This is a genomic window from Gloeothece verrucosa PCC 7822 (assembly GCF_000147335.1).
Classification (GTDB): domain Bacteria; phylum Cyanobacteriota; class Cyanobacteriia; order Cyanobacteriales; family Microcystaceae; genus Gloeothece; species Gloeothece verrucosa.
The window spans coordinates 2,146,545-2,261,887 of record NC_014501.1 but is presented as its reverse complement, the minus strand read 5'-3'; the positions used below and the strand labels follow the sequence as shown (position 1 = coordinate 2,261,887).

Annotated in this window: 97 protein-coding genes, 2 tRNA genes, 1 pseudogene and 1 riboswitch (2 of these 101 cut by a window edge); of the genes and pseudogenes, 66 read left to right on the top strand and 34 right to left on the bottom strand. The window is 40.6% G+C overall.

Annotated elements, in window-relative coordinates:
• Nucleotides 1–925, bottom strand: the 5' portion of a protein-coding gene (locus CYAN7822_RS09950) for an agmatinase family protein (RefSeq protein ID WP_013322128.1). 281 nt of this gene lie to the left of the window's left edge; the window shows 925 of its 1,206 coding nt (coding positions 1–925); its start codon is at nucleotides 923–925; its stop codon lies beyond the left edge, outside the window.
• Nucleotides 926–1,021: 96 nt separating this feature from the next.
• Nucleotides 1,022–1,152, bottom strand: a riboswitch (guanidine-I (ykkC/yxkD leader).
• Nucleotides 1,153–1,350: 198 nt separating this feature from the next.
• Between CYAN7822_RS09950 and CYAN7822_RS09945 the strand changes: the two genes are divergently transcribed.
• Entirely contained in the window at nucleotides 1,351–2,178 is an 828-nt protein-coding gene (locus CYAN7822_RS09945; RefSeq protein WP_013322127.1) for a glucosamine-6-phosphate deaminase, read from the top strand.
• A gap of 36 nt (nucleotides 2,179–2,214) precedes the next feature.
• Here the strand turns inward: CYAN7822_RS09945 and CYAN7822_RS35610 are convergent, their stop codons facing one another.
• Nucleotides 2,215–2,397 carry a hypothetical protein gene (locus CYAN7822_RS35610; RefSeq protein ID WP_013322126.1) on the bottom strand — a complete coding sequence of 61 codons (183 nt, stop codon included), beginning with the start codon at nucleotides 2,395–2,397 and terminating at the stop codon, nucleotides 2,215–2,217.
• A 393-nt stretch (nucleotides 2,398–2,790) separates the two neighbouring features.
• Here CYAN7822_RS35610 and CYAN7822_RS09940 point away from each other — a divergent pair, with 393 nt between their 5' ends.
• The gene (locus CYAN7822_RS09940; protein ID WP_041933194.1) at nucleotides 2,791–3,219 is read left to right on the top strand and encodes an Hsp20/alpha crystallin family protein; all 429 of its coding nucleotides are present in this window, start codon (nucleotides 2,791–2,793) and stop codon (nucleotides 3,217–3,219) included.
• Nucleotides 3,220–3,424: 205 nt separating this feature from the next.
• The gene (locus CYAN7822_RS09935; protein ID WP_245602721.1) at nucleotides 3,425–4,504 is read left to right on the top strand and encodes a polyamine ABC transporter substrate-binding protein; all 1,080 of its coding nucleotides are present in this window, start codon (nucleotides 3,425–3,427) and stop codon (nucleotides 4,502–4,504) included.
• Nucleotides 4,505–4,526: 22 nt separating this feature from the next.
• Here the strand turns inward: CYAN7822_RS09935 and CYAN7822_RS09930 are convergent, their stop codons facing one another.
• From CYAN7822_RS09930 to CYAN7822_RS09920, 3 genes are all read right to left on the bottom strand, one after another.
• On the bottom strand, nucleotides 4,527–6,485 hold the full coding sequence (locus CYAN7822_RS09930; protein WP_013322123.1) for an ATP-binding protein: 1,959 nt from the start codon (nucleotides 6,483–6,485) through the stop codon (nucleotides 4,527–4,529).
• Nucleotides 6,486–6,666: 181 nt separating this feature from the next.
• Nucleotides 6,667–8,931 carry a COG1470 family protein gene (locus CYAN7822_RS09925; RefSeq protein WP_013322122.1) on the bottom strand — a complete coding sequence of 755 codons (2,265 nt, stop codon included), beginning with the start codon at nucleotides 8,929–8,931 and terminating at the stop codon, nucleotides 6,667–6,669.
• A 109-nt stretch (nucleotides 8,932–9,040) separates the two neighbouring features.
• Entirely contained in the window at nucleotides 9,041–11,218 is a 2,178-nt protein-coding gene (locus tag CYAN7822_RS09920; RefSeq protein ID WP_013322121.1) for a WD40 repeat domain-containing protein, read from the bottom strand.
• A gap of 460 nt (nucleotides 11,219–11,678) precedes the next feature.
• Between CYAN7822_RS09920 and CYAN7822_RS09915 the strand changes: the two genes are divergently transcribed.
• The 10 genes from CYAN7822_RS09915 (at nucleotide 11,679) to CYAN7822_RS09870 (ending at nucleotide 24,457) form a co-directional block, all read left to right on the top strand.
• Nucleotides 11,679–12,854: a response regulator gene (locus CYAN7822_RS09915; protein WP_013322120.1), complete on the top strand. Its 1,176-nt coding sequence runs from the start codon at nucleotides 11,679–11,681 to the stop codon at nucleotides 12,852–12,854.
• A 36-nt stretch (nucleotides 12,855–12,890) separates the two neighbouring features.
• Nucleotides 12,891–13,256 (top strand): response regulator, encoded by a 366-nt coding sequence (locus CYAN7822_RS09910; RefSeq protein ID WP_013322119.1) that lies wholly within the window; start codon nucleotides 12,891–12,893, stop codon nucleotides 13,254–13,256.
• Between the two features lie 31 nt (nucleotides 13,257–13,287).
• Entirely contained in the window at nucleotides 13,288–13,779 is a 492-nt protein-coding gene (locus CYAN7822_RS09905) for a chemotaxis protein CheW (protein ID WP_013322118.1), read from the top strand.
• A gap of 281 nt (nucleotides 13,780–14,060) precedes the next feature.
• Nucleotides 14,061–15,947 (top strand): methyl-accepting chemotaxis protein, encoded by a 1,887-nt coding sequence (locus CYAN7822_RS09900; RefSeq protein WP_013322117.1) that lies wholly within the window; start codon nucleotides 14,061–14,063, stop codon nucleotides 15,945–15,947.
• Nucleotides 15,948–16,040: 93 nt separating this feature from the next.
• Nucleotides 16,041–17,846, top strand: a complete 1,806-nt coding sequence (locus CYAN7822_RS09895; protein ID WP_013322116.1) for a methyl-accepting chemotaxis protein — start codon at nucleotides 16,041–16,043, stop codon at nucleotides 17,844–17,846.
• 207 nt (nucleotides 17,847–18,053) lie between these two features.
• Complete coding sequence (locus CYAN7822_RS09890; RefSeq protein WP_013322115.1) at nucleotides 18,054–21,203, top strand: response regulator; 3,150 nt, start codon at nucleotides 18,054–18,056, stop codon at nucleotides 21,201–21,203.
• A gap of 555 nt (nucleotides 21,204–21,758) precedes the next feature.
• Nucleotides 21,759–22,265: a PEP-CTERM sorting domain-containing protein gene (locus CYAN7822_RS09885; protein WP_013322114.1), complete on the top strand. Its 507-nt coding sequence runs from the start codon at nucleotides 21,759–21,761 to the stop codon at nucleotides 22,263–22,265.
• A gap of 126 nt (nucleotides 22,266–22,391) precedes the next feature.
• Complete coding sequence (locus CYAN7822_RS35275; protein ID WP_013322113.1) at nucleotides 22,392–22,781, top strand: PEP-CTERM sorting domain-containing protein; 390 nt, start codon at nucleotides 22,392–22,394, stop codon at nucleotides 22,779–22,781.
• 57 nt (nucleotides 22,782–22,838) lie between these two features.
• Nucleotides 22,839–23,690 (top strand): cyanoexosortase A, encoded by an 852-nt coding sequence (gene crtA / locus CYAN7822_RS09875; protein WP_013322112.1) that lies wholly within the window; start codon nucleotides 22,839–22,841, stop codon nucleotides 23,688–23,690.
• Between the two features lie 278 nt (nucleotides 23,691–23,968).
• Nucleotides 23,969–24,457, top strand: a complete 489-nt coding sequence (locus CYAN7822_RS09870) for a DUF2808 domain-containing protein (protein ID WP_013322111.1) — start codon at nucleotides 23,969–23,971, stop codon at nucleotides 24,455–24,457.
• A 144-nt stretch (nucleotides 24,458–24,601) separates the two neighbouring features.
• On the opposite strand, the gene CYAN7822_RS09865 is transcribed toward CYAN7822_RS09870, so the two are convergent.
• Nucleotides 24,602–25,495 (bottom strand): lipid kinase, encoded by an 894-nt coding sequence (locus CYAN7822_RS09865; RefSeq protein WP_013322110.1) that lies wholly within the window; start codon nucleotides 25,493–25,495, stop codon nucleotides 24,602–24,604.
• A gap of 446 nt (nucleotides 25,496–25,941) precedes the next feature.
• Here CYAN7822_RS09865 and CYAN7822_RS09860 point away from each other — a divergent pair, with 446 nt between their 5' ends.
• Nucleotides 25,942–26,202, top strand: a complete 261-nt coding sequence (locus tag CYAN7822_RS09860; protein WP_013322109.1) for an Asr1405/Asl0597 family protein — start codon at nucleotides 25,942–25,944, stop codon at nucleotides 26,200–26,202.
• Between the two features lie 76 nt (nucleotides 26,203–26,278).
• On the opposite strand, the gene CYAN7822_RS09855 is transcribed toward CYAN7822_RS09860, so the two are convergent.
• Nucleotides 26,279–27,760 carry an alpha-amylase family glycosyl hydrolase gene (locus tag CYAN7822_RS09855; RefSeq protein ID WP_013322108.1) on the bottom strand — a complete coding sequence of 494 codons (1,482 nt, stop codon included), beginning with the start codon at nucleotides 27,758–27,760 and terminating at the stop codon, nucleotides 26,279–26,281.
• A gap of 131 nt (nucleotides 27,761–27,891) precedes the next feature.
• Nucleotides 27,892–28,137, bottom strand: coding sequence for a PEP-CTERM sorting domain-containing protein (locus tag CYAN7822_RS09850; protein ID WP_013322107.1), 246 nt, complete (start codon nucleotides 28,135–28,137; stop codon nucleotides 27,892–27,894).
• Between the two features lie 462 nt (nucleotides 28,138–28,599).
• Between CYAN7822_RS09850 and CYAN7822_RS09845 the strand changes: the two genes are divergently transcribed.
• Nucleotides 28,600–30,006 carry an MFS transporter gene (locus tag CYAN7822_RS09845; protein ID WP_013322106.1) on the top strand — a complete coding sequence of 469 codons (1,407 nt, stop codon included), beginning with the start codon at nucleotides 28,600–28,602 and terminating at the stop codon, nucleotides 30,004–30,006.
• 24 nt (nucleotides 30,007–30,030) lie between these two features.
• Here the strand turns inward: CYAN7822_RS09845 and CYAN7822_RS09840 are convergent, their stop codons facing one another.
• Nucleotides 30,031–31,374 (bottom strand): TAXI family TRAP transporter solute-binding subunit, encoded by a 1,344-nt coding sequence (locus CYAN7822_RS09840; RefSeq protein ID WP_013322105.1) that lies wholly within the window; start codon nucleotides 31,372–31,374, stop codon nucleotides 30,031–30,033.
• Between the two features lie 244 nt (nucleotides 31,375–31,618).
• On the opposite strand from CYAN7822_RS09840, the gene CYAN7822_RS09835 reads away from it, so the two are divergent.
• From CYAN7822_RS09835 to CYAN7822_RS09810, 9 genes and pseudogenes are all read left to right on the top strand, one after another.
• Nucleotides 31,619–32,980, top strand: coding sequence for a selenium-binding family protein (locus CYAN7822_RS09835; RefSeq protein WP_013322104.1), 1,362 nt, complete (start codon nucleotides 31,619–31,621; stop codon nucleotides 32,978–32,980).
• 39 nt (nucleotides 32,981–33,019) lie between these two features.
• On the top strand, nucleotides 33,020–33,514 hold the full coding sequence (rraA, locus tag CYAN7822_RS09830) for a ribonuclease E activity regulator RraA (protein WP_013322103.1): 495 nt from the start codon (nucleotides 33,020–33,022) through the stop codon (nucleotides 33,512–33,514).
• 65 nt (nucleotides 33,515–33,579) lie between these two features.
• A tRNA-OTHER gene (locus CYAN7822_RS37590) sits at nucleotides 33,580–33,704 on the top strand.
• A gap of 106 nt (nucleotides 33,705–33,810) precedes the next feature.
• A tRNA-OTHER gene (locus CYAN7822_RS37585) sits at nucleotides 33,811–33,930 on the top strand.
• 25 nt (nucleotides 33,931–33,955) lie between these two features.
• Nucleotides 33,956–34,085, top strand: a pseudogene (locus CYAN7822_RS37580).
• Nucleotides 34,086–34,165: 80 nt separating this feature from the next.
• Nucleotides 34,166–35,770, top strand: coding sequence for a TROVE domain-containing protein (locus CYAN7822_RS09825; protein WP_013322102.1), 1,605 nt, complete (start codon nucleotides 34,166–34,168; stop codon nucleotides 35,768–35,770).
• Between the two features lie 210 nt (nucleotides 35,771–35,980).
• Nucleotides 35,981–36,280 carry a hypothetical protein gene (locus CYAN7822_RS09820; protein ID WP_013322101.1) on the top strand — a complete coding sequence of 100 codons (300 nt, stop codon included), beginning with the start codon at nucleotides 35,981–35,983 and terminating at the stop codon, nucleotides 36,278–36,280.
• 109 nt (nucleotides 36,281–36,389) lie between these two features.
• Complete coding sequence (locus CYAN7822_RS09815) at nucleotides 36,390–36,638, top strand: helix-turn-helix domain-containing protein (protein ID WP_013322100.1); 249 nt, start codon at nucleotides 36,390–36,392, stop codon at nucleotides 36,636–36,638.
• A gap of 44 nt (nucleotides 36,639–36,682) precedes the next feature.
• Entirely contained in the window at nucleotides 36,683–37,672 is a 990-nt protein-coding gene (locus CYAN7822_RS09810; RefSeq protein WP_013322099.1) for a DNA-methyltransferase, read from the top strand.
• Nucleotides 37,673–37,685: 13 nt separating this feature from the next.
• On the opposite strand, the gene CYAN7822_RS09805 is transcribed toward CYAN7822_RS09810, so the two are convergent.
• Together CYAN7822_RS09805 and CYAN7822_RS09800 are read right to left on the bottom strand one after the other, a co-directional pair.
• On the bottom strand, nucleotides 37,686–38,279 hold the full coding sequence (locus tag CYAN7822_RS09805) for a PDDEXK family nuclease (RefSeq protein WP_013322098.1): 594 nt from the start codon (nucleotides 38,277–38,279) through the stop codon (nucleotides 37,686–37,688).
• A 25-nt stretch (nucleotides 38,280–38,304) separates the two neighbouring features.
• Entirely contained in the window at nucleotides 38,305–38,709 is a 405-nt protein-coding gene (locus CYAN7822_RS09800; RefSeq protein WP_013322097.1) for a hypothetical protein, read from the bottom strand.
• A 112-nt stretch (nucleotides 38,710–38,821) separates the two neighbouring features.
• Between CYAN7822_RS09800 and CYAN7822_RS09795 the strand changes: the two genes are divergently transcribed.
• The 3 genes from CYAN7822_RS09795 (at nucleotide 38,822) to CYAN7822_RS09785 (ending at nucleotide 41,229) form a co-directional block, all read left to right on the top strand.
• On the top strand, nucleotides 38,822–39,460 hold the full coding sequence (locus CYAN7822_RS09795; protein ID WP_013322096.1) for a DUF3318 domain-containing protein: 639 nt from the start codon (nucleotides 38,822–38,824) through the stop codon (nucleotides 39,458–39,460).
• A gap of 316 nt (nucleotides 39,461–39,776) precedes the next feature.
• A complete protein-coding gene (locus CYAN7822_RS09790; RefSeq protein WP_013322095.1) occupies nucleotides 39,777–40,775 on the top strand; it encodes a sugar transferase in 999 nt (332 codons plus the stop codon).
• Nucleotides 40,762–41,229, top strand: coding sequence for an ATP-binding protein (locus CYAN7822_RS09785; RefSeq protein WP_013322094.1), 468 nt, complete (start codon nucleotides 40,762–40,764; stop codon nucleotides 41,227–41,229). The genes CYAN7822_RS09790 and CYAN7822_RS09785 overlap by 14 nt, the downstream gene beginning before the upstream one ends.
• Before the next feature lie 40 nt (nucleotides 41,230–41,269).
• On the opposite strand, the gene CYAN7822_RS09780 is transcribed toward CYAN7822_RS09785, so the two are convergent.
• The 3 genes from CYAN7822_RS09780 to CYAN7822_RS09770 all read right to left on the bottom strand — a co-directional run bounded on the left by CYAN7822_RS09780 (nucleotide 41,270) and on the right by CYAN7822_RS09770 (nucleotide 43,488).
• Nucleotides 41,270–42,157 (bottom strand): hypothetical protein, encoded by an 888-nt coding sequence (locus CYAN7822_RS09780; RefSeq protein WP_013322093.1) that lies wholly within the window; start codon nucleotides 42,155–42,157, stop codon nucleotides 41,270–41,272.
• A 19-nt stretch (nucleotides 42,158–42,176) separates the two neighbouring features.
• Nucleotides 42,177–42,683 (bottom strand): hypothetical protein, encoded by a 507-nt coding sequence (locus CYAN7822_RS09775; protein WP_013322092.1) that lies wholly within the window; start codon nucleotides 42,681–42,683, stop codon nucleotides 42,177–42,179.
• 100 nt (nucleotides 42,684–42,783) lie between these two features.
• Nucleotides 42,784–43,488 carry an esterase/lipase family protein gene (locus CYAN7822_RS09770; protein WP_013322091.1) on the bottom strand — a complete coding sequence of 235 codons (705 nt, stop codon included), beginning with the start codon at nucleotides 43,486–43,488 and terminating at the stop codon, nucleotides 42,784–42,786.
• 58 nt (nucleotides 43,489–43,546) lie between these two features.
• Between CYAN7822_RS09770 and CYAN7822_RS09765 the strand changes: the two genes are divergently transcribed.
• Nucleotides 43,547–44,257 carry a precorrin-2 C(20)-methyltransferase gene (locus CYAN7822_RS09765; protein ID WP_013322090.1) on the top strand — a complete coding sequence of 237 codons (711 nt, stop codon included), beginning with the start codon at nucleotides 43,547–43,549 and terminating at the stop codon, nucleotides 44,255–44,257.
• Nucleotides 44,258–44,479: 222 nt separating this feature from the next.
• Nucleotides 44,480–44,845, top strand: a complete 366-nt coding sequence (locus tag CYAN7822_RS09760) for a PilZ domain-containing protein (protein WP_013322089.1) — start codon at nucleotides 44,480–44,482, stop codon at nucleotides 44,843–44,845.
• A 98-nt stretch (nucleotides 44,846–44,943) separates the two neighbouring features.
• On the opposite strand, the gene CYAN7822_RS09755 is transcribed toward CYAN7822_RS09760, so the two are convergent.
• Nucleotides 44,944–46,350: a glycosyltransferase family 4 protein gene (locus tag CYAN7822_RS09755; RefSeq protein ID WP_013322088.1), complete on the bottom strand. Its 1,407-nt coding sequence runs from the start codon at nucleotides 46,348–46,350 to the stop codon at nucleotides 44,944–44,946.
• A 522-nt stretch (nucleotides 46,351–46,872) separates the two neighbouring features.
• Here CYAN7822_RS09755 and gyrA point away from each other — a divergent pair.
• Complete coding sequence (gene gyrA, locus CYAN7822_RS09750) at nucleotides 46,873–49,431, top strand: DNA topoisomerase (ATP-hydrolyzing) subunit A (protein ID WP_013322087.1); 2,559 nt, start codon at nucleotides 46,873–46,875, stop codon at nucleotides 49,429–49,431.
• Nucleotides 49,432–49,655: 224 nt separating this feature from the next.
• Nucleotides 49,656–49,877 (top strand): hypothetical protein, encoded by a 222-nt coding sequence (locus tag CYAN7822_RS09745; protein WP_013322086.1) that lies wholly within the window; start codon nucleotides 49,656–49,658, stop codon nucleotides 49,875–49,877.
• A 168-nt stretch (nucleotides 49,878–50,045) separates the two neighbouring features.
• Here CYAN7822_RS09745 and CYAN7822_RS09740 read toward each other — a convergent pair whose 3' ends face one another.
• The gene (locus CYAN7822_RS09740) at nucleotides 50,046–50,399 is read right to left on the bottom strand and encodes a hypothetical protein (RefSeq protein ID WP_013322085.1); all 354 of its coding nucleotides are present in this window, start codon (nucleotides 50,397–50,399) and stop codon (nucleotides 50,046–50,048) included.
• A gap of 726 nt (nucleotides 50,400–51,125) precedes the next feature.
• On the opposite strand from CYAN7822_RS09740, the gene CYAN7822_RS09735 reads away from it, so the two are divergent.
• Nucleotides 51,126–51,737, top strand: coding sequence for a CP12 domain-containing protein (locus CYAN7822_RS09735; protein ID WP_013322083.1), 612 nt, complete (start codon nucleotides 51,126–51,128; stop codon nucleotides 51,735–51,737).
• Nucleotides 51,738–51,787: 50 nt separating this feature from the next.
• On the opposite strand, the gene CYAN7822_RS09730 is transcribed toward CYAN7822_RS09735, so the two are convergent.
• Complete coding sequence (locus CYAN7822_RS09730) at nucleotides 51,788–55,276, bottom strand: trifunctional glycosyltransferase/class I SAM-dependent methyltransferase/polysaccharide deacetylase (protein ID WP_013322082.1); 3,489 nt, start codon at nucleotides 55,274–55,276, stop codon at nucleotides 51,788–51,790.
• A 22-nt stretch (nucleotides 55,277–55,298) separates the two neighbouring features.
• The gene (gene tyrS / locus CYAN7822_RS09725; protein ID WP_013322081.1) at nucleotides 55,299–56,516 is read right to left on the bottom strand and encodes a tyrosine--tRNA ligase; all 1,218 of its coding nucleotides are present in this window, start codon (nucleotides 56,514–56,516) and stop codon (nucleotides 55,299–55,301) included.
• A 147-nt stretch (nucleotides 56,517–56,663) separates the two neighbouring features.
• On the opposite strand from tyrS, the gene queD reads away from it, so the two are divergent.
• Nucleotides 56,664–57,053 (top strand): 6-carboxytetrahydropterin synthase QueD, encoded by a 390-nt coding sequence (queD, locus tag CYAN7822_RS09720; RefSeq protein WP_013322080.1) that lies wholly within the window; start codon nucleotides 56,664–56,666, stop codon nucleotides 57,051–57,053.
• Nucleotides 57,054–57,306: 253 nt separating this feature from the next.
• Nucleotides 57,307–58,458: a SpoIID/LytB domain-containing protein gene (locus tag CYAN7822_RS09715; RefSeq protein WP_013322079.1), complete on the top strand. Its 1,152-nt coding sequence runs from the start codon at nucleotides 57,307–57,309 to the stop codon at nucleotides 58,456–58,458.
• A gap of 77 nt (nucleotides 58,459–58,535) precedes the next feature.
• Here the strand turns inward: CYAN7822_RS09715 and CYAN7822_RS09710 are convergent, their stop codons facing one another.
• A complete protein-coding gene (locus tag CYAN7822_RS09710; RefSeq protein WP_013322078.1) occupies nucleotides 58,536–59,315 on the bottom strand; it encodes an ABC transporter permease in 780 nt (259 codons plus the stop codon).
• Between the two features lie 126 nt (nucleotides 59,316–59,441).
• On the opposite strand from CYAN7822_RS09710, the gene CYAN7822_RS09705 reads away from it, so the two are divergent.
• Nucleotides 59,442–60,572 (top strand): DegT/DnrJ/EryC1/StrS family aminotransferase, encoded by a 1,131-nt coding sequence (locus tag CYAN7822_RS09705; RefSeq protein WP_013322077.1) that lies wholly within the window; start codon nucleotides 59,442–59,444, stop codon nucleotides 60,570–60,572.
• Between the two features lie 47 nt (nucleotides 60,573–60,619).
• Here the strand turns inward: CYAN7822_RS09705 and CYAN7822_RS09700 are convergent, their stop codons facing one another.
• From CYAN7822_RS09700 to CYAN7822_RS09690, 3 genes are all read right to left on the bottom strand, one after another.
• Nucleotides 60,620–61,129 carry a PEP-CTERM sorting domain-containing protein gene (locus CYAN7822_RS09700; protein WP_013322076.1) on the bottom strand — a complete coding sequence of 170 codons (510 nt, stop codon included), beginning with the start codon at nucleotides 61,127–61,129 and terminating at the stop codon, nucleotides 60,620–60,622.
• A gap of 140 nt (nucleotides 61,130–61,269) precedes the next feature.
• Nucleotides 61,270–62,016, bottom strand: coding sequence for a DUF561 domain-containing protein (locus tag CYAN7822_RS09695; protein WP_013322075.1), 747 nt, complete (start codon nucleotides 62,014–62,016; stop codon nucleotides 61,270–61,272).
• A gap of 199 nt (nucleotides 62,017–62,215) precedes the next feature.
• On the bottom strand, nucleotides 62,216–62,443 hold the full coding sequence (locus CYAN7822_RS09690) for a hypothetical protein (RefSeq protein ID WP_013322074.1): 228 nt from the start codon (nucleotides 62,441–62,443) through the stop codon (nucleotides 62,216–62,218).
• Between the two features lie 176 nt (nucleotides 62,444–62,619).
• Here CYAN7822_RS09690 and CYAN7822_RS09685 point away from each other — a divergent pair, with 176 nt between their 5' ends.
• The 5 genes from CYAN7822_RS09685 (at nucleotide 62,620) to CYAN7822_RS09665 (ending at nucleotide 67,960) form a co-directional block, all read left to right on the top strand.
• Nucleotides 62,620–63,921, top strand: coding sequence for a homoserine dehydrogenase (locus CYAN7822_RS09685; protein ID WP_013322073.1), 1,302 nt, complete (start codon nucleotides 62,620–62,622; stop codon nucleotides 63,919–63,921).
• 109 nt (nucleotides 63,922–64,030) lie between these two features.
• The gene (locus tag CYAN7822_RS09680; RefSeq protein WP_013322072.1) at nucleotides 64,031–64,864 is read left to right on the top strand and encodes a LysM peptidoglycan-binding domain-containing M23 family metallopeptidase; all 834 of its coding nucleotides are present in this window, start codon (nucleotides 64,031–64,033) and stop codon (nucleotides 64,862–64,864) included.
• Nucleotides 64,865–64,957: 93 nt separating this feature from the next.
• Nucleotides 64,958–66,169, top strand: a complete 1,212-nt coding sequence (locus CYAN7822_RS09675) for a methyltransferase domain-containing protein (protein ID WP_013322071.1) — start codon at nucleotides 64,958–64,960, stop codon at nucleotides 66,167–66,169.
• Nucleotides 66,170–66,279: 110 nt separating this feature from the next.
• Nucleotides 66,280–67,275 carry an arsenosugar biosynthesis radical SAM (seleno)protein ArsS gene (gene arsS, locus CYAN7822_RS09670; RefSeq protein ID WP_013322070.1) on the top strand — a complete coding sequence of 332 codons (996 nt, stop codon included), beginning with the start codon at nucleotides 66,280–66,282 and terminating at the stop codon, nucleotides 67,273–67,275.
• Between the two features lie 25 nt (nucleotides 67,276–67,300).
• Nucleotides 67,301–67,960, top strand: a complete 660-nt coding sequence (locus tag CYAN7822_RS09665; protein WP_041933191.1) for a TVP38/TMEM64 family protein — start codon at nucleotides 67,301–67,303, stop codon at nucleotides 67,958–67,960.
• An 8-nt stretch (nucleotides 67,961–67,968) separates the two neighbouring features.
• On the opposite strand, the gene CYAN7822_RS09660 is transcribed toward CYAN7822_RS09665, so the two are convergent.
• Nucleotides 67,969–69,381, bottom strand: coding sequence for an ABC transporter substrate-binding protein (locus tag CYAN7822_RS09660; RefSeq protein WP_013322068.1), 1,413 nt, complete (start codon nucleotides 69,379–69,381; stop codon nucleotides 67,969–67,971).
• A gap of 158 nt (nucleotides 69,382–69,539) precedes the next feature.
• Between CYAN7822_RS09660 and CYAN7822_RS09655 the strand changes: the two genes are divergently transcribed.
• From CYAN7822_RS09655 to CYAN7822_RS09615, 9 genes are all read left to right on the top strand, one after another.
• Nucleotides 69,540–70,616: a hypothetical protein gene (locus CYAN7822_RS09655; RefSeq protein WP_013322067.1), complete on the top strand. Its 1,077-nt coding sequence runs from the start codon at nucleotides 69,540–69,542 to the stop codon at nucleotides 70,614–70,616.
• 92 nt (nucleotides 70,617–70,708) lie between these two features.
• Nucleotides 70,709–71,305 carry a hypothetical protein gene (locus CYAN7822_RS09650; protein ID WP_013322066.1) on the top strand — a complete coding sequence of 199 codons (597 nt, stop codon included), beginning with the start codon at nucleotides 70,709–70,711 and terminating at the stop codon, nucleotides 71,303–71,305.
• 30 nt (nucleotides 71,306–71,335) lie between these two features.
• Nucleotides 71,336–71,746, top strand: coding sequence for a hypothetical protein (locus tag CYAN7822_RS09645; RefSeq protein ID WP_013322065.1), 411 nt, complete (start codon nucleotides 71,336–71,338; stop codon nucleotides 71,744–71,746).
• A gap of 11 nt (nucleotides 71,747–71,757) precedes the next feature.
• Nucleotides 71,758–72,177, top strand: coding sequence for a secondary thiamine-phosphate synthase enzyme YjbQ (locus CYAN7822_RS09640; protein ID WP_013322064.1), 420 nt, complete (start codon nucleotides 71,758–71,760; stop codon nucleotides 72,175–72,177).
• A gap of 9 nt (nucleotides 72,178–72,186) precedes the next feature.
• Nucleotides 72,187–72,579 (top strand): RidA family protein, encoded by a 393-nt coding sequence (locus CYAN7822_RS09635; RefSeq protein WP_013322063.1) that lies wholly within the window; start codon nucleotides 72,187–72,189, stop codon nucleotides 72,577–72,579.
• Between the two features lie 150 nt (nucleotides 72,580–72,729).
• Nucleotides 72,730–73,134 carry a photosystem II protein Psb27 gene (gene psb27, locus CYAN7822_RS09630; RefSeq protein WP_013322062.1) on the top strand — a complete coding sequence of 135 codons (405 nt, stop codon included), beginning with the start codon at nucleotides 72,730–72,732 and terminating at the stop codon, nucleotides 73,132–73,134.
• 133 nt (nucleotides 73,135–73,267) lie between these two features.
• Nucleotides 73,268–74,710: a family 10 glycosylhydrolase gene (locus CYAN7822_RS09625; protein WP_013322061.1), complete on the top strand. Its 1,443-nt coding sequence runs from the start codon at nucleotides 73,268–73,270 to the stop codon at nucleotides 74,708–74,710.
• Nucleotides 74,711–75,342: 632 nt separating this feature from the next.
• Nucleotides 75,343–76,566: a hypothetical protein gene (locus CYAN7822_RS38995; protein WP_013322060.1), complete on the top strand. Its 1,224-nt coding sequence runs from the start codon at nucleotides 75,343–75,345 to the stop codon at nucleotides 76,564–76,566.
• Nucleotides 76,567–76,718: 152 nt separating this feature from the next.
• Nucleotides 76,719–77,822, top strand: a complete 1,104-nt coding sequence (locus CYAN7822_RS09615; protein ID WP_013322059.1) for a DUF1350 family protein — start codon at nucleotides 76,719–76,721, stop codon at nucleotides 77,820–77,822.
• Between the two features lie 265 nt (nucleotides 77,823–78,087).
• Here CYAN7822_RS09615 and CYAN7822_RS09610 read toward each other — a convergent pair whose 3' ends face one another.
• Nucleotides 78,088–84,036, bottom strand: a complete 5,949-nt coding sequence (locus tag CYAN7822_RS09610; RefSeq protein WP_013322057.1) for a translocation/assembly module TamB domain-containing protein — start codon at nucleotides 84,034–84,036, stop codon at nucleotides 78,088–78,090.
• 357 nt (nucleotides 84,037–84,393) lie between these two features.
• Here CYAN7822_RS09610 and CYAN7822_RS09605 point away from each other — a divergent pair, with 357 nt between their 5' ends.
• The 3 genes from CYAN7822_RS09605 (at nucleotide 84,394) to CYAN7822_RS09595 (ending at nucleotide 88,813) form a co-directional block, all read left to right on the top strand.
• The gene (locus tag CYAN7822_RS09605; protein WP_013322056.1) at nucleotides 84,394–85,830 is read left to right on the top strand and encodes a carotenoid oxygenase family protein; all 1,437 of its coding nucleotides are present in this window, start codon (nucleotides 84,394–84,396) and stop codon (nucleotides 85,828–85,830) included.
• 123 nt (nucleotides 85,831–85,953) lie between these two features.
• Nucleotides 85,954–88,209 carry a heavy metal translocating P-type ATPase gene (locus CYAN7822_RS09600; protein WP_013322055.1) on the top strand — a complete coding sequence of 752 codons (2,256 nt, stop codon included), beginning with the start codon at nucleotides 85,954–85,956 and terminating at the stop codon, nucleotides 88,207–88,209.
• 37 nt (nucleotides 88,210–88,246) lie between these two features.
• A complete protein-coding gene (locus tag CYAN7822_RS09595; protein ID WP_013322054.1) occupies nucleotides 88,247–88,813 on the top strand; it encodes a Uma2 family endonuclease in 567 nt (188 codons plus the stop codon).
• 258 nt (nucleotides 88,814–89,071) lie between these two features.
• Here CYAN7822_RS09595 and CYAN7822_RS37575 read toward each other — a convergent pair whose 3' ends face one another.
• From CYAN7822_RS37575 to CYAN7822_RS09580, 4 genes are all read right to left on the bottom strand, one after another.
• Nucleotides 89,072–89,164 (bottom strand): DUF29 domain-containing protein, encoded by a 93-nt coding sequence (locus tag CYAN7822_RS37575; protein ID WP_216701572.1) that lies wholly within the window; start codon nucleotides 89,162–89,164, stop codon nucleotides 89,072–89,074.
• A gap of 75 nt (nucleotides 89,165–89,239) precedes the next feature.
• Nucleotides 89,240–90,475, bottom strand: a complete 1,236-nt coding sequence (locus tag CYAN7822_RS09590) for an LL-diaminopimelate aminotransferase (RefSeq protein WP_013322053.1) — start codon at nucleotides 90,473–90,475, stop codon at nucleotides 89,240–89,242.
• 111 nt (nucleotides 90,476–90,586) lie between these two features.
• Nucleotides 90,587–91,054, bottom strand: coding sequence for a DUF29 domain-containing protein (locus CYAN7822_RS09585; RefSeq protein WP_013322052.1), 468 nt, complete (start codon nucleotides 91,052–91,054; stop codon nucleotides 90,587–90,589).
• Nucleotides 91,055–91,242: 188 nt separating this feature from the next.
• A complete protein-coding gene (locus CYAN7822_RS09580; protein ID WP_013322051.1) occupies nucleotides 91,243–93,156 on the bottom strand; it encodes a transketolase C-terminal domain-containing protein in 1,914 nt (637 codons plus the stop codon).
• A gap of 706 nt (nucleotides 93,157–93,862) precedes the next feature.
• Between CYAN7822_RS09580 and CYAN7822_RS09575 the strand changes: the two genes are divergently transcribed.
• Nucleotides 93,863–94,816: a 2OG-Fe(II) oxygenase gene (locus tag CYAN7822_RS09575; protein ID WP_013322050.1), complete on the top strand. Its 954-nt coding sequence runs from the start codon at nucleotides 93,863–93,865 to the stop codon at nucleotides 94,814–94,816.
• Between the two features lie 37 nt (nucleotides 94,817–94,853).
• Here the strand turns inward: CYAN7822_RS09575 and pheS are convergent, their stop codons facing one another.
• Both pheS and CYAN7822_RS09565 read right to left on the bottom strand, forming a co-directional pair.
• A complete protein-coding gene (pheS, locus tag CYAN7822_RS09570) occupies nucleotides 94,854–95,858 on the bottom strand; it encodes a phenylalanine--tRNA ligase subunit alpha (protein WP_013322049.1) in 1,005 nt (334 codons plus the stop codon).
• A 156-nt stretch (nucleotides 95,859–96,014) separates the two neighbouring features.
• Complete coding sequence (locus tag CYAN7822_RS09565; RefSeq protein WP_013322048.1) at nucleotides 96,015–97,229, bottom strand: RNA-guided endonuclease InsQ/TnpB family protein; 1,215 nt, start codon at nucleotides 97,227–97,229, stop codon at nucleotides 96,015–96,017.
• Between the two features lie 109 nt (nucleotides 97,230–97,338).
• Here CYAN7822_RS09565 and surE point away from each other — a divergent pair, with 109 nt between their 5' ends.
• From surE to CYAN7822_RS09545, 4 genes are all read left to right on the top strand, one after another.
• Nucleotides 97,339–98,154, top strand: a complete 816-nt coding sequence (surE, locus tag CYAN7822_RS09560) for a 5'/3'-nucleotidase SurE (protein ID WP_013322047.1) — start codon at nucleotides 97,339–97,341, stop codon at nucleotides 98,152–98,154.
• A 49-nt stretch (nucleotides 98,155–98,203) separates the two neighbouring features.
• The gene (locus tag CYAN7822_RS09555) at nucleotides 98,204–98,785 is read left to right on the top strand and encodes a DUF3727 domain-containing protein (RefSeq protein ID WP_013322046.1); all 582 of its coding nucleotides are present in this window, start codon (nucleotides 98,204–98,206) and stop codon (nucleotides 98,783–98,785) included.
• Nucleotides 98,786–98,893: 108 nt separating this feature from the next.
• Nucleotides 98,894–99,295 (top strand): peptide-methionine (R)-S-oxide reductase MsrB, encoded by a 402-nt coding sequence (gene msrB / locus CYAN7822_RS09550; RefSeq protein ID WP_013322045.1) that lies wholly within the window; start codon nucleotides 98,894–98,896, stop codon nucleotides 99,293–99,295.
• 280 nt (nucleotides 99,296–99,575) lie between these two features.
• Nucleotides 99,576–100,763, top strand: coding sequence for an FtsW/RodA/SpoVE family cell cycle protein (locus CYAN7822_RS09545; RefSeq protein ID WP_013322044.1), 1,188 nt, complete (start codon nucleotides 99,576–99,578; stop codon nucleotides 100,761–100,763).
• 25 nt (nucleotides 100,764–100,788) lie between these two features.
• Here CYAN7822_RS09545 and CYAN7822_RS09540 read toward each other — a convergent pair whose 3' ends face one another.
• Nucleotides 100,789–101,343, bottom strand: a complete 555-nt coding sequence (locus CYAN7822_RS09540) for a hypothetical protein (RefSeq protein ID WP_013322043.1) — start codon at nucleotides 101,341–101,343, stop codon at nucleotides 100,789–100,791.
• 488 nt (nucleotides 101,344–101,831) lie between these two features.
• Here CYAN7822_RS09540 and CYAN7822_RS09535 point away from each other — a divergent pair, with 488 nt between their 5' ends.
• Complete coding sequence (locus CYAN7822_RS09535) at nucleotides 101,832–102,974, top strand: metallophosphoesterase family protein (RefSeq protein WP_013322042.1); 1,143 nt, start codon at nucleotides 101,832–101,834, stop codon at nucleotides 102,972–102,974.
• A 29-nt stretch (nucleotides 102,975–103,003) separates the two neighbouring features.
• Nucleotides 103,004–103,891, top strand: a complete 888-nt coding sequence (locus CYAN7822_RS09530) for a ParA family protein (protein WP_013322041.1) — start codon at nucleotides 103,004–103,006, stop codon at nucleotides 103,889–103,891.
• 147 nt (nucleotides 103,892–104,038) lie between these two features.
• On the opposite strand, the gene CYAN7822_RS09525 is transcribed toward CYAN7822_RS09530, so the two are convergent.
• Entirely contained in the window at nucleotides 104,039–104,926 is an 888-nt protein-coding gene (locus CYAN7822_RS09525; RefSeq protein WP_013322040.1) for an alpha/beta fold hydrolase, read from the bottom strand.
• A 365-nt stretch (nucleotides 104,927–105,291) separates the two neighbouring features.
• Between CYAN7822_RS09525 and cruF the strand changes: the two genes are divergently transcribed.
• On the top strand, nucleotides 105,292–106,218 hold the full coding sequence (gene cruF, locus CYAN7822_RS09520) for a gamma-carotene 1'-hydroxylase CruF (protein WP_013322039.1): 927 nt from the start codon (nucleotides 105,292–105,294) through the stop codon (nucleotides 106,216–106,218).
• Complete coding sequence (gene cruG, locus CYAN7822_RS09515) at nucleotides 106,219–107,409, top strand: 2'-O-glycosyltransferase CruG (protein ID WP_013322038.1); 1,191 nt, start codon at nucleotides 106,219–106,221, stop codon at nucleotides 107,407–107,409.
• 187 nt (nucleotides 107,410–107,596) lie between these two features.
• Here cruG and CYAN7822_RS09510 read toward each other — a convergent pair whose 3' ends face one another.
• Together CYAN7822_RS09510 and CYAN7822_RS09505 are read right to left on the bottom strand one after the other, a co-directional pair.
• Nucleotides 107,597–107,872, bottom strand: coding sequence for a hypothetical protein (locus CYAN7822_RS09510; RefSeq protein WP_013322037.1), 276 nt, complete (start codon nucleotides 107,870–107,872; stop codon nucleotides 107,597–107,599).
• Between the two features lie 449 nt (nucleotides 107,873–108,321).
• On the bottom strand, nucleotides 108,322–109,068 hold the full coding sequence (locus CYAN7822_RS09505; protein ID WP_013322036.1) for a creatininase family protein: 747 nt from the start codon (nucleotides 109,066–109,068) through the stop codon (nucleotides 108,322–108,324).
• A gap of 60 nt (nucleotides 109,069–109,128) precedes the next feature.
• On the opposite strand from CYAN7822_RS09505, the gene CYAN7822_RS09500 reads away from it, so the two are divergent.
• From CYAN7822_RS09500 to CYAN7822_RS09480, 5 genes are all read left to right on the top strand, one after another.
• Nucleotides 109,129–109,881, top strand: a complete 753-nt coding sequence (locus CYAN7822_RS09500; RefSeq protein ID WP_013322035.1) for a response regulator transcription factor — start codon at nucleotides 109,129–109,131, stop codon at nucleotides 109,879–109,881.
• Nucleotides 109,882–109,970: 89 nt separating this feature from the next.
• Complete coding sequence (locus tag CYAN7822_RS09495; RefSeq protein ID WP_013322034.1) at nucleotides 109,971–111,320, top strand: sensor histidine kinase; 1,350 nt, start codon at nucleotides 109,971–109,973, stop codon at nucleotides 111,318–111,320.
• 90 nt (nucleotides 111,321–111,410) lie between these two features.
• Entirely contained in the window at nucleotides 111,411–112,079 is a 669-nt protein-coding gene (gene phoU / locus CYAN7822_RS09490; protein WP_013322033.1) for a phosphate signaling complex protein PhoU, read from the top strand.
• A 317-nt stretch (nucleotides 112,080–112,396) separates the two neighbouring features.
• Nucleotides 112,397–114,178, top strand: a complete 1,782-nt coding sequence (locus CYAN7822_RS09485) for an iron uptake porin (RefSeq protein WP_013322032.1) — start codon at nucleotides 112,397–112,399, stop codon at nucleotides 114,176–114,178.
• Between the two features lie 223 nt (nucleotides 114,179–114,401).
• A protein-coding gene (locus tag CYAN7822_RS09480) for an iron uptake porin (RefSeq protein ID WP_013322031.1) crosses the window boundary here: on the top strand, nucleotides 114,402–115,343 show its 5' portion. 831 nt of this gene lie beyond the right edge of the window; the window shows 942 of its 1,773 coding nt (coding positions 1–942); its start codon is at nucleotides 114,402–114,404; the stop codon falls past the right edge of the window.

The following is a 115,343-nucleotide window of genomic DNA, read 5'->3' as shown; positions in this document are numbered from 1 at the left end:
CATCTATGCAGTCAATATCAAAACTGATCCAAACGCAATCGGTTCCGTCGGTTGCCCGTTCTATAGCAAACTCAGCCGCCGCATCTAATCCCCTTTCCACGATATCGGTTACGGTTAAGATATTGGTTGCCCGTTCCCGGCAGACTTTTACGCCTTGACGGGGGACTTGCCAGCCGCCTATCCCTAATTGCACCAGATTTTTTGCGGGCGCATTTTTGATATTGGTGGCATGAAACCAGGGGCAGGTATGCATCCGTTCGTCTAAATCGGTTTCTTGGGTGTCTACGTGGCGATCAAAGTGAATGATGCCGATTTTTTTGTCTCCTAAATGGCGACACACTCCCCGCACCGTCGGAAATCCTATGGAGTGATCTCCTCCTAAAATAATGGGAAAGGCCCCCGAACTAAAAACGTGAGCGACTCCTTTAGAAATTTGATCAAAGGATTTTTCATTATTGGCGGGAATGGTAAAAATATCTCCGACATCACACAGCTTTATTTGTTCACGCAAATCAACCCCTAATTCAAAATTATAAGGAGTATAAAGAGCAGAAATCCGGCGAATCCCTTGCGGGCCAAAACGGGTTCCTGGGCGATAGGTTGTCCCAGAATCATGAGGTACACCAATGATCGCTACGTCGTACTCTCCTACTCGACGGACATCTTCTAAGTAGGGAGCTTTCATAAAGGTGTTAATGCCAGCATAATGGGGAAGTTCCCCGCGAGAAAAGGTTGATATCGTGCGATCACGAATACTGTCAGCCGCTTCTAATCCATACTCTAATCCAGTAGAGACTTCCTGTTGCCATCCAGTCAGGGGAAGTTTTGCTTCTTTTTCTAATCCTTGTTGGGCCTCTGTTGAATGACCGTTACTTGAATTACCTTGAGTATTGTCATTAGGCGGTTGAAAGAAATTGGAACTCATTTTCTACTCCTGTCAGTAGGATTCATCCAAAAAAGTAAACAATGCCAAAAATCCCAGAGAGATTATCTAGAGAGCTATCTTATTTTACTCTCTCTTTCCTCCCGGGTTTTTTTCCCGCCGTGTAGCCACCTACTAAATATTTATCTTGTAACAATAATTCTTTTAAGGCAGCCCGCTTCTCTTGGACCAGACATTTCCAGGAAATCGGAACCCTAGAAGCTTTTTTTAGATTTTTATCATTTTTATTCCGTTGCAAAGTTTATCAATTTGGCTCTCTACAAACAGTATCAAAAATTACTAAATACTAAAACCGTAAAACTAAGTAAATAAAAAAAAATGATTCTCAATGACTTCCCTATAACCACTCAAATTAAAGAACAATAAGACAATAGATAGACAAGCAATTTGGGGTGTAACAGCTTAAAATGATGAAAGCCACTCAGAAATTGACGGGAATTAAATCAATGGTGACTCAAGCATTCAATATTGATGCTCTCTGCCTATGTCTTTGTCCCTCTTCAAAAAGCCTAGCCCACGCCGCCGCCCAATCTGTAATACAATACTTACAACAAATTTTATCTCAACAACAAACCGCAACTCTTGTATTAGCGACCGGCAATTCACAAATTGAATTACTTGACATTCTAGCGGCTACTGCTGAAATTGATTGGAGCCGCATCATTTTATTTCATCTCGATGAATTTCTAGGGATTGAAGCGCATGAGAGCGCTAGTTTTCGCTACTTTCTACAAGAAAGACTCCTTAAGCAGATTAATCCTCAGCATTTTTATGGCATTCAAGGAGAAGCCGCAGAACCGTTGGCAGAATGTGATCGCTATACTCATCTGTTAACACAACATCCCATTGATCTATGCTTTTTGGGAATTGGTCATAACGGTCATTTAGCCTTTAATGAACCTGGGGTAGCTAATTTTAACGATCCCTATCGGGTTAAAATCGTCAAACTCGCCCAACAAACTCGTTTAACTGGTGTTGAACAGGGATATTTTCCCAGTTTGGCAAGGGTTCCTCAATATGCTTATACTTTAACCCTTAGCACGATTTTAGAAGCTAAAAAAATAGTGTGTTTAGCATTTGGAAAAAGTAAAGCAAAGATTGTTAAAGAAATGTTGACAGGGACAATTAATTCTAGTTGTCCCGCATCTGGGTTACGCCTTCATCCTCATACCACTCTATTTTTAGACCGTGATGCAGCCAGTGAACTAGACTTAAGCGTCTTCGGTAAAGAATAGAAAGTTTTCAGAGCAATTATTCCTATTCATTCTTATTTAGACAAGAAAGGGAACAAATCGTTTTTCTAAGTCTTTGTCTTCTAGATTACACGCTATCCAAATTGCTTGTCCTAAATTGATTTGACAATTTGATGAACAAAGTTCAGGCCGGTGCAGTCTAACTTGGACGTTAGGCTGTTGGCGACGAATAAGATTCCAGTAACAAACACAACTACTCATAAAGCGCTCCTTTCATAAGTTGCCTATTCTTATGGCTCCTGGAATCTATATGTGGGGTTTTTTCTCGACAATGTTCAACTTTGTAATGCAATGATAAAAAAAGTTGAGAAAGTTCATATAGCAGCCGCTTTGGCGGTTAAGACAGCAGGAACAGGCAATAGGTAATAGGCAAGAGATACTCAGGCAAATCCTTGCTTTCCTGTAGTTATGTCCATGTCTAGGTACTTAACCGAACCTTACAAGTTAGGTTTTCCACCCTAAATAATCCTCTGTATTATTCGGGAATTACCCTTAATTAAGTTCCTAAAACCGAATTGATCAGTTTTGGAATTTAGTTACTATTAAAACAGTTAAAGATGATTCAACTAATTAACAGGACACTCAGCTATGGTAATGACTTTAGTTCGCTACAACCCTTTCCGTGAAATGGACATTTTACAACATCAGCTAAACCACTTATTTGATGAATCTCGTCTTACTGTTGGGAAACAAAATGCTATTCCTGCGGCTGAAATATCTGAAACCGAGGAAGCTATTCATCTTAAACTAGAACTTCCTGGAATGAATAAAGAAGATCTAGATATTCAAGTTAGCAAAAATGGCGTTTCTATTAGCGGTGAACGCAAAGAAGAAAACAAGACAGAAAACAATGGCGTAACCCGCACCGAGTTTCGTTACGGCAAGTTTAGCCGAGTGATTCCTCTGCCGGCTCATGTGGATAATAGCCACGTTACGGCTGAATATAAAGATGGAATTCTCAATCTGACTCTACCAAAAGCAGAAGAAGAAAAAAATAAAGTTGTCAAGGTACAAGTTGGCTAATGATTAATTAAAATTCCTCTGCATACCCCCGGATAGTTTCGGGGGTTTTATTGTTTTTGAGGCAAAATAAGCTAAAATGACAGCAACTTAAATTATTATCTCTCTAGAAGGGGCTTATGAAAAGTGAGAATTCCAATGGAAGCTCCCAACTGATCTTGTCATCCCTCGCTGTGGGAAGGATCAGGTTCAGAATGACAAAAATCGGATGCTCCAGATGAAAAAAATTAGCCGCTTTTTAATTTTGTTTTTGCTCGGGACTTTAATAATATTAGGATGCCAGAGCAAGCCCAATACTTCTACTAATAATGTTTCCGACTCTGCCGTTCTTAATATATATAACTGGGCAGACTATATTGCTCCAGAAGTTTTACAACAATTTGAGCAAGAATTTAAGGCGAAAATTAATTATGATACCTACGATTCTAGCGACGCGCTTTATGCCAAGCTAAAAGCCGGAAATCCTGGATATGATCTAGTATTTCCTCAAGACGTTTATGTTAAAATCATGGCCAAAGAAGGTTTATTAGAAGAAATTAGCCCGCAAAATATTACTAATATTAAGCATCTTGATAAACAACTTATTGACCAGGATTTTGACCCCAAAAATCAATATAGTATTCCTTATGTATGGGGCGCGTTAGGCTTGGGCTATAATGGGGAAAAAACCGGAGAAAAAATTGATAGTTGGCAACAAATTTTTTCCAGGAAATATCAAGGACAAGTGGCCGTTAATGATGATCCGCGAGCTATGTTAGGTGTAATTTTAATATATTTAGGCTATAGTCCAAACACAACAAATCCTCAAGAAATCGAACAAGCGAAAAATTTTTTATTAGAACATAAAGCGAATATTGCAGCCTTTGCCGCAGATAATGGAGAGAACTTACTAGAGCAAGGAGAGGTAACCATCATTGTGGAATGGAATGGGGATATTCTCAAAAGAGTGCAAGAAAATCCCAAACTTCGTTATGCTTTTCCTAAAGAAGGGTCACTCATATCTATTGATAATCTCTGTATTCCCAAGGATGCCCCTCATAAAGAATTAGCTGAGAAATTTATTAATTTTATGTCGGCTCCGGAAATGGCGGCTAAAAATGCTAATTTTGTGCATTATGCCACCTCTAATCAGACCGCTTTAGACCAAGGATTAATTAATCAAAAAGATCGCCATAATCCCGGTATTTATCCGCCTGCCGAAATTAGAAAAAAACTTACTTTTCTGCAAAATGTAGGGCAAGCAACAGCCCTTTATGATCAAGCTTGGACAGAAATTAAAGCTCAATAAATTTTCACTTTTTCAGGCTCATCTATTTAGCCATCACCCAACCTTTAATCTCCGTATCTGTTAAAGTTTTTTCTAACTTAATATACTCACTCTTAGTCGCCTGTAAAATATGCTTCATTTGAACCGCCTCGCCAGCATCAGCCGCTAAAAAAGCCGCATTTAAAGCAATATTACGAATATTGCCTCCGGCCACACTTAAGCGGGCTAACTTCTGAAAATCTAATCCTTCAGTAGGAGTTTGAGGGGGAAATACCGTCTGCCAAATTGCCGCCCTTTGAGTAGCATCAGGGAAAGGAAACTGCACAATAAAACGAATTCTACGCAGAAAAGCTTGATCGATAGCATCCTTAAGATTAGTTGTTAAAATGGCTAATCCTCGATAAGCTTCTATTCGTTGTAAAAGATAACTAACCTCCATATTTGCATAGCGATCATGACTATCTTTAACTTCAGATCTTTTACCAAATAAGGCATCAGCTTCATCAAAAAGTAAAATCGCGCCGCACCCTTCAGCCGCATCAAAAATTCTTCTTAAATTCTTTTCAGTTTCTCCAATATATTTACTCACCACTGAACTGAGATCAATTCGATAGACATCTAAGCGTAATTCATTGCCCAATACTTCAGCCGCAAGAGTTTTTCCTGTACCACTCCCTCCGGCAAATAAGACACTAATTCCCAGTCCTCGACTACTCTTATTTTTAAATCCCCAATGTTCATAAACTAAAAGTCTTTGACGAACGTGGGCAGTAATTTCCTGCAATACTTGTCGTTCTTCTTCGGGTAAAATTAAATCTTCCCAGAGAACATGACAGTGAATTCGTTGAGCTAATTCTTCCAAACGGGGACGAGATTGAACGCGGCAAATCTCCCAAATATGATGGGAAATCTCGCTAGGCTCACTGTTTTCAGTGACCACATTTTTAAATTGCCAACTGACTGTAGAAATGGTGGAGACGTTCAGATTAAAATGGGTGACTAAAGCCTTAATTTGTCCGTTGAAATTTCCCTCAGTATCTAAGAGCATATTTTGCCAGAGTGCCTCTTGTTCAGAGGTGGTAGGATAATCTACCTCTAAAGTCATTAGGGGGCGTTCTCGTTGAAAGCGGCGCTCTCGAGTGTTAACAATTAAAGGACAGTGAATTTTTTCAATAAAATGGGCAATTAATCCTTCTTTAATCCCATCGGTATTGTCTAAATAATCACAATTTAGGACAAGAGCGTTTTCAGAAAGTAACCATTCCCGTTCACACAAACATTGAATTAAATTGAGTTGCGTCGAATCAAGCGGTAAAATTTCAGCAGAAAGAATCTGAAGATTTAGTCCTAATTTTTGGGCAACTGATGCTGAGATAGCCCGTTTAGTTAATCCATCGTTGCCGCATAACTGTATTATGGGTAAGGCTCCTTGAGATTCTTGAGTCCAAATTTTGATAATTTGTTCAACAAGGTTTTGATGAGAAGGAACTAAGGGAAGAGAATTTTCTACAGGTTCTACTAAGCCAATTAATCGTTCATCTAGATGAGAAATTCCCGCCAAATAGTTAGTAATACGCTCATCAAGCCATAATTGTCCTTGGGTAATACTATTACTATTACCAAGTTCTAAAAGCCGCCATTGTCGTAGAGGCGCAGTGGGAATTAAGGCATTCCAATGAGGGTTAGGTAAAGTTGCCAAGGCTAAACTAAAGGTAGGATAGGGTTTTTGTAAGTCTCCTTGCGCCTTAGCACAGAGTACACCCCACCCGCCATCAAATTCCATGCCGGCACACAATAGCAAGATATTTTCTTCAAATGAAGATAGTCTGAATTGCTGAGAAATGTGTTTTAATGCAGGAGGAACGGGAAAATTGAGAGGAGAAATTTCGACCGGTTCATCGGTTTCCAGGCTTTTAATTTTTGCTTCTAGTAATTGCCGCAATTTCTCTAGAGCATTTAAAAGATAGCGTTTATTAAGGTCTTGCCACTCATGATTGTTCATTAGTCATTAGTCATTAGTCATTAGTCATTAGTCATTAGTTATTAGTCATTAGTCATTAGTCATTAGTTATTAGTCTGTTCCCTGTTCCCTATTCCCTATTCCCTGTTCCCTGTTCCCTATTCCCTGTTCCCTATTTCCTATTCCCTGTTCCCTGTTCCCTGTTGCCTATTTCCTAAATTGATTACCATATTTTCAGATTTGAAGATGGCGAGGATGAAGGCGAAGGCTTTTGAGTAGAAGGTGAAGGTGTAGGAGAAGGTTTGGGTAAATCCATTTTAACCAATAGCGTTTTATTTTTTGTGGCACCATCAGCATCTGTAACCATTAATTGAACGGGAACAAGTTGATCTACTGGCAATTCATTGATGGGTAATTGTTCATATAAAACTAGATGCTTACCTTTGCCTGGAAGGTCTTCCGCAACGGGTGTTCCCAATACTGAGATGGTAACTTTAACGTTTTTCCCAGTAGCATCCCAAATCACGTTGATATTTTGATTCGGTTTAAGTATGATCGGGGAGCTAGATTTATTATTTAGTGTAAATACGTTGATTTTTAGCGGGATTTTTTGTGCTTGTACTATTACCTGCGTTTTAGCATCCACAGGTCCTTGAGGTTTGACATAACGAGAATTTTTAGGAACAGCATCCACAGAAAGAATATAATTTCCTGGCTCTAAATTGGGAATTTGTATATAACAATTCAGCGTATTTTCTTCGGCTTTTTTGCAAACTTTACTAAGATCGCTGGGAATAATACTAGCAAAAACCACTCCATTTTGAATCAAATCAACTCTTTCAAGTTCTTGCGGCTCGGAAATGTCAAATTTTAAATCAACTTTTGCAGGTAATACATATTGATTTTTAGGAGAGCCAACATTACTAATAGTCGGGGTCGGAGGGGGTGCAAGGGTGATGACAGGAGAATCTTGTTTATCGACTTCTTCTACTCTCCATCTTTTTTGACCCCAGACAGTTAAATTAAATATATAACTATTTGGTTCTTTAGCACCTGTGGAAATATTCTTACAGCTTAGATGTTCTTCTTGAGAAGAAAGCAATTGACATCTAGCATCTTTTTGCAATTGTTCGATGGTAAATATTAATGGTTCTATAACTTGTCCTCCTTGAGGATTTTTTCCCACCAAACTAATTTTTTTTAATCGTTGAGGATTACTAATATCTAAGTTGAGTTTAATTTCTTGTCCAAATTTATAAGATTTTTCGGTGGGTTCTAATGAAACAATTTCGGGTAAAATAGGCGGTTTAAAAAATAGCCACCAAATCAAGAAAGCCAAGCCGCTAAGGGTGATGACACCACTTAAAAGTAATAGTAATAGTTGCCATATTGGGCGGGCTTCCAGCAATAGCAGGCTTTTTAGGGGTAAATAAGCCGGCAAAGGAAATTGATGTAAATCTTCTACATCCAGTTTAAAATTAATCGGTTTAGGCGCACCAAAAAGAGGACGGCCCGCACGTTTTGTCGGCTTAACTTTTAAGCCTACTGCTATGGTTTTTCCAGGAGGAATTTTTAAACGAGAAGTGTCTATTTGGTATTGGCAAATTTCGGCTTCATCGTCGCTTCCAGGTTTAAACTTAATTTCTCGAATCGTGTTTCCTTCATTAATGGCTACTACTTGATAAAGGGCTGCTTGTTGCTTAATTTTTTCTCGAATAGTCTGAATCTGAAAGTTGATTTGATAAATAGGAGGAATATAAAGATAAAAAATATCTTGTAACAATAAATCTGGCTTGACAGTAGAATGAAGGCGAATTGTAGGACGATAATGACCAGAAATCGTATTTTCAGGAGGATGAAGTAATAGGGTAATCTGTCCTTGTGTATTGGGGTTTAAGCTTAATTTATTTCCCCCTGAAATTAACCCCTGTTGTTGAATACCTTCGGGATAACGTACCGTGTACCAAGTGTCATCTAAATCGGGACAGGTAAGCCGAAAATCATCCACCAAATTAGAACGATTATGTACTAAGGCCTGAATGATTAAGGGTTTTGTTTTTAATTCTATGGGATTAGTAGAAGAGGTTTGAGGTTCAATCCTTAAAGTGGGGTCTTTGCTAGTAACTGGCGTTTGAATAGGAGTTAGAACTTCTAGCTCTAGAGTATACAGTAACGGCGCTCTTAAGCTAGGAGAGTCTACAACTAAATCATAGCGATAACGATTAGGAATGGCTTCTGTGGGAATTTGCCAAATAAACTCTACTGATTGACTTCTACCCCCATCTAAATTAAAACTGGTACGACTAACGTTACACCAAGGACGTAAACGTTCTGGTATATCCAAATATACTTCAACAACTATCCCTTGAGAGTCTTGGTCCTGATTATTGACTACTATACTTAATTCGCTTGTCTGTCCTGGATAAATTTGCAGGACACTCGATGGCGGTGGATTGATAATAACAGCAAAGGGTTCAAAATTAGTCATTATTCATTAGTCATTAGTCATGAGGGGCACTCTTGAAAAGCGCTCATTAGTATTAGTCATGGGTTCCCTGTTTCCTGTTCCCTATTGCCTATTTTCTACTTCTTAGTTCCTAATTTAGGGGATAAACATTTAACCTTACTTGATTATCATCGCTGCCACTCAGAATCAGTAAGCGCTGGCGTTCTATTTTTACATCAATGCTGTTAATTCCTTGATTATAGTTAGCGATGAGTTTGCCTTCAATGAATTGCGGCTGTCTAGAACCACTCGGCGTTAACGGCCATAAGACAATTTTACCATCATCCCCGGCAGCAATTAGATAGCCGCCATCTTCATTAGCGTCCCCCCGCGCGTTAGTACCGACCCCCTCACTCAATTTTATTGAACGTACAGGCATGGGTTCTCCGTTAGAATACTTCATTTGCCATTCATCGAGTAACGGACAATTGAGTAGTTCAGGGCCTTTGTTGGAGCAGTTTTTTAGGTCCCATAATCTAATATAGCCTTGGTTATCAGCAGTGGCTAAAAGATTATTGGCCACAGCAATACTATATATATAATCATTTTGAGAACCCGAGGGATATTCAAGGCTTTGAAATTGCGGTAATTGATCGCGCACCCTCCAGTCTCCGATTAAAATTCGATTATAACGGCCGGCAACAATTAATTGTCGTTCATCTTTACTTAACGATAAGGTATAGATGGCAAAACCTAACTGTTTTTCTGCCAAAGGGGTCACTTGATCGCCGTTTAACTTCCACAGGCGTAAGCTTAAACCATGCCCACTAAATAGATATTGAGAATCTTTGGTAAAAACTAGGGCAAAAACTCGGTCAGATTTTTGTTGAGAAAACAAGCGAATTTTTTCTTTTTTTAGCACATCCCAGAGTAAAATTTCCCCATTTTCCAACCCTACCGCCACCTGATCGGTTTTTTCTGAACGAAATTGCAACACCTGTACACTTTTTTTATCGGTTCCATCGGTGATTCTATCCACTAAAATTCCCCGAGGTTGCACACAATATCGCTGCCATCCCAACCCGCGACACAATAGATTATCCGGAGTGGCCAACCAAGCGCGAACCGTTTGATCGTCTGAACCGCTTAAGATAGGGTTAATGACCCCACTAAATTGAACTGCATTGACTGGGCCTGTATGAGACTCCCTGGGAAGTAGTAATAACAATAAAGCCAATAATAATAAAGCCGCTAATAATTGTAACCAAACGGGTAAAATTGGCTGTAAATATAGCTCTACTGTTTCTGTGGGAGGATCAGTTTTACCTAAGCGTTGATCGTAGAGTGCGGTGATTAACTGAAACTGAAATTTTTGGGTTAATCCGAGCCAAGGCCTTTTTTTACTGGCTTTAAAAGTCATCTGATGGGTTTCCCCCGTATTTATACTGATCTGCGGGGGCGTTACTTCACAATCACATCGTTTAACATCTTTTCCTTGAACTTGAACTGCAATACCTTGTGCTAAATTACTGACATTTTTAAACTGAAGCTGAAAAATCCCTGGCTCAGATTTTAAGCTGGGAAACCAATATTTTTGAGACGGAATCCAACAATGTTTTGGGGAACAAGTAAACATAATCGTTCCCACCGGCACCACTTCTAAAACGCCGCTATCAGAGCCGGCTACATTACTAAATAGATAAGCTTCTACTTTAAAAGGATATTTTCCACTGGGAGCTTGGAGAGCAATCGGCGGTTGACAAGAGAAATTTGTTTCTCCGGTTTGTCCGGCTCCAATTAAAATTCTACGTTGGTCACCTTCATAGAGCCAATTAGCATTTAATCCTGAAAAATATAAAACAACATCCACGTTGCTTTGATTAGGATTAAAAACTTGAACAGGTATTTGGATAACTTGACGAGGATAAACCAAGAAATGACGGATCGGTAAATTTACTTGTAAACGAGTCGGTCCTGAACCCGGTTTAACTTTTAGACGTAGGGGAAGTCTTTGAATATCCCGAAACTCGTTTGAAGAAATTTGTACGGTTATATTAATGATTTCTGCGCCTGGGATAGGAGTTTCGCTAATGGTGACCACAAAATCAGTCGTATCTCCTGGGGGTTTTTTCGTAGAAACTTCCGGATAAAGTTTGTACCAGCGATGACCTAAATTGGGATCACAACCGGGAGCAAATAATTCTACTCGAAACGAGGCAAACTCTTCACTTAAGTTTTGTACATAGACAGTAAATGTTGCGGCAGAACCATTGGGTTCAAATTCCACAACATCATGAGAAAGCCGACCCTCAATATAATGCCTTGCCATATTGACTGATTAAGATTACTAAGCTATCGGAAGATAAAAAAGAGCGATTAGCCGAGGGGAAATACTTTTAAAAGTTATCAACATCCGTTAATTCTACCATACATAGTCATCCATCAGCAGTCCCCACAGCCATCAAGTTCGTGATTTTACCGAGAAAATTTTAAAAACAATTAAGTTGGTAGGATTGATGAATAATTTGGGTATGATTTAAGTAGAAGCATGATTAACGCTTTCCACTATGAGGAGCTACTAATCGTTAAAAGACTTCTTTCACTTATCGCTATCCTATTAAGATGCTTCCCACTGGATTTTAGGAAGAAATTGTATTATTGAGCAAGAATTAATAGTTAAGAAAAAACACGTTGTCTCAATGGAGGTGTATTTCTCATAGCTCTGCTATCGACTAAAAAACCAAGGCTAGAAGCCAAGATTCTCCAAACCCCTGTGAATAGGTTCGTTTATGAACACAATAACAAACCTTAACTTTTCATTTCAGCTAGAGGAGTTACCGAAAAAACTACTCAATACTGCCCAACAGGTAACTACAGGTAGCTGGCGATTTCAACTCACTTTTAATGACCAAGGACTTCAGCATCCAACTTGGTATCTAACTCTAGTTCAAAGCCGAGTCGTCTATTCTGGGATTGAACGTCTCAGTTGGTCGAATTTTTTCACTCTGCTTAAGCGTTTTCTGCCTCCCTTGCGAACGGCTCAAGCTCAAAAACAAATTTTGCAGCTTATTGAGGAATCTTCTCCAGAAGAGCAAGAGCAAATTGGCACTATTATTAAAAAAATGCAGAAAGCCGGGATAATCACCCATGAGCAGGTGATTCATGCCATTCATCATCAATTACTATCCGATTTTGATTTATTTTTATTTAACTGTTCAGGGGTTGCAGAATTTATCCCAGAACCTGAATTAGTGTTTCAAGCTCAACTACCTGGATTTAAATTAGAGGAGTTAATTTCTCGCGGCAAACAAAGACAAACCGAGTGGGAAATCATCAAAACCCGCATTCCTACGATGCAATGTACTCCCATTCTCATCCCTGCGGCTATGGCCCAGGCTAATCTAACAGAAGCCCAAAAGCAGCAAGTTCAACAATTAGTGACCAGTGGTAAAACTTTAGAAGAAATCGCCCAAAAAATGGCGAATGATCCCTTAGAGATTGCTAAAGTTTTTTTAAAGCTAGTTAGCAATGGGATGGTGTGTCTCGAGCTTCTTCCCACTGCCAACCCAGAAATTTTTATTGTGGATGATTCACCCTTAATTATCAAACAATTTAAAAATTTAGTTAGTAGTTGGGGATATCGAGTGCTTACTTGCCAAAACCCCCTAGTGGCAGTTGAGCAATTGTTGCGTTGTAAAGCGTCAATGATTTTTGTAGATATTAATATGCCTGGACTGTCAGGATTTGATCTAATTAAACAGATTCGCCGTCAATCAGAATTAGCTTCAATTCCTTTAGTCTTGTTAACGGCTGAAAACTCTATGACCAATCAATGGCGAGCGCAATGGGCTAATTGCCAGTTTTTAGCAAAACCTCGTAGTCGAGAAGAAATTACTCAGTTTAAAAACGATTTAAAAAAGCTGTTGCCCAACTTGAGCAATGCTACTGATGAAACTGAGGTCTAACCCCCCTAAACTTATTCTTTATTAAGAGGAAAAACCATGAAATTTCTGATCGTAGATGATAGTAATGTTGACCGTCATTTATTATCTTCTTTGTTACATGAATTAGGTCATGAGACCGAAGTTTGTAGCGATACCGAAGGCGTGATCGATAAGCTATCTCAAGGGCAATATAACGCTCTCTTCTTAGACATTGTTATGCCCAATCAAGATGGCTATAAATTTTTAAGAGCCTTACGTTCTAATGATTCCACAGCCAAACAACATGTCATCTTTTGCTCTTCTAAAAAAACCGTTTTAGAAATTAATTACGGAATTAAAAGAGCCGGAGCCGACGAATATTTAGTCAAACCGGTCACCAAAGAAACGCTCACCGAAGTGTTGCAAAAAGTCCCTCTCGCTTAAAGTCATAGACCAATTCATCAGTCAAGATTATATGTCTGTTTTATCCTCTCCAATCAAGACAAATCAGGGTCAAGAGCGTTTTATTTTGGCCAAGTTGGAAGAGGTGACCCTGTTCTTCCCCTCAAACTTAGTCACAGAAATTCTTATTATTGAAACATCACAACTACTGCCCTTGCCCTTTTATCCCCAGGGAATTTTAGGCTGTATTCAGCATCGAGGGCAAATCATTCCCTTAGTGTCTTTGTCTCATTTACTCTTAGGGAAACCTCGTTTAGGTAAAGAAAAGTTAAAAGTTGTGCGTTTAAGTCAAAATACGGGCAACTTAAAAGGGATTGGGATAGTAGTTGATCAATTGCTAGGGAGTCAAGGGAGTGATCAAATTCCACCAGAGTTAAAAAAGACTGGTAATCTCCCTAATCACTCACCCATAACCGTTAATCAAGAAAAAATGTGGCTTTTTCAACCCTTAGTCCTCTCCGAAGAACTGTGGCAACCTCAACACTGGCAATTGAGCGTAAGCTAACTTGATTAGTCTTAGGTTTTGGAGCCTGTATCATTGCTGTTGAAGCCACCTAGCATAAGCTCTGAACCTAAGCATTATTAAAATCCTTGTCTATATACGACCCCATCAGACTATTGCTGATAAGCATTCATTTTTCTTATCTGTCGGCCTTATTCGGCAATGGTATACCAACCGCCTTGGCCCAAAAGAGCCGCTTTAAACACTAAAACCGAGTAACAGCAAAGATTTACATGAGAGCCTCTAGCCTCTTGCTATACTGCTAACTTTTACAGAAACGAATCATGGGTATCACCGAATCCACCGCTCAATTAGGTGTCTCTGACACGTTATCCAAGCCTCCCAACCCCCTCAAAGCTTGGGTAGATAAAAACTTAGTCGTCCTTTTGGGAGGAGCCGCGACGGTAAGTTTAGCCTTATTTGGAGTCTCTGCCTGGAATACCAGGAATGCTTACCAAAATTTCAACAGCGTCATCGTTAAACAGTTTGAACTGCAATCTCTCAGCGATCAGATTGTTCACTTAGATGAAGTGCTAACCATGTCCGCCCGGATGGCTGCCAGCACCGGCAATTCGAAATGGGAAAAACGCTATAACGACAACGTACAGCCGCTAGACCAAGCCATTAAAGAAGTCATCGAGCTTGCTCCCAATTATAAAGCCGATATTGCCACAACCGACCAAGCTAACCAAAAATTAATCGCCTTAGAAAGCCAATCTTTTGACCTAGTTCGAGAGCAAAAACAACAACAGGCTCTTCAAGTCTTGCTCTCTGCTGAATACGATACCAACAAAGCCATTTATAAAGAAGGGATTGATGGAGTTGTTAACAAAATTCAAGCCCAAGTTAAACAAAAACGTCTTGAGTATGGGCAGAATTTACTATTAGCGTTAATCTTTACCGGCTTTAGCGGTCCCACTTTGCTCATCTCTTGGGGTGCAGTCATTTGGGCAGTAAAATCCTATATCCGAGAACGGGATACCGCTCAAAAAGGCTTACTGCAATCTCAAAATGCTTTGCTCGAACTCAACCAAGACTTAGAAGAAAAAGGACAACTCCTAGAATCGGCTGAACAAGCGACCCGCCAGGAAAACGAAGTGCTACAAAATGATATTGCTCATTTATTAGATATCGTGTCGGCCGTAGAACAGGGTGAGTTAACCGTTCAAGCAGAAGTTAATGACCGCTTAACGGGTCTTGTCTGTGATACCTTTAACCGCTTGATTGAAGAGTTGGCTAAGGTGTTGATACAGGTATTGTCCACTGCGATGCAAGTGACGGAAAAAGCCTCTGTGAGTGAACAAATTGCTCAACAAGTAGCCGATGGAGCAGAGGTACAGTCGAGTTCGGTTAGCCAAATTTTGCAATTATCAGAAAATATTCAAACCGCTTTGGGGGCTTCTTCTGCACAAGTTCAACTGGCATTGGATTCTTTAAGCACGTTAAAACAAGTCGTCAATAGTGGAACCGATGCGATCTCACAATTAAGACAAGGGATCGAAGTGCTTCAGAGTGGAAGTGAGCGTATTATCCAACAGATGAAGACTCTGGGGGAATTCGTAGGGTTAGCGGATCAGTTTGTGGCTGAACAAAGCGAAATTGCTCAACAAACCCAAGTTTTAGCTCTGAATGCTTCTTTGGTGGCGGCTAGAGCCGCAGGACAACAGAGTTCTACAGCTTTGGTTGGGGTAGCTCGAGAGTTTGAAGGAATTGCCGAACAGGTCAGTCAGTTGGCGGTTAGTTCTTCTGAAGGCTTGAGTGTCCTAGAACAACGCACTCGACAAATTCATACGGTTGTGTCTTCTGTGGATGCTGAGGTACAAAATTTGGGAAGTTTGGTAGGCGGTTTTAGAGAAGGGGTACAAGAATCTAACGCTCTATTTGAACAGGTAGAAGTCGTCACAGAAAAGGCTATGGGCGCAGGTAATGCCATTACAGATGCCAATCATCAGATTGTGGTCGCTACCGCTAGAACTGTAAAAGCGATGGAAAATATTGCCGGTTTAGCCCAAACTACGGCTTCTTTGGCTCAAAATAGCTTGGTTCAATCAGAGGTGATGAAAAATTTGTCTGCCCAAATGCTGGCTACGATTCAATTTTTCCAATTGCCTGAAGCCCCATCCCATGAGGATGCACTTTTGATGGCTGATGTCACCAAAGAAGCTGTTTAGTCACACTTTGGGAATTCCGCATCCCAGGCGGTTTTTAACTCATATCCTACCACTCAATTGTTCATTTAAAAAAAGCCAGAAGAAGAGAAGCTTATGATTACCGCAAGTTACCCAGATTTGTCTGCTCCTGATTCAGTGCCTACAAAAACTCGTCATCCACTGACCAATTTGATAAGCCAACATTTGGTTGAGACTATCGCTGTCTCGGTGGCTGTTAGTTTAGTCTTGCTAGGCGGCTCGGCTTGGAATATTTGGTCGGCTTACCGAGGATTTAAAGATAATATTGCTAAGCAGTTTAAACTTGAGACTCTTAGCGGCGAAATCGCTCGACTCGATGAAGTTCTCACCATGTCCGCTCGGATGGCCGCTAGTACGGGAGACACTCAATGGGAAAATCGCTATCGCAAGAATGAGCCGATTTTGGATCAGACTATTACAAATATAGAGAAACTCGCACCGGATTTTGCTGACGAAACTGAGAAGACCAAGGACGCTAATGACAAATTAGTCAAGTTAGAGAATCAAGCTTTTGATTCAGTGCGTTTAGGACAACAAAAGTTGGCTCTTAGTTTGTTAATGGGTTCAGAATATGAAATTCAAAAAAATATTTACTCTAAGGGGCTAGAACAAGCTCTGGCGGAAATTCACGAGCAAACGAATCATCAGATTAAACTTTATAGTGATCGCTTATTTTGGTCGCTGTGTTTTGCGGGTATTAGTTTTCCCATTTTGATTGGCTCTTGGACAGGGATTGGTATTCAGGTTAGAAATGATATTAAAGAACGTGAAGAGTCTCAACGGATTCTGCAAAAACTTAATCAGGATTTAGAATTTAAAACTACTGAACTACAACAAAAAGAAAAGCTCATTCAAGAAGAAAATGACTTGCTACAAGGAGATGTGGGAAATCTTCTGGATGTGGTTTCTGCCCTCGAAGAAGGTCAGCTAGGGGTTGAAGCTGAAGTTAATGAACGAGCGACAGGATTAGTGGCTGATACGCTTAATCGTTTAATTGAAGAGTTAACCCGGATTATTGTTCAGGTGTTGGAAACGGCTCAACAAGTGACTTTGGGGACTGCTGAGTTAGAACGTTTGGCTGTAGAAACAGCCGCTAGGGCGCAAACTCAAAGTCAGTCGGTTTTATCCGTAGAAAATCTGATGAATAATGTTAACCTGCTTTCAGTAGAAACAGCCGCTCAAGTGCTTGAAAACGGCGAAACCGTGCAGCAAACCGCAGAAATTGTCCGGGTGGGGCAATCTTCTATGATGGTTATGAGTGAGGGTATTAGAGCATTGCAGCAGGGACGGGAACAGATTATTAAACGAGCAGAAACGCTATCAGATTATGTGGAATTGGCTTCAGAATTTGTGCGAGACCAAAAACGGGTGGCGGCTTTAACGAGGGTTCTGGCTTTTAATGCTTCTACTATTGCCTCTAAGGCTGCCGGACAGCAAGACCCTGAACAGTTTACGATGGTGGTTAAGGAGTTTGAAATTATTGCTAATCAAATTAATGGTTTGGCGAAAGAAACTAACCAAGGTTTACAAGTTTTGCAACAGCGTACCGACCAATTAAAGATTGTCACTTCTGGGTTGAATCAAGATGTTCAAGATATTAACCAGTTGGTCAATAACTTTACCACAGAAGTCAATCAGTCTACTCAGATTTTTGACAATATTAAATCAGTCACTGAGAAACTTCTAGAAGTTGAGCAAAAAGTTGCGAATTCGGCTAGTTCTATTACTGAAGCGGCACAAACCACCTTAAGCGCTGTAACTGATATTGCCTTGAAGGCTAATGAAACCCAACAATCTGCTTCTGTTACTCGTCATCAATCGGGAACTCTAGGACAATTAGCGAACCAACTTTTAGAAAGAGTGAAGTTCTTTAGAACCTAGTCATTAGTTATTAGTCATTAGTCATTAGTCAATGGTCATTAGTCTAGAATAAAAAAATTAAGTAATCATTAATAAATAATAGCTAATAAACTAGGATTAATCTCTCAAAATTTATAACTAATGACTAATAACGACGACGAATGACAATAGGCAAAAAAAAGAGTGCCATACTGACTACTGGCTAATAACTAATAACGGGGAACAGATATGACAGACGATCTATTTGAATTACAATTACAAGAAGAACTGCGCCAAATGTTTGAGGTTGATACTCAAACTTATCTAGAAAATTATATTACTAAAGTTTTACAATTAAATCCGCCCAACTGGAAAACCGATATTCAAGAAATTTATCGGGCAATTCATACTATTAAAGGTGGTGCGGTTACTGTTGGGGCTGATGCGATTCTTTATGTGGCGATTGCGCTAGAAGATTTGTTAGCCGATTTGCGTTATTTAGAAGTAGCACCTCCTCTAGAAGATGGTCAATTGGGCCAATATTTAACCGAAGCCGGAGAACTATTAACCAGTACCCTTTCTATTAGTGCTACTGGAGAAGCGGCTAAAGAAGCTGTTTTTCCCACCTTGTCGCGTATAGAACAACTACGTTCTCTGATTCAAAAGCAATATTTACCCGAGTGGAATTCTCAAACAATTATACATCAGGAATTTGCTCAACAGGGTTTTGATTTGGTGGTTTTAGAATTGGAAATGGGAGTGGAAAATTTACAGCCAGGACAACCTATTCCAGCAAATTTGTTTGAAACTGCCGAGCTAACTTTGAATCAGTTGCGAGAAATTGGCAGAAATATTAAGTTAGCTACCGGCTGGAGTCAGTTATTAGCAGACTGTAAAGTTTTATTGAGTAATGAAGATTCTGGCACTTGGATATCTCAATGGCCTGCATATTTTAAAAAACTGAAGGCTTGTGCTATTAATAGTGGAAAAATTGTTGCGGTTGAACCAACAGAAGAAGTTAACCCCGTTCAGGATGAATTAACTGATGCCTCACTAGATTTTGTGACTGATATATCTCTGGAGGAAGAGGCTTTAAAAGAAGAAATATTGCCCGTTGAGAGCGAGATGAATTTTGAAGTTCCTGGGAGTTTTGATCTACAAGGGTTGACTGAGGCTATAGAGACGTTAATGCCTTCCTCTCTTTTGGATCTGGATATAGAAACGTTGCCTGTAACCTCTTTACCGCCTCCGGAAATCGAACCCGATCTTACCGTAAATTTAGGAGATATTTCTTTAGTTAGTGAGACTTTAGACGGATTAGGTTCCCTAGTTGAAAGTTTAGAACAGTTAAAACAAGAAGAAAGTTTATTAGGCGTTGATTTAGAAAACATCCACTCGATAATAGAAGCGATAGAAGAAAAAGAAACTGTTTCTTTACTGCCGGAACAAGAGGAATTAGATTTCGGTGTTGATGAGATTAAAGAGGCTTTGCCAACTTTACCGCTAACTCCTGTAGAGGCAATCTCGGCTCCGGTTGAAGTGGTTCATAAAGAGCAAAAACAGCCGGAAACTGAGGCGAATATTCAAATTCCTGTATCCTTAAGTCGAGCCAATCAAACCTCTCAGCATTTAGTAGAAGTTTTACTATCTGCTCGTATGGCAAGCGGGCTTTATCATAGTCTTTCTGGTCAATTAATGAAGTTATTTTCTATTGCTAGAGAAAGCGTTAATTATATTACGAGGCTTCGGCAAATTCAAGATGATTATGCTTTGATGAATGACCTGAGTAATTCGAGAGACTCTAGCGGCATTGCTCTAGAAAGATATAGACAGGGTTATACAACGATTAATCGACTTTTAGAAATTTCATTACGCTTATCTGAGCTTGGCGCTGAAGCGAGCAAAATTACCACTACTACTAATGAAAGTTTTCAATCTTTAGAGCGTAATATTCTTAATTTAGAACAAAGTATAGAAGCCACCCGGGTGATTCCTTTTAAAACATTGGCTTTTAAAGCGAGAGCTATTGTTAGAGATTTGACAAACCGCTACGGCAAACCGGCTCAATTAGTCGTAAAAGGGGAAGATATTGAACTGGATGCCGCTATTGTGTCTCTTTTAGAACCAGCGTTGTTACATTTAATCCGTAATGCTTATGATCATGGTTTGGAAGATACCCCTGAGCGTGTTCAAAAAGGAAAGCCCGAGAAGGGTACCATTACACTCACCCTGCAAAGGCGGGGAAATCAATATTTATTGAGCATTTGTGATGATGGTAGCGGCATAGACCCTCATAAAGTGTCTTTTAAGGCTAAGGCGGCGGGATTACCTTTGACCAATACTGATACCTCTGCTGGGTTGCTGGCGGTTTTATCTCAGCCGGGTTTTAGTTCTAAGGAAACGGTGAGCGAATTATCTGGGCGCGGTGTGGGAATGGATGTGGTGGCCACACAGGTCAATAGTTTAAATGGCAAGATGATGTTAGAGACTCAGTTGGGGTTAGGAAGTCAATTTAAGATTCAGTTTCCTACGCCTCGGTTGTTGGTTCCCTGTGTTTTACTGCACCGCAGTGATAGGACTTTTGCCATTCCGGTTGAATGCGTCATCAGGTCTAGTTTGTGGAGTAGTTTAAGTGTAGAACCCACAGATCCGAGTCTTCCTTATTCTATGAATGTCTCGAATGGTTCGTTTACCGTGCCGGGTGTAGATTTATTGGAATATTGGTTAGGTCGTTCTTCTCAGTATCCTATTTCCGAGACGGCGATCGGAATTTGTGTGGGAGCCGGTTCGGACCGTGAGGGGATCTGGTTACTGGCGGATGATTTGGGCGAACAGGTGGACTTTTTAATTAATCCTTTACCGTCTCCGTTGGTGTCTCCTTTGGGGTTGTTGGGAGTGAGTTTACAGATTAATGGGGCTTTAATTCCCGTTATTGATGGGGCCACTCTGGCTGAGTCGTTGCACAGCACAGACGCGAAATACAACCTTTCTAAAGCCGGTGCGGCTACCATTACCGAGTTGGAAACTGAAACCACTCAGATGATTTTGGTGGTGGATGATGCGGCTTTGATGAGAAGACGGATTGAAGCTACTTTAACCGCTTATGGGCATCCTGTACAAACTTGTGCTGATGGGTTGGAGGCTTGGAACTGGTTACAGTATAATCCGACTCCTGCATTGATGATTACGGATTTGGAAATGCCGAATATGGATGGGTTTACTCTGATTCAGCGCCTGAGAAATGATGGGGTAACTATGCCAATTCTGGTGATTTCTTCTCGTCTATCCGAAGAATGGAACCGAGAAGCACAGCGCTTAGGGGCTGATGGTTTCTTGACCAAAGGTTTTTCTACTAATGAATTGATTAATAAAGTCAATAGTTTGACATCTCATTCATAAAAAATAGTCGCATATAAATTAGAATCTCGAACCGTAGAACCGTAGGGTGTGAAGCGCGAAGCGTAACGCACCGCTTTCGGTTTTATGTTTAATCAAAACCTAACTAATTACTTATATCTAAATTTATGAGAAAAAATAATTGTTTTGAATTTACTGAGGCTAGTTTAATTTTTGCTATAGTTGATGCTATATATCATCGAAAAAATATTAAAAAATATTAAATCTGCCTTTTCTTGGCTAAAAATCATGTTTTAATTACATTGACTCTTAAGAAAATTTACTGTATTAAGGGGTTTCACGAGTAGTTTCTTTAAAAAACTCTCAGTAAAAATAAAGTAAGCTCGATCACAAATTATGAACGAGCCACTTTTTAATTCATCTTGTTGATCAATATACCACATTTAATAGCAGTTTTGGGAAAGTTAGAGAGATCGATCTCTTTCGGCCTATCTTCTTTTGACTAATTTAAATTTAGTTGAGGGAAATGGGTAAGGCTGCTATAGCGAATGATGTAATCAACACAATTGCTACGCTGAAAACATTGAGGTTTATTTCATGAAAGTTAAATTTTTAGAATCGTTAGCTCTTTCTACGATTTTATTTGTGTCGTCTAGCGTGGTTTCTCAAGCTCCTGCTTCTGCTCAAACGAGTGGAAATTCAGGGAATGGAAATAGTGGAGGTAGTGGAGGCGGAACTACTCAGACGAGTGGAAATTCAGGGAATGGAAATAGTGGAGGTAGTGGAGGCGGAACTACTCAGACGAGTGGAAATTCAGGGAATGGAAATAGTGGAGGTAGTGGAGGCGGAACTACAATTACAATTAATTGTCCAATTACCATTTGTAGCCCATTTAGTAATAATAACAACAACGGTAACAACAACGGTAAGAACAACGGCAACGGCAACGGCAACGGCAACAATAACGGTAACAACAACGGTAATGGCAACACAAAAACTCCCGAACCTCTTACTATCCTTGGCACAGTAACAGCCCTAGGTTCCTTACCCACTCTCAAGAAAGAATATTCCAAACGAAAAAAGCAAGGCAAAGATAAGTCATAACTTGAGGTCATAAACACTGAGATTAATCCCTTAAATTTATTGAAAAAGGGATTGATCTCAAAACTTCTCTATTGTTCTGGTTGCTTATAGAGTTATTAGGTCATTTACTTAAGATTAGACAAATTCATGAAAACTAAGCTGATCAAAACTTTATTCATTACTATCATTGCTTTATTCTCATTTAGTAACTTAATCAATTCCCCTGCTTACGCTCTATATATAAAAAACGAAGGAGGAGGACAACCTCAACCGGAACCTTTACCATGGCCAAACCCAGTACCTGACCCAGTACCTTTACCTAACCCAGAACCATCGCCACCAAGCTCATTACCTGACCCAGTACCTTTACCATTCGTGCCACCGCAACCACCTATACCTGATCCACCCAATAACCAGGGTAATCAACAAGTTCCTGAACCTTTAACTATTCTCGGAACAATAACAGTTCTTGGTTCTTTGCCCGTTTTCAAAAAAGAGTATTCAAAACGAAAGAAATCAAACAAAGAGAAAACCTAATTTTGTACTTGTTCGGCTGATTACATCCCCTTCAAAATATCCAATCAAGCAATAGACATGAACAATTATCACGATTTACCAGTCAAACTCATCAAAACTTCTTACTTTTGGCTTTTAACCCTAGCAACAAGTTTAGTTGTTATTTACATGACTCTTTTGTCGAAAGCAGGAGACACTGCTCATTTAGGGATGAGCGGCTTATTTTTATTGGTTGTTGGCTCTTTAATCTGGGAAAAACGTCACAGCCTAAAATTAGAAAGTCATATCCTATCTAAACTTCTAGGTGTATTGATAATTGGTTTGCTCCTATTCAAACTTCCCTTGTCACCCCATAAAACAGATTTAAACCCTTATTTAAGAATTTCACCGTTTATGTTCGGTTTAGGTTTAAGTTTGATCGCTTCTGGAGTTCGGGGATTAAAACAATATTGGCGAGAATTAATTATCCTCTTTTTCCTGGGTATCCCAAGTTTAATCTTGTCCTCCCTAACCAATCCATCAGAAATAACTGCTAAGTTTTCCGCTTTTATCCTTGAGTGCTTAAATTATGATGTTTCCCTCCAAGGAATTCATATTAATTTGCCTACAGGAGGAGTAACAGTTGTTAAAGGCTGTTCTGGATTAGAAGCAATGGCTTATCTGTTAGGTATAGCCGCTATCGTTCTAACCTTGTTTCCCCTTCGACGGATTTACAATCTTTTTGTGCCGATTGTAGCCGTTATTGTAGGATTTGTCGTTAACGCAGTTCGAGTTGCTCTTATGGCCATTCTGGTTGCATCAGATCAACTTGATGCCTTTGACTACTGGCATGAAGGAGAAGGTTCATTAATCTTTGGTATGCTTGCCGTTGTCATTTTTATAGGATTTTACTTCTTGCTAATTCGATTTTCAAAGCCTCAACCTAATTAGCCGCTTTAGCTGAAAAGTCTTTCGGAAAATTTGTGCCTTTTGCTACAGCTTAGAAGCTAAGAGAATTTATCAGTGAATATTTACTTGATTGTCTAAGAAATTATGCTCAGTAAATCACTATTTAAGCTGTAATGTAAACTATTTGATCCTAAAGCTAAACTCGTTAAATATCATCATCTTGTAACATTTTTGATAAGTATAAATAACATTTGTGATCGCTCTATATTAAATATTGTTATTATTAGAAATAGGACGAGACTAAACCCCCAAAAAAACCAATGAAACAACTGCTCGGATTAACGGTGTTATCTGGAATTTTGACTCTAGCAAGTGCCGCTAGTGCTATCAATTCCATTTCTCTACCAACAGACAACGGGATTTACATCACTAATAGCGTAGCTTACCCAAGTCTTGGAAGAGTTCAAGGAGCTAATCATTACTTTAAGTTGCGCGTCGAAGGACGAGCATTAAGCCAGCTTTTGATTACACTTCCTGATGGAATAGATAACATTCAAGATATCCAAGTTAAGGATGAATTCGGTAAACCAATTGAAACCCATGCCTTGATCGACACTAAAACGAAAGAAGCCGTTGTCACTTTTGCTAAACCGGTAGAAACCTCAACGACGTTATCAGTAAAGCTGAAAGATGTTCATATTGATCAATGGAACAATATTTGGCTTTATCAAGTATCGGGTAAAGTGATTGATCCACAGGTAGGAAATCTCCCAATTGGTACAGTCAGAATTCAGACTGACGCAAATTAATTCGAGACAGAAAATAGAGATAGAAAACTCATTGGTTGAAAATTTGATACAGCGTTGGATTTAATTCGCTTAACTTCATTCCTCCCTATATTGGGGAGGGAATTTTTTATATAGCACTCATGCTCTCATCCAAAAGACAAATCATTAATCCGTAGCGGCTTCAGCTATATTTGGCACAAAAACCGACAAGGCTTTAGGAATGACTCGAAACTTAGCAGGCGTAGAAGCGGTCAATTCTCCATCAGTATTAATGGACAGAGATTTACGAGTATTAATCTCGATTTCTTCTCCTCTGAGAGTTCGTACCCAAGGCAGTAACCCATGCTGTCCTTGAGGAAAACTCCATAATAAAGGAAAAATTTGCCACCAAGATTTAAGTTCTAGACTATATAAATCTAGTTTTTGGTCATCAATAGTGGCCTCTTGGGCTATCGTCATCCCTCCTCCATAATAACGCCCGTTACCGACGGCTATTTGAATAGTTTTGACCGGAAAATTTTCTCCATTGAGACGAATTTCGGCAGAAAAAGAACGAGTTTGACTTAGTACCTGTAGCGCAGTAAATCCATAGGCTAAAATTCCCCAACGCCGTTTTGCTCCCTTGGTTAATTTTTCAGTAATGTCTACACTGAGTCCCATACTAGCGACATTAAAAAAATATTTCCCATTTACCCAACCGAGATCAATTAATTTTGTTTGGCCTTGTGCAATTACTTTACAAGCTTCGGGGATAGATAGAGGAATAGAAAGAGTACGGGCTAAATCATTAGCTGTACCTAGTGGTAATATTCCTAAAGGCAGTTGCTGTTCCAGTAAACTATCTACTACTGAGTTAAGGGTACCATCTCCCCCTCCCACAATTATTGTATCTACGTGGGGCCCATACTTATGAACTGATTCTGCAAGTTCTTGGCAACTCTTGATGGGTACAGTAATTAACTCAAAATCTAGTTCATTTAAAGCATCAACTGCCTGCGCTAGGCTTTTCTGTCCCTTGCGAGCATAGCGGTTAACCATTAAAAGTGCCCGTTTAGTCATAATGTTCAATCCCACTAAATATTTATATTATGAGCTTTTTTAATTAAACTATAGCTGATTTATTGACTTTGGCGGCCATGAAGATTTATTTAGTAACAGGAAAGGTTCTCATACATTTATATATATTTTAGTGTAATATACCTAACTTATTTACTGTTACCTAAAGCTAGAAAACTCTGTCCTTAGTCGCATGACTATCGCTCTATTATAATAAGCTGCTTAAATTCAAAAATAATATTTATTTACTATCGCCGAACTAAAACAACTTTTAGGTTGTTTTACCAGCTAAAAATATAGTTTTATTACAATTCTTGAATAGTGTATCAAAACTATCATTTTTAAGAAATTAGATCGGTTATCGATATAAATAAGTAGATAATGAAAATAAACTCCCTTGGTGAGCAAGAAAACGAATAGCCAACCCTGAAATCATTACGAGGCTTGCAATGTTTACACCCTTAAATCAGACACATCTATCTCCACAAACCAAAGTTTTAATTGATGTTCCTCCTCAAATAAATAGTCGAATATTTAAAAGATTACAGTCCCTTGCTATCTCTTGTGGTTGGACACCTGAAGGAAAATTTTGGGTGAGGGTAGATAACGCTTATGCCGCTATTCAACTACAAAGTGTTCTCCATCAATTTTTAGCTCCTAGAGAAATGCTAGAAAACTGGTTAATACAATGCTGGCAACTGAATAGTTAGTAGTCATTAGTTATTAGTTATTAGTCATTAGTCATTAGTCATTAGTCATTAGTTTCTCTCCTTTCTCGGTCAACTCTTAAATACTCTCTACAATTTGAAAAACATGGTAGCCCCAAGCTGATAAATCTAAATAGAATCCTGTGGAGAGTAAATTATCCCCATAGACATCGTAACTAACCGGATTCATTAAATCTTTTAACTCGAACCTTTTACCAGCAAGATCTGACCAAGGTAGCTTAACATAACACTGACTCTGATTAGCCGCATAATTCACCACCACCATCGCCCGTTGTCCATTTTGTGCTGTCCAAGCAAAAGCAATAAAACAATCCCAAGTCCAATTAGTTTCCCATGCGGGTTGGCATTCGAGCAATTGCCAAGTTCCATTCCTAAATATATCTAAGCGCAGACAGGCTAACAACTGAGAGTAAAAGGTTTCTAAAGTTGGGTCGGTTTCTTCTTCTGGACCTCGACAGAGGTGAACAGTGACTTTGGTCTGCCAACCTTCTAATTGTCCCTGATGCAAGAAGCGCAAACCCGGACAAAGAAAACTGATGATGGCTGCGGCTTGATGTACATCCGGCGCAAAGGTTTTTGCGGTCCTTGGTTCATCATGGTTTTCCAAAAATCGCACGGATTTAGGTTGATAATCTAAATTCGCCCAGAAATGCTCTCGAACAGGACGAGGGACTCCATAACGTAGGTGGTCATAAAGTCGTTTATCATAGGTGTAATCAAATCCCTCTTGTTGTAATCTCCACTCCATATCCCAATAAACTTCTGCCATGAAAACAAATGCGGGATATTGCTGATGCACTTTTTGGATAGCTTTACTCCAAAAGGGTTCCATCTCAATTCCCCAAGTTTTTTGAAAAATATCGGGTAAAATGAGCATGGCCATGTCACAACGTAAACCATCACACCATTGGGCTATGTGTAATAATTCTTCGATTCTGGCGGCTTGGAGTGAGGGGTTGCCGTAGTTTAATTGTAGCGTGTCCGGCCATCCATCAAAGTAGGGGTCTCGACCGAATGCGAGAATCTCGGAACCTCCAGATAAATCTAGTTTGATATAATTATTGGGCTTTTGGGCCAGTTGAGAGGGGGTACCAGCAATATAATAATCTAAATGTTCCTCAACCCAAGGATGATCAAGGGCGGTATGATTGGGAACAAAATCTAAGATCAATTTTAATCCTCGTTGATGCAGGCGGTCCCGCAATCGTCCTAAAGCGTTTGAGTCTCCTAATTTAGAATTGAGAGTATAACCGGTAATAGCAAATCCCGAACCACAAATATCTTCTACTTGTAAATCGGGTAAAACTTCGCGATATTCGGCTAACCATTCGGGTTTAGTACGAGAAATGTTCCGTCCTGCTTCTCCTATTTGCCATACGCTGAGAAAGTAAATCCATTCAAATCCTAATGCGGCTAGTCTATCCAGTTCTTTATCCGGAATATCATCAAGGGTCATCGGGTGACCCAATTCACGAGATAAGCGATTAAACCAGAGACGGGTATTAATTTGATAAAGAGACGGATATAGGGACTGATTCATTATAGAGTTCAGAATTTACGCTTAAATTCGGACATTCATAGCTCAATTGTAGGGTGGGTTAGCCACAGCGTAACCCCCCAAAATCTTACTTATTAGAGCATAAAAGTCGAAAAACGTGATTATTTCAGCTTTTAACGAGTTTTTTTCTGCTTTTGTGAGAGTTTTTGCTTAAAGTAACTCCCAAAACTCAGAGCCGCACCTGCACCCAGAAAAGTCAGGGGTTCGGGAACAGGTTGCAATCCCACACTACCGCCAGGAAACCCTGCCACATCATAGTAGCGATGAACCTTACCATTGCTATCAACCACATCCCAATAATTGAGAACGGTTTTCTGTCCGTTAGCCGCCATATTATTATATAGCTTGGGTAATCCCATCGAATTTAAAAACAAGAAATAATTAATAAAATAGTTTTTTTCTGAACAATTTAGAGAGCAATAAATTTAAGTTTTATTTAATCTAGCTAGTTTGCGAATAGCTGCTAACCCTGAAAAACAACCGTAAGCTCATGGAGTTTTAAGGAGACTCAACATTAACCTAGCGAATGAGCAAAATTAATTAAATAGATAGATGCCTAAGCCGTCAAAATCCTAGCGAAGAAAACAAGAATCCGTATTTTTGTTGACGACACTGATGGTAGAAAAATTTATAATATTAAAAAATCAAATTTTTCATGATAGATGTTTTTTTGATTATTGTTCAGCTTGCTTAAAAGAAAAAAATATAGCCAAAATAATTATATCTAGCCGTTTTTCATGCTTAAAAAGATATAAAAAGGAGGTCTAAATCTGAGTATCCAAAACAATGATTGTGTCGCCATTGAACATCCCCCTTCTCTGATGGAGATTGAGACATTATCACAATCCCTAACCCTGAACGAAACAGAAAAGGCTCTAACTACTACTTTCTCTTCAAAAATTACTAAGGAGGAAATACGAACCAGTCTCGAAGCTTCTACCTTAGACGCGGTCTACGCTACTATTTTTACCAGCGTCAGCGCAGGTGTTTTATTAACGAACTTTTTAGTGGAGCTTAAAGCCACTGCAATTGAAATGGGAATGTTAGCTTCAATCCCCATGTTCGTGAATTTGCTGCAACCTTTGGGGGCTTATCTAGCAGACCGAACCAAGAGCCGATTTAAGTACAATGCTTTGGTCTATTTACCCGCCCGCTTGTGTTGGCTGGTGGTGGTAGCGGCAATTATCTGGGCCAATTGGCAACATACAGACCCCCATTTTCTCATCCGTTTAGTGCTGGCGATCGTTCTACTGAGCAATTTTTTAGGGGCTTTTGGCAGTGCTTCTTGGTTAAGTTGGATAGGGTCTTTAGTCCCGCGACAGCTACGGGGGCGGTATTTTGCTTTTCGCAATCGCACAGGCAATTTAACCGGTATGATTTGTGTTCCGATCATGGGCTTAGGAATCACCCATTGGCCGGGGGGAAGCATTCAAGGCTATGGCGTTTTTTTGATGGTGGGCATCTTCGCTGGTGTGATCAGTTCGGGATATCAGTATTTTATGACCGATGTGAACCCGCAAGAGCTTAAGGAAAAAGCACAAAATATTGATGAAAATGGGGCTGATTCTCATGGGAATGGAGTTAATTTATTACAGGATAAAAACTTTTTGATCTTCCTGTGTTATTTTAGCGTCTGGATGTTTGCAATCAACCTCAGTAATCCTTTTTTTAATATTTATATGCTCGATTCTTTGAAGATCAATGTTACTTCGGTAACGCTTTACAATAGTTTAGTGGCGGCTACGAATTTGCTGGTGTTGGCCTGGTGGGGAAAGCAGGCTGATAGAATTGGTAATCGTCCGATTTTATTGTTAGTTGGTGTTGTTGTTGCTCTTATCCCGCTTTTGTGGTTAGGGGTGGGGAGTGATACTTTATCCCTGGTGCTGTGGCTGCCTTTGTTACATATTTTGATGAGTGGGTCGGGAATTGCCATTGATTTATGCCTCAATAATTTACAGTTGGGCATTGTTCGAGTGGAAAATTATGCTCTTTATTTTGGTACGGCGGCGGCGGTTGCTGGTGTTACAGGGGCTTTAGGAACTACTGTAGGGGGTTTTATGGCCCAGAGCCATGTTGGGGGTGGCTTTCTAGGCTTGTTTATTTTATCGACTCTGGTAAGATTAGCGGCTTTGTTGCCTCTGTTTTTTGTTGATGAGGAAAAGAGTCACTCTTTGTCTGAGGTTTTAAAGCTTTTCAAATTCTCCAAAGAAGAACAAAAATGCTCTTAAGCTGATACGCAGTCTTTATAGGGCTTAACTATCTTTTTCTGCAATTTTCGACAATTGAGAGTCAGAAAAAGAGCCATTTGTGATTCCTGTGCTTAAGAGGGTTTCTCGATGATGAATTGTCTTTAGGGCAACATCCCAAGGAAAGGTAAAGGATTGAAACGATTCTGGCGAAATGCGATCACAATCTAGATCCACAATGACTTTTTCAAAGATATCCCATAATTGTTTTTGAATTTCTTTTAGTTCTTTAATATTTTTTGCCTGATTAACTTTTTCAATTAACTCAATTAGTTGTAAGTTGTAAACATCGGCGCGATTTTTTTGTTTTCCCTGTATCCACACCCGCAATTGCAATAATCCTGACACACAGAGTAGGACGACAGAAAGTCCTAAGCTAATGGGTTCGGCGTATTCAACGATAAAACTGGGTTGATCTTGATCAAAATAAGCTTGTGCCCCAGGGTGAAAGGCAAAACCCATCTGATTGTTAGAATTCGCTGCGGCAATCATAGCCGCTTGTACATTTTCTTTGACTAATTCATTACGAGATTCGTATAAAATGCGAGTTATCTCATAGATTAAATTCGAATCAACTTGATTATGGCTTACTAAAATCGCCCTGACACTAACTGTTGATAAATCTGTCTGAGGAATAGGAATTGCCCCGTTATAAGCTCCTTTGGGAATTTTGGTATTTTCTAGAGCCGGTACTGATAGTTGTAAGGCGGCTCCCTGATCAATAGGCACTAGCTTAATTTTGGGATTTCGTAGCAGTTTGGTCATCTGTGAGTTACCCAGTGCTATCACCTGAAACATCGCGTCTACTTTCCCCGTTTCTAGGGCTTGAAATGCTTCCTGTGAGGACATCGGTAAAGCCGTAAAATCTGATGCCTGTAAGCCGTAATGATGACTCAATACCCAAAATAAACTATAAGAACCACTTCCTGGCCGCATCAAAGCTATTCTTTTCCCTTTTAAATCACTAACACGCTTAATTTCCGCATCAGAACGGACTACTAAATGAAACACTTCAGGAAACAAAAAACTCACCACGTCAAGAGAGGCACTCAGAGGGGTATTACTTTGAAGGAGGGCTAATTGCACTTTTTGCTGCTGTAACCATTGCTCATTTTGCTGTGACCCTTCACTGGGAATAACTTCGATGTTAATCTTGGGATTATGTTTTTTGACTACCTTGGATAAAGCTTTTCCAAAGGCGTAATATTGCCCCTTTTGACTCGCTGTTGCCAAAATTACAGTATTAACTTTATTTTTGTGGTCAAACCATCGCACAGAGGAAATGATCACCATGATCACGCTAATGATAATGACTGGTAGAGCCGCTTTTTTATAAATGGATTCTGGCATAGAAGATAACCGAGTTACTAGGAAGCATTTTAAGGGGGAAAAATTGATCGCTGTGCTTGGCTCGGCTGCGTTTAATCGAGCCACCAACAGAGATAATTCAGCTTTTAATTAAAATAATTTTTCTTGATTAAATAGTCAATCAACTCTAGTAATAAATTTATCCTATAAACAAGGTTTTTATATATAATGCTCCAGTGTTCAACATTATATAATTAACTTTATATCATTACGTTCATCAGTATTTATGAGTCAAGACCATCACTCCTGCTGTGGACCGGGTTATGCTTCTGTAGAAGCCGCTATGAAAGCAGACCGAGAAAAAATTATTTATACAGTGGCTCTCTATACAGGAACATCCATAGAAGCACCCGATTATTTAGCGACGATAGATGTCGATCCCAACTCGCCGACTTATTCCCAAGTGATTCATCGTCTTCAGATGCCTTATATAGGTGATGAATTACATCATTTTGGCTGGAATGCTTGTAGTTCTTGTCATGGAGATGCGAGTAAATCGAGACGTTTTTTAATTATTCCGGGTCAACGTTCGACGCGCATTTATATTATTGATACCCAAGAGCAACGCGCTCCAAAAATTCATAAAATTATCGAACCCGAAGAAATCAAAGCCAAAACGAATTTAAGCGCCCCTCACACCGTCCATTGTTTAGCTAATGGTACAGTCATGATTTCTATGTTAGGAGATAGCGTTGGTAACGGACCTGGGGGTTTTTTGTTGCTGGATGAAAACTTTGATCTTGTTGGACACTGGGAAAAAAATGCTGAGGGAATGAGTTTTAACTATGACTTTTGGTATCAGCCGCGTCATAATATCATGGTCAGTAGTGAATGGGGCGCTCCTAAAACTTATTATCCTGGGTTTGATCTTGAAGATGTCAAAGCCGGTAATTATGGCAGAAAACTTCATTTTTGGGACTGGTCAACTCATTCGATTTTGCAAAGTGTAGATCTCGGAGAAGAAGGTTTAATTCCTCTAGAAGTTCGTTTTCATCATAACCCCGATAGTACCGAGGGTTTTGTGGGCGCGGCTTTAAGTAGTAATATTTGGCATTGGTGGAAAAATAATGGTCATTGGACAGTGGAAAAAATTATTGATATTCCTTCAGTAAATGTTGAAGGATGGCCGATACCGGTACCTTCTTTGATTACCGATTTACTGATTTCTTTGAATGATAAATATCTCTATTTTTCTAACTGGCTACATGGCAATATTTGTCAATACGATATCAGCGATCCGAAACATCCAAAATTAACTGCACAAGTCTGGTGTGGCGGGTTATTGGGTCGAGGAGAAACCATTAAAGGGCGTAAAATTGCCGGGGGGCCTCAGATGTTACAGTTGAGTTTAGATGGTAAACGCTTGTATGTCACTGACTCTTTGTTTAGTAGCTGGGATAACCAATTTTATCCGGATTTAGCATCGTCCGGTTCTACTCTTTTTCTGATTGACTGTGATTCAGAAAATGGCGGCATGGAAATTAATGAAAATTTCTGCGTTGATTTTGGCCAAGAACCCAACGGTCCTGCCCGCGCTCATGAAATACGGTATCCTGGAGGTGATGTTACCTCAGATATTTGGGTTTAATCGCGAAAAAACCATCTGTTTTCCCCTCTCCTGAACATCATGCTAAATACTACTGATCTATTGGATGCCAATGAAGCACTATTTAATCAGGGTAAGCTGCGTATTGTTGCCCCCCTGTTTCGAGACTACGGCGGTAATACACAGTTTAGCGGCGTAATTTCTACGCTCAAGATTTTTGAAGATAATACTTTAGTCCGCGAGATGCTTGGCGAACCCGGAGAGGGTCGTATTTTAGTCATAGATGGCGGGGGTTCCCTCCGTTGTGCCCTTTTGGGGGATCAACTGGGCGCTATCGCGGTTAAAAATCGATGGTCAGGACTGGTAATTTATGGGGCCATTCGAGATGCTGCCGAAATTGCCAAGCTTCCTTTGGGAGTTAAAGCACTCAATACTTACCCCCTCAAAAGCTTAAAACGAGGGTTAGGCGATAAAAATATTGCCGTCCGTTTTGCTGAGGTGACCTTTACTCCTGGGGAATGGCTTTATGCAGATTTAGATGGGATTATCGTTAGTTCTGTGCCTCTGTCTCATTGATATGGCCAAGTTATACTACAAACCCTTGACATCTTCGGTTTATGTATTATGATCGTAATATGAATGGCGGGGTAGTTTAGCGGCCTAGAACACTTAAAACATCCTTGTTCACCCCTTGCCTGATTAGGCCGAAGAATGAGGGTTATCGCCTTCAACGCGAGAAACGCGGGTTCGAATCCCGTCCCCGCCCTCTTTTTTATTTAACAGTTACTTATGTTCAGCTTCTTTTTACATACTACAAACTCTTGACATCTTACCCGTTATGTAATATATTTGTAATACAAAAGCGAATGAATGGCAGGATAGTTTAGCGGTAAAACACTACATCCTTGTTCACCCCTTGCCTAACTCGGCCGAAGAATGAGGGTTATCGATTGATTATCGGATATAGGTGGGTTCGACTCCCACTCCTGCCACCTCTATTTATTTAACAGTTTGTATGGCGGAGTAGCTCAGTTTGGTAGAGCATCGCAATTGAGCTACCTTATTTATCCCTTGCCTAACTAGGCCGAAGAATGAGGGTTATCGATTACATAAACGAGTGTCGCGGGTTCAAATCCCGCCTTCGCCCTCCCTTTTTTAACAGTTACCAGGGATCAATTCTGACCACTGAAAAGGGATTTTTTGCCCGTCAGGGACGAGGAAAATAGCATGAATTACAAATTTTATCACAAAAAGAAAACAGGTACACCCCAATCTCAACCTATCCCTGGCCGAGAAAAAGAAATGATCCAAGGCCGCTCCGGGGGATGGATGTTTGATACTGGCCTGTGGAATATGTTGCGGCGTTGTCTATTAATTGGAACCGCCCAAAGCACTTATTATGCCGATAAACACGAATTAACCGACGATTTTGTTAAAGTTGTTCAACAAGCTGTTCTTACTGACCCGACGCGGGTAGCTTCAGAAATCCTTTATGCTAGTGATGGACGCGCTATCAATAACAGCGCTCCTCTGTTAGCTCTGGTTTTGCTGTCGATGGGTAAAACCGCCGAAGCGAAAAAAGCCTTTTGTGAAGTCTTTCCCCAAGTAGTTCGGACGGGTTCGCACTTCTACGAATGGTTAGCTTATACTAAATCGATGCGCGGCTTTGGTAAGGTAATTCGAGATGCCGGCAGACAGTGGTTATCTCGAGAAGACGTGAAAGGGTTAGCCTATCAACTGCTGAAATATCAACAACGTCAAGGGTTTTCTCATCGTGATGCTTTGCGGCTGTTTCATGTTAACCCACCTACCGAAGACCATAACCGACTGTTTCAATGGGTGGTTAAAGGATGGGAAGACTTACCCGAAGAAATTCCTTCACCGGCTTTAGCTCAGGTGTGGTGGTATGAATGGCTTAAGCGGCATCCCGATAAGACTCATGAAGCTATCACCCAAGGGCATTTAACCCATGAAATGGCTGCCCCTGTGGGTAAAATGGATCAAGCCGCTTGGCAATTGCTCTTTAATGAAATGCCCATCGGTGCATTGCTGCGGAATTTGGGGTCTTTAACCGAGATTGGCATTTTACGAGGGGATGAAAGAGCTAACTTAGATCGAGTGGAATCGGTTCTTAATAATAAAGAGCGGTTGCGTAAGGGACGGATTCACCCGATAGATGTCTTAAAAGCCTTAAAAACCTATCAATCTGGGGGGAAATTAGGACGCTCTCAAAAAACCTGGAATCCGGTAGAGCGTATTGTCTCTATTTTAGAAAAGGCCGTTGAGTTGGCGTTTGATGCGGCTGAACCGACGGGTAAAGTGTTTATGCACGCGGTAGACGTTTCGGGTTCGATGTCTGGCAGCGTCGTGTCTTCTGTGGGTTTAACCTGCTGCGAAATTGCGACAGCGATGGCTCTGGTAACCGCCAAAGCGGAAAAAAACTATATGATTCGCGGGTTTTCTACCCAGTTTAAAGACTTGGGAATTACTGGGCGAGATAGTTTTAGTTCTGCCCTTCGTAAAGCTAGGGATAATAACTTTGGGGGAACGGATGCTTCTGTTGCTTATGATTGGATGATCAAAGAGCGCTTTAAAGCGGATGTTATTTGTTTCTGGACAGATAGCGAAAGTTGGGCAGGTTATCATCATCCCACAGAAGCATTAGCACGATATCGCAAAAAAGTCAACCCTGATGTTAAGGCGGTGTATGTGACTTTAGCACCTTACCGGATTACTTTAGTTGATCCAAAAGATCCCCTTTCTTGGGATTTAGGAGGGTTTGATCCAGGTACACCAAGGTTGATTCAAATGTTAGCTAATGGGGATATTTAGTTATTGATTTTCTTGCTTCCCTGCTAACCCCAATTATGTTAAAGTTTGCTACAAATGTTTGTGAAAAAGTAACACTAATGCTTTATTTACATGATTTGTAGCATTCTTTTCTTTTATGAGGTTTTGAGGTTGAGGGTTTGTCACACTCACTCGCTACTCATGCTATTATATTTATAATAAAAGGATATTTTTTTTACCTCATTTTTAATTATGTCTACAATGCAAAACATCTCAAAGAAAAGAGAAGTTGAAATTGAAACAAAAAATAACAATAAAATTCGTGTCAATTGTTACTTAAATGTTGATCCTGTAACTTTTGATGGTTATATGGAAATAACTTGTCGAGAAATCAATTATCATCCAATAAAACCTGGGGATTATGAAACTGTTATTTCGCAAGATTTAGGTAAAAAATGGAAAATTGTGGGAAACCCTGTCGAAATTGGAATTAATGACTCTTTTCATGGTCAATTTAGCGACAATAATCCTCCCGCTTATAGGTTTACATAAAAAAAAATATGATGAAAACCTGACAGGGCGACGCTTTGAGTGAAGCTTAAGAATGAAATATTAAATTAAAATTGCTCTTTGAGATCATCGCCTTCTCTGGGCTTAACGTATGACAGACTTTTCTTCCAAAGATAATTCTGAACTATTTTCCGTAACTCAAGCGGCCAGCTTACTGGGTATAACTCGTCAGCGAGTACACGACTTAATCAAAAATGGTCAGATTGTTGCTCGTCAACTTGGACGTTACTACTATATCGAGGCTACAGAGATCAAAAAATATCAAAATCAACCTACTGGTAAGCCTTATCAACCCCGTAGTACAGCTTCTCAAAAAAACTCTATTGACAACTGTAAATAGAATTTGTAGACTCAAACTATACTAACGTACTAAAAGTTAACTCAATGCTTCCATTTCAACTGATCGCAACCTCAGTTGCTACCCAACAAGGACTAGAACAGGTTTACATGAGTGACTACGGTATTCTTTATCAAGGAGACTGCCTTAAATTTCTCTCAGCATTACCAGACGAATCAGTAGATCTGGTATTTGCCGATCCGCCTTTTAATCTGGGTAAGCAGTACGGTGAGGGAGTCAGCGATCAGATGGCAGTCGATAAATACATTTCTTGGTCACAGGAATGGCTTAATGAGAGTATTCGAGTGCTTAAATCCGGTGGAAGTTTATTTGTATTTAATCTGCCTAGATGGTGTATAGAATACGGGGCATATCTTAATCGACAAGGAATGTGGTTTAGGCATTGGATCGCCTGTAGAATGCCCAAAAACTTTCCTAGAGGAAAAAGAATGTCTCCTGCTCACTATGGACTACTCTACTACACCAAGGGAGAACCTACTGTTTTTAATAAGATTTATACACCTATCCAAGTTTGCCGACATTGCGGTGGTGAAATTCGAGATTATGGAGGACATCGAAAAAAACTCAATGAGAAAGGCATTAACTTGATGGACGTTTGGGACGCGCCTGAAGATGTTTGGGAAGACGCGACTGAAGCTGATGCTGATGAAATTTTATGGACGCTAACTGAAGAAATGTGGGCTGATATTCCACCCGTCCGACATCGACAACATAAAAAAAGAATGCCCAATGAACTTGCTCCAATTATGCTAGAGCGTATTATTGCAATGGCATCTAATCCAGGGCAAATTATTATTGATCCTTTTGGCGGATCGGGGACAACTTTTTATGCGGCTGAAAAATTACAGCGTTATTGGATTGGCTCAGAAATTGGAGATACAGAACCAGCAAGAGAACGTCTTAATAATTTAGCTAATGGATTAATAGAACAATGGGAATCAGCAAGAGGAAGCAAGAAATCGAAACAACAGAAAACAACTGCATCACAACTCTCGCTCCCTTTATTTACACAGTAATCTTAAAAAGTTTTTAGACTAGCGCACGACCATCTGTTCCTTTAGTAATTGTTGGTACGTTTTGGTCTATCTGATCATGTTCGATGACAAAAATTCCCAAAAATCCCTCCTCAATTTTAACCGCTTTCCAAATGTCAAAATAGGGTTCTAATTCTTCATAGTTTCCAATTCTATCAGTTAGATAAGCATAAAGTTTTCTACTAGGAAGTACCAAAGCCGCACCCAGGAAAACACCCCGAAGCAACCCGAGAACTAATTTATTAACTGCTCGATGACTTGAGGAGATATTGCCCGTTTCCCATTCAAGAGCAAAAAGATAATCGTCAATTACTTTGGTAGCATCTACTTTTCCGGGTGATTTTGTGGCATAGTTGACCCGGGTTTCAAGCCGCCAACCAAATTGATCTCTAAGAGCAATCATACAAGCTTCTTTTATGGGTTTCACGCCATTACCATGTCTTGTAGGATTAATGATAAAACTAGATTCACCCCGAGGATGCACAATTAAAGCAATAGCACGACGAATCTCTGAACGAATAATAGACCAATCCCTTGATTCCTCAAAATTTCCCACACTGATCAGAGAAATTTCTTTAACAATTTTCATGGCTCTGGCTACTTTGTACTCAAACTCAAGTAAACTGCTGTAGAAATTGCGCCCATTTGGCCGCCAAGGGAATTTCTGTAAAGGGAATTATAATAGAAGTATCCCCATTTCCCGAGACAAACTCGAGTGTCGCCGAACCTTTTGAGGGTAAAGTTCCACCTTCTACCGGTTGATCATTAACCAGAAGGCGAATGGCTTGAATATCAGTTAACGAAAAGGTTTGAACATTAACAGGACCCTGACGGGTGGGTTTTCCCCAGGTAATTTGTTTATCCTTATAGCCGATCACCGAATAAATATCATACTTAGCATTATCAAATTGTTCAGCCCAAAGGCGATAAGACTCAACCTTCTGATACTCATTCCAACCATTCCAAGCCAACCAAAAAAAGACCCCTAACAAAGGTAACCACAAAAGACCACGTTCCATATTCTATTGCTGGTATAGTAATAAACAAATATATCGTTGTAGTCTCAAAAAAAGACTGCGCTTAAGCCAAAATAGATCTGTTGACCATTAAATTGAACTGGGTAAACGTTATATGACTTCTTATGCAACCTCTTCTGCAAGAGCGGAAATGAGTGAACTACGGCGGTTAAAAACCTTACTGCCACCTGAATTACAAAGTTGGGTGATGGTAGAAGGCAGTACCGAAATTAACCCGCCCCTAATTCGCAGCGAAGAAATTGGCCGAGACGAAATCGAAATTCAAATTGACCTCGCTAAATGGGAAAATTTGGCCATTGACCAACGCAATCTCCTATTTTGGCACGAAGTAGCCCGCATTCAAAATGATACCATTCCCAAAGAAGGCTGGGAAATGGCAGCCCTCGCTATAGGCTTAGGGGGTGCTGTGGGTGAATTGTGGGTACAAGATGGATTATTGTTACTTTTGGCTGTTGCGCTCTGCGGCATTTCCGGTTATCGCCTTTGGCAAAAAAATAACGGACAAAAAACCCTTAAAGAAGCCATTGAAGCTGATGAAAGAGCCATTGCCTTAGCGACCCGCTTCGGTTATTCTCTCCCTAATGCCTATAAAAGTCTTGGTAGTGCTTTTAAAACTTTAATAGAACAAACTCCCAACCGTAAAGACCGCAAACGTTATGAAACTCGTTTACAAGCCCTGAGAAAGAGCGCTTCTAAAGCTAAAGGACAAATGAAACAAGAACGTCCTTTATAAAGTAATAATAGTTAAGAGTTAATGGGAAATAGCAGATAGTCAGCACCCCGCTCTAAAGAGAATCTAAATTTAGACGCGGGTTAAAACCAGCGAGTCGCGCTTCCCCCTCCCAATAAATTGACGAGGCTTCCGGGCTCCCGTATTTCTTTAGGTGAACACTGAAAAATCCTTAACTGACTCTTACGGATTCTACAGTTGTTTATTTATTAGGCTCAAAAAGCGGCTATGAAGTCCAATTTCTACTTCATAGCACCCCTACCTCCTGATGCTAAAACTGACTCATCAATAACAATCAAGCAATAAAAACTGATAACTGATGGCTACTCCACTACCACCACAAGATTTTCTAATTGTTGCTGATGATGACTATCCTGTTATCGTAATTCCTGATCGTCTCACCGTATTAGAAGCAGTGGCATTTAAGCACACCTGTCATCAGTTACTTGATCAAGACTCTCCTCCGGCGAAAATTATTCTAGATTTCACTGAGACACAATTCATTGATAGTAGTGGAATAGGAGCCTTAGTTCATAATCTAAAAGCTGCCGCTTCTAAAAAAGTCGAACTGTTGCTCAATAATGTAAATCCGCCCGTTATGGGTGTTTTATGCTTGACTGGGTTAGATAGTCTATTGACCATCGAAAATACCCTTATCTCTAGTAAGTCTCAGTTACCCTCTAATTCTGATTTATGTTTACCCCAAACTCATCCTTCAGTTTCTTGTTCAGTAAAACGTTTAATGGATATTGTAGGGAGTATCGTTGGATTAGCCATTACTGGAGTGTTATTTATCCCCATTGCTATCGCGATTAAATGGGATAGTCCTGGTCCGATTTTTTTTAGTCAAACTCGCTGTGGTTGGTTAGGAAAACAGTTTAAAATAGTTAAGTTTCGCTCGATGTGTATCAATGCGGAAAACCTGAAAAATAAGATTCCTAATCAAGCCAGTGGGGCGATTTTTAAGAATCAAAATGATCCTAGAGTGACTAGAGTTGGGCGTTTTTTACGCCGTACCAGTTTAGATGAATTACCGCAATTTTGGAATGTTTTGAGAGGAGAAATGAGTTTAGTAGGCACTCGGCCCCCTACACCCGATGAAGTTGATCGCTATGATGTTCCTCAATGGCGCAGACTTAATGTTAAGCCCGGCATGACAGGAGAATGGCAAGTCAATGGACGCTCTCAGGTACGCAATTTTGAGGAAGTCATTGAACTCGATTTACGCTACCAAAAAAATTGGAGTTTAAGTTATGATTTAAAGCTAATTTTTAAAACAATATTAATTGTCTTTCAGAAAAATAGTGGAGCTTACTAATAATTATCACATTAATGAGCAGGAAATTGAACACCTATTTCGTCTGAGAGTCGGAACAGAATTACAAGAATTGATTCCGGTTTTAAAATGGTTTGAAAATAGTACCGAATTGATTTTACCCGAAACGACTCTGTGGCAAGCTAAAGTTGCTTTAGCTGAAGGCTTTACCAATACGGTTCGCTATGCTCATGAAAATTTACCTAAAGAAACTCCCATTGATTTAGAAATTCTCATTTATTCTACTTATTTAGAAATGAAAATATGGGATAGAGGAAAACCTTTTGATTTACACAAAAAACTTAAGGAGTTAAAAGAAAGCTCAGAAGATCCCTTACAAAAAGAAGGGGATCGCGGACTAATTTTTATGCAAGGTTTTACTGATGAATTGGATTATATTCGTCTTTCTAATCAGCAAAATTGTTTAATAATGAGAAAAAAAATCTCCAAGAATTAATCCTTGAACCCCCCAAAAAGAATTAATCATTTAATCATAATCAAATTTCAGCAACGGCTCGTTCAATCAGTCGTTTAGCTAAAGTTTGAGTACCTGTATGTTCATAATAATTAGTAGTCAGATCCAGAAAAGCCGCTACATAATCTAATTGATTATCAGAAAATTCAATAAAATTTTGGAGATGACCAAAAACTTTTTGTGGACTCAAATTTCGTTGAGTAACAAAATTACTCATCCATCCTTTAACCGAATCAAAACTCTGATTAATAAAATCTAATTTTCCGCCAGAACTACCGCCAGGAATAGCTTGTTTAACCTGACCAAAAGTCGGATTTTCATCTAACTCTTTAGGAGAAAGATTGCCCAAAATAGATTGAACCTTGAGGATAAAATCAGGTCCGAGAGGAATTAACCCATCGATACAAACTAAAGCCGCCATCCGCATTAAAGACTCGCCGCTATACTCACCCAAAGAAGCCACAAAATCCCCAATACTATCGCCTGGAATTCCGTTAATTTGACAAAAAGCCACTAATTCCACCACTAATTTTATCCCTAAATCAATCGCTTGAGCGTGATCAGGTTCAGGGGTAAGGTTTTTAATAAACCCTAACAAAGGAATTTTTCCTGTTACCTTATTAGCTAAAGCACCACTGGCCAAAGCCACATCAGTACGGTCTACGGTTTGATATAACCAAAGGGCGGTTTGATATCCTTGAGACTTATCATTAAATAACCAGACAGCGCGATCGCCGATTTGTTGGATCATTTCCTGATCGCTTTCTCCAGTTACGGTGCGGATAGTATTTTCAAAACCGACTAGGTTATTCCACTCTCCGGGTACAACAAAATCAAGAGAGTGTAAAACTTTTGTTGTGATATTATCTGTCGGCAGTTCGTCAACTAATTCAAAAATGGATTTACTCATGACTCTTTTCTCGGCTTAATTATTTTAATTGGGCTAAACCATTCAGATTGAATTTTTCTAGCCAATCTTGACGATCTTCCCTCGTAAAAGACGGATCTCTTGATAAAACTTTTACCTGATAACGATTATTCACTAAAATGGCCGTTGCCTGACTCCCTTGTTGTACGGCGGGATAGCCGGCTATTTTTTCTGTACTTTGCTCAAATTTTTTAATCGCTGTAGGATTATTAAGGGTATCAGAAATGGCCATCACAGCAACTTCTTTGCCATCTTTCTTTAATTTTGCCTCAGCAAATCCTTTTTTCTCTTGTGTATAGACTCGCTGATAGCCATTTCCCCCTTGTGGAAAGAATTTATTAAAACTTCCGCCGCTAGTTGACTCTTTAACGACTGCACTAGCTCCCCGTTGGGTACTTTGTTGTTGTGCTTGCTCAAAGCGCGAAGGGGGTTGAGAAGCGCAAGAGGTGATTAGCAGTAAAGCGGCTAAGACAAAAACGGTTAAAAATCTGCGTAAATGCTGCCTCATAACCTTAAAAGTAAATGGAGTTTTACTAGCCTTAATGATAGACTGCTATAGGCTTCCCTAACATTAAGGTTTATATAAATCTGTTTATCAAACTACTTTTTTAAGTTTTTAGGTAATTGATCCAATTGGTTAAAACTGTTGGTGAACCATACCAAAGTCCGGACGACATAGGAGAGTGCATCACGCCTTCTAAGGTTAGATTAATGGCTCCGTCTAAATGAGCGGCTTCTACTGGAATAATCCCATCACCCCAACAGTTTCCCTTACCACAGGTTAACAAATAACTATTATAGGCTAACCAACTGCCTAAACGTCGTTGTCCATAGACGGCTTTTCCGGCTATACATACATAACGCACATCGGGATAAAAAGCACCTGGATAGTTATATTTGACAAAATCTAGATTGCGCTTTGTCCAACGTTCTTGACTAATATGGGGCGTTCCCAGAGTAACTAGGGTATTAACGAAGCCATGAGCATTCCAAGTTACCGCTAAATCTAGTAGATCGCCATGTACATTATAAGGTTTTTCCCCGAGATAAATTCTCGCGATCCAGCCTCCAGCAGAATGGCCAATTAAATTGACTTGGGAGGCATTATATTTTAAGAGCGTCTGTTTTACGGTGCGGTCAATTAACCGTAGAATAGGTACAACTGAACGGCCGCCAATAGTCGGTATCCAGTCCTTTTTAGTGATAGGAACAGTTACAGTCGGAATTCCCGAGTTATTCAAGCTATCTTCGAATTGACGGTATTCGATCGAACGAGCAAAGTAACCGGGTAAAATAACCGAAGGAATAGTCATTCGTCACTGAAATTTATGTCATTGGTCATTCATTATTGATCTTAACCAAAAGCCAAAAATGAATAAACAAGTCGGTGTTTTATACGGCATTAGTTTGGGGACAGGAGACCCAGAATTAATTACAGTTAAAGGGTTAAGGTTGTTGCAAAGAGCGTCTGTTGTTGCGTTTCCCTCTGGGGTAAGAGGTCAACGGGGGATAGCCGAGCAAATCGTTTTTCCCTGGCTATTAGACAAACAGCATAAACTAGCTTTGTCGTTTCCGTATGTCCAAGATGAACAAGTTTTAAAAAAAGCTTGGCAACAAGCCGCAACTCAAGTATGGCAATATTTAAAAGCCGGTGAAGATGTGGCGTTTGTCTGTGAAGGTGACGTGAGTTTTTATAGCACTTTTACTTATTTAGCTCAAACTTTAGTGGAACAGCATCCAGAAGTCGAGATTCAAACTGTACCAGGGGTTTGTTCTCCGATGGCGGCGGCTTCGGCTTTGGGGATACCCTTAACGCTTAGGAGTCAACGTCTTGTGATCCTACCTGCGATTTATAGCCTTGATGAGTTAGAAAAGGTGTTAGATTGGGCTGAGGTGGTGGTGTTGATGAAAGTTGCTTCAGTTTATCAGTCGGTTTGGCAACTCTTAGAAAAACGTAATTTATTAGACAACTGTTGGTTAATAGAACGGGCAACTTTTCCGGATCAGATGATTTATCGAAACCTTAAGGAGCAACCCCAGTTGAATTTGTCTTATTTTTCTCTGTTGATTGTTCATTGTTGATTTTTGAGGCAAATACTCGCTCAACACTTAATGATTCTTCAATCTACTTGTAACAGACGAACTCATGAGCTATTATATAGTCCTGTGTTTCAGTTAGTGCTTTTTATAAAACCTTTCTATCCCTGTATATAAGTTTGGGCATTGCTTATACAACAACAAGCTGACTGAGTGGCTTTTATTTTTTAATTTCCCTAAACTATATTATTTTTCAAACCCGGTTCGATGTTAAAAAATTTTACCTCTTCTCAAAAAGCGATTGATTATGTAATTTCCTCCTCAGACTACAGACAATATACTCGTTATACCAATAATTTAGGGACTGTAGTTGAAATTGATTACCAGCCTAAAAAACAAGTGTTTATCAATAGTATAAAAGGTTTGATTATCAATGATTCATTAGGAGGCTGTGGATTAATAGTAGCGACGAATAAAGAATTCCAGGCTAATCAAATTTGTTGGTTGAGAACTTATGGACTCAGGCCAATAAAAGTTAGAATTGCTTGGGTACAAGAAATAGAGAACAATATTTTTCGCCTTGGCATTGAATACCTTGATTCACTAGATAGTAATTTAGGAAATTTGGGTTGAATTTTCCCTTAAAAATTGTAAATAAAATGAGCATCAAGTATTCTAAATGCAAGGGAGGATGCTTTATGTACCCATCCTCCTGTGAAGTTTAAGTCACTCTAAGAAAAGACTTCTTCTCCTTTAACTTTAAGCTCTTTTTGCTGATGGCTCTCAAGCTCTTGTTGATAGATCCGTAAGATAAAATCGACTTTTTTTTCCCAATCAAAATGATTAACCACTCGTTGTCTTCCCGCTTCGCCCATTTGTTGGCGCATTTCTGGATTTTTAGCAAATTTAATCATAGCATCGGCTAAACCTTGAATAAATGACTCTTTTGAAATAGGATCAACTAAAATACCACAATTTTCTGTAATATAATCAGCAGGGCCTCCCCAATTAGTGGCAATCACCGGTTTGCTCATTGCCATCGCTTCTAATACCACTGCTCCACCGCATTCATATAAACTGGGTAGGATTAAGGCATCCGTCAATTCTAGTTTTTTGGCACAATCAGCTTGACTCAACCATCCCGCAAAGTGAACCACATCTGTATCTATGATTTTTTCGGTTGAGGGATCACTCATTAGCCCTAATTCTTGTGCCAGCTTTTCCAGCTTAGATTTTTGATTCCCAGTGCCGATTATTTCTAGCTTAATGGGTATTTGTTCCAAAACACGCTTGGTAGCCATCAGCAATAAATCAAGAGCTTTCCAGTCCACTAACCTGCCTAAATAAACAAACTTGGTGATAGGTTCGGTTTGGGCGTTGAACTGTGCAGAGTCTTCTGTGATCAGTGTATTTTCTGACCAAGATTGGGGGACCGAACGATTTCCGTACTGATTTAACAATTTTTGCTGCCAAACTGATAAATCAACCCCATTTTCTACCAATTCAACAATTTTTTTCGAGTGTAGAATTGATGGTAACGCTTCTCGAGTGCGGGAATTAGCAACTAATAAAGTTGTCGCTAGGTATTTACCAGGGATTAAAATATTGGCTAAGTCAGAAAACCAACGAGCTATCTTGACTGCCTGAGTTTTTAGCAAATTCTCTTTTTTTTCAAAAGCTGGAGGGAAATTCATCCCGCCGTTCATTGGACCGATAATCACTGGTACACCTAAACCAAAAATTAGCGATGGCTCTTTAGGAGACACGGGTATCGGCTGATGAATAACATTAATTTTTTTCTCTCGAATTAATTTTTTGATGATGCTGTATTGAAGAATTTGAGTCAGCAATCGCATCATTAATCCGAAGGTGAACCAATACAGTCGATCAGGTAAAGGTTTATTAAATTTGTGTAAGAACCGATGCAAAAATGTATCCGGAATAAAGTAAATTCGCTCAAAATCTTGCGGAAATTTGGCTTTAAGCTCTTGACGAGTGCGTTCATGTACCAGCATCCATACTTCATAACCTCGCTGACGCAGAACCCGAAAGTAATGTAAAGGAAGAGCGGCTTCCCCACCAAAATTGAGAGAAGCATTTTCAGCCACAATTAGTATGCGAAGATTCTCTTGAAGCATAAATTAAGCTCAACAATACAGATAGTAATAATTCTTCCCATACTAGCAGAAATTTTTTAAAACAATCAGTTGACTAGATAGCTTATGGAGTTCGCATAACGGGGGAATTTGAACATCTATCTAAGTAGTGATTTTGGAAAAATTTTTAGACATTAAAGTGTCTTCTTATACATGAAATTATACATAAAATCATCCATTGTTCGTTCAATTTATAGAAAAAAAAATCTTTAATTTGCCCAAATTTACCGTGATAAGCTTCGATTAAAACAAAAGTTAAAAAAAGCATTGACAAATTGACAATAAGTATCACCGACAACAGCAGTTAACTGTAAGCTTAGGAATCGAGAATCGGAACTCAGGAGTCGCAAACGAGGGTAAGCACTCTCCTAAGCCCACTGTCGCGTGTTAAAATAAAGAAAAAACTTGTAATATTTCCGAGATTTTAGGATAAGAAACCCGAACTTATCCTTATTTTTACCAAAATTATTAGTTTAAGCTCACGAAAACGGAGATTTTTACCCTATGACCACCCAGCCGGAGCGGATAATTCCCACAGATCTCAGCAGCGAAATGTCCCAATCTTACCTAGAATACGCCATGAGCGTGATCGTAGGACGGGCGCTTCCTGATGCGAGGGATGGTCTAAAACCTGTGCATCGCCGTATACTCTACGCCATGTATGAACTCGGACTAACCCCTGATCGTCCCTTTAGAAAGTGCGCTAGGGTAGTGGGAGAAGTATTGGGAAAATATCACCCTCACGGGGATACAGCAGTTTATGACGCTTTGGTGCGGATGGCGCAAAATTTCTCCATGCGCGATCCCCTAATAGAAGGCCATGGAAACTTTGGCTCCATCGATAATGATCCCCCCGCCGCCATGCGTTATACTGAATGTCGGCTACAAAACCTCTCGGTTAACGCCCTCCTCAGAGATATCGAAGCAGAAACCGTAGACTTTATCGATACCTTTGATGGTTCTCAACAAGAACCTGTGGTACTGCCTGCTAGACTGCCTCAATTACTCCTCAATGGTTCTTCTGGAATCGCTGTGGGAATGGCCACCAATATCCCCCCCCATAATTTAGGAGAATTAGTGGATGGGGCGATCGCGATGATCCATAACCCAGAAATTACCAATATCGAATTAATGAAATATATCCCCGGACCCGACTTTCCCACCGGCGGACAAATCTTAGGACGTTCCGGCATCAAGGATGCTTATATAAGCGGACGGGGTTCAATTACCATGCGCGGTGTGGCTGAAATAGAAACGATCCAACACAGAGGCCGTCCGGACCGAGATGCCATTATCGTCACTGAACTTCCCTATCAAACGAATAAAGCCGCTTTAATTGAAAAAATTGCTGAATTAGTTAATGATAAACGTATTGACGGGATCGCTGATATTCGTGATGAAAGTGACCGCGACGGAATGCGAATCGTCATTGAACTTAAACGAGATGCTTATGCCAGGGTCGTTCTTAACAACCTCTATAAGCAAACCCCTATACAGGCTAACTTTGGCGCAAATATGTTGGCGCTGGTGAATGGAGAACCGCAAATTCTCAATCTTAAAGACTTTTTAGGGGTATTCCTTGAGTTTCGCGTCCAAGTCATCATTCGCCGCACTACCTATGAATTGCGAAAAGCTGAAGAACGAGACCATATTTTGCAAGGGTTATTAGTGGCTTTAGCTAACTTAGATCCGATCATTCAACTCATTCGACAGGCGGCTGATACCAGTAGCGCTAAAAGAGAATTAGTCGAACAATTTGGACTGAGTGAGGTTCAAGCGGATGCTATCCTGCAAATGCAACTGCGCCGCTTGACTGCCCTAGAATCCGAAAAAATTCAGGCTGAACATCAAGAGTTACAACGGAAAATCGCTGATTTAACCGATATCTTACAAAGGCGCGAACGGGTTGACCAAATCATTCAAGAAGAATTGACTCAACTCAAAAGCACTCATGCAACCCCCCGCAGAACCCAAATAGTCGAGGAAGAAGGGGGAATTGTTGATATCGACTTAATTGCTAATGAACAGGCCGTTATCTTGTTAACTGAACAGGGTTATATTAAACGAATGCCAGTTAACACCTTTGGACAGCAAAGTCGCGCTACCCGAGGAAAATCCGGGGCCAAAATTAAAGAAGATGATGGGGTAGAACACTTTTTAAGTTGCTGCGATCATGATCAGATCCTCTTCTTTAGCGATCGCGGTGTGGTCTATGTGATCAGCGCCTATCAAATTCCTAGTAGTTCCCGCACCGCGCGAGGGGTTCCCATCGTGCAAATGTTACCCATCCCGAAAGATGAAAAAATTACCTCTATGGTAGCTGTCAGCGAGTTTACAGAAGATCAATATCTGGTGATGCTCACTCGTCAAGGTTACATTAAAAAAACAGCCCTTTCTGCTTATGCTAATATTCGCGCTAACGGGTTGATTGCCATTACTCTCTCAGAAGGCGATCAACTGCGTTGGGTGCGGCTGGCAAAAGAAGAAGATAGCATTATCATTGGTACTCGTCAGGGGATGGCTATCCATTTTAAAGCCGATAACGAACAACTTCGCCCTATAGGACGCACCGCTCGCGGCGTTCGCTCTATGAAACTCAAAGGCACAGATGAGATTATTAGCGTCGATATTTTACCGGGTCAAGTGGTGGCTAATATCGGAACTTCTGAGGATGAGATCGAAGATGAAAATCTCGAAAGCGAAGAATTGGTTAATGAAGAAACCCATGTCGGTCCTTGGGTTTTAGCCATTACTACAGGAGGATATGGTAAACGAGTTCCGGTTAATCAATTTCGTCTGCAAAACCGTGCTGGTATGGGTGTTAAGGCTATTAGGTTTAAAAATGCTCAAGATCAGTTAGCGGCTATCCATATTGTCAACCAAGAAGACGAAATGATGATTGTTACTAGCCGAGGAATTATTATTCGTCAGGCCGTAGATGCCATTTCTCCTCAGTCTCGTATGGCTACAGGGATTAGAGTACAACGCTTGGATGATGATGATGCGATCGCGGCTGTGGCTTTGGTTCCTCCTGCCGGAGAAGATGATGAGTCTGAAGAATAGGTTTTCGGGCTAAGCCGATCAGCGCAATTGGTATTAAATAAAGGATTAAAGAGGTTAGGAAGCTTATTTAGCGTAGCTCCTGACTCTTTTTTTTTCAACACTTCTCTGACTCGACAAAGTTTTATTACTATTTATGAATTTTTCTGTATCGGAAGATACATTTTTTTAAAAAAAGGTGCAAATTCAGGTTACAGTATAAGAGTAACAATAATAAAAAAATTATTATGAATACCGAAGAATACGCCCGTCAATTAATGGTTGAGGAACGACACGAACGCGAGCATCTTCAAGATAATCTTTCTAGTCGTGCTGTGCAGGAGATGGCGGCTAATACTAATCATGAAACTGAAGAACGAGCTAGAGAATTACTCACTCAAGATAGACAGCACAATCAACATTTACAGGAAAATCTCCTAGAACGTACTGTTGAAGATTTTGAGCAATGATTCAATATCAGCACAAGTTGTCATGCTCGTTTCCTGGTTACCGTTAGGAAACGAGACTAAAACTTCAAGTCTAAATAATTAGTATTGCTTTTTGCCTTTAGGGTTCATGGTTAAGCATTAATCAACAATTCAGAAATGCCTATGTTTTATCGCCATTGTCCCGCTTTTTTAGGGGTCTTTTGCTGGGAATAATGAGTTATCTTGAACATGAGAGTTACTGGGGATAATGGTGCTTTCAAAAAATTTATTCTCCTGGGCTGAATTAACCATAACTGGGCGATAAGATTCGACAAATCTGGCTAAAAGCAAAAGAGCAATCGTTAAAATAATCTCTATAAAGATTACTTTTCGTTGGTTTAGAGACTCTTTTCTTTTTAGAGATGAACTAGAACTGGATAAACAACTTTGTTTGATCATCCAACTCCAATCATTACCACTTGCCTGCCATAAACTAACCCAGTTAATTGATGAAAATGATGAGTCTCCAGGCGAATCTTTTTGGGAAAAGTTTTGCTCGGACATTAAGGATTCCCCTACAACAAATAGAGATGACAACAACCATCTAAGTTAATAATTAACTTTCCCCTCACACGACACTAACCCTTTTCTACTCTTGGTCGCTCTCCTAAATTCAGGCAACATATCTTAAGCTAAAGATCGTAAATTCGTTTTGACCTAAATTTTTAGGTAAATATACGACGCTCCTGTGGGAGTGCTTTATCAAAATATTAAGAAATGTAATACAAAGGAGACAAAGTTAGAGACGCTCTTACTGTAATAGTAACGGATAATCTATAACAAAGCAAAGCTTTAAATATTGATGAAAATAAAAGGCTCAACCGGAATTGGGGCAGGAATATACTCGGAAAGTCATCCCTATCAAAATTGGCGAAATCTCTGCTATAGCGGGTGATAGCTTCTGCTTTAATTGCCCCACTTAAAGTAAAAACGATCACAATAAGCAAAAATTTTGAGCAAAAGTTATTAAAACATAACATAACCCTCGAGAAGTTTTTCCGCTTTGTAAAATTTTGTTGGCTATTTGACATTTCTACTAGCCTCAAAACCCTTAAACATTTTTTAGGAAAAAGAGGAGCAAGAATACTTATACAATATATATAGCGTTTCGCGTAGGATTTGTGAGCTATCTTACCCTGACAACGCTCTATACTAACTGGTTTATCAATCAAATAGCAAAAGCTATATACGACTGGCTTCATTTAAGACAAAAATCTAGAGGTATATCCGATGAAAGCATCAGAAATTATGACCAAAGAGGTCGTTACTATTCGGGGTTCAGCTACAGTCGCTCAAGCCGTTACACTAATGAAACAGAAAGGACTACGAACTCTCATTGTTGAACGTCGCCATGAACAAGATGCTTATGGCATTGTGACTGAGACGGATATTGTTTATAAAGTAACCGCTTATGGAGAAGACCCCAAAAAAGTCCGGGTTTATGAAATTATGAGTAAACCCTGTATCGTGATTAATCCGGACTTGAGTGTAGAATATGTGGCGCGGTTGTTTGCTAATACAGGCATTCGTTTTGCGCCTGTGATCAAAGATAGCTTGCTTGGGGTGATCTCGGTCAACGATATTTTACATAAAAGTAATTTTGTCGAACAACCTAAATCTCTCGAACTTGAAGACGAAATTGAAAAAGCTAGAGCCAATGCTCGCGCTGTATGTGCCGAAAAAGGAGCCTCTTCTTCTGAATGTGCGGCGGCTTGGGATGTGGTTGAAGAACTACAAGCTGAACTGGCTCATCAACGCGCTAAAAAGCCCCAAAAAACTTATTTTGAGGAATACTGTCAAGAAAATCCTGAAGCGCTAGAAGCTCGGATCTATGACAATTAAATCTTAAGTAATGGGTAATAGCGCCACAAGCTTTCCTGTCTATTACCCGTTCACTTTAAACAATTAACAAATTCTTGTAAAGTATAATTTCCCTTGACTTCAATTCGAGGTAAAGCCAATAAGCGGTCGTTAAATTGACTTAACCGAGAACGACAAGTTACACCAAAAGTATAACCACAGCCTCCAGTAAAATGTTCCACAATCGGGTTAAAATACCCCCAAGGATAGGCAATGGTCCGAATATAAGTTTTCAAACCTCGTTCTAAAATAGTACGCGATCTGGCTAATTCCCGTATTAGCTCGTCATGAGTTAGAGCAGTTAGCGGCTGATGAGTAGCCGAATGAGAGCCAAATTCTACCCCTTCTGCTTGTAGTTGTTGAATTTCTGACCATCCCATTAAAGGAATTTCTTCGCCAAAAGCTTGATCCCAACGGTTAGACTGACCTATGAGATCAGCCACTAAAAAGACAGTCGCACTAAACCCATACTTTTTGAGCAGTGGCCAAGCATATTCAAAAAAGTCGAGATAACCATCATCAAAGGTTATGATAACACCTCGACCCGGTAAAGGCCGGCGTTGCCATTGCGCTAATTGCCATTGTTCCCAAGAAACACTATAAAAACTTGCATCTTTAAGATAGCGTAACTGCTCTTCAAAAGCTTCAGGCGTAACTCGATAAGTTGCCATTTTTTCTGAACCACTAGGGGCAACTCGATGATACATAAGGATGGGTAATTTTGCAGTGACAATTGTTTCTAACTGACCCCATTGTGAAGGTTCTCCCCCTTGCCATTTTACCCTAGCTTCTACTTGTGGCGGTAGGTCAGTGGGTTGTTTTTCTAAAATTGTCATCTCGGGTTTAAATTGCTGCCAAGGCAGACGAATTGATGGATAACGGCGGAATAACTGCACGCGATAAAGAGGAGTTTGAATCGCTTTTGCTAAATACAAAGATGGGATGCTCGCAAAGGTTTCACCAATGGTTTTTGCGCCAAAAGGCAATCCCCAATCAAACCCCGGTTTGTCAGGTTCATCAATAATTTGATGGGCGTGTGCTGTTAAAAAATAGCCCCCCGGTTCTAAGGCATCAGCGATTTTTTGCGCCACAGTTTGCAGGCTTTCTAAACTTCCAACATAGTATAAAACTTCACTACAAACAATGAGATCAAATTGCCCAGGTAACGGATCTTTAATAAGGTCCATTTGTTGATAGTGAATATGCTCAAAACTTGCACAACGTTCAGCCGTTCTATCTAGGGCAACTTGAGAAATATCAGCCGCCAGTAAATCATCCACAAGGGGCGCAAGCTGAACCGTAAAATGTCCTTCTGCACAAGCTAACTCTAAGGCTTTTTTAATTGGCTTTTTCGGCACTAAAGAGAGAGTTTGTTCATATTTCACTTGTTCGTAAGAACTGGTATATTTCCAAGGGTCTGCTTTACTGGAAAATAGGCTTTCAAAATGTTCCCGGGTGTAAAAGTTTTTAGCACGATTGGCAATAATATTAACAGCAGTTGAACTTAAAAATTGAGTATTTCCTATCACATCAGGAGCATAAATGATTTGTGTCACCGATTCACCTACTGGGGGAATTTGCATCAGAGGTATTTGACTCACTTGAGCCATTCTGATCAATTCAGGAGCGAGGGTTTTAGGAAATATGACTCGTCGAGAAACACTACTATTAATGGTTCCTAATTGACGACCTAAGATAACACTTTGTCGAGACCAAAGTTCACTGCTACTTAAACTCGATTGAGGATAAATGTATCCTTGAGAAACTTGATTTTGAGCCAATTTAGCTAAACGTAAACGCAATGGAGTAGAATCTTTTAAAGATTGCCCAACTAACGCTTCTCGCACACAAACTCGGCACAATTCAAATCCACTTTCTAAGGTTAAGGCTACTCGTAACGCTTGAGCCGTCATTAAATTTTCGGAAACGGGTAGAGAAATATTGCTTATTGCTACACCCCCTACAGTTAAAAGTACATCGATTTCCGGTATATTGACTGGGGTGCGGAACGAGTTTAGCACAGAAATATCAAATAATTCTTGACTAACTTCAATGACTAATTGTGCCGCATTATTTAACGTTTTTACCGTTGTTTCTCCTTCGGTGAAATTGGGGTCATAAAAGTTATCTGCTGTCCAATTTTGTTTCCCCCAAAGTTGTTGTAAAAACACTGTCCAACCTAGGCTATCATGTTCTTGGACTTGTTCAGGTGTATAAACTGTATGTTCAAAGAATTTACCCAAAATTGGCCAAGCAAATTGATCGGCAATGGCATCTTTTAGTACCCAAGAACTCACTTGACCCTCAATAATAGGAAGTTCTAAATTTCCTAATTTTTTTCCTTCCAGTGTAAGCGAACAGTAGAGGCGATCACAGTTTTCTGAAGTCAAAATATCGGCAATAGGTTCTGTGATTTCTAAATTAATGCCATAAGTTGTCCCAATCTGCACAGGCTCAAGAATTGGAGTTTTTTCTAAAATGAGTATTTCTAAAATTTTACGAGTTTGGCTGGCTAACTTAAAAGCTTGAGATTGACTTTCTAAAGCGTCGAGAAAATTTAAAAGAACTTTTTCAATTTTTGGCCAAAGGATATACCACTGGTCCAAGCGTGAACAGTTTTGTAAAAGAACCGACTCAAAAATATTTTTAGCAATTACATCAGGACCTAAATCAGGAGCATTGTCATCTTTAACAATACTTAAAAGCGGTCTAGCATCTTCTTGTTGTCCTATAAATAAACCTGCTAACCAACTAATCCAAGACAATTTGAACAAGGGAAGTTTGGCTTGTGGTTGTCCTTGAGCGTAACGAGGAGCCGGATTTAAAACGCGAGCATCAGCCGAATGTCCCTGATTTAAGACTTTCATCGCATCTGTCAAAAATTGTTGAGCATTTCTCGATAAAGATTTCGGACGCATTCGATAAAATGCTAAGATTTCTTTTACTGCTCCAAAACGACTTCCTGTTCGAGCGATTCTTTGCCAAAAGTCCCAATCTTCACAGACAGCCAAAGAGCGATCAAATCCTCCTGCTGCAATTACTAAAGCTTTACGAACAATACAAGAATGAATAATAAAGGTAGAAGAATAACTTAATAGAGGAAATAAATCGATTAAGTCGGGAGTATATTTTTCTCCCATCAATGTGCCATCGGGAGCTACAAAAGTCCAACCACAATGAATAATATCTAAACTCGGATCTGTGGTGAGTGCGCCCGTCATTTTCTCTAAATACTCTGGGGCAATCCAATCATCAGCATCGAGAAACAGTAACCAGTCAAAATGAGCCTCCTCAATGCCACGATTACGAGCCGCAGAAACTCCACTATTAGCTTGAGTAATAACGCGAAGGCGATTATCTTCTAGGGCTAATTGGGTAGCGAGTGCTGCTGTTTCATCTTGAGAACCGTCATCAATGATAATGGCTTCCCAATGCGGCAAAGTTTGCGCTTGTAGAGATTTGATCGTTTCTTCTAACGTTTCGACGGCATTGTAAGCAGGAATAATGACTGATACATTCATATTTTTTCTAAGCTAATTTTTGTTAAACTAATCGCACAAATTTCTTTTTACCTACCTGTAAAACTTTTCCTTGGAGTTGTTGAGGACTATCAAACGTCAAATCGACTTCGCTAATGCGTTCACCATCTAAACGAACAGCCCCCCCTTGAATCTGCCTTCTCCCTTCTCCACTACTAGAACATAACCGAGTCGCACTAAGAATATAAAATAATTTAGCCGGGAATTCTATCCCAGATAAAGAATATTCGGGTACAGCATCAGTTGAAGTTGTCCCCCCTCCCTGCACCAGAGCAATAGCAGCTTTTTGAGCTTCTGCGGCGGCTTCAACACTATGATATTGAGAAACTATCTCTGTTGCCAACAATTTTTGACATTCCCTAGGATTTGAGGGCAGTTCTTGTAAAGATAAATTAGTCAATAATTCAAAATAATCTTTAATGACGGCATCGGGAATTTTTTCTAATTTAGAATACATCGATAAGGCATCTTCTCGTAGCCCTACATAATTATTTAGAGATTTGGACATTTTTTGTACGCCATCCGTCCCGAGAATAATCGGCAGTAATAAACCAAACTGGGGTTTTTTGCCAAAATAACGTTGTAAATCCCGTCCTACAGCAATATTAAACTTTTGATCCGTGCCGCCTAATTCTACATCGGCATCAATCGCCACTGAATCATAACCTTGCATCAAAGGATAGAGAAACTCATGAAGATAGATAGGAGTTTCTTTCTCATAACGTTCAGCAAACCCCTCTTTAGCGAGCATTTGCCCTACTGTCATGGTGGAGAGTAATTTAATAATATCTGATAAATCGAGCTTACCTAACCACTCAGAGTTATAGCGAATTTCTAAACGTCCTGGAGTATCGAAGTCTAAAATAGGACGTAATTGTTTTAAATAATCATGGGCATTTTCCCTCACTTGTTCAGCCGTCAGTTGCTTACGAACTTCTGATTTACCGGTGGGATCGCCGATTTGGGCGGTAAAATCGCCAATAATGACGACGGCGGTATGACCGGCATCTTGAAAAGCCCGTAATTTGCGAAAGGGGATACTATGGCCTAAATGGATCTCGGTTCCGGTGGGATCAATGCCGAGTTTAACCCGTAAAGGGCGATCAATTTTGGCTAACAGTTGAGTTAGGTTTTCTTGGGGATTATCTGATTCTGGCTGATTCGGGAAAATTTCGCTAGTTCCTCGCCATAGCCAATCTAAGTTTTCGGGTGGGTTTGCCATTGATGCTGTTTTTGAATGGGCTACAATAGTCACGATCTATTATTATCTCGTGTAATCTGTAATTATTAGTTTATAATTTTTAATCGTTGCTTTTGATGGTTGATGATAGATGGTTGATGGTTCACCGAGAATAAACCCTAACTGAGAATGGAAGAATGGATCATTTATAAAGAGTTTCGTTTTGAAGCGGCTCATACCTTACCTCATCATGATGGAAAATGCCGTCGTCTTCATGGACATAGTTGGGTGGGACGAGTTTATGTAAAAGGATATGAACTGATGGCTGAGGGCCCAAAACAAGGCATGATTATAGATTATGCTGATGTTAAACAATATATGAAGCCGATTTTAGATAATTATCTCGATCATTATTATCTTAATGAAACCACCGGTCTAGAAAATCCTACCAGTGAAGCGATCGCTAAGTGGGTTTATGAGAAATTAGAAGCGGCAGGCTTGCCGGGGTTGTATGCTGTGGAGATTCGAGAAACTTGTACTTCTGGATGTACTTATAAAAAATCGTCATATATGTTATAAATAATCGCTTTGAATTTAACAGCCTCCGGACTTCCTTATACGATTATTCGTCTTGAGGGAAAAAGTTAAATTTTCTTTAAAATAAATCTTGACGAGAAATATCATCATGTCATCTCTTGCAACAGTCAACAGTACCGATCAATGATATAGTTAACCCTAATTTGCTATCACTAAAGTATTAACAAATCTTGACGCGATTATTCTGTAAACCGTCTAAAATTTTAAAGATGATTGTGTGAGGAGAGGAAATCAAATGAATATTAAAGAGGATTTAGCCTGCTTAGTCTCGCTTTGGCGGCTTTTAAGGCCCATAGCTCGAAAATCTTGGTTAGTTGCTCTATTCCTGTGGGTCTTGATCATCGGTCCAGCCCAAGCCGCTACAGAACTACGGATAGCGATCAAAAAGAATATTTCTCAAATTAAAGTAGGAAGCTCGACCCCGGCCCTAGTAAAAGACGGAGCCGGACGAACTTTAGGAGAAATTCAAGAAATGGATGCCATCTCGGCTGTTCCCAGTGGTAGCGGCGTGTCTGTGTCTCAGTGGAGATCGAGCCAAATTTTAATTGAACCCAAAGACGACGGATTTATTTGGATCGGCGATCGCTGGTATCGGGGACGGGTTCGTCTGATGCGTACAGGAGGTGGGGTAACAGCCATTAATCAAGTGGGTTTAGAGCAATATCTTTATAGTGTAGTGGGGGCGGAAGCGATTCCCAGTTGGTCTTTAGAAGCCCTCAAAGCACAGGCAGTAGCAGCGCGAACTTATGCCCTTTATACCACTTCTACCACCGGCAACCGCTTCTACGATTTGGATACCACCACTAAAACCCAAGTGTATAAAGGTCTAGAAACTGAATTTCTCAGTACCCATGAAGCAGTAGAGGAAACCAAAGGCCAGGTAATGACCTATAACGGTCAGGTGATTTTAGCCGCTTTTCACTCTTCTTCTGGCGGTCATACCGAAAACGTGGAAGATGTGTGGAGTTATCCTTTACCCTATTTGCGAGGAGTGGTGGACTATGACCAACTGGCACCGGTATTTCAGTGGACTAAGACTTATAGTAGCGGCCAACTGAGTAGTCTGATCGGTGGTGTTGGGATGATTAAATCGATGATTCCTGAACAAACCACTCCCCAGGGACGAGTGGTTACGATGAAAGTCTTGGGGACTGGCGGATCTAAACGCATTAGTGGTAGCCAGTTACGCAAAGTTCTTGACCTGCGGAGTACCCTTTTTGTGGTGTCTGCTGATAATGGCAAATTTGATATTAATGGTCGAGGATTTGGTCATGGTCTTGGGTTGAGTCAATGGGGAAGTCAATATTTAGCCGAACAAGGGGTTAGTTATGACCGCATTTTGACTCATTATTATCAGAATGCTGTATTGACTCAAATGGAGAAATAATTTGTCTTTAAGGCGGGTTTTTGAGAAAAAGAGGGTGGATTATGTCCACCTTTAAATTATTAGACCTCTTGCATAAATCAAGGCAAAGTTAATTGAGCATTTTTATTAAAAAAACCTTGAGCAACGCCTTGAGTCACCAAAATTGCCGTCATCAAATTAGCAAAAGCAATCATAAACAAAATTAAAATCTGATAAGAAGCCGCATTAAGGGGATCACTACCGGCTAAAACTTGTCCGGTAAACATTCCCGGTAAACTGACTAATCCTACCACCATCATTTGATTAATTGTCGGAATTAAACTCACTCGAATCGCTTCAGTTCGATAAGCAGAAATAGCCTCTGTTGGCGTAGCCCCTAAACAGAGATAGGTTTCCACTTCTAAACGGTTCTGAATAATTAAACTCGCCAACCTTTCCCCCGCCAAAGAAGCGCTATTCATGGCATTTCCCAAAACCATCCCCGTCAAAGGGATAATATATTGGGGGTCGTACCAGTTCTCCGGTTGAATAATAAACGCGATCACATAGCCGAGTGTTAAAGCGTTACTGGCCAATAACGAACCCCAAACCACCGGCAACAACCCCCCAATTTTTTTACCAATACGGTTACGGGAAACCACCGCAGCAATAGTTAACATAATCCCTAAAATCGCTAACACCGCCAGAGGATTATGTAAGGCAAAAATCGCCACCAGCACATAACCCACGACTAACAGTTGTAGCAGAGAGCGCCCGGTAGCCAGCAATAACTGCCCTTCTAACTTCAGCTTTTGCCAATTCGAGAGCGCGATCGCTGCGATCATGATCCCTAGTGCCCATCCCAAGTCACCAGGGTTAAGTTCGACTAAATCATGCACAATATTCTTACCTCCTCCATCAACTCAGGAACTAATCAGCCTCAACCACTGACTTAGCAATTTATGAACTCTTTCCTTTTCGTGCAAAATTTGCTTTCATAATTAAAAACTCTCCTGTTGAAACGAGTGAATAATATACCTCCTGTTGATCTGGCACGTCAGTATAAATTAATTAGTACCGAAACCGACTTAGCGGTTCTAGAAATATTAAGTTCTGGTCGTTACATTGGTGGTACTGTTGTCACTGACTTTGAAAAACAATTTGCCCATTATATTAATGTAAGTGAATGTGTCTCTTGTAATTCCGGTACAGATGCTCTTTATCTCGCTTTAAGGGCCTTAAATATCGGCAAGGGAGACGAAGTAATCACGAGTCCTTTTACTTTTATTGCCACTGCCGAGGTCATTAATTTGGTGGGGGCGACTCCTGTATTTGTGGATATTGAGCCGCATACTTTTAATCTGGATGTGGATCAGATTGAAGCCGCTATTACCAGCAAGACAAAAGCCATTATTCCAGTACATCTGTTTGGTCAAGCCGTCAATATGACAAAAGTGATGGAAATTGCCCAACAGTATCATCTATTTGTGATTGAAGATTGCGCCCAAGCAACAGGGGCCGAATGGGACGGAAAAAAAGTCGGTAGCATCGGCCATATCGGGGCTTTTAGCTTCTTTCCCACGAAAAACTTAGGGGCCTGTGGGGATGGTGGGGCGGTGACGACTAATGATCCAGAGATCGCCGCTACCCTGAAAATGCTTTCTGAACATGGCAGCCGAGTACGTTATTATCATGAAGCCATCGGGGTCAATAGTCGTCTTGATAGCCTTCAAGCGGCTATTTTACAAGTTAAACTCCGTTATTTAGATCATTGGAATGAACAACGTTCTCTGGTGGCCGAACGCTATCAACATCTGCTTTCCCCTATCGGAAAGATTCAGTTACCTCAAGCGTTAGCCGGTGGGAAACACGTTTGGAATCAATATACCATTCGCCTACCGGAGCACCAACAAGGTGAACAATTATATAGAAATCAAGTGCGGGAACAATTGCAACAAATGGGGGTAATATCAATGGTTTATTATCCTCTGCCTTTGCATTTGCAACCCGTTTATCAATATTTAGGTTATCAGCAAGGACAATTGCCGCGATCAGAACAAGCTTGTCAGGAAGTATTGTCTTTACCGATGTTTCCTGACCTGACTTTTGAAGAACAAGAGCAAGTCGCTTATTCTTTAAAAGATTGCTTGAGCTAATCGGGGTTCGAGTCGGCATTGCCCCCGAAGAAAAGCCAATTTTATCGCTATTTTTCGCTTAATTTCCCTTTAAAAACTGCGCCGAATAATAGGGCTGTGCCTGTCCCTAAAATCGTCAAAGGTTCTGGCACCTGTGAAAAGTTTGGCGGTTCGACAGTGGTATCGGATAGGGTACTCACAAAAGCGACTATCCCTATCTCTCCTTTTTTAATCTTATCGTCATAAGACCAAAAGGTAGTTCCTCTACTGCTCGACCCATTAATTAAACGGTAATCTGAAAGAGAAAATTCCCAATTAAATAAATTAGAAAAATCATGTTTAAAAGAAGGGACTGACGAATTTCCCGACCAAGCAAAAGAAAAATCAGTTACCTCTGTTTTTTCAATTAAATTATCATTGTTGAGGTCTTCTCCACTAAAACTGCCGCTTAGTATTCCTCCTTGAGTCCATCCTTGTTGAGTAAAGTTAAAGGTAAGAGCATTAGCTTTTTGCCCACAAAGGGTTATGGCTCCTACTAAGGTGGTTATGATTAGATAGCCGATTATTTTTCTGCTCATTGTTTTGTCTAAGTTAATACAACAGTTTTATAAAAAGATATGATCTCATGATCAGGTTAAGATTTAGATAAAAAAAATTAAAGGTGAGTTATATAACCCACCTGCAAAGATATTAAATCATTATATTCATGTCGAACAGTTTAGATCTGAACTTGAATAGGGTTTGTTTCTAAAGCTTCTACCAAACTGCGGACAGCCGCCACCATAGCGACTTCATCATTGAGTTGATTAATGGCTGAACCAACCCCAACACCCGCCGCACCGGCAGCAATAGCCATCGGTACAGTGACGCTAGATAACCCAGAGGCACATAAAACCGGCACCGGTACAGCTTGGGAGATGCTATAAGCCGCCGCTAGAGTGGGGGTAGCTTTTTCAATTAAACCCATAATCCCCGCATGAGTGGGGCGGCTACTGGTTCCGCCTTCGGTTTGAATAATATCTGCTCCGGCTACCACTAAAGCCTCTGCGAGTTGAACTTGTTCATCAAGCGGCAGAATATGAGGAACCGTTACCGAAAGAGTAATATTTGGCAACAGTTGGCGGGTTTGTTGAGTTAAAGCGAGAACTTCAGGTGCTTCAAAGCGTCGTCCTTGAGCATAGAAACTATCAAAATTCCCAATTTCAATTAAATCTGCTCCAGCTTTTACGGCTAAAACCAATAATTCTGGTTCTACAGCCGATACACAAATGGGTAAATCGATTAATTGACGAACTTGACGGACTAAATTCTCATCGGCGGCGATATCCACGAAGGTTGCACCACCCGCTTCGGCGGCTTTGACTACTGCTGCTACTTTTGAGAGATCAAAATTATTTAAGCCGCTAATCACTTTTAAAGCTCTGCGGGTAGAAAAGGCCTTTTGTAATTGAGGATGTATGGTCATGTTTTTAATTGACTACCAACTTATAAATATTGTCTCATTTTTTGATGGCTGGAGATGCTAAAAACTCAGGCATTTAACCTTAATTTTAGAGTTCTTCTGCCTTAACTCTCTATAGGAAATCATTGATTCATCACCCTAATGAGCTATGAATCAACTGCCGTTTAAATTTTCATTTTTATGGCTTTAGAGCAGGTGCAAGCTAACTAACTTTTTTCCTTGAGCGTTTTTGTTTTAAAGTTTGTAATTGCTGTAATAGAACTTCTATCTCTGCTTGCAAATGTAGATATTCTACTTGTTGGGCTGCTTGGTAAGATTGCATCACTTTTGTTAAATGCGGGTCTTCGCCGAAGGTTGTCTTAGAGGTGTGAACTAGAGATTCTAAGGAATGGTTTTGGCGAGACTCTCGAGAAATTAATTGGCTAGTCATTTATTGTTATATATCTATATAGACTCACTAACTCAAAATCATTATTTTACCTTAAAAGGTTACCAACTTTGTATTCTGGTTAACTAAATTTTCCAACTGAGAAGGGGGAATGGAGAATGGGAAAGAGGAATGGGGAATGCTAATCTAGATAAGGAGTAGAAGCGAGGATAACAGCAGTGGCATTTAAAATAGGTTTATTAGGCTTGGGAACTGTGGGAACGGGGACAGCACAAATTCTACTCGATCCCTGGGGACGTAATCCTATCTTAAAAGATATCGAGATTAAACGGGCAGGAGTGCGCTCTCTTGACAAACCCCGTCAAGTTCAACTCCCTCCCGCCGTGATTACAACAGATCTAGAAAGTATTGTCATTGATCCAGAGATTGATATTGTCGTAGAACTGCTCGGAGGACTAGAACCAGCCAAGTCACTCATCATGAAGGCCATTGCCCATAAAAAGCACATTGTCACGGCCAATAAGGCAGTGATCGCTCGTTATGGGGATGAAATTTATGAAGCGGCCAATGCAGCCGGCGTTTATGTGTTATTAGAAGCGGCTGTGGGGGGGGGAATTCCAGTGATTAAACCCCTCAAACAATCATTAGGGGCCAATCGGATTAGTAATATTATTGGCATTATTAACGGAACGACCAATTATATCCTCAGCCAAATGACCTCTGAGGGAGCCGATTTTGGCGAGGTATTAGCAGAAGCCCAAAAATTAGGCTATGCTGAAGCCGATCCGACGGCAGATGTAGACGGATTAGATGCAGCCGATAAAATTGCTATTTTGGCCTCCATCGGTTTTGCCGGACGGGTAAAACGCGAAGAGATTTATTGTGAGGGCATTCGTCAAGTCAGTGCCGCCGATATTACTTATGCTGATAAACTCGGATTTGTGATTAAATTATTAGCCATTGCCCAAGGTTCTAAAGGAGATGATTCAGAAACCTTACAAGTGCGAGTACATCCCACTTTAATAGCCAAAGATCATCCACTAGCCAGTATTAATGGGGTTTATAACGCCATTTTGGTCAAGGGAGAACCGTTAGGACAAGTGATGTTTTTTGGACCCGGTGCGGGGGCAGGTCCAACCGCCAGTGCAGTCGTTTCAGATATTATGAATATCGTCGGCATTCTGCAAAGCAGTGGAGGACAAGCACAATCTTTAGATCCTTTATTGAACGTCACCCATCAACATTATTGTAGTCTGACCCCAATTGAAGATTTAAAAACTCGCTTTTATGCCCGCTTTCTCTGTGAAGATGTCCCTGGGGTGATTGGGCATTTAGGAACTTGTTTTGGTCAGCACCATGTTAGTCTAGAATCCGTCGTTCAAATTGGATTTCAGGGACAGTTAGCAGAAATCGTCGTGGTCACTCATGATGTACGAGAAGGCAATTTTCGGCAAGCCTTAGCTGAAATTGAGCAATCTCAAGCGATTAATAGCATTCCTAGCGTCCTGCGAGTGCTTTAGTCTTCTCTTGAAAGAATGGTTCGGTGGTGTATTGACTTTGATTGATCCTATAGGTTCTTCTCGGTTACTCTTGACATGGCTATTGTTAATATTCTCTGTGGGCGAAGTGATGCCGGTCTTTGCTCAAGTGGATATTATCAAAAAGCCTAATACTCAAACTCCCAGTTGTCCGCCTCCTGCCTTATCTCGAGTAAAACATCATCAGGTTAGAGAAGGAGAAACAATTCCCATCATTGCTCGTTATTATAATCTGACCTCAGAAACGTTGATCCGATTTAATCCAGGTTTAGAAAAGGGTACAGTAGCAGTGGGACAAGTGATTCTGATTCCCCCCTTTAATGGCATTCGAGTAGAAGTCCGCCCCGGGGCAACTTGGAAAGATTTAGAGGATGTTTATGGGGTGAGGGCTGATGTTTTATTTGAGGTGAATGGCTGTCAAATGAAACCCTCAGTGGTGTTTATTCCGGGCGTGAGTTGGACGGCCAGAAATAAAAAAACTAATGATTATACCGGATTAAGTGGTTATCCTTTACCCTTTTTAGCTCAAGTGGGTTTAGAGTATGGTTGGCAAGAAAATCCCATCAATAAAAGACGCTTATTTCATAGTGGAATAGATTTACTAGCGCCGGTGGGGACTCCAGTCTTAGCCGCAGGTGCAGGAACTGTAGTTTATGTCGGACCGCAAGAAAGTTATGGAATTTTAATCGTGATTAATCATAGTGATGTGCGGCAAACGCGCTATGCTCATCTGAGTCGAGTAAGCGTTAAAATCGGGCAGCAGGTCAATACAGGGGATGTAATCGGCGCTGTGGGAACCACAGGAGAACCGGATTTACCAAGTCCTCATCTACATTTTGAGGTACGTTATAAGTTTCCGGTGGGATGGGTGGCCCAAGACCCTCAGATTAATTTGACCAAAGAATCTCCGGCGGCTTCTCCTTAGTGAGTGCCGAAAATTTAATATCTTATATGATTAAGTCAAGAAAGCCGCCTTTTGCTATATTGCCTGTATAGGCTACCAAAAAGGAAAGCATCAGTGACTCAAATAGATACTTCAACTGGAAACCCTAATTTATCCTCGAATGCCGCTTACGATATAGAAGAAGTCGTGATCAGCCGCTACCAACAAGGTGCCAGAGAGCAACAACCGAGTCTTTGTTGTCCCACCCCATACGAGGGCAACTATCTAAAAATTTTACCGCAAGAAATCATCGACAAAGACTATGGCTGTGGCGACCCCACCCGCTATGTATCCGAAGGAGAAACCGTATTAGATTTAGGTTCCGGTGCCGGCAAAAATTGTTATATCATTGCTCAGAAAGTCGGAGCCAATGGTCAAGTCATCGGCGTTGACTTCAATGATGAAATGCTTCAATTAGCCCGAAAATATCAGCCAGAAATTGCCAATAAAATTGGCTACTATAACACTCAATTTGTCAAGGCAAAAATTCAAGATTTAAAGTTAGACTTAGAAAAAGTAGAGACAATTTTACAGGAAAATCCCATCACCTCAATGGAAGGATTAGCCGCCTTTGAAGCGCAGTGCCATCGCCTGCGTCAAGACGCGCCGCTCATCAGGGATGAAAGCATTGATTTAGTCATTTCTAACTGTGTCTTAAACCTAGTCCGTCCTCAAGACAAACAACAATTATTTCAAGAAATATACCGAGTCTTAAAACGAGGAGGAAGGGCCGTCATTTCAGATATTGTTTGTGATGAAGACCCCACCCCAGAAATTCTCAATGATCCGCAATTATGGAGTGGCTGTATTGCCGGAGCCTTTCGAGAAGATCACTTTCTCAAAATGTTTGAAAAAGCCGGATTTTATGGGATAGAAATCCTCAAAAGAGATGATCAACCTTGGCAAATCATTGATGGAATAGAATTTCGTTCTTTAACCGTTCGTGCCTACAAAGGAAAAGACGGTCCCTGTTTAGAAAGAAAACAATCTATTATCTATAAAGGCCCTTGGAAACAAGTCCAAGACGATGATGGGCACATTTTTTGTCGTGGCGAACGCATGGCAGTTTGTGACAAAACCTATCAGATTTTAACCAATCCCAAGAGTCCCTATCACCAAGATATTATTCCCGTCCCACCCTATCAAGATATCCCCCTAGAAGAAGCCCAACCCTATAACTGTAAAAATCAAGCCATTCGTCATCCCAAAGAAACCAAAGGAAGCGGCTACCGACTGACAACAACCCACCCAGAAGAACCTTGTTGTAGTCCTGGAACCTGTTGTTAATCCCGTCTATCTAGACAGATAAATACAGCACAAGAAAATCTGTTTTAATCTGTCCCTTCACTTGCTTCAGGGCAAAGTTCATCTGTGGAAAAAACTCTTCAAAAATAGCTATGTTAACCATCAATTCACAACCCTCATTGACCCCCTTTCATCAAAAACTCAATCAACCCCTAACCAAACAAAAAATCACCATTTTACAAATCAACCTGGGCAGAAAATGCAACTTAGCCTGTAACCATTGCCATGTGGAAGCCAGTCCTAAACGAACCGAAGAACTCACCCCAGAAATTTGTCAACAACTCATAGAACTCATCAACCGATTTCCTCAGATTGAAACTGTTGACTTAACCGGTGGCGCACCCGAAATGAATTATGGCTTTAAACCCCTAGTAGAAGCCGCCAAAAAACAAGGAAAAGAAGTGATTGTTAGGTCAAACTTAACCCTATTTTTTGAATCCGGATTTGAAGACCTACCCGAATATTTTACCGCCCATCAATTACGAGTAATTGCCTCACTTCCCTGTTATTTACAAGACAACGTAGATAAACAAAGAGGGTCAGGTGTTTATAACGCTTCAATAAAAGCCATACAAAGGCTAAATGAATTAGGTTATGGCTCCGAAAACTTGCAATTAGACTTAGTGTATAACCCACCAGTCCCCAAAAACGAGCAATTTTCTCTCACCCCCCATCAAACTCAACTCGAACAAGACTACAAAAAATACTTAAAAGAAAACTTCAATATTGTTTTTAATCACCTATTTACCATCACCAATCTACCCATTGGCAGAACCAAACATTATTTAGATCATAAACAATTATACACCCCTTATCTAAAATTTCTAGAAACTAACCACAACGATAATACAGTAGCTCATGTAATGTGCCGTAACCAATTATCCATAGATTATTTAGGCAACATTTATGACTGTGACTTCAACCAAATGGACAACCTACCAGCAACAACACCAAAAGGAGAAAAAATAACGGTAGCAAAACTTTTAGAAGCCGCCAACCTAGACCTAATCAAACAAATAAAAACCGCCAACTATTGCTATGGATGTACAGCCGGAAGCGGCTCAAGTTGCGGAGGTTCATTACTCTAAACTCTTTGCGCGACAGATCAAACCCATGCCAACAATCAACACCACCTTAGAAAACCTATTACAATGGATTAATCAGCTAGGATTTAGCGGTACACTAATCTTCATTATTATCTATATAGTAACCACCGTATTGCTAATACCCGGAGCAATTCTCACCCTAGGAGCAGGAGCCATTTTCGGCCTAGTAAAAGGCTCAATTCTTGTCTCTATTGCCTCTACCTTAGCAGCAACCATTGCCTTTCTAATTGGGCGCTATTTAGTGAGAGGATGGGTAGAAAAACAAATAGAAAAATATCCTAAATTTAAAGCCATTGATAACGCCGTAGCCCAAGAAGGTTGGAAAATAGTAGGATTAACTCGGCTTTCGCCGCTTTTTCCCTTTATCTTTTTAAACTATGCCTTTGGTATTACCCAAGTAACTCTAAAAGACTATGTATTAGCCTCTTGGATAGGCATGATGCCGGGAACCGTCACCTATGTTTATATCGGTTCTTTAGCCAAAAATTTAGCGACGCTTGGCACAGGAAGCGAACAGACAAATCTGGCTCAATGGGGAATCCGAATTATGGGCTTAATTGCTACTGTTGTGGTAACAGTTTACGTGACGAAAATTGCTAGAAAAGCCTTAAATAGCCAAATTAATGCTCCAAGCGAGGAGGAAAAGCCAATAGCAAAATCCTCTTAAAAATTGGGTTATTTAGACAGCAAAGGCACAAAATCAAAACCGGTTCCCGATGTGGAAGGTTGCCTTGCTTCTATCTTAATTAAAATAGCCGCTCCATTGCGGTCTCCTGACGGTAGAAACTCAATTTTTCCTGTGGCTCCCTGAGCAGAAAATCCCTGACTCGATAGCACACCCTGTAACCCTTGACGACTGATGTCTCCTGATTTAAATCCTGCAATAATTGCCTGTAGGGCATCATAAGATAGGGCACTACGCCAATTAACATCTCCTCCCCATAACTGTTTAGCTTGCACAGGAAAAGGATTACCCTTAAAAGCCTCAGAATGCCAAGGGGCTACTAATACCATACCGTTGACAGCTTGTTGTCCATCTTTGAGGGTTTGGTAAGCATAAAGGGTAGAACTTCCTAATAAAAATAACCGTTGTTGATTGGCTTTTGCCACCTCAAGCGCTAAATTTATTCTCTCCACAGATGCGGCTAATAATAATCCATCTGCGCCTTTACTAATGGCATTAGAAACAGCCTCATTAGCATTAAAAGTTGGGGCAGCAAAATCACAACTAATTTCTAGAATTCTGCCGCCATCAGCGTAAATCGCTGAAGTAAAATCATCTTTTAAAGATTGACTATTGGCGGCTGTAGAGTCAAAGCAAACAGCAATATTGGTTTTTTTAGCCATGTTGATGCTGTAGCGGGATACAGTATCAGCCTCGAATCGAATAGTAGGAACCGTCCGAAAAATAAAATTTCCTCTTTCTGGAATAGTTGTTACTGTACTGGTGGAGGAGATCATCACTAAACCCCCTTTTTGATATTCGGGTACGGCGGCAATAGTGGCATTACTAGAGTTATGTCCTATGACGGCTAAAATACTATTGTCTTTGACTAGCTCTTGTGCCACTTGTTTAGCCGTTTCGGGGTTATTATCATCATTGACAATTTCTATCTGTAATCCTCTGCCGTTAATTCCCCCTTTTTGATGGATTTCATTTTGTCCTTGGGCTACGCCTCGGAGGATTTCTTTAGCCACATTTAAATTGCCGCCAATGGGAACAACCACAGCTATTTTAATCGGGTTTTTTGTAGCGGCTTGAGCATTATTGAGATAAATTAAGGTTTCTGGATCATTGGGTTGAATTTGTCGAGAAGACTGAAATTGTGCGATGGCGCTGGCAAAATCTCCCTTAGCAAATGCTTCTACACCCGCTTGTTTTTCAGGAGTTGTATCTGCTTGGACTAAAATAGTTTCTCCTAGACTGCTGCGTTTTCCTGAACTCGAGGAAACCCGATTAAATGAATTTGGTTCCTTAGAGAACAAATTCGAGATGGTATCGCGCAATAACCAAGCACCACCCCCTAATATCGCAGCCGTAATTAAAAAAGCTAATATTAAAATCGTTGTTTCGTTTTTTTTCGACATAAGCTAATGTTTGTTGATAGGAAAATGCCCGATCTAGGCTGACTCTTTCTTCAATTTTGCTTTTTTTTCAGTATAAATAAACATTTTTTGGATTATACAGCAATAATCACCCTATAATCTTAGTTGATTGTTTACTTTGGTGGTTATCTACAATTATCATGTCTCGACCTATTGTTTATCTAATGGTTACTAATCATGGTTTTGGTCATGCTGTACGGATTTCTTGTGTTGCAGCACAGCTAAAACAACTTTGTCCAGATATTTTACTGATATTAGCTACCACTACGCCGCATTGGTTAATCGAATCTTATCTAGGAGAGGATTTTATTTATCGTTCTCGCGCTTTTGATGTGGGAGTTATACAAGCTGATAGCATCCAAATGGATAAAAAAGCGACAAAAGAAAAAATAGAGCAAATACGTCGAAAACAGAATTCTATTATAGCCGCCGAAGTAAACTTTCTGAAAACTAACCGGGTTCAGCTAATTTTAGCCGATATTCCGCCCTTAGCCGCTCCTCTTGCTCAAGCGGCTGGTATTCCTTGCTGGATGATGAGTAATTTTGGCTGGGATTTTATTTATGGACAATGGGGAGAAGAGTTTCAAGAAATTTCCCAGTGGATTAGTGAATGTTATCAAAAATGTGATCGCTTATTTCGTTTCCCTTTGTGCGAACCGATGAGCGCTTTTTCTAGTATCACTGATGTCGGATTAACGGGAGGAACACCCCGTTTGAGTGAGACCGAATTAAGAAATATTTTTAATTTAAAATCTCCTCCTTCGAAAACCGTTTTATTAACCTTTGGAGGACTGGGATTACAGCAAATCCCCTATCAACAATTAGATAAATTTACGGATTGGCAATTCATCACCTTTGATCGTCATGCTCCCGAATTAGCGAATATAATTAAAATCACTGATCATCGCTATCGCCCTGTAGATTTTATGCCGCTTTGTGGGCGAGTGGTTTGTAAACCCGGATATAGTACCTTTGCCGAAGCATTGCGTTTAAATGTTCCCATCGTTACCTTAACTCGAGAGGATTTTGGGGAAACGCCTTTTTTGTTAGAAGGACTGAAAAAATATAGCCAGCATCAAATTATCACACCCGCCGAATTCTTTGGGGATTCTTGGGAGTTTTTGCAGCAATCTTTAGTGCCGGCTCGTTTAGAAAACACCCTCGCTAAAAATGGGGCAGAAGTGATTGCTGGCGAAGTGCTAAATTATTTACTTTGATCTAGTTAAAGGATTGAAATAGCAGTAAGCTAGTAATAGATCCGATCAGCCTGTTATGGGATGAGTAGCGGGAGGGAACGAAATTACTAATTATGACTGCTATTAATATCCTCTCCGAACAATTAGCACAAGTCGAAACAGCACAAAAAGTAGAAGAACCGCCAAAAGTAGAAGATTCCCGTTCATCTGAAGAGAGTCATCATACTCAAAAAACTTCTTCGAGTATTACGATTGATTTAGCCGCCCAAGATGTTCGGGATGTCATGGAACAACAAAAGCAGCAGAGTCATCTGTTGACAACAAAACTTAATATTTTATTCGTGGTCAATGGTGCATTATTAACAAGCTTAACCATTTCTCGATTAATCTTCTTTCTTAGTCCCTTTAGTATTGGAGAAATAATCGGTTTTTTAATGAATTTCACGCTACTGATTAATGCCTTTTTGCCGCGTCAAGTGGCAGTCAGCCCAAATCTAGAAGACAAAAAATTTTTAGAACGGTATTTGTCTTTAACCCCAGAAGAATACCAATTACGGATGATGGCCAATCAAATAGCGACTTATAATACTAACAAGCAACGCCTTGATGATGTGTCACAAAGCTTAACCTATTCGGCTTATGTAACCTGGGTAATTGCTTTATTGATGTTCTTACACATGATATCCTCATATTTTGTGTCAGCAACATGAGAAAATAAATAGATGGAGTGATTTAAGGTTATGATGACTTCTAAACCTGCCAATACGGATTCTGATAGCAATGCGGGCAATTTTTCGGCCGGTGAAGCTTCCTATTCTGTAGAAGAATTATTATCTGAGGAAGAAGAAGTCACCCTAGCACCAGAACAATCACTAGAAGAAAAGGAAGCTGAGGATAAGCTGACGACTCGTATTGAACTACCAGAACCCGATGCAGAAAACATCACAGTATTGACTCATAAACTCCCTAATAAACCCATCTTACCTTGGAATCGCTACGACTCCCCCTGGGAAGAATCCGATTCTGAACAAAAAGCCACAGAACAAACTGAGGAAAAACCCGAGGAATTATCTAGTGTGATTTCCTCGGATTTAGAAGAAGAAAAGCTTATAACCCATGCGGATAATATTGAAATAGATGAGGTAGAGTAATAAAAGTAGTGATGAACCATCATCAAAAAAACATTAAAATTCAAACGACGGGTAAATCTTTTCACGATATCACCGCTAAAATTAAATCAATTGTGGCTGAGTCGGGCATAAATATGGGGTTATGTACCCTATTTATCCGTCATACTTCTGCCTCTTTAGTGATTCAAGAAAACGCCGATCCCGATGTTTTAAGAGACTTATCAAACTTTTTTAGTAAATTAGTCCCAGAAGATTCAAAAAGTTATATTCATGACGCAGAAGGTCCTGATGATATGCCCGCCCATATTCGCTCAGTGCTGACGCAAACTTCTCAACAAATTCCGATTACTCAGGGAAGGTTAGTGTTAGGAACTTGGCAAGGAATTTATTTATGGGAACATCGAGACCGGAGTCATTATCGAGAAATCGTTGTTCACATTAGTGGAGTCTAAAATTAACTCATGACCAAACATCAAATCATTCGTACTGATGAAGCCCCCGCACCGGTGGGGCCTTATAATCAAGCCGTAGCCGCTAGTGGTCAAATCATTTTTGTGGCCGGACAAATTCCCCTCGATCCGAAAACGGCTGAAATTGTCGGAGAGGGAAACGTCGCCAAACAGACACAACAGGTAATGAGTAATATTGAAGCGATTTTAAAAGCAGCCGGAGCCAGTTGGGAATCAGTAGTCAAAACAACTGTTTTTCTCAATGATTTAAACAATTTTACCGACATGAATCAAATTTATGCTCAATATTTTCCACAAGAAACCGCACCCGCCCGCGCTTGTGTAGAAGTTTCCCGTCTGCCTAAAGATGTTTTGGTAGAAATAGAATGTATTGCGGTGGTATAGCAACAGGGGAAAGGAAAAAGGACTAATGACCAATGACCAATGACCAATGACCAATGACTAATGACTACTGACCAATGACTAATGACTAAGGGGGTCAATTCCTGATAGGATAAGGTCAACTTGGGATCAACTTTTCTATCAGATTCAATCATGTCTATAAAATCTTTATTATCTCGGTTACTTGCGCTGATGCTGGTGGTGGTTATTGGGTTAGTTGGGTGTTCTAGCAGCCCCACAGGACTGGGTGGCAATTATACTCAAGATACTCTTAAACTCATCGATACTCTAAGTGCGGTGATCGAACTGCCCAAAGAGGCGGAGAACAAAGCAGAAATTCAATCTCAAGCCAGAGATGAAATTAATGACTATATTTCTCGTTATCGGCGCGATCAAAACTCTGGTGGACTACGTTCTTTTACCACCATGCAAACGGCTCTTAATGCGATAGCTGGCTACTATACTAGCTACGGTACTCGTCCTTTACCCGAAAAGCTCAAAAATCGTTTAAAACAAGAATTTAAACAAGTCCAATTTGCTTTGGAAAAAGGCATCTAAGCCATTGGTGTTTGCCCATCGATTTTGTTGCTCAAAGCCCGCTTATGGCGGGCTGTATCGTTGAACAGGATAAGCAAACTCAAGCAAAACAGTGAACAAAACAGCTTTATGTCATCGGGTTTGCCGCAGTCTAATGGCTGGACTACTGACAGCGAGTGGTTTAATGGTAGAGACGGGATATCCTCTACCGGGTCAAGCGGCTAATTATTACTGTCAATTATCCCCAGAAGAAGCGTCTAGCAAAGAGAATTTACGGGAAACTGCTTTAAAAGGAAATATACAAGCCGAAAAAGACTACGATGCTCTAGTCAGAAAACATGCAGAATTATTACGTCGCTGTCGTAACCAGACTTGGCCCCAACAACAGGCAATTTGGTTAAGATTATATCCTTGTGATGTTCGCGCAGGTTCTATTGACGCTATTTTAGACCGCATTGTCAATCGAGGTTACAATACGGTTTATGTCGAAACGTTTTCTGATAGTCAAGTTTTGCTGCCGCCTAACGATAATCCTACCTCATGGGATACCATTGTCAGAACCCCAGGCGCGGAAAATGTGGATTTATTAGCCGAAACGATTAAAAAAGGACATCAACGGGGATTAAAAGTCTATGCTTGGCTATTTACCCTCAATTTTGGCTATGTCTATGCTCAGCGTCCAGAGCGTCAGGATGTATTAGCCCGTAATGGGGCAGGACAAACCAGTATTGCTTATGTTCATGATCAGTCTCAAGGATTTGTTGATCCCTATCATCCTCAAGCCCAACAAGATTATACGGTATTACTCAATGCTGTGCTGAGACGAGAACCAGACGGCGTATTATTTGATTATGTTCGTTATCCTCGAGGGACCGGCAATAAATCTGCTGCCGGGGAAGTGAAAGATTTATGGATTTATGGTAGTGCCTCTCGACAAGCCCTGTATAACCGCGCTCTCAATAATAAAGGACGAGCCTTGATTGAGCGATATGTGACTCAAGGATATATTACGCTTAATGATCTGGTGACGGTGGATAACCAGTATCCTGAAGAAGGTTCCCCGCTTTGGCAAGGGCGCACCCCTCCCCCTAATGAAATGCAACTACCGGCTAATGCTCGTTTTCAACGCTTGAAAGATGAATTGTGGTATCTCAGTGTCGCTCATGCTGCCCAAGGGGTGATTAATTTTCTCTCTCAGGCGGCGACTTTGGTACAACGTCGAGGCATAGTCGCCGGGGCGGTATTTTTCCCGGATGGCAATCAAGTAGTTGGGCAAAAAGGGTTTGATTCTCGCTTACAACCTTGGGATAAGTTTCCCCCTTTGATCGAATGGCATCCCATGTCTTATGGGGTTTGTGGAACTCCTAGCTGTATTGTTCAACAGGTTAAACGTGTGACGGGTATGGCTTCTGGACAGGTAAAAATTGTCCCTGCATTGGCCGGGTTATGGGGACGAGATTATGATAAACGTCCCTCTCTAGAAGAACAAATGCGGGCTATTGAAGCGGCGGCTCCTCAAATTAAGGCCATTAGTCATTTTTCCTTTTCTTGGCAAGAGCCGGAATTGGAAAATGAGCGCCGCTCTTGTCGGTTTTGAAGTTCAGGTAAGTAGCTGGGCATAAATAAATTAACACTCTTATTAACTCTTAAAAATGGCTCAATCCCTTCCCTGTTACCTATTTCCAGAGCCGATGTTCCCTATTCCCCCTCTCTGTTTTACGTTTAATGGAAGCCCACGTACTTACTTACAAGCATATCAACGTGCTTTGAGTCAGCAGTTGTGATAAGCTGTCACGCATTTAAATTGTTCTTGGCGACAGGGGGTAAGGGGTAGGGTGTGGGCAAAGGGTTAGAGGTTTATTTTTTAACTTGAGCATATTAAATTTAAATGCGTCTTAGCTTATCCGGGTGGAGAAGCTCAGAAGAGTTTGCAGAGGCTCAAAGGTAACCGAACAAAGGGTTATAAGTAGGAGTTACGCACTCCTGATTAAAAACGACGATTTTATGTCCTAAGCGAGCCTTGCGAAGGATCACGAAGAATCTCAAACCCTTATCATTTGGTTACGGTGCGTAAGTCCTAATAAGGTTTTGCGGTGGATTTTGGGGCAGAAAAATTGCCTGTAACTCGAAAAATTCGCAAATTTGTCTTGAGAAACGTCTAAAAGATGTGGAAAGAGAAAACTTCTTTCCTAAAAGAACTTGAAAAACACAGAACATTGAGGAGAATTTGTGAAAAAGTTAACTTCCTTTCTGGCTGTTATTCTTAGCTTTGTTGTGTGTCTAGGTGGAGTAAATCCAGCTTTCGCTCAACAACTTCCTGAGCCGGCATCGCGAGGGATAACCACTTTTTACGCCACTCCAGAACAACAGGCACAAGGAGTGAAAGTATATCAAGATATATTGAAATATGATGTAGCTATCCCCAATACTGACCTAAGTCAGATACTGCCTGAAAATCAAAGCGATTTTCCAGCAGCTTATAGACCAATTCTCGAAGAGGGTCGTAAGAAAAACGGAACTAATGGCTCATTTACTGAAGGTTGGTTTGATTTCCAAGCTGCAAATGCTGTAACTACGGGAACTAACGTACTTTTCACCATTAATGCTCCCTTGAACGGCAGAATATACAGTGTAGTAGCTGGATTCCCTGAAAGTCAATGCCCTCTGAACATTCAAAGCACAGAAATTGCTTTCTTTGATAATGTCAAAGATGCAGAATTAAAGGCTAAAGAATTAGATGGAAAAGGATATTTGGTGTACGTTTCTCCCGTAGATGATTTGACGATCAAGGCATTTTCACAACTTTTCTATGACCAAGATACAGGCAAGAAAAAAACTAAGTCAGATTGTTTCTTAGTTTCAGGTGCTACTAAAAACGTTAAAGTCGATTTCAGCAAAATCTTCTATTTACTGCCTCCGGCATTACAACAGCCAGCGATACAAGCACCATTTGAATACGGTCCGAGAATTGGAAATTTCATTTATCTTGTCAATGCGAGACTGACTCTCACTATTCAAGGAGGTAATACTATCTTAAATAGAGCCTACTCGGATTCACAAAATAATCTCTACTTAGTGGATACCAATAATTCAATCAATGTGGATGGAGAAATAAGAAAGTGGAATGTTTGGGCCAAGAATACCTTACCTGTACAACTAATTATTTACAGACGAAATGCAAATTCCTGGTCTGTAATTGCTAAAAGTGATTTAAAAACTCCTGTAGTGGGAGCAAATTCATTTGATCTTCCCAGTCCCATTTCAGTCAAAAAAGGAGATTTTGTTGGCTTGTACTTTCCCCAAAAAGGTTCCGTTGCTTTCTCTCTAGATAACGGTCCATGGAATTTGGGCAACTTAAGTGGAAAAGTTCTTTTTGTTTTTCCCTCTCCTGAAGCCACTGCTACTGCGTTTTCTGGTTCTAGCAATCGCACTTACTCAATTAATGTGAAGTAAAACAATTTCTCATCTAGCAAATTTCAATGAAGGGGTGGCATAATCCCCTTCTCTTAACCACCTTAACCACTATTATATAGCTGAAAAACTGCATATTTTGAATTCGGGTGGGATGGCTTTTTTACAGTTGACTAAAAGGATTAACTTTAACGATGAAATTTCGACCTATTTCTCATAGCTGGGTGGCTCTACATCCAAAACCTCAAGGAGTAATTCAATTTATTGGCGGTGCTTTCTTTGGTACATTTTGGCCAATGATTTTCTATCGCTCTTTACTTCAAAGTCTATTCAATGATGGTTATACAATTGTTCTTTTACCATTCAACTTTACTTTTAACCATTATGCCGAGTCTGGCTTTTTAATCAGAGAACAGTATGATATAATGCCAGAGCTTGTCAGAAGGGCAAAATTTGCTGGCTATGACTATCAACCCTATCTCAGTGACCAAAACTTTTCTTGGATAGGCCATAGCATTGGCTGTAAATATATTGCTCTTTTGGAAGCGTTTAGTGCTTTACCTGTTATTGGCAAACCTAGTGATCCTAACTATTCTAATCATCTTAAAGAACTTAGAAAGTTTATTGATACCCTAATTAGATCAACCGCCAAAAAAAGAGATTCTCAAGTCAAAATTGCTAGGAAGATTGAGACGACCTTTACAGAACTATTAATCCTGATTAATGATCTAGAAATAAAGCGTAAAGAGGCTAAACGCTTAATTGAATATTACATCAAGAAAGAACCTAATTTCAAAGAGTTGAAAGGGGACATCGAAATTAGCAGCATCTTTATTAAGAATCAACCGTCTTTACTATTAGCTCCTGTCAATACAGGTCTTGATAGTGCTATCCCGCAACCTTTAGCAAGTATCTTTATTAACTTAGGTTTGAATGTCAAGCCAACCCCAGAGGAAACCTATGCCTTAATCAAGAACGCTAATCTATTTAATCTCCTGGGGTTAACTTCATTTAAAACAGATAAAATAGCTTTATCAACTTGTCAGTGGTTTGAGGAGGATTTTAAAAAACCTCCTACAGATTTTAAAGAAGAGTTAAAAGGTGGACATTTAAGACCATTGGGGATTCTATTCGGCAATTTTGTCATCAATTTTCCAGACCTTAAGGATTATATTCCACTGATTGAGCCTATACAAAAACGAAATAAAGAGTTTGAATCTCCTGTAAGTCAATTATTCCAACGTTTAGAAGATAAGCAGGCTAATGCTCAACAAGAGTTAACAACAAGGTTCTCTTAGCATGTTGTAGTAGCGCATCTAGACTAATACTGAATCCGGCTTACTTACCCCCTTTAATCCCCTTACCCTCAAGGGTAGGGCTATACGAACAAAGCCCGCCTACGCGGGAGGTCATTATAAAAGGGGTAGCTAACCCGGATTTGGGATCATTGTGTAGCTAATTATTACTTGCGCCCTTCCAGCCAGAATTAAAGTTTTATCAAAATTAGTTAACCCGATTTGAGCTAATTTGTTGCGTAAATTTATATTTTCTCCCCGCTTGCCGCTAAAACTTTCTTTCGTAGCGAACCCTAACTTCATTAAAATTATAATCATAAGAAATTCTCACAAAAGACTCATCATTTTTCCCCACACGATAGATGGCTTCAAGATAAGGTAAAAAGCGAAAATCAGCCATATTAAGCGACTTAGCCACAGTATTTTCAATATCATAAGCCACATTCTGTAATACCAAAGGAAAAGCTAATTGCACTACCCCATATTCCACGAGTTGCTGAGTATTTTTCCCTTGTAAAGCTTCTGCGATATTCAGTAACTGATTTCCCAGTAAATTAATAATTTGTGCTTCACTTCGAGGCGGACTACTCGAGAGCGTGATAGCAGAACTCGCTAATAACTGTTCGTCGGCTTTTCCATTTCTTGTGGTTGCCACAGCACGAAGACAAGTTTCTAATTGATTTAACTGTTGTTGAGTATATTGATTTTGGATAGTAACAGGCGGCATGGTAGGAAAAATTTGGCAAATTTCGCTAATATCTTTACTGAAACCCGGTAAAATTTGCGACAGCCGCCCATCAATAGCCAAGGTAACATCTATCCGTTCAACTTTATTGAGACTATCATCAGGAATTTCATTACTGAACTCAGCACGCACTTGACGATTAAGCTCGCTATTGGGAAAATCAGAAATAATGGTTCTCATTCTGATATTTAAATCCGGATTAAATAAACCTTGAATAGGATCAAAAACAATCTCATTTTGATAGCGACGATCTAATAAAAAGCGAGTATCAACAAAATTAACAATGCCTCTACTTAATAGAATTGTTCCCGTAGGCTGTAAACTATTCAGGTCTTTAAAGGTTCCATTTAAAGCAATTTCGCCGCCAAAATCAAACTCATACAAAGGATTTTGTTCAATTCTTAAACGATCTAAAATGATTTGTAAATTGTTCAATTGAGGAGAAACCGGCGAAGATTGAAGGCGTTTTGAAGTTAATAACCATTGATTGGCTACCGGACTAGCTTGCTGTTGCTCCTCTCTTCTTTCTGGCACAAATACCTGACCATTGGATAAGCGAACAGTTCCCCCAATTATAGGTTTTAAAGCCGAGCCATTCACCACTACTCTACCATCAATTAAACCTCGATAAAGACCCTCTAAATTAATATCTCCTTGTTGAACAACCACCGTTAAAGGATTAGAACTTTGGCGATTATTAGGAGATAAGGCTTCAAAGAAAGGTAAAACTCCCTGCGCGGCAATTTGACTCTCGGCAAAAGTGGCGGATAGTTGTTGAACATTCAACAGTTGACGATCAAAGACGATTTGACTATTAACGGTGAGAATTTCTGGAAAGGTAGCGGTGGCAATAGCCGCATTATTTAAAAGTACCCCGCCATGCACCACTAAATCGCTAATTTTGATGCCTTGATCGGTGACTAAACGTCCTGTTGCCATGGCCGTTACTCGACCCTCTCCTGAAAGCCAAGAAATCTGATCACTGGTAAAGATATTGACTAATTTTAAGGCTTCTGTTCCTAAATTAATCGAAGCTTCTACACGATCACTTTTAGCAAGAGGAGGATAAGGCACACTAGCAGATATTTGAACAAAAGAGGGATTATTGGTGGCTAATTGAAAACGTCCGTCAGTAAAGGTAAAATTCCCGGCAATGGTTTGATTTAGCAAACGAGCATTAAACGCGGCATCATTAAAAGAAAAGTTGCCCGCCACTTGGGGATTATTCAGATTGCCTGATAAATTTCCCCCTATATTCAGATTGCCGGCCAAATCTAGAGGAACGGTAACAAAATTGTTAATTGTATCGGTGCTTAAATTGTTGACCCCAAAGTTGCCGCTTAATTTTCCACTGGCAAGATTCGTTTGTCCTTGGAAGAAAACGACACTATTTTGCACTCTTAGCCGCGCCGGTTCTATGGCAATAACGCCGTTATTCAAACTCGCTTGCAGGGTTATTTCATTAATCGGTATCGTTCGAGTATCTTGAATAACAAATCCAAGTGGATCAATAATATTAGGATAAGATGGCTGAGGATTCCATGTCCAATTGCTACCTTGAAATTGAACGTTAGCCTCTGGATTTTGCAGGGTTCCTGCTAAGGTTAAACTGGCCTGATAGACACCCATTAGGTCTAACTGGGTAGGAACGCCTGATTTTTCTCGCTCTCTCGCTAAAGCTTTGATATATTCAGCAATTCGGGCATATAAGTTCACTTGTATATCAAGCGGCGCGTTCTTATTTCCCAAAGCATAAGCCGGAAGTTCAGCCGTCTTGAGCAAGTTAGAGGGTTGTCTTTGAATCCAACTGATGAGGGTTGCTATATCCGGAGTGCCTACCGCCGCCAAAATATCTTCTATATTCCCATTATCCACATTCGCTTTAGCAAAAATTGCGCCTGTACCAAAATTGAAAGAACCTTTGAGGTTATATTCACTGGTTCGGGTAACGAGGGTAGCTGAGGCTAACTGAGCGATTTTATCAGCATAGGTAAAGCTTGCTTGTAAGTTATCCCCTCGAAAGATGCCGATAGCGGGTTGATTAACCTTGAGATTTCCCGAGGTGGCGAGGCTAAATAAGTTGATGTCTGCATTTAAATTGACAATGCCTTGCACCACTCCAGGAAGCCCATATTGACTGAAGGGTGAGATGTTTAACACTTGTAGGGGAAAGCTTTCAATTTGAGCAATAAAACGCTCTCCTTCTCGTCTTCCTGTGGCTAAAATCGGCGGCTGATTGGGACTATATTCTCGGAAAGTAAAGGAAACTGGTAGATAAGGAATCAGACAGTCTTGACGGGTACAGGGTTCAGCGACAGCCGCGATAATGTCTTGTTTTCCTCGCAAATCAATGGCGATGTTTTGGCCTAGGGTAACCTGAACACTGCCTTTTAAGAGGGGATCAAAGGGACGGTTATTAAAGGCGAAATTAATCAGATTTAAATTGCCTGCTAATTGAAGATTTCCGGGGGCAGTGGGAGCCGTCAATAGGTTTTGAGCGATCAAACGCCCATCAAAGTTAGCTTTGCCACCAAGGTCTAATCTTTTCGGTAAAAATCCTTGAGGGTTGGGAATTCCGGCTAAGAGTTGAGTGGTGGGGAGTTGATTAAGATTAGTTCGGGCGGTTACTAATAGATTAGCGCTGGCATCAGGACGAGTAAATAAGTCAGTTACCCGAATATTGCCTCTAGCATTGACAATTTGCTCTCCGAGTGCAATTTCTACATTATTGGCTGTGATAGAAAAGGCTTGATTGCGCGCTAAAAGCGGTAAGATTGAACCCGAGAGAAAGAGTCTAGCGTCTGTATCGGGAAGATTGGTATATTGGGACCCAATCTTGGGCGCAAACCGCCGCACGAGTTGAGCGGTATTAATATTGCTACCGACAATACTACTTTGCCATTGATTATTATTTAAGCGAGCAAGGGCGGTTACGGTTCCCTGAGCTACCCCTAGTTTGACGTTTGCGGTGGCTCTGACATCATTTAAGTTCAGATTACCTTCTAGAAATGAGGATACTAAAGATTGTAAATTGCCGCTCAGATTGAGTTGAGAGGTGTTTAAATTAGCGGCTACGGGTAACTGAGGCAGAACGCGATTTAGGGAGAGAGAGTTTAGATTGGCGGCTGCTTCGATCAAGCCATTTTCTACATTAGCAATCAGATTGGCTGGACTATTGGCGATATTTAAGCGCACATTAGCACTGGCTGTCAGGCTATTGACTTGTCGGTTTAATATTTGTTCGAGAGAACCTGTAATAATTGCCCGGGTTTGCTGTACGCTAACTGGAACGGTTAAGTTAGGCAAAAACTGATTGAGGGGAATTTGAGAGGTATTAACGACGGCTTGTACAAGTCCCCCGTTTAAGCGGCTGATAACATTAACCGGGTTATTATTGACTTGTAAATTGATATCTGCATTGGCTTGTAAGCGATTCCAATTTTGATTTAAAAGGTCTTCTATGGGGCCACTCAGTCTGGCAGAGGTGCGAACCAGATTAACGGGTATGGAGATATTATTCGGCAGAAAAGGACTTAAAGCCAGTTGAGACGCGAAAATATTGGCGTTGATGTTGCCTGCTAAAATTTGACTATTGACAGCGACGGTTCCTTTTTGGACATTGAGGTCGAGGTTTGCTATGCCTTTGAGAGTGTCTGTACCAAATCGATCTAATCTTCCGGCTAATTGAATATTGGCAGTTTGTAAACGAACGGGTTTAACGGCTGTGGTATAGCCGCACAAATTGGCCACATTGCCACATAAAATAGCCACAAAGGGATCTAAGTCAAAGGTTTTAGCTGTGAGGGAGGTTATCCAATCTTTCCGTTTAAAATTACCACTGGCCTCAACATTAAGATTGCCTTGATCTGTTTGTAATTGAGTATCTCGAATTAAAACCGTTGGCCCTGCCCATAAAATATTCCCCGAACCCGCTATTTTTACATCCGATACTGTGGCTAAATTCGGCGTTTGCCAAGCAACGGTGCTTGTCAGTTTATCGAAAGTTCCTTGAAGTTTTCCTTCAGTATTAATCGTTCCGACGCTTACTGCTTGAGGGAAATTGACATAAGGTTTAAGGATTCCTTCGGCGGGAAAAGCTCCTTTAAAAGAGGCTGTAAGCGGCATTTTTCCCCAGACGATGGGGCGTTTTTGTTGCCAAGATTTGAGAATGCCTAATTGGACTATTCCATTGGCGGTAATTTGTCCTCCCCCTGTGGGTTGAATTTGAAGATTTTTTACCCAAAGTTGATTGAGATTGGTGCGGAAATTCGCGTTAATATTTCTGAGGCTAAGTTTATCCAGTAACACCGGATTTTTATTATTAATATTGCCGATGATTAAAGGTTGAGTCACTGCCCCCGTTATTTTGAATTTTAGTTGAAGCTGTCCATCCACTTTAAGGGGTAAGGATAGAGAAACTAGCCGCGCTAAATTACTAAATTTGAAAGGTTTTATTTCTACATTGAGATTATAACCCTGTTGCCAATCGATGGAGCCTTTGGCTTGGGCAACAATGTTATTGACATTAGCATCAAAAGCATCGACTAAGACTTTTTGGCCTTGAAAACGGATTTGGATATTAGCGTTTAACGGCGCTTGTAAAGAGGGAATTCGTCCGGCTAGTTGGGATAAACTGACTTGTCCTTGTCCCTGAGTTCCTTCTATATTTTCAAATGAGGGCACATTGAGATTGAGATTAGCATTAAATACCCCACTATTCAGTTTTAGGGGAGCATTGGGAATAAGGGTTACTAATTCTGTTAAGGCTAATCTGTTTACGGTTAAATTGAGGCGAGTTTTACCGGATTCTATAACGCTTTGCCCTTTGACATTCACTTGGCTTTGCAGCAGGGCAACATCTAAATTATATTGAAGGTCTTGTACCTTGGTTTTAGTATATCTAAGATTGCCGGCGGCTTGGATGGGAATAATTTTTTTCAGGGCATAGGGTTTTAAGTCGAGATCAGCATCTTCTAGGCGGACTTTGAGATCGAAATCAATGGGTAATTCTCGCTGATTTTTCGGCAGTTCAATATTAGTCCATTTGCCATTTTTATCTTGATCTAAGTAGAGATTAGGGTCAACAATGGTTACATCTAACGGTAGAGGACGACCCAATAAAAAAGGAAGCCAGTCAAATTTAATGTCAACGGCTTTTAGAGAGAGCGTATCTAAATCGGTTGGGGTAGCCGGAATTGATGAAGTGCCAAAGCGAATATGTGTTAAAGAAAAACTTTCAACTTTTCCTATATTAACTTTTCGGTTAATATAATTACTTAATTGTGTGGAGACCAAGGGAGACAATTTTTCATAAACAAAATATCGTACTCCTAAATAGCCGCCAATTCCCAATAGAATTAATACTCCTCCCCCGATTTGAGTTGAAGGTCGTCTGATGAATCGTCTTAAACGAGTAGCAAAACTAGGTTGTTCTGAAGGCTCAGGGGGAGTATTGGGCGAACCATTAGTCATCGTCTTTCTGCCTAGCTGATTGGATTGACCACACACAAGAGCAGGGAACGAGGTAACTTAACCTGATCCCTATCTCTTGATAGATGTGTGAGGAAGAGAAGTCCGACAACAATAATATTCTAGCAGTATTCCCATAAAAATCTACAATAAGTTATAAATTGTGATCATTGGTTGCAAGGTTCTTTTGTGTATTATTGTTGACATCGGTTACCTTGTGATATCTACTGTTATTAGTTATTAGTCAGTAGAGATGCTCTTGCTTGCTCGCAGTAGCTAATAGTCATTAATCAATAGTTATTAGTTATTCTGCTTTCCTTCTATTGCCTATTTTTTATTCTCTGTTGCCGATTTGCTTATATGTCAATCCTTCAGCAGCTACCTCTAAAACATAAAGCTTGGTCAAAAGCGATTTCAAAACCGGCCCAAGAATTTTCATTGACACCTCTGTCTATACTATCGGGTCAAATACCTACAGGACTCAGAGGTAGTTTATACCGCAATACCTCAGCTAGATTAGAAAGAGGAGGAAAACGGGTAGGCCATTGGTTTGATGGGGATGGTGCTATTTTAGCGGTCCATTTTACCGACGAAGGCGCAACAGGAGTCTATCGCTACATTCAAACTCGAGGCTATCAAACAGAAGCACTTGCCGATCAGTTTTTGTATCCTAACTACGGAATGACGGTTCCGGGCCCCTTTTGGAAAAGTTGGGGAAAAGAGGTAAAAAATACCGCCAATACATCTGTTTTAGCTTTAAATGACCGGCTTCTAGCCTTGTGGGAAGGAGGATGGCCTCACAGCTTAGATTTACAGACTTTAGAAACCTTTAAAAAAGATAATTTATCTTGGTTAAAAACGACAGATCTCTTTTCCGCTCACCCCAAAATTGACCCGAATACAGGATATATTTATAATTTTGGTGTAAGCCTAGGACTGTCTTGCGTTTTACAGATCTATCAATGTGATGCTCAAGGAAATCTTTTAGCTAGGGCTTCTCATCGGTTGTCGGGTCTTCCTTTAATTCATGATTTTGTTTTGGCAGGAGACTATTTAATTTTCTTTGTTTCGCCGGTTAGAATCAAGGCAATCCCTGTACTTTTAGGTTTAAAAAGTTATAGCGAGGCGATGGAATGGAAGCCCGAAATAGGAACTAAAATATTGATATTTAATCGCCATAATCTCAGTTTGATTAGTCAATCCGAAGCAGATCCTTGGTATCAATGGCACTATGCTAATGGATATATGGAACAAGATGGAACAGTAGCGGTGGATTTTGTGCATTATGGCAATTTTCAAACCAATCAATATTTAAAAGAAATTGCCACCGGCAAAACAGAAACATTGGCTAAAGGTACGCTGTATCACGTTCGTCTTAACCCGGTTACCGGTAAAATCATTGAAATGTTCTCATGGATGGATCGCGCTTGTGAATTTCCGCTTGTTCCTCCTCATCAACAAGGAAAACCTTGGCGTTATACTTATTTATCTGTTCATCGAGAAGGAGTCGATATTGCTGAGGAAATCTTGGGGGCGATAGCGAAATTTGACCATAAAAAGGGACATTTATCTATAGCCGATATGGGGGATAATTGTTATCCCTGTGAACCCATTTTTGTGCCCTCACAGCCAGGTTCGGAACAGGGTTGGGTGTTGACAGTGGTTTATGATGGCAACCACCATTGTTCTGAAGTGAGAATTTATGATAGCGAACATTTAGAAGATGAGCCGCTTTGCCGCTTACTTCTTCCCTCTGTAGTTGCTCTTGGTTTTCATGGAACTTGGAAACCAGCTTGATCTCTCTTCTAACCTATAAACATAAAGAAATCCTTAACCGGCTTGACTCTCCAGGAAACTGTAGGGTTTATCATAAAAGGTAAAGAACTAAAACTCCCAGAGCATTGCGGCAAGGAGTCAAGCATGGAAAATATTACCCTTAAACTGACAGGAATGGGATGCGCCGCTTGTGCATCTCGTATTGAACAAGCCATCCAAAAGGTATCTGGTGTCATCAGTTGTAATGTTAATTTTGGCGCTGAACAAGCCACCGTACAGTATCATCCTAAACAAACCGATGTCGGACAAATACAGCAAGCCGTCGAAAAAGCCGGCTATGAAGCCTTTCCTATCAAACAATTTGACACAGAATTAGAAGACCAAGAAAAAACCATCCGCCTCAAGGAAGAAAAAAAACTGCGGCAAAAAGTGATCATCGGGGGAATCATTAGTATTATCTTAGTTTTGGGCGCATTGCCGATGATGCTAGGGGTATCTATCCCTTTTATCCCCTCCTGGTTACATAATCCTTGGTTACAACTGATATTAACCATTCCGGTACAATTTTGGTGCGGCGGGCGCTTTTATAAAAATGCTCAGAAAGCGCTTAAACACGGTAGTGCGACGATGGATACATTAGTGGTGTTGGGAACCAGTGCCGCCTTCTTTTACTCTCTGTTTGTGACGCTATTTCCTCAAGTATTAATTGCTCAAGGATTAACCACAGAAGTATATTATGAATCGGCTGCCGTTGTCATTACCCTGATTTTATTGGGAAGACTGCTAGAACACCGAGCCAGAAGACAAACTTCTCAAGCCATGCGGCAATTGATCGGCTTACAACCGAAAACCGCTCTGATCATCCGTAACGGACAAGAAATCGTTCTTCCCATTTCATCAGTAGCCGTCGGTGATCTTATCTTAGTGCGTCCTGGGGAAAAAATTCCTGTGGATGGAGAAGTCATCGAGGGAAGTTCTACGGTAGATGAGTCGATGATAACGGGGGAAAGCATACCCGTTAAAAAACAAGCAGGAGATCAAGTCATTGGGGCAACCATCAACAAAAGCGGCAGTTTTCAGTTTAAAGCCGCTCGCGTGGGACAAGACACGGTACTGGCTCAAATTGTACAATTAGTGCAACAAGCACAAGGCTCAAAAGCCCCCATACAAAAATTAGCTGATCAGATTACCGCTTGGTTTGTACCGGCAGTCATCACCATTGCTATTGCTACTTTTGTCATCTGGTTGAGTATAATAGGAAACATTACCCTTGCCCTTATTTGTGCAGTGGAAGTGTTGATTATCGCTTGTCCTTGCGCGTTAGGGTTAGCCACTCCTACCTCAGTAATGGTGGGCACAGGAATAGGCGCAAAAAACGGTATCTTAATCAAAGATGCTCAGAGTTTGGAATTAGCTCATCAACTAAAAACCATCGTCTTTGATAAAACCGGCACCTTAACTGAAGGAAAACCCACCGTTACTGATTTTATTACCGTTAAAGGCGTGAGCGAGGGCAATGAATTAAATCTGCTACGCTTAGCCGCTTCCATCGAACGTTATTCAGAACATCCCTTAGCCGAAGCGATCCTGCGCTATAGCAAAGCGCAACAAGTCACTCCCACCCAAGCAACTGAATTTGAAGCTATTGCCGGTAGCGGCGTACAAGGTAACGTTGAGGGGCAATGGGTGCAAATCGGGACCGGACGATGGATGCAAGAATTAGGCATTGCTACAGAGGTTTTAGCCAAGGATCAGGAAAGATTGCAATATTTAGGTAAAACAGTCATCTGGATCGCCCTTAATGGGCAAATAGAGGCAATTATGGGTATTAGTGACGCGCTTAAACCTGCCTCCCGAGAAGCTGTAAACGCTTTAAAACGGATGAAATTAGAAGTGGTGATGCTAACGGGAGATAATTATGCTACCGCTAAAACCATTGCTCATGAATTAGGCATAGAACGAGTGATAGCAGAAGTTAAACCCGATCAAAAAGCCGCTCAAATAGCCGCCCTTCAGCAGCAAGGAAAACGGGTAGGAATGGTAGGCGATGGAATTAACGACGCGGTAGCTTTAGCCCAAGCTGATGTCGGGATAGCGATAGGTACAGGAACCGATGTGGCGATGGCGGCGAGTGATATTACCCTCATTTCTGGAGACTTACAAGGCATTGTCACAGCGATTCAATTATCTCGCGCTACCATGAGTAATATTCGGCAGAACCTCTTTTTTGCTTTTATTTATAACCTGGTAGGAATTCCCATTGCTGCCGGTATTTTATACCCGATTTTAGGATGGTTACTCAATCCGATTATTGCCGGCGGGGCAATGGCTTTAAGTTCAGTTTCAGTGGTGACAAATGCGTTGAGATTACGGAATTTTCAACCGGTTGATAAGAGTTGAATTATGCTAGAAATAGCAGTTTCAGAGGTAAATCTCTATGACTAGCACGAGCAAAAAACTGACTCTAGAAGAGTACCTTATCTATGAGGATGATACTGAAAATAAATATGAGCTTGTGGATGGAGAATTAATTGCCATGCCGCCAGAAAATGACCGCAATAACTTAATTTCACTCTACTTGCTTTGTGAATTTCTGAAGTATGTTCCGATTTATCTGATTCGTCATAAAGATACAGAAATTGTGGTCACTGGTAATCGCGCTCGGGTGAGACTTCCAGACTTGATGATCTTAACTGAGGAGTTATTAGCGGCTATGGAGGGACGACGAGCAACCATTACTCAGGATATGCCCTCTCCTGCACTGGTGGTTGAAGTGGTTTCTCCAGGTAAAATTAATGAAGATCGAGATTATCGCTATAAACGCTCCGAGTATGCGGCACGGGGAATTGCTGAATATTGGATTGTTGATCCCGGTAAAGAACGGGTGACAGTGTTAACGCTAGTAGATGGATTTTATGAAGAACAAGTTTTTGAGGGAAATGAGCGAATTTTGTCAGCCGCTTTTTCATCTTTACAACTGACAGCAAGGCAAGTTTTTAAGTAGGTGGACAGAATTATACAGCACTACGCATTAAAGTTAGGACATGGCGAGAAGATAAAACCTTGTCATAATCAACTGTTGCCTGTTCCCAGATCCGGTGTTCCCTAGCGCGTAGCGCTATAGTTCATCGTTGAGAGGGGGAGCCACCAAGTCAGGAGTCGGAATTCAAAGGGAATTGAGAACTTTAGACTTCTTGCAGAAGTAAGCTTGCCCTAGCGGTGTCGAAGGGTCACATCTGTCTAACTTTGTTTATTCCTCAAATTATTCAGGCAGATAATTAATATCTAGTAGCCGCTCTAAGCTATAAGGACAATTTTGAGGTAAGTTTTTTAATTTCCCCTCGGTTTTATCCATTACATATCCTAAAGCATCCTCTTTTTAACCCCCCTTTGTTAAGGGGGGGGTTGGGGGGATCAACTAAATGCAGGGTTACACTTTCAACTTTTCAATAATACGTCTAGTAGCTTCTTCTACATTTTCGCGGCTATTAAAAGCGCTAATACGGAAATAACTTTCACCCGCCGCACCAAAACCGGACCCCGGCGTTCCTACCACATTGGCCGATTGTAGCAACTTATCAAAGAAATCCCAACTCGACAAACCCTCGGGAGTCTTCACCCAAACATAGGGCGCATTAACACCCCCATAAACATTTAAACCAGCAAAAGACAATTTATCACAAATAATCTGGGCATTTTCCAGATAAAAGTTAATTAATGCCTTCACTTGTGCCTGACCTTCTTCGGAATAAACCGCCTCAGCGCCGCGTTGTACAAGATAAGAAACCCCGTTAAACTTAGTAGACTGACGACGGTTCCATAATTTCCATAAGTCTACATCCTCTCCATTAGCCGCTTTAGCTTTTAGGGTTTTCGGAACCACCGTCAACGCGCAACGAGTCCCCGTAAAACCGGCATTTTTGGAAAAAGAGCGAAATTCGATGGCACAATCTCTTGCTCCTTCAATTTCATAGATAGAATGAGGAAGACTCCCATCAGTTATAAAGGCTTCATAAGCCGCATCAAAGAATATAATAGACCCATTTTCTTTAGCATAATTTACCCATTTTGTCAAGTCTTCTCGGGTAGCTGTTGCCCCGGTGGGGTTATTGGGAAAACAGAGATAAATAAGATCGACTTTTTGGTCGGGAAGATCGGGAGTAAAATTATTTTCGGCGGTCATGGGCAGATAAACTAAGCCTTGATACTCGCCTTTTTCGTTCACGTCGCCGGTATGTCCTGCCATCACGTTAGTATCGACATACACGGGATAAACTGGATCAGTAACAGCAATGGTATTATTGTGGCCAAAGATATCAAGGATATTACCCGTATCGCATTTAGAACCATCAGAGACAAAGATTTCCGAAGCATCTATTTCACATCCTCGCGCTTGGAAGTCTTGAAGGGCGATTTTTTCCCGTAACCAAGCATAACCTTGTTCTGGACCATACCCTTTAAATGTAGCGCGGTCGCCCATCTCTTCAACGGCTTTAATCATGGCTTGGCGACAAGCTTCGGGTAACGGTTCAGTCACATCGCCGATCCCCAGTTTAATAATTTTAGCTTCTGGGTGCGCTTCTGCGAAGGCATTAACCCGTCTTGCAATTTCGGGAAATAAATAACCGGCTTTGAGTTTCAGATAGTTGTCGTTAATGGTTGCCATATTCAATTGCTACAAACACGGACTCGGATTAAATGATTATACAATGATTAATTATGATTAATAAAATCTTGAAATGTTGTTTTAGCTTACTTTTATATTCCTTTTTTCTGCTTACTCGGGAAAATAATCAGCATTGAGTACATCTTCAAGAGAAAAACAAGGCTCACTAGGAAACATTGTTGCCGGTAATTCATATTTCCGAATAATTATTTTAATAGCTTTTTGATAGCAGACCCCAAAAATTTCATCGAGTCTGACTTTAAGACTAGGACTATCTTTTAAAACCAGATTTAATTGTTCTCTTTGCTCAACAATTGTATTTCTCCAGCCTCTCGCATTATTTTCTTTTTCTGCTTGCCAATAAATTAATTTTAAAAGATGTTCAAGAATTGTTATCAAGCGGCTTTCTATTTCCCGCTTCTCACTTCTTCCCATTGCTTCAATTTCTTCAATTAAATTTTCTAAATCCACCTCATTAAAACGTTGCTCCTTAAGTAATTTAGCCATAGTTAAGAGCCAAAGATAAAAATCCTTTTCATAGAGATTTTTTAAAGATATTGATTGACTGGGACTGACCATAACTGACCATATAAGTAGCTAGACTTTTATTAAAATTAACTTTTGATTAGTTTGATTAAGTGAAAAACTCAGATAAATTGTTTAGAAAATTTTATTGAAATCTCTCACCCTCATAGTATTCACTTAATCAAAATAATTATAGTTGTGACTGAGTGGGTTCCCGTGCGGCTAACCCACCCTAACTAGAATTAACCAACTAATTCCTTAACTTTGTTGATGATGCCTTCGGGATCAAGACCTTGGAAAGGATACTGTTCCCATAAGCCGCCACAACCTTCCTTATAAGTTCCCAAATAGGCAAATTTAGGCGTTAAACCCCGTTCAAGTAACCAAGAACCAAAGCGGCTACCGAGTCCCGTGCGGCGGTTAAAAGGTTCAACCACCAAGACAAAAGGAGAAGCACCGACTTTGGCTAAAGTTTCCTCATCAATAACATTGAGGGTAGACTTATTGATGACTCCCACATTAATGCCCTCTTGTTTTAAACGTTCTGCGGCATCTACAGCACGATATAAAGCATCCCCAAACGTAACAATATAACCAGCGCTACCTTCTCGTACTACTTCATCTTTACCGGGGGTAAAAGTATAGCCTTCTCCAAAGAAATCTTTGCCATTAGCATCGAGAATATTGGGGGTTTTAGAACGAGTTGAATAAATAAACCGTAAACCGGGCTGATGAAAAACTGACTCAACACAAGCCTTCATTTGAGCCGCATCTGCCGGAAAATATAACCAAGTGGGGTAACCATCATCTAACCCATTATCGGCGAACATATTATTAATTCCGAAGTGACAGGTATTATCGGCCATATCGTCAATACCTGCATGGGAAAAATGACAGAGTAAATTAGATTTATTCAGCCGCGCCATGGTAATTTCAGAAATACACATTTCTAAAAAGGCGCTGAAGGTTCCAAAAATTCCTTGTTTGCCTTCCTCCATGCCAAACCCAGCAGCCGCAGAAATATTCCCCCGTTCCATAATGCCGCCACTGACAAAAATTTCTGGGTAAGCGGCATGAATTTTATTGAGTCCGCAAGAACCTTCTAAGTCATTATCAATACACATGACTTTCTCTTTGCGTTCTTGTTCGTTCATTTTGCCGAGTACAGACACCACCGCATCACCGAACACATTGCGGTTAGAACCCCAATTATCGCCAGAACCGATAAACTTATAGGTTTGTTTGGGCGCTTGAATACTCTTGAGATAGTCAACCGCGTCGGTGAGTCCTCGTTTTTCTAGATAAGCCAGGGCTAATTTGACAGAAATAACATCATGGCCGTGAGTAGAACCTTCTAATCCTTCAATTCCTACACACATTTTACGCTTATTAATGACAGCCACAGGGCCAACACTGGTAACCGCTTGGCAGATGCGACGATATAAGTCATCGATATCTTCCCCATCTCCCTCTAATATGGTGACACCGTGACCTTGGAGGGTTTGGCTGACGCTATAACCCGGTAAATAACTTGAAGGATGTCCGGCAATGGTCACATCATTATCATCAATGATCAGTTTAACATTCAACTTTTGCGCTACAGCCAGACGGGCGGCTTCTGCGTCATTACCTTCTTGTTGTGAACCATCAGACCCCAAACAAAAAACGATTTTGTTAGGATTTGCTAAAGCCACCCCATTGACATAGGGCCACATATGTCCCAATCTTCCAGAACTAAATTTAACCCCAGGAGTCAAACCGAGTTCAGGGTGTCCGGGTAGATGATAATGGGCCTCACGATAATGTAGCAGTTGTTCAAGAGGTAAACTCCCTTCTAAAGCCGCCATTAAATATTGTGTTCCTACCCGATGTCCGGCCTCATCAAAGAAAATCGGCACAAATTTATTAGGTTGAGAGTGGAACAAGCTATCTAAAATCAAGACTTCTGGCACTGTATCATAGGGGCCGCCTGTATGACCGCCTACACCCCTTGCTGCTCCCGTCGCCGTGAAGAAAACGATCGCATCGCGGCATAATTGAATATTGGCTTTTAAGGTTTCTTTCTGCTCCGGGGTTAAAGTTGGATTGGTGGGATCTAAGGTTAAGGGCTTATAGGCACTCAAATTGATGGGAAAGGCAGCTTTCGCTAAAGTCATGGCTATTGTTCCTCAATAGATTAACAAGATTCGTCATAATAACGACGATGATTGAATCAACCTAACCCTAAACGGTGGTAGGGCATTTAAGCAATTGTATCGCTAATAAGTCAATTAATAGTCCTAAAATTTTTGTTGATGATCAATCATCTCGGTAGCTCCACAAAGACAATTGTAAGCTTTTAAAATCAAAAATCGTCCTCGTTCTCTTGAGGAAAAAGATTTTCAAAATTTAAAACATACTCTTTAGAAAAAGGACACTCCACAGAGAATATTAGGACATTCACACATTCTCAACCCTAGATAAAAAAACCTCGGCATTTACCGAGGTTACTGCTGTTGTAGGAGAACTCAATGTCAATGGGAGATACACTGAGAAAGACTGTTGGTTGCCGGCTAACATTTGAGTGAAGCGATAGCAGAAATTTTTTGACAACCTTTTTTTGTGGTTTGCTTATTCAATAAGTTAACAAAAATGTTAAGGATTGTAAAGACTATTTGACAAAAAAAAGTTATTTGTCTACGAAAACACATAAGGCGTGCTGATAAGAAAAGCTGACTAAAAGCCTGAAAAGCCAGCGATTGAGCTTATTACAGCCATTTTGTAGCCACGAAATCACTTTTTATATCTCTCTTTAGATGCTCTATGACTGTCAGCCGAATGGTGTAGGATCAATTAGCTATGGATCAGCTTGAGCAATAAGCTATGTTAATCAATAAAGCTTTACAGGATAAAATTAGTATATATAGAAAACAGTTTGAAGAAGGAAAACCATTTAAACACGTTGTTATCGACAATTTTTTCGACCCAGATGTGGCTCAAACACTGTTGCAAGAATTTCCCCTATTTGATCCTCAAAAAGCCATCAGTGAAACCGGAACCCTTGGCGGAAAATCCGTGCATGAGAATTTAGGAGAAATCAGCATTAATTATCAAATTCTAGCTGAACATCTGGGTTCGACAGCTTTTCTCGATTGTATTTCTCAACTGACAGGGATAGAAAAACTCATCAACGACGAAACCTTTTATGGAGGAGGAACTCACGAAAATTTAAATGGGCAAGAATTAGACCCTCATGTAGACTTTAATTTAGATGAAAGAAGGTGGTATCATCGCCGCTTAAATGTCATTATTTTTTTAAATAAAGAGTGGGAAGAAAGTTGGGGAGGATGTTTAGAATTGCATTCTAATCCCCGAGAACCCGATGAAAATCAAATTACAGCCTTGCTTCCTCTATTCAATCGCTGTGTGATTTTTGAAACCAATGAATATTCATGGCATGGCTTTACTAAAATTCAACTGCCTGCGGAAAAACAGCATTTATCTCGAAAATCAATTTCTATATATTTATATACCAAAGAAAGACCCGAAGATGAACTAGCCCCACCTCATACCACCTTTTATATACATCGCCCTCTTCCTCCTCATATTCAACCGGGCAAAGTCTTAACACAAGAAGATTATCAAGAAATAAAAGTTTTGTTAAAAAGACGAGATGATTTAATTCATTTTTATCAAAAAAAAGAGTTAGAAAATTCTTCTGAACTCGAAAATATCAAAATGCAGATTAAGCGCTATTTGGCTTTAAAACATCAAAACTTATGGAAATTATGGCACTTATGGATTAAATTAAAAAAATCTTCATTTCCTTTGTTTTAGCCAGAAGGGGCTGCCCATTTGTTCGCCCCTTTGACAATTAAAACTGACGCAAAAACCGCCAATCACTCTGGTAACAACGGCGAATATCATCAATTTGATGAAGCACCATAGCAAAGCGTTCTACTCCTAGACCGGCGGCAAAACCAGTATAAACTTCTGGATCATACCCCACAGCTTTTAACACATTGGGGTCTACCATGCCGCAACCCAGCACTTCTAACCATTTGCCTTTCCATTGCACATCCACTTCCGCAGAAGGTTCAGTAAACGGGAAATAACTAGCCCGAAATTTAACCGGTAACTCTTCGCCAAAAATCTGACGAATAAATTCTTTGAGAGTCCCTTTAAGGTCAGTAAAAGTTAATCCCTTATCAATGGCCAACAATTCTACTTGATGGAAAACGGCCGAGTGAGTGGCATCTACGGTATCTCGACGATAAACCCGTCCTGGTGCCACAATGCGAATAGGCGGCTGATGGGTTTCCATATAACGAATTTGCACCGGCGAAGTATGGGTTCTCAACAAATGACCATTGGCCAAAAAGAAAGTATCCTGCATATCACGTGCCGGATGGTCAGCCGGAATATTTAACGCCTCAAAATTATAATAATCGGTTTCTACATGGGGCCCTGTGGCGACTGTATACCCTAGCCCCACAAAAATATCTAACACGCGATCAATAGTATTATTGAGGGGATGAACACGACCGATCGGACGACTTACCCCCGGCATGGTTACGTCTAGGGTTTCTGCGGCTAATTGGGCTTGAATTTGCGCCTGTTGTAAGGTCTGACGTTGGTTCTCTAACTGAGTCTGTAGCCCTTCTTTGACTTCATTGGCTAATGCACCTAGGCGCGGACGATCTTCAGGCGATAACTTGCCCATAGTTTTGAGAATTTGCCCAAGTTGTCCTTTTTTCCCGAGATATTGAACCCGTAGCTGTTCCAATTCTTCTAGGGTCGTGGTAAGGGCGATCGCGCTATCGGCTTCTTGTTGCAGGGTTTGTAGATCTGTCTCTATTTGGCTTAAGGAGGTGGTCATGATCAAAATTATTGCTGATTAACCTATTTGGGTTGAGCTACCCTCATCACCAAACTCGATTATATCTTTGTTGATCAAGCTATTGTAGTTTTTTGCTCGACAGATAAGACACATTGACATCCTCACCGCCGTAAAACGGGCGGTGATTCCCAAACCTCACGATTTGGGTTTCTTGTTTCCTTCCCGAATCCGGGTTTTTCGCAACTGCCCTTTAGACTTATGCCTATCAGGTCTTATGTCCGCTCCACAGACTCTCACCGCCAGCCCGGCGGCCAGAATATTGCGACTTGCATTGATGTCGCGGTCATGGACAGTTCCACACTCTGGACACTCCCACGAGCGAACACTCAATGGCAATTTGTCAATTACGAGACCGCAGTTCCCACACCGCTTACTGCTCGGGAAAAAGCGATCAATTTTTACCAGTTCACGACCATACCACTGGCATTTATATTCAAGTTGACTGACAAACTCAGACCATCCACAGTCGGATATTGCCTTAGCTAACTTAGAGTTTTTGACCATATTTCTAACTGCCAAATCCTCAACTACTATCGTTTGGTTTTCACGTACAAGTTGAGTTGTCAGTTTATGGAGAAAATCTCTTCTAGAATCCCCTATTTTCGCGTGAACTTTGGCTACTTTCAATCTAGCCTTTTCTCTATTCTTAGAGCCTTTTTGAGTTTTAGAATACGCTTTTTGAACTCGTTTAAGCTTTTTGTAGAGCTTATTAAAATGCCTAGGATTACTAACTTTAGTCCCATTGCTTGTGGTGATCAGACTGGTTATCCCCAAGTCGATTCCAATGACTTTATCGGTTTTTGGCAAGGGTTCAATACTCTCATCCCTAACCAAAAGAGAAATAAACCATCTACCAGAAGCATCGAGTTTGATAGTTATCGTCGATGGTTCCGTATTTTGCGGAAGTTGCTGACTCCAGCGAATAGTCAATGGTTCTTTGCATTTGGCCAACCAAACTTGGCCATCTTTCCATTTGAAAGCCGATTTGGTAAACTCTGCACTTCCTCCACTTCTTTTCTTTTTGAAACGGGGATACTTAGCGGTTTTCCCAAAAAAGTTAGCAAAAGCTCTCTGAAGGTGTCTCAAAGTTTGCTGAAGAGGAACACAGCTAACCTCATTGAGAAAATCCAAGTCCTCTTGTTTTTTCCAAGAGGTGAGCATAGCGGAGGTCTGACAGTAGTCAATTCTCTCAAGTCGCTCGTACCATGCTTGTGTTCTCTCATGCAAAGCCTTGTTATAGACCAAACGCACACAGCCCAATGTCCGACGCAAAATGTTTTCTTGCTCTTTCGTTGGGTAAAATCTGAATTTGAATGCGCGTGCTGCTTCGCAGTCCTTCGGAGCGGTCATGCCTTGAGAATATTAGACCTATATTTCACATTCTAACATATATTCTGTGAGATGGTACAATTAAGTAAAGCCGTGCGCTTAAGCACGGGGTTTCCACCCAAAATTTACGATGACCACACAGAAGTCATTAAAACTATTGATTACCAATGATGATGGGATTTTTGCAGGAGGGGTTCGTACATTAGCCAACACTTTAGCCCAAGCCGGCCATCAGGTGACAGTAGTTTGCCCTGATCGGGAACGATCAGCTACGGGTCACGGACTAACATTACATCAACCCATCAGGGCCCAAATTGTTCAGGGAATTTTTGCTCCTGAAGTCACTGCTTGGTCTTGTTCAGGGACTCCCTCTGACTGTGTTAAATTTGCCTTGAGTGCTGTCCTTTCTGAACGTCCAGATTTAGTGATTTCTGGCATTAATCATGGGTCTAATCTCGGGACTGATATCCTCTATTCAGGAACCGTTAGCGCCGCTATGGAAGGACTCATCGACGGCATTACCAGTATTGCCTTCAGTTTAACCAGTTTTTCTGAAGATGACTTCACCCCCGCCGCCGAATTTGCCGTCGTTTTAGTGGCTTTATTAGCCGAACAGCCTTTACCTCAACCGACTCTCTTAAATGTAAATGTGCCTGCCGTCCCTTCACAAAAAATCGCCGGTGTCAAGCTGACTCGACAAGGTTTAAGGCGTTATCAAGAAAACTTTGAAAAGCGCCTCGATCCCAGAGGAAAAAATTATTATTGGTTAGTGGGTGAAGTCATTGAAGAAATTTCTCAACCCGATCATCTCCATCTTCCTACCCATATCCCTACAGATGTTCAGGCCATTCGAGACCACTATATTACTATTACCCCTTTGCAATATAATCTGACTGATGTTCAAGGATTTGAACACCTTGATCAAGCAAACTGGTTTGGTGCCTAAAGGGCCAAAAATCATGATATTCTAATCAATCAAGGTCGTTCTAGGTACTATGTCCTCATCTCAATATAATCCAGACAACGAGTTAGATGATGCTGAGATCGTCACGCTGACAGATGAATCAGGGCGATCGCTAGAGTGTTACATTGAAAATGCTTTAGAAACTGAAGATGTTGCTTATCTTCTGCTGATGCCCATTGATACCCCAGTGGTTATTCTCGCTTTGGATGATGAAGCCGAGGAAGATGATTTATCAGAAACTTTTCTAATAGAAGATGAAACCGAAATAGTAAAGATTTTTGCCGATGCTAAAGCCGTATTAGCTGAACTCGATCTGACCCTCAAGCATACCGCTTATACCCTGACGGTAAGTGGTGAATTACCTCCTTTAGAAGATGAAGGAATTCTCACTTTAGAACTGAACTCAGAGGAGCAAGAAAGGTTAGAACCAGAAGAGTTACAGTTTTTGGCTAGTTTCTATCATCTAGACCAAAAATATTCCATTTATACCCCTTTAACTCCTCTACTGTTTTTAGCAACTTATGATAATTTCGGCAAAATAGAACTGGTATCTCCTGATGATGAAGATATTCAGCCGATTCTTGAAGATTTACTTTTTGACGAAATGGATTAAAACTCTCAACAGAGAAATTTTGAAAATCAAAAGCCAATAAATCCATTACAATAAAATTAGACAATAGGGTCTAAATAAATAACTATTTAAAGAAAAAAACGCGAAAATATGGTGGATAAAGTCGAAAAAACTGAACAAGAGTGGAAAGAAATTCTCACCCCAGAACAATTTAAAGTCACCCGCAAAAAGGGAACAGAAAGAGCATTTACAGGTCAATATCATGACAATAAAGAAAAAGGAACCTATAAATGTGTTTGTTGTGGCAATGAATTATTTAGTTCAGAAACAAAATATAATTCCGGAACCGGATGGCCGAGTTTTTGGAAACCTTTAAAGGAAGAAAATATTAAGTGCGAAGATGATTATGCTTTGTTTATGAAACGAACAGAAGTCTTATGTGCCGCTTGTGACGCTCATTTGGGTCATGTTTTTAATGATGGGCCGAAACCGACAGGATTACGTTATTGTATGAATTCTGCCGCTTTGACATTTAAAAAACAAGAAGAATAGTTATTAGTTATTAGTCATTAGTCATTAGTCATTAGTCATTAGTTATCTCTTTTTCTTGTTTATGGAGTTGAGTTAACAATTAACTAATGGCTAGAAAAAAACGATTATAAAATTGCTAATTCACTAATGACCAAGGGCCCCTCTTCAAGAGGTATCTACTGACTATTGACTCTTGACTCTTGACTCTTGACTCTTGACTAATTAAGGAACAAACATTAGTAAACTCTCATCAATCGCAGTAATAGCCCTTTAAAGGAAGATCGATAAGGACAAAGATAATATGATAGCAAGGGGGAAAAATTCGTCGAATTTGCGGTGGATACGCTACTTATTTCCATTTTTTGAGAGTAATGTAGAAACTTGGTCAGTAGAGGCGCGTTTACTACGCTGGCTTACCCTTCTTTGGCTATCGATCGGGTTAATTATTCAATTTAGTGCCTCCTACCCTGTATACGGGCCAAATAACGTCATAAGACAATTAATCTGGCTGTGGATAGGTATGATTGGCTTCAATTTTATTACCCGATCTCCCCTACGCTATTTCTTAAATATTGCACCTTGGATGGTATTACTCGTCCTAGGAATGATTTTGAGTACCTTAGTTCCTGGGTTAGGAGAAACGGTCAATGGCGCAACCCGTTGGATTAAAATTGGACCCATCTTGATTCAACCTTCAGAGTTGATGAAACCCTTTTTAGTGCTGCAAAGTGCCAGAATTTTTGGCGATTGGTTTCGATTATCCTGGAAAATTCGCCTACAATGGGTAGGGCTTTTTGGCGTGGTTTTGGCAGGAATTCTCATTCAACCTAATTTGAGTACCACCGCTCTCTGTGGCATAACCTTATGGTTAATTGCTCTCGCTTCAGGGTTACCGATGTTTTACTTATTGTCAACGGCTATAGGAGGCGGCTTAACCGGATTTATTAGTATCAGTTTACAGGAATATCAAAGGCGGCGTGTACTATCTTTTATGAATCCTTGGGCGGACCCTAGAGGCGATGGATACCAACTGGTTCAAAGTTTACTCGCTATTGGTTCCGGCGGAAATTGGGGTGTAGGATATGGAATGTCGCAACAAAAACAATTCTATTTACCCTTTGCGGATACAGATTTTATCTTTGCTGTCTATGCCGAAGAATTCGGTTTTATTGGGGGAATATTATTATTATTATTATTAATGGCTTTTGCCACAGTAGCGTTATCAGTAGCACTCAAATGTCGTCATCGAGTCAAACGCTTAGTGGCAATGGGAGCAATGACGATTTTAGTAGGACAATCATTGCTGAATATAGGGGTAGCCACCGGCTCATTACCAACCACAGGTTTACCCTTACCCTTGTTTAGTTATGGGGGAAGTTCCAGTCTAGCGAGTTTATTTTTAGCAGGGTTGTTAATTCGGGTGGCTAGAGAAAGTAGTGAGGCTGAAGTTGTCCCGATGAAAAATCGACGCGCCACAGTTAATGAGTAGAAAGCCGCTACTTGTATTGATGATTTTAGCCAAAGGAAAACTGCTGTAACGAATGTGCTTGCTGAGGTTGAGTCAACTCGGAATTTAATAGCAATAAAATCTCGTTAAGCCCTAAAGCGTCTCTGACTTCAGCAACGGTTTTGTTTTCGTAGAGAGCAAAATCAATTTTGTTGAGATTTTTGATTTTTAGCTTTCTGCCCAATTCTACCCCTAAATCAAAAACAAAAAAATCTTGGGTACGAAAACGGAATTTTTTCGGATATAAAAATCGAGAAACAAATTTAAATAATTTTAAATGCCATTCTTGGAGGTCTGTATCACTTCCCATAGTCACGCCAATTAAGAAGGCCTCATCCTCTAAAGAAACGCCGACCCCTAGAATAGCGTGCAGACAGTCATGGTGATCCAGACTGATCTTTCCAGGTAAAGCAATAGGGCTTCCAGGATTTTCCCACAACCAAATCCAGAAAGGAATCGCTTCTTGTGCATCAAAACAAACGAGGTTTTTAGCATCTTTTAAAAGAGTAGTTTGTGGATTAAATTGAAGTTTTGTTATCTTGGTTATTGGTTGATTAAACATCTGAATTACCTCTTTTTTTGCTATTAAGAAAACCACAGGATATTTAGCTATAAAGCTTTTTAGACTGCATTTTTTGGTTGAACATATATAATTTATCACAATTTTATAATATAAAGTTTCCGTAAAACCAACCAATTTTAATAGAAAATATGAGTTTTTTTTGTGTTAGATTTAAGTGAAATTACTGAATAATTTTATTTGAGAATTTTATCATTAAAAAAAGATATATTTTTGGCATTATTATACTGACAATTTAACTTTTAATATAACTGAAGGCAGCGAGTGAAGCAGTGATATCTGTCACGGCAGACTGTTAATGAATATCACCTTGCCTTGATAATGCTCATCACCATAGAGTAGTGCGGAACTCGTTCCGCACCCCAGTGAGTTGAGGACTTATCACCCTTGAATGACAACCCTAAATAAAATAAAAACAGAAGAAAAGAACGATAAAATCTTGATCGTCCCTTCCCGATTTGCATGGTAAAATGACCTTTGATCGCCGCCAATTTCTCATGGTAACGGGCAGTTTATGCGGCTTAACCTTAGCCACCCTAGTGCGGAACGCGTTCGGTCCCCCAGCCCATCAAGCCCTAACCAAAAACCGTACTACTGGGTCTAATCAACCCCTCTCCTCATCACCCGTTGCTACTGGACCTACTCCTACTTCTAACCCCTCACCGGCACCCAAAGGACTCGCCACCACCATCAAAGGCGATGTACGTATCGTGGTCATTAGCGACCTGAATAGTCAGTACGGATCTACTACTTATGAACCTGAAGTAGACCAAGCGATCGCACTTATTCCCGCTTGGGAACCGGACCTTGTCTTATGCGGCGGAGACATGATCGCCGGACAAAAAACCTCCCTGACGAAATCTCAAATAGAAGCCATGTGGCGTGCATTCGATCAGCATATTACTAAACCCATCAGAAATGCTGGCATTCCCTTTGGTTTTACTATAGGTAATCATGATGCGTCAGGAGCTTTAGACCAAGGAAAATTTATCTTTGACTCAGAAAGACAATTAGCCTCTGCTTATTGGAATAACCCGCAACACGAAACCGGACTGCAATTTGTAGATCGATCAGGGTTTCCCTTTTACTATACCTTTACACAAAAAGACGTTTTCTATCTTGTCTGGGATGCTTCGACTCATATTATCTCTCACGAACAACTCGCATGGGCTTCAAAAAGTCTTGCCTCTGAAGGGGCACAACAAGCTAAAATGCGAATAGCCATCGGTCATTTACCCCTATATGCGGTTGCCGTAGGACGAGATAACCCAGGCAATTATCTGGCCAATGCCGAACAATTGCGCTCACTTTTAGAACGCTATCACGTCCATACTTATGTTAGTGGTCATCATCATGCCTATTATCCCGGCAAAAAAGGCCATTTAGAATTACTCCACACCGGCGCACTAGGTGCAGGTCCTAGAAAACTTTTAAATAGTAATCTTCCCCCTACAAAAACTCTCACCGTTGTTGATATCGATCTCAATGGTGAGTCAACCCGCTACACTACCTATGATATGAAAAGCCTATCCATGATTGATATTAAAATCCTTCCTAGGGTAATTGACGCGCCCAATGGTAGAATATTTCGTCGGGATGTAAGTGAACCATGAGCAATTATTAAGTAATTTAGGAATGATCAATGGGTAAAGTTATTAGTACCGTTAATATGAAAGGAGGAGTGGGGAAGACCACCTTAACTGTTAACTTAGCCACTTGTTTAGCTAAATATCATGGAAAACGAGTTTTAGTCTTAGATCTAGATGCTCAAATTAGTGCTACATTGAGCTTAATGTCGCCTCATGATTTTGCCAAAACTCGCAAGAAAAGACAGACAATCAGCTATTTAATTGACAATATTATTAAACCTAATTCTTATAAAAAATTGTCAATTCAGGATATTATTATCCCTTCCGTATGTCAAATTAATGGATTAGAATTACTGCCCGGAGACATCGAACTTTATGATGAGTATTTGGTGTCGGAAATGCTTCATTATCGCTCTTTAGCCAACAGTAATGTTAAATTTGAAAAAATTTGGAATGATTTTGAAAGAGTTCTCATTCAAGATATTTTAGACCCTATTAGGGATGACTATGATTTTATCATTATGGATTGTGCCCCAGGTTATAATCTTTTAACTCGCAGTGGAATTGCCGCTAGTGACTTTTATTTATTACCGGCTCGACCTGAACCTTTATCTGTGGTAGGAATGCAACTCTTAGAAAGACGCATTACTAAGATGAGAGAAAATCACTTAGAAAGCGACCCGCTAGACTTAAGATTATTAGGCATCGTTTTTATTCTTTCTGGCGGTGGTTTACTGAGTCGATATTATAAACAAGTCATGAAACGAGTTCGAGAAGATTTTGAACCCCATAAATTATTTGAAAATTCGATTCCGATGGATGTTAATGTGGCTAAAGCCGTAGATATGTTTGCTCCCGTAGTGTTGTCTATGCCTAATTCTGCCGGTTCAAGAGCTTTTGTAAAATTGACTGAAGAATTTTTAAGCAAAATTGCTAGATAGGGCCTGCTGAAAAAGTTTTTTAATGAGTATGGGCTACAGACAGCTATTAATTCATTAACCCTATTTTATTGGAGAAAGGGAAAAAACCGGCTTTTTAAAAGCGACCTACTCTTTTTTTCCCTCAAATTTTTCTTCTTAATATTTGGATTAAAGTTTATCCAACCATTTTAAAATTAACTCATTCACCATTTCTGGGTTTTCATCATGGGGACAATGACCAGCATCCGGGATAGCATAAAATTCAACATCTAGACCGAGATTCGCTCTTTCTTGATAAATCTTCGCCCCTTTAATCGGAGTCCAAGGGTCTTTATCTCCCCATAATACTAATAAAGGATGTTGTAGCTTAGGTAATAAATCCGTTGGTTTCGGTCCAGCCGGCGCAGAGAGGACAGAGGCAAACACCTGCTGGGCGGTTGGATCACAGGAGGGTTGATACAATATTTCTACTAGCTCATCAGTAACTGCCTTTCTATCTCGATACACTTGATATAGCGTATTGCGAATACGATGTTTTTGGCGGATGCGATTAAAAAGAAATTTACCCGTTAGCGGAGAACTCACCAATTTAGTAAATGTCCCCATAATTAACCTTAAGGGCAAATTTAACTCATCAGGACGGTGATTGAGTCCGCCAGCGCAATTAATCAATACCCCACCGGCACTGATTTCAGGATAATCTGTCATCACCATTAAACTCAATAAGCCGCCAATGGAGTTCCCCACAAATACGGTAGGTTTTTGGATATGAGCCGCCCAAAAATCCCGTATTTGGGCCTGCCATAGCTCTAGAGTGTAATTTAGGACAGGTTTATCTGAGTTACCAAATCCTAATAAATCTAGGGCAAACACACGATAACCTTTTTCGGCCAGAACAGGAATATTTTTGCGCCAATGGCCAATAGAAGCACCAAACCCATGAATTAATAGCAAGGGTTGTCCTACTCCCATAACCATGTATTGAATTTGATGGCCTCGCCATTCCCAGTCCAGTTTTTCTAGGGGGTGAGTTAAACCCACTTGCTTTGTGGTCATTTGATCTTTAGTCTTTGCAAACGGTTTTTAAAGTCATTTTAAAGCACTTTTTGCCAATAGTACCATCAAGGAATTAGGCGACTCAGGAGCAGACAAATTTGTTTTAGGTGATTGTTATGGTAGTTTCTCTGTAGATTTTTCGCTTCGCTGTACTACTATGCAGATTAGTTGGGGGTTTATCTTAACCATTTTTTTGTAACCCTGGCTTGACTTTTGCCGAAAACTTTGAAACTTCTTTTGCTGAGTTACCTGGCTTTTTGTACTCTACTCAAAAAAAATTAAGATTTTTTTTAATTTTTTGTTACATTTATTGATGAAGATTTGTAAACTAGAAACTAATCAGCCAAGTGGAAATCAGCGAGACAATGAAGCAAGTGATTAGTGTAGAAAAGAGTTTGCTATGGGGCCATCTTTTTTCGATGGCCTTTGGGTTAGCCGGACTGTTAATCGTCTTACCCAACCCCGATTTAATCGCTAAACTCCCAGAAATAGGCAAAACAGCCTTTGCTTGGTCTTTAGCTGGCGGTGGAGTTGTTTATATGCTCCTGGGTATGGCAGCCGTAGCTGTTTATGCCTATCGTACAGTAGGGGTATGGCATTGGTTAGGATTTATGATCCCGGCAGTGGGTTTATCTTTGGGGAGTGAATTATTAGGCACTAGCACGGGATTTCCCTTTGGTCATTATCGTTATTTGACAGGTTTAGGCTATAAAATTGCAGGGCTAGTTCCTTTTACTATCCCTCTATCATGGTTTTATTTGGGCTTTAGTGCTTATATTATTGCCCGAATCGGACTTAATCAGTTTCAAGTAGCCAGTTGGGTTAAACAAGCAACAGCCATCGTCATTGGGTCTGTATTATTGACCTCATGGGATTTTGTTTTAGATCCGGCCATGAGTCAAACGGCTATGCCCTTTTGGGTTTGGGACCAACCGGGCGCATTTTTTGGGATGCCCTATCAAAATTTTGCCGGCTGGTTTGGAACCGGAGTGGTTTATATGACTGTAGCTACTCTAATCTGGAATATCAAACCCTTAAGGCTACGGAAAACTGACTTAAACTTACCCTTGGTTATGTATTTAAGTAACTTTGCTTTTGCGGCTATTATGAGTACGGCAGTGGGAATTTACCCCCCCATCTTACTTGGGATAATCACAGGCGTGATTCCTCTTATCAGTTTGTATCTAAAAGCCGCCAAAACAGAAACCATTGATTCGCTCCCGATTCAGGCTACAGTCAATGAATATCCCTCGGAAAAAATGCCGATAGTTTCTGTTGGAGGAAAGCAATAATTGTTGATTGAGGCCATTCTAGCGGTTAGCGCCCTGGTTTTGTTACTATTCCAGGGTACAGCTACCCTAATTTTACTCGCCCGTCTCTTAAAAGGTCCTTTTCGTCGCCCCCCTCTGGAGGCAAAACAGCCCCATCCGGATTTATTGGGGTCCGTCAGTGTGGTGGTTCCCACTTTAAACGAAGTGGAACGCATAGCTCCCTGTCTCGAAGGGTTGAGTCAGCAAAGTTACGAAGTGCGAGAAATTCTGGTGGTGGATAGCCATTCCACTGATGGAACCCCCGAACGGGTTCAAGCGGTTGCTCATTTTGATCCCCGTTTCCGTTTACTCAATGATGGCCCCTTACCCTCGGGTTGGGTCGGTCGTCCTTGGGCGTTACATACGGGTTTTTTGCAAAGTTCCCCGAAAAGTCGCTGGATTTTGGGCATTGATGCCGATACTCAACCTCAACCGGGTCTAATTGCGAGTATAGTCAAAGTGGCCGAAGAAGAAGGTTATGATATTGTTTCCCTTTCGCCTCAGTTTATTTTGAAATATCCTGGGGAATGGTGGTTACAACCCGCTTTACTGATGACGTTACTTTACCGTTTTGACTCTGCCGGGGCCAGAGAGTCAAACCCGAATACTGTGATGGCTAATGGTCAATGTTTCTTGTCCCGTCGTGAGGTTTTAGAACAACTCGGCGGGTATGAAAGTGCAGCGAGTTCTTTTTGTGATGATGTTACTTTAGCTCGCTATGCCGCAACTCAGGGCTACAAAGTCGGATTTTTAGATGGGGCCAAAGTCATCCGAGTGCGGATGTATAACGGCTTTGAAGATACTTGGTCCGGCTGGGGGCGCTCACTAGACCTTAAAGATGCTTCAACTCAAGAGCAATTATGGGGAGACTTAGGGTTACTAATTTGTACTCAAGGGTTACCGTTATTGTTGTCTGTAGTAGGAAGCATTTGTTTGGGACTCGGGTATTCTTTCCCCAGCTTAAAATTAGCTCTCGGGTTAAATTTATTTTTAGTGCTGATTCGATTTGCCTTACTTTGGGCCATTTATCCTTCTTATTACCGGTGTTCGGCTTCGGGTCCGGCAAGTTGGTTATTTTGGCTCTCGCCGCTTGCTGATCCTTTAGCAGTTATCAGAATTGCTTTATCGGCTTCTCAAAGGCCGACTCAATGGCGTGGCAGAATTTATTCATGATTAGTCAGTAGGGTAGCACAGGAAAAGTGCCCATTAGTCATTAGTCACCGACTCAGCAAATCACTCATCAAAGGCTGTAGCCAAGGGAGGTTTGAAGTAGCCGTTAGTTAAATGGGCCCACTGTTAGGTAACCGATGTCCCTAAAATAAGCACCAATAACTATTGACTAATGACTAATGACTAATTGTTAATCAACGCGCTCTAATTGCCAGAGGATTTGATTACCCTCTCGTCTAACACGAGATACCACCCAATTACGCCAAGACCAGTGATCGCCTCGACTGGTAACAGCGCTGGCATTGATATCCATTAAATCAGCAAGTTCAGAGCTAGTGATTAAGTAACCTTTACTTGCAATTTCATCAGCAATGCGTAGAGTGTCGATTAAGTTTCTTAGTTGGTTTACTCTCTGTTCTCGAGGTAATTCCAATTCTTCGATTACACTGGCAGAGGATTCTATCATGGTTGGATCAGCCTTAAAAATGTCTAGCTATTTTGGTCAATAACTTCACGTTTTAACAGGACATCTGTTTGATAACCCTGCTATTGTAATTGTATCGATTTCTTTTAAAGATGTAGAATTAACTGTCGAATTCATGAGCAATAAAAATTAACAGCTATTTGAGCTATAATTATAGATAACTGTTCCCTGCCAACTAAAACGATTTGTTTATTTCTATACCAGAATAGGCCGAACCAGCGAAAGATTCGGCTCTTAGAGCAACTGCCGAGAAATTTTTAACAGAGATTTCTCTCTCAAAACCCTTTGCTTAAGCAAGAGCAAAGCAAATTATAATGACAATATTTTATCAATGACCGAACGAGTCAGTTAGAGTGTAGGGAACCGTTAGCCGTTAACTTTAATCACCGATGAGTTATAAATTTTAACGGCTGACCATTAAAAACGCTCTTTCAAGCTTTAGCGATAAATTCTAAATAAGAATTACTCAGTTCTTTAACCGCTAATTGATAAAACTGTTGGCCCTGTTCAGGGGTAGCCAAAGCCGGATTAGATCCCATGCGTCCATCGGGATAATGACGACGAAAATCAGCCGCCCCATAAATAGGATATCCAGAAGCGACTTGAGTATCAAGGGTTGCAGTTTTAATCAAGTCAGGATAAACAAATTGGGTTAAAGCCACTTCAGAGGGGGTAGCATGAGACCCTTCTTGATCACCATACAATTTTTTAGCCAATTGATAAACCTCTCGACACATAAACCAGTTAGCGATCTCACATCGGATTTCATCAGCATGAGGTATATTTAAATTAGCTAAGTGATAGTAAGTTTCTGCAAAAGCGGCTTTTAGGGTCGCAATATTGCCGCCATGACCATTGATCCAGAAAAACCGTCTAAACCCCGAAACAGCTAAACAAGTGATATAATCCATCACCACTTGAATAAGGGTGGAAGGACGCAGGCTAATGGTACCCGAAAAAGCCGTATGATGTAAGGCCATACCCAGATGGAGAGTAGGGCCAACCATCGCAGCAGTAGCTTCCCCAACTCCCTTAGCAATAACCTCAGCACAAATAGCATCAGTTCCGATTAATCCAGTGGGGCCATGTTGCTCTGTTGAACCAATCGGGATAATAATACCAGTGGAGTAGCTTAGGTAATTTTCAACTTCTGGCCATGTGCTTAGTTGTAACAACATTGGCAATTAACTCCCTTTTTGTTGTATATGTTGGCATAGAAAGGTCTAAAAAAGTTTTTTATGTTATCTCTAGATGTGCCTCAACTGTCTTCCAACGCTGATTTAGTTCAAACCCATCGTATTCTGGTCGTAGAAGACGAGGATGTAATTCGAGATATGGTAGTTCTCGCCTTAGAAGAAGAGGGTTATGAGGTTAAAAGTGCTTCTGATGGGCGCTCAGCCCTAGAATTATTACAAGGGTCAGATGCAGTTGAATCAGAAAAACTGTTTGATTTATTAGTGTTAGATTTAATGCTACCCTCTGTCAATGGCTTGGATATTTGTCGTCTGATCCGTTATCAAGGCAACACCATCCCCATTTTAATTCTCAGTGCTAAAGTTAGTGAAACTGATCGGGTTCTGGGGTTAGAAGTCGGGGCCGATGATTATCTGACTAAACCTTTTAGTATGCGCGAATTAGTCGCCAGATGCCGCGCATTACTTCGTCGCCAGAGTTTTAGTACCATTTCTGCTAATCCCGTGCGAAAGTTTCGGGATATTATGCTTTATACTCAAGAATGCCGCGTATTAGTCAGAGGAGAAGAAATCAACTTATCTCCTAAAGAGTTTCGTTTACTAGAGTTATTTATGAGTTATCCCCGTCGAGTTTGGTCTAGAGAACAATTGATAGAACAAGTTTGGGGACCCGATTTTTTAGGCGATACCAAAACCGTAGATGTTCATATTCGCTGGTTACGGGAAAAATTAGAACGGGACCCTAGTCAACCAGAATATTTAATTACGGTTCGGGGTTTTGGTTATCGGTTTGGGTAAGTCATTAGTCATTAGTTTTTAGTCAAAAGCGAATTAAAGGGCCAAGACTAAAGGCTAAAGACTAACAACCACGCTATGCACCTAGATAAATGACTACAATTGCCTTTATCCTGGGAATCCTGCTAGGAATTGGCCTGGCCTACTGGGAAAGATCCCGATTCAATCGCCAGTTAAAACGGATGTTATCCACTTTGTCTGATACCACCGACTTGATACATTCTTTACCGGTGTTGTCTTTAGTACGTCGAGAACTTTCCTATCTTTACCAACAACGACAACAGCTACAGAAAACCATCGATGACCAAAAAGTTATCTTAGATTTAGCCCCTATTGGCTATTTACTGCTAGATGGAGATAATCAACTGTTATGGTGTAATGCAGTAGCTAGAGAGTTGCTCAGGATTGATCGTTGGCAACCTGGACACATTCGTTTACTCTTAGAGTTGGTTCGTTCTTATGAGTTAGATCAGTTAATCGAACAGACTCGCTCGTCTCAAATTTCTCAAGTGCGAGAATGGACCTTCTATCCGAGTCAGTATGCCACCAAGAATCATTTAAACGAAGATCAAACCCCTAAACTTTATCAAACCTCAGTGGCCCTAAAGGCTTCTAGTTTTCCGCTTGCGAACGGACAAGTGGGAGTATTTTTAGAAAATCAGCAACCCCTGGTAGAATTATCCCGTAGTCGGGACCGCGCTTTTTCTGACCTCACTCACGAACTCAGAACCCCTTTAACCTCTATCTCTTTGTTAGCGGAAGCTTTGCAAAAGCGGCTACAAAACCCAGAACGCCGATGGGTAGAGCAAATGCTCAAGGAAATTGAGCGCTTAATGAAGTTGGTACAAGATTGGTTAGAAATTTCTCAGTTACAGGAAGACCCCAGTCAGTCTCTCCATTACCAAACTTTAGATTTAAAAGAATTAATGGATTCCGCTTGGGCCACATTAACCCCATTAGCCAGACAAAAGAGCATTACCTTTAGCTATTCGGGTCCTGAACATTTACCTTTAGAAGGAGACCAGGAACGCTTAACACAGGTTTTTGTGAACTTATTTGATAATGCCATTAAACATAGTCCCGATCACAGTCCTATTTTAGTGGAAGTGATGACTCCTGACACAGCATCGACTACTCAATCTGCTGCTTTATTGGAGAAAGTAATTATGATAGATATCATAGACTGTGGTGAAGGCTTTCTTGAGTCTGATCTCCCCTATGTTTTTGACCGATTGTATCGCGGGGAACCTTCTAGAGCCAGAAAAACTTCTGAACCGGACTCTTCGCGTCATGGAAGCGGGCTAGGATTAGCCATCGTCCAACAAATTATACAGGCTCATGGGGGAAGCGTACAAGCGAAAAACTCTCCGGAAACTGGGGGAGCTTGGATGCAAATCAAACTCTTAAAAGAGCCGCCGGCATCTGAAAGAGCCTCTGGCTGATTCAGCAGCAATTTTACAACACCACTGGTCACTAAAAGCTGTATTTTCTTGTTATTACTGTAAATATAATCTTAAATTAGCTATTAGCCAGTGAACTTATCTACTCAAACTAACCATCCTGAACGAACCTATTTTGAGCGCTGTCTCAAACGACTAGAGCAAGATGTTTTACGTATGGGCACTCTTGTGGAAGAGTCTTTTCGCATGAGTCATCAAGGTTTATTTGAACGAAATCTTGAGGTAGTCCAGAAAATTAAGGATAATGATAAACAAATTGACCGCTATTATCGACAAATCGAATTAGATTGTGCCACTTTAATGACCCTTCAAGCACCAGTGGCTCAAGATTTACGTTTATTAAGTGCTTTTATGCAATTGATTCGAGATTTAGAGCGAATTGGCGATTATGCCAAAGATTTAGGCGAAATAGCCATTAAACTCTTTGGTTATCCTCCTCATAGTTGTCTCAAAGAGATAGAGTCTATGTCTCTTCATGCTCAGTTGATGTTAGCCACCAGTTTAGTCGCTTTAGCTGATTTGGATGGGGATGCAGGCAACAAGGTAAAACAGTTAGATGATACGGTCGATGATGCTTATGACCGTCTTTATGAAACATTGGCTTATCAGCGCGATATTAAGGGGGTAGTAGAACCAATTTTGTTGATGGGGTTGGTAATTCGTCATTTAGAAAGAATGGCGGATCATGCGACCAATATAGCTCAACGAGTTTCTTATATTGTTACGGGTCATCGCGGTTAAGTAGCGAGTAGGGGAGAAGAAGAGGTTAGAGAAAAACTATTGACTATTGACTATGCACAAAATTAACCTAAAGATAACTAAAAAATAACGCTAAATTTACTAATCTATTTTATGGGAGATTAAGAGAGGATTAATAAAAATAATGATAATCGTCAAATACGTAACTGTTAAGCAATAAAAACTTTAAAAAAGCCCAAAATATTTTTAAGCCTTGACTTAAAAGAAAATATTTAAACTAAAATTAAGTTAATTATTATAAAATTTAGTTGGTTACAACCATATCTCAATCCAGATTAGGTGTGTGAGGATTGATTATCATGTCTCAAAAATGGTGGACTCTGATTAAAAGTGCCCCCCTATGGTTGGGTGCGTCCATTTTAACTTCTGGAGGCGCAATGGCGGCTTCAGACACTTCAGCAACCAACGTCACAGCATCTTCGGGCGAGCAATTATTAGCTCAAGCGGCTCCTGGAACTTCAACTAACGTCGCTCCTGAAGCCAATGAACTGCTACAAATGATGGAACGTTCTCGCTCGGGAAAACGTTTAAACACGGGAGTCTATAATGACCCCATGTCCCAAGTCAACAACGTTAACCAATTGCGCGACGTAGAACCCACAGCATGGGCCTATGAAGCGCTCAGAAGCTTAGTAGAACGCTATGGCTGTATCGTCGGTTATCCAGACCGCACATTTCGCGGCGATCGAGCCTTAACTCGTTGGGAATTTGCCGCCGGTTTAAACGCTTGTTTGAACGTATTAGAGCGTTTAATCCAAGAAGGGGTAGCGGTAGTGCGAGAAGACCTAGAAAAACTCAAACGCTTAGCCGATGAGTTTGCGGCCGAACTAGCGGCATTAGGAGCAAGAATTGATAATTTAGAAAGTCGGGTGGCTTTCTTAGAAGACCATCAATTTTCTACCACTACCAAGTTAAATGGTGAAGTCATTTTTGCCTACGCTAATGCTTTTTCCGATGACTATGCTTTTGACTCAACCTTTGATAATAGAACACCAAGACAACAAGCCGCTTTAGAGGACCGCTTTAGAGTAGGTCGAGAAGGCATTGCCGTCAGTCGTACAAGGTTGAACTTTGATACCAGTTTCACCGGTAAAGACCGTTTGCGGGTGCGTGTAGAATCCAATACCACCCCTAACTTTACCACTGCAACCGGTAGCAATATGGCGCGTTTAGGGTTTGATCCTTCTGGAACCGACTCAACCAACGATACTTTTATTACTGACTTGTACTATCGGGGGTCTTTATTTAAAAACTTCACCGTCTATGTTGGGACAACCAACATGGGGTTAGAGGACGTTTTTAACCCAGGAAACCCTTACATGGAACCTAGCGGAACCGGTGCGCTCTCGAGGTTTGTTCGTCGTAACCCTCTGGTTTTCCGAGGTCCTGACGGAAACGGTTTAGGAGCCAAATACAAGTTTAGCAATTTTCTCACGGTGACTGCCCTTTATTTGGCAGATGAAGCTGATGCGAGAAATCCCCTACCGGGTCGAGGGGTGTTTAACGGCAGTTTTAGTACAGGTGTTCAAGCGGTAGTTTCTCCTACGCGAACTCTTGATATCAACTTGACTTATCTGCACTCCTATTTCCGTGAAGGGGCTGTTAACCTAACCGGAAGTACAGGAAGCCGCATCGGACAAGACCCTTCTACCGCCTATCTACCCCTAGGAACCATTCCCTCGGCTTGGAACCGGGATAGTGTTGGGGCGCAAATTGACTGGCAGGCTTTTCCCTGGCTGCACTTTACCGCTTGGGGTGGCTATGCCTATGCAGAAGCGAAAAACCCAGATTATGACAGTCATGGAGACCTCTGGACTTTTAATGGTATAGTCTCGTTTATTGACGTACTGAAAGAGGGAGCGGTGTTATCCTTCAGTGGAGGTATGCCACCGAGAATTAGAAGAGTGGAAAATGGTCCTGATGATAAAGATACTACTATTCTGGTGGAGGCTCAGTATAAATATCCTATCACCAAGAATATCTTGATTACTCCGGGTGTTTACGCTATCTTCGATCCAAACCATTACGAAAGAAACAATGATATTTGGGTAGGTGTCGTTCGTACCACCTTCCAGTTCTAAAACCAATTCCTAAAATGTTTTTGAGGACACCATCAAACAGTGTCCTTTTTCTCTTGAAAAAGCGTTTCATAACTGTTAAAAAAGAATGAGGTTTTAAGTCTTTTTTCGGGGCTAATCGCTAAAATTTTAGCAACAATTGGCAAAATGTTCAGTAAGGCTTGTTAAGATGTACTTGGTTAGACCCTTAACTCAAACCAGATTAGGTGTGTGAGGATTAATTATCATGTCTCAAAAATGGTGGACTCTGATTAAAGGTGCCCCCCTATGGTTGGGTGCGTCCTTTTTAACTTCTGGAGGTGTAATGGCCGCTTCAGACACCTCACTAACAGAAGTGGAACCCTTTTCGGAACAACAACTGTTAGCTCAAGCGGCTCCTGGAACTTCAACTAACGTCGCTCCCGAAGCGAATCAACTGCTGCAAATGATGCAACGTTCTCGTTCGGGAAAACGTTTAAACACGGGAGTCTATAATGACCCCATGTCCCAAGTCAACAACGTTAACCAATTGCGGGACGTAGAACCCACAGCCTGGGCCTATGAAGCGCTCAGAAGCTTAGTAGAACGCTATGGCTGTATCGTTGGTTATCCAGACCGCACATTTCGCGGTGATAGAGCCTTAACTCGTTGGGAATTTGCCGCCGGTTTAAACGCTTGTTTGAATGTACTAGAGCGTTTAATCCAAGAAGGCGTAGCGGTAGTGCGAGAAGACCTAGAAAAACTCAAACGCTTGGCCGATGAGTTTGCGGCCGAATTAGCGGCATTAGGAGCAAGAATTGATAATTTAGAAAGTCGGGTGGCTTTCTTAGAAGACCATCAATTTTCTACCACTACTAAATTAAATGGTGAAGTCATTTTCGCTTATGTCAATGCCTTTTCTGATGACTATGCCTTTGACTCAACCTTTGAGAATAGAACACCAAGACAACAAGCGGCCTTAGAAGACAGTCGTCGCATAGGGCGAGAAGGCATTTTTGTAGATCGGGCTCGTCTCAACTTTGATACCAGTTTCACCGGTAAAGACCGTCTGCGGGTGCGTGTACAATCAAACTCTACTCCTAACTTGACTACTGCAACCGGCAGCAATATGGCTCGTGTCGGGTGGGATTCAGGAACGAATAATGACACTATCTTGGATGATATCTACTATCGTTTTCCTATCTACAAA

Coding starts and splice junctions, on each gene's coding strand:
- CYAN7822_RS09945 (WP_013322127.1), top strand. CDS start 1,351: ATGATGAAAGCCACTCAGAAATTGACGGGAATTAAATCAATGGTGACT.
- CYAN7822_RS35610 (WP_013322126.1), bottom strand. CDS start 2,397: ATGAGTAGTTGTGTTTGTTACTGGAATCTTATTCGTCGCCAACAGCCT.
- CYAN7822_RS09940 (WP_041933194.1), top strand. CDS start 2,791: ATGACTTTAGTTCGCTACAACCCTTTCCGTGAAATGGACATTTTACAA.
- CYAN7822_RS09935 (WP_245602721.1), top strand. CDS start 3,425: ATGCTCCAGATGAAAAAAATTAGCCGCTTTTTAATTTTGTTTTTGCTC.
- CYAN7822_RS09930 (WP_013322123.1), bottom strand. CDS start 6,485: ATGAACAATCATGAGTGGCAAGACCTTAATAAACGCTATCTTTTAAAT.
- CYAN7822_RS09925 (WP_013322122.1), bottom strand. CDS start 8,931: ATGACTAATTTTGAACCCTTTGCTGTTATTATCAATCCACCGCCATCG.
- CYAN7822_RS09920 (WP_013322121.1), bottom strand. CDS start 11,218: ATGGCAAGGCATTATATTGAGGGTCGGCTTTCTCATGATGTTGTGGAA.
- CYAN7822_RS09915 (WP_013322120.1), top strand. CDS start 11,679: ATGAACACAATAACAAACCTTAACTTTTCATTTCAGCTAGAGGAGTTA.
- CYAN7822_RS09910 (WP_013322119.1), top strand. CDS start 12,891: ATGAAATTTCTGATCGTAGATGATAGTAATGTTGACCGTCATTTATTA.
- CYAN7822_RS09905 (WP_013322118.1), top strand. CDS start 13,288: ATGTCTGTTTTATCCTCTCCAATCAAGACAAATCAGGGTCAAGAGCGT.
- CYAN7822_RS09900 (WP_013322117.1), top strand. CDS start 14,061: ATGGGTATCACCGAATCCACCGCTCAATTAGGTGTCTCTGACACGTTA.
- CYAN7822_RS09895 (WP_013322116.1), top strand. CDS start 16,041: ATGATTACCGCAAGTTACCCAGATTTGTCTGCTCCTGATTCAGTGCCT.
- CYAN7822_RS09890 (WP_013322115.1), top strand. CDS start 18,054: ATGACAGACGATCTATTTGAATTACAATTACAAGAAGAACTGCGCCAA.
- CYAN7822_RS09885 (WP_013322114.1), top strand. CDS start 21,759: ATGAAAGTTAAATTTTTAGAATCGTTAGCTCTTTCTACGATTTTATTT.
- CYAN7822_RS35275 (WP_013322113.1), top strand. CDS start 22,392: ATGAAAACTAAGCTGATCAAAACTTTATTCATTACTATCATTGCTTTA.
- crtA (WP_013322112.1), top strand. CDS start 22,839: ATGAACAATTATCACGATTTACCAGTCAAACTCATCAAAACTTCTTAC.
- CYAN7822_RS09870 (WP_013322111.1), top strand. CDS start 23,969: ATGAAACAACTGCTCGGATTAACGGTGTTATCTGGAATTTTGACTCTA.
- CYAN7822_RS09865 (WP_013322110.1), bottom strand. CDS start 25,495: ATGACTAAACGGGCACTTTTAATGGTTAACCGCTATGCTCGCAAGGGA.
- CYAN7822_RS09860 (WP_013322109.1), top strand. CDS start 25,942: ATGTTTACACCCTTAAATCAGACACATCTATCTCCACAAACCAAAGTT.
- CYAN7822_RS09855 (WP_013322108.1), bottom strand. CDS start 27,760: ATGAATCAGTCCCTATATCCGTCTCTTTATCAAATTAATACCCGTCTC.
- CYAN7822_RS09850 (WP_013322107.1), bottom strand. CDS start 28,137: ATGGGATTACCCAAGCTATATAATAATATGGCGGCTAACGGACAGAAA.
- CYAN7822_RS09845 (WP_013322106.1), top strand. CDS start 28,600: ATGGAGATTGAGACATTATCACAATCCCTAACCCTGAACGAAACAGAA.
- CYAN7822_RS09840 (WP_013322105.1), bottom strand. CDS start 31,374: ATGCCAGAATCCATTTATAAAAAAGCGGCTCTACCAGTCATTATCATT.
- CYAN7822_RS09835 (WP_013322104.1), top strand. CDS start 31,619: ATGAGTCAAGACCATCACTCCTGCTGTGGACCGGGTTATGCTTCTGTA.
- rraA (WP_013322103.1), top strand. CDS start 33,020: ATGCTAAATACTACTGATCTATTGGATGCCAATGAAGCACTATTTAAT.
- CYAN7822_RS09825 (WP_013322102.1), top strand. CDS start 34,166: ATGAATTACAAATTTTATCACAAAAAGAAAACAGGTACACCCCAATCT.
- CYAN7822_RS09820 (WP_013322101.1), top strand. CDS start 35,981: ATGTCTACAATGCAAAACATCTCAAAGAAAAGAGAAGTTGAAATTGAA.
- CYAN7822_RS09815 (WP_013322100.1), top strand. CDS start 36,390: ATGACAGACTTTTCTTCCAAAGATAATTCTGAACTATTTTCCGTAACT.
- CYAN7822_RS09810 (WP_013322099.1), top strand. CDS start 36,683: ATGCTTCCATTTCAACTGATCGCAACCTCAGTTGCTACCCAACAAGGA.
- CYAN7822_RS09805 (WP_013322098.1), bottom strand. CDS start 38,279: ATGAAAATTGTTAAAGAAATTTCTCTGATCAGTGTGGGAAATTTTGAG.
- CYAN7822_RS09800 (WP_013322097.1), bottom strand. CDS start 38,709: ATGGAACGTGGTCTTTTGTGGTTACCTTTGTTAGGGGTCTTTTTTTGG.
- CYAN7822_RS09795 (WP_013322096.1), top strand. CDS start 38,822: ATGACTTCTTATGCAACCTCTTCTGCAAGAGCGGAAATGAGTGAACTA.
- CYAN7822_RS09790 (WP_013322095.1), top strand. CDS start 39,777: ATGGCTACTCCACTACCACCACAAGATTTTCTAATTGTTGCTGATGAT.
- CYAN7822_RS09780 (WP_013322093.1), bottom strand. CDS start 42,157: ATGAGTAAATCCATTTTTGAATTAGTTGACGAACTGCCGACAGATAAT.
- CYAN7822_RS09775 (WP_013322092.1), bottom strand. CDS start 42,683: ATGAGGCAGCATTTACGCAGATTTTTAACCGTTTTTGTCTTAGCCGCT.
- CYAN7822_RS09770 (WP_013322091.1), bottom strand. CDS start 43,488: ATGACTATTCCTTCGGTTATTTTACCCGGTTACTTTGCTCGTTCGATC.
- CYAN7822_RS09765 (WP_013322090.1), top strand. CDS start 43,547: ATGAATAAACAAGTCGGTGTTTTATACGGCATTAGTTTGGGGACAGGA.
- CYAN7822_RS09760 (WP_013322089.1), top strand. CDS start 44,480: ATGTTAAAAAATTTTACCTCTTCTCAAAAAGCGATTGATTATGTAATT.
- CYAN7822_RS09755 (WP_013322088.1), bottom strand. CDS start 46,350: ATGCTTCAAGAGAATCTTCGCATACTAATTGTGGCTGAAAATGCTTCT.
- gyrA (WP_013322087.1), top strand. CDS start 46,873: ATGACCACCCAGCCGGAGCGGATAATTCCCACAGATCTCAGCAGCGAA.
- CYAN7822_RS09745 (WP_013322086.1), top strand. CDS start 49,656: ATGAATACCGAAGAATACGCCCGTCAATTAATGGTTGAGGAACGACAC.
- CYAN7822_RS09740 (WP_013322085.1), bottom strand. CDS start 50,399: ATGTCCGAGCAAAACTTTTCCCAAAAAGATTCGCCTGGAGACTCATCA.
- CYAN7822_RS09735 (WP_013322083.1), top strand. CDS start 51,126: ATGAAAGCATCAGAAATTATGACCAAAGAGGTCGTTACTATTCGGGGT.
- CYAN7822_RS09730 (WP_013322082.1), bottom strand. CDS start 55,276: ATGAATGTATCAGTCATTATTCCTGCTTACAATGCCGTCGAAACGTTA.
- tyrS (WP_013322081.1), bottom strand. CDS start 56,516: ATGGCAAACCCACCCGAAAACTTAGATTGGCTATGGCGAGGAACTAGC.
- queD (WP_013322080.1), top strand. CDS start 56,664: ATGGAAGAATGGATCATTTATAAAGAGTTTCGTTTTGAAGCGGCTCAT.
- CYAN7822_RS09715 (WP_013322079.1), top strand. CDS start 57,307: ATGAATATTAAAGAGGATTTAGCCTGCTTAGTCTCGCTTTGGCGGCTT.
- CYAN7822_RS09700 (WP_013322076.1), bottom strand. CDS start 61,129: ATGAGCAGAAAAATAATCGGCTATCTAATCATAACCACCTTAGTAGGA.
- CYAN7822_RS09695 (WP_013322075.1), bottom strand. CDS start 62,016: ATGACCATACATCCTCAATTACAAAAGGCCTTTTCTACCCGCAGAGCT.
- CYAN7822_RS09690 (WP_013322074.1), bottom strand. CDS start 62,443: ATGACTAGCCAATTAATTTCTCGAGAGTCTCGCCAAAACCATTCCTTA.
- CYAN7822_RS09680 (WP_013322072.1), top strand. CDS start 64,031: ATGCCGGTCTTTGCTCAAGTGGATATTATCAAAAAGCCTAATACTCAA.
- arsS (WP_013322070.1), top strand. CDS start 66,280: ATGTTAACCATCAATTCACAACCCTCATTGACCCCCTTTCATCAAAAA.
- CYAN7822_RS09665 (WP_041933191.1), top strand. CDS start 67,301: ATGCCAACAATCAACACCACCTTAGAAAACCTATTACAATGGATTAAT.
- CYAN7822_RS09660 (WP_013322068.1), bottom strand. CDS start 69,381: ATGTCGAAAAAAAACGAAACAACGATTTTAATATTAGCTTTTTTAATT.
- CYAN7822_RS09655 (WP_013322067.1), top strand. CDS start 69,540: ATGTCTCGACCTATTGTTTATCTAATGGTTACTAATCATGGTTTTGGT.
- CYAN7822_RS09650 (WP_013322066.1), top strand. CDS start 70,709: ATGACTGCTATTAATATCCTCTCCGAACAATTAGCACAAGTCGAAACA.
- CYAN7822_RS09645 (WP_013322065.1), top strand. CDS start 71,336: ATGATGACTTCTAAACCTGCCAATACGGATTCTGATAGCAATGCGGGC.
- CYAN7822_RS09640 (WP_013322064.1), top strand. CDS start 71,758: ATGAACCATCATCAAAAAAACATTAAAATTCAAACGACGGGTAAATCT.
- CYAN7822_RS09635 (WP_013322063.1), top strand. CDS start 72,187: ATGACCAAACATCAAATCATTCGTACTGATGAAGCCCCCGCACCGGTG.
- psb27 (WP_013322062.1), top strand. CDS start 72,730: ATGTCTATAAAATCTTTATTATCTCGGTTACTTGCGCTGATGCTGGTG.
- CYAN7822_RS09625 (WP_013322061.1), top strand. CDS start 73,268: ATGGCTGGACTACTGACAGCGAGTGGTTTAATGGTAGAGACGGGATAT.
- CYAN7822_RS09615 (WP_013322059.1), top strand. CDS start 76,719: ATGAAATTTCGACCTATTTCTCATAGCTGGGTGGCTCTACATCCAAAA.
- CYAN7822_RS09610 (WP_013322057.1), bottom strand. CDS start 84,036: ATGACTAATGGTTCGCCCAATACTCCCCCTGAGCCTTCAGAACAACCT.
- CYAN7822_RS09605 (WP_013322056.1), top strand. CDS start 84,394: ATGTCAATCCTTCAGCAGCTACCTCTAAAACATAAAGCTTGGTCAAAA.
- CYAN7822_RS09600 (WP_013322055.1), top strand. CDS start 85,954: ATGGAAAATATTACCCTTAAACTGACAGGAATGGGATGCGCCGCTTGT.
- CYAN7822_RS09595 (WP_013322054.1), top strand. CDS start 88,247: ATGACTAGCACGAGCAAAAAACTGACTCTAGAAGAGTACCTTATCTAT.
- CYAN7822_RS37575 (WP_216701572.1), bottom strand. CDS start 89,164: ATGGATAAAACCGAGGGGAAATTAAAAAACTTACCTCAAAATTGTCCT.
- CYAN7822_RS09590 (WP_013322053.1), bottom strand. CDS start 90,475: ATGGCAACCATTAACGACAACTATCTGAAACTCAAAGCCGGTTATTTA.
- CYAN7822_RS09585 (WP_013322052.1), bottom strand. CDS start 91,054: ATGGTCAGTCCCAGTCAATCAATATCTTTAAAAAATCTCTATGAAAAG.
- CYAN7822_RS09580 (WP_013322051.1), bottom strand. CDS start 93,156: ATGACTTTAGCGAAAGCTGCCTTTCCCATCAATTTGAGTGCCTATAAG.
- CYAN7822_RS09575 (WP_013322050.1), top strand. CDS start 93,863: ATGTTAATCAATAAAGCTTTACAGGATAAAATTAGTATATATAGAAAA.
- pheS (WP_013322049.1), bottom strand. CDS start 95,858: ATGACCACCTCCTTAAGCCAAATAGAGACAGATCTACAAACCCTGCAA.
- CYAN7822_RS09565 (WP_013322048.1), bottom strand. CDS start 97,229: ATGACCGCTCCGAAGGACTGCGAAGCAGCACGCGCATTCAAATTCAGA.
- surE (WP_013322047.1), top strand. CDS start 97,339: ATGACCACACAGAAGTCATTAAAACTATTGATTACCAATGATGATGGG.
- CYAN7822_RS09555 (WP_013322046.1), top strand. CDS start 98,204: ATGTCCTCATCTCAATATAATCCAGACAACGAGTTAGATGATGCTGAG.
- msrB (WP_013322045.1), top strand. CDS start 98,894: ATGGTGGATAAAGTCGAAAAAACTGAACAAGAGTGGAAAGAAATTCTC.
- CYAN7822_RS09545 (WP_013322044.1), top strand. CDS start 99,576: ATGATAGCAAGGGGGAAAAATTCGTCGAATTTGCGGTGGATACGCTAC.
- CYAN7822_RS09540 (WP_013322043.1), bottom strand. CDS start 101,343: ATGTTTAATCAACCAATAACCAAGATAACAAAACTTCAATTTAATCCA.
- CYAN7822_RS09535 (WP_013322042.1), top strand. CDS start 101,832: ATGACCTTTGATCGCCGCCAATTTCTCATGGTAACGGGCAGTTTATGC.
- CYAN7822_RS09530 (WP_013322041.1), top strand. CDS start 103,004: ATGGGTAAAGTTATTAGTACCGTTAATATGAAAGGAGGAGTGGGGAAG.
- CYAN7822_RS09525 (WP_013322040.1), bottom strand. CDS start 104,926: ATGACCACAAAGCAAGTGGGTTTAACTCACCCCCTAGAAAAACTGGAC.
- cruF (WP_013322039.1), top strand. CDS start 105,292: ATGAAGCAAGTGATTAGTGTAGAAAAGAGTTTGCTATGGGGCCATCTT.
- CYAN7822_RS09510 (WP_013322037.1), bottom strand. CDS start 107,872: ATGATAGAATCCTCTGCCAGTGTAATCGAAGAATTGGAATTACCTCGA.
- CYAN7822_RS09505 (WP_013322036.1), bottom strand. CDS start 109,068: ATGTTGTTACAACTAAGCACATGGCCAGAAGTTGAAAATTACCTAAGC.
- CYAN7822_RS09500 (WP_013322035.1), top strand. CDS start 109,129: ATGTTATCTCTAGATGTGCCTCAACTGTCTTCCAACGCTGATTTAGTT.
- CYAN7822_RS09495 (WP_013322034.1), top strand. CDS start 109,971: ATGACTACAATTGCCTTTATCCTGGGAATCCTGCTAGGAATTGGCCTG.
- CYAN7822_RS09485 (WP_013322032.1), top strand. CDS start 112,397: ATGTCTCAAAAATGGTGGACTCTGATTAAAAGTGCCCCCCTATGGTTG.